Annotated in this window: 95 protein-coding genes, 1 pseudogene, 2 riboswitches and 1 other annotated feature (2 of these 99 running past the window's edge); of the genes and pseudogenes, 30 read left to right on the top strand and 66 right to left on the bottom strand. The window is 35.7% G+C overall.

Annotation, left to right across the window (positions count from 1 at the left end; all coding sequences use genetic code 11):
• The 5 genes from bcp to MKY70_RS02710 all read right to left on the bottom strand — a co-directional run.
• Positions 1-446, bottom strand: the 5' portion of a protein-coding gene (bcp, locus tag MKY70_RS02730; protein ID WP_002029647.1) for a thioredoxin-dependent thiol peroxidase. Its footprint begins 10 nt before the window's first position; the window shows 446 of its 456 coding nt (coding positions 1-446); it begins with the start codon at positions 444-446; the stop codon falls past the left edge of the window.
• Between the two features lie 44 nt (positions 447-490).
• Positions 491-895: a potassium channel family protein gene (locus MKY70_RS02725; RefSeq protein WP_002125072.1), complete on the bottom strand. Its 405-nt coding sequence runs from the start codon at positions 893-895 to the stop codon at positions 491-493.
• Between the two features lie 72 nt (positions 896-967).
• The gene (locus MKY70_RS02720) at positions 968-1,753 is read right to left on the bottom strand and encodes an ABC transporter permease (protein WP_002125070.1); all 786 of its coding nucleotides are present in this window, start codon (positions 1,751-1,753) and stop codon (positions 968-970) included.
• A 4-nt stretch (positions 1,754-1,757) separates the two neighbouring features.
• A complete protein-coding gene (locus MKY70_RS02715) occupies positions 1,758-2,549 on the bottom strand; it encodes an ABC transporter permease (protein ID WP_000521522.1) in 792 nt (263 codons plus the stop codon).
• The gene (locus MKY70_RS02710; RefSeq protein WP_341023019.1) at positions 2,542-3,555 is read right to left on the bottom strand and encodes an ABC transporter ATP-binding protein; all 1,014 of its coding nucleotides are present in this window, start codon (positions 3,553-3,555) and stop codon (positions 2,542-2,544) included. Before MKY70_RS02710 ends, MKY70_RS02715 begins: the two co-directional genes overlap by 8 nt.
• Positions 3,556-3,682: 127 nt before the next feature.
• Here MKY70_RS02710 and hemL point away from each other — a divergent pair, with 127 nt between their 5' ends.
• The 3 genes from hemL (at position 3,683) to MKY70_RS02695 (ending at position 10,978) form a co-directional block, all read left to right on the top strand.
• Entirely contained in the window at positions 3,683-4,981 is a 1,299-nt protein-coding gene (hemL, locus tag MKY70_RS02705) for a glutamate-1-semialdehyde-2,1-aminomutase (protein WP_002010346.1), read from the top strand.
• Between the two features lie 202 nt (positions 4,982-5,183).
• Positions 5,184-9,620 carry a glutamate synthase-related protein gene (locus tag MKY70_RS02700; RefSeq protein ID WP_341023016.1) on the top strand — a complete coding sequence of 1,479 codons (4,437 nt, stop codon included), beginning with the start codon at positions 5,184-5,186 and terminating at the stop codon, positions 9,618-9,620.
• Positions 9,621-9,889: 269 nt separating this feature from the next.
• On the top strand, positions 9,890-10,978 hold the full coding sequence (locus tag MKY70_RS02695) for an aromatic acid exporter family protein (protein ID WP_002063696.1): 1,089 nt from the start codon (positions 9,890-9,892) through the stop codon (positions 10,976-10,978).
• Between the two features lie 13 nt (positions 10,979-10,991).
• Here MKY70_RS02695 and MKY70_RS02690 read toward each other — a convergent pair whose 3' ends face one another.
• The 4 genes from MKY70_RS02690 to MKY70_RS02675 all read right to left on the bottom strand — a co-directional run bounded on the left by MKY70_RS02690 (position 10,992) and on the right by MKY70_RS02675 (position 14,381).
• Positions 10,992-12,752 carry an ABC transporter ATP-binding protein gene (locus MKY70_RS02690; protein WP_002091119.1) on the bottom strand — a complete coding sequence of 587 codons (1,761 nt, stop codon included), beginning with the start codon at positions 12,750-12,752 and terminating at the stop codon, positions 10,992-10,994.
• A gap of 54 nt (positions 12,753-12,806) precedes the next feature.
• Positions 12,807-13,337, bottom strand: a complete 531-nt coding sequence (ntdP, locus tag MKY70_RS02685) for a nucleoside tri-diphosphate phosphatase (protein ID WP_000506630.1) — start codon at positions 13,335-13,337, stop codon at positions 12,807-12,809.
• Between the two features lie 319 nt (positions 13,338-13,656).
• Complete coding sequence (locus tag MKY70_RS02680) at positions 13,657-13,911, bottom strand: YgaB family protein (RefSeq protein ID WP_002010338.1); 255 nt, start codon at positions 13,909-13,911, stop codon at positions 13,657-13,659.
• A gap of 188 nt (positions 13,912-14,099) precedes the next feature.
• Positions 14,100-14,381 carry a gamma-type small acid-soluble spore protein gene (locus tag MKY70_RS02675; protein ID WP_002125062.1) on the bottom strand — a complete coding sequence of 94 codons (282 nt, stop codon included), beginning with the start codon at positions 14,379-14,381 and terminating at the stop codon, positions 14,100-14,102.
• A gap of 125 nt (positions 14,382-14,506) precedes the next feature.
• Here MKY70_RS02675 and MKY70_RS02670 point away from each other — a divergent pair, with 125 nt between their 5' ends.
• Entirely contained in the window at positions 14,507-14,683 is a 177-nt protein-coding gene (locus tag MKY70_RS02670; RefSeq protein WP_002091123.1) for a hypothetical protein, read from the top strand.
• 239 nt (positions 14,684-14,922) lie between these two features.
• On the opposite strand, the gene mutY is transcribed toward MKY70_RS02670, so the two are convergent.
• Positions 14,923-16,020 (bottom strand): A/G-specific adenine glycosylase, encoded by a 1,098-nt coding sequence (gene mutY / locus MKY70_RS02665; RefSeq protein WP_002091125.1) that lies wholly within the window; start codon positions 16,018-16,020, stop codon positions 14,923-14,925.
• A 149-nt stretch (positions 16,021-16,169) separates the two neighbouring features.
• Between mutY and MKY70_RS02660 the strand changes: the two genes are divergently transcribed.
• Positions 16,170-17,150: a metal-dependent hydrolase gene (locus tag MKY70_RS02660; protein ID WP_002125060.1), complete on the top strand. Its 981-nt coding sequence runs from the start codon at positions 16,170-16,172 to the stop codon at positions 17,148-17,150.
• 24 nt (positions 17,151-17,174) lie between these two features.
• On the opposite strand, the gene MKY70_RS02655 is transcribed toward MKY70_RS02660, so the two are convergent.
• On the bottom strand, positions 17,175-17,441 hold the full coding sequence (locus MKY70_RS02655) for a YfhJ family protein (RefSeq protein WP_002010328.1): 267 nt from the start codon (positions 17,439-17,441) through the stop codon (positions 17,175-17,177).
• A 122-nt stretch (positions 17,442-17,563) separates the two neighbouring features.
• Between MKY70_RS02655 and MKY70_RS02650 the strand changes: the two genes are divergently transcribed.
• Both MKY70_RS02650 and MKY70_RS02645 read left to right on the top strand, forming a co-directional pair.
• Positions 17,564-17,722, top strand: coding sequence for a small, acid-soluble spore protein K (locus tag MKY70_RS02650; protein ID WP_002010326.1), 159 nt, complete (start codon positions 17,564-17,566; stop codon positions 17,720-17,722).
• 32 nt (positions 17,723-17,754) lie between these two features.
• Complete coding sequence (locus tag MKY70_RS02645) at positions 17,755-17,907, top strand: YpzG family protein (protein ID WP_002010325.1); 153 nt, start codon at positions 17,755-17,757, stop codon at positions 17,905-17,907.
• 62 nt (positions 17,908-17,969) lie between these two features.
• Here the strand turns inward: MKY70_RS02645 and MKY70_RS02640 are convergent, their stop codons facing one another.
• Together MKY70_RS02640 and recX are read right to left on the bottom strand one after the other, a co-directional pair.
• Positions 17,970-18,287 (bottom strand): YfhH family protein, encoded by a 318-nt coding sequence (locus MKY70_RS02640; protein ID WP_341023010.1) that lies wholly within the window; start codon positions 18,285-18,287, stop codon positions 17,970-17,972.
• Between the two features lie 9 nt (positions 18,288-18,296).
• On the bottom strand, positions 18,297-19,109 hold the full coding sequence (recX, locus tag MKY70_RS02635) for a recombination regulator RecX (protein ID WP_002125056.1): 813 nt from the start codon (positions 19,107-19,109) through the stop codon (positions 18,297-18,299).
• 81 nt (positions 19,110-19,190) lie between these two features.
• On the opposite strand from recX, the gene MKY70_RS02630 reads away from it, so the two are divergent.
• The 4 genes from MKY70_RS02630 (at position 19,191) to MKY70_RS02615 (ending at position 22,402) form a co-directional block, all read left to right on the top strand.
• Positions 19,191-20,096 carry a TIGR01777 family oxidoreductase gene (locus MKY70_RS02630; protein ID WP_088031336.1) on the top strand — a complete coding sequence of 302 codons (906 nt, stop codon included), beginning with the start codon at positions 19,191-19,193 and terminating at the stop codon, positions 20,094-20,096.
• A gap of 147 nt (positions 20,097-20,243) precedes the next feature.
• Positions 20,244-21,374, top strand: a complete 1,131-nt coding sequence (locus MKY70_RS02625; RefSeq protein ID WP_002010318.1) for an amidohydrolase — start codon at positions 20,244-20,246, stop codon at positions 21,372-21,374.
• A gap of 240 nt (positions 21,375-21,614) precedes the next feature.
• Complete coding sequence (locus MKY70_RS02620; protein ID WP_002091129.1) at positions 21,615-22,172, top strand: GNAT family N-acetyltransferase; 558 nt, start codon at positions 21,615-21,617, stop codon at positions 22,170-22,172.
• A gap of 110 nt (positions 22,173-22,282) precedes the next feature.
• The gene (locus MKY70_RS02615) at positions 22,283-22,402 is read left to right on the top strand and encodes a YfhE family protein (RefSeq protein WP_000358484.1); all 120 of its coding nucleotides are present in this window, start codon (positions 22,283-22,285) and stop codon (positions 22,400-22,402) included.
• Positions 22,403-22,899: 497 nt separating this feature from the next.
• Here the strand turns inward: MKY70_RS02615 and MKY70_RS02610 are convergent, their stop codons facing one another.
• From MKY70_RS02610 to nagE, 12 genes are all read right to left on the bottom strand, one after another.
• The gene (locus MKY70_RS02610) at positions 22,900-24,066 is read right to left on the bottom strand and encodes a diglucosyl diacylglycerol synthase (protein WP_088031337.1); all 1,167 of its coding nucleotides are present in this window, start codon (positions 24,064-24,066) and stop codon (positions 22,900-22,902) included.
• A 411-nt stretch (positions 24,067-24,477) separates the two neighbouring features.
• A complete protein-coding gene (pflA, locus tag MKY70_RS02605) occupies positions 24,478-25,209 on the bottom strand; it encodes a pyruvate formate-lyase-activating protein (RefSeq protein ID WP_002010313.1) in 732 nt (243 codons plus the stop codon).
• A 69-nt stretch (positions 25,210-25,278) separates the two neighbouring features.
• Complete coding sequence (gene pflB, locus MKY70_RS02600; protein ID WP_002029623.1) at positions 25,279-27,528, bottom strand: formate C-acetyltransferase; 2,250 nt, start codon at positions 27,526-27,528, stop codon at positions 25,279-25,281.
• Between the two features lie 152 nt (positions 27,529-27,680).
• Positions 27,681-27,899 carry a hypothetical protein gene (locus MKY70_RS02595; protein WP_088031338.1) on the bottom strand — a complete coding sequence of 73 codons (219 nt, stop codon included), beginning with the start codon at positions 27,897-27,899 and terminating at the stop codon, positions 27,681-27,683.
• Positions 27,871-29,415: a glycosyltransferase family 2 protein gene (locus MKY70_RS02590; RefSeq protein ID WP_002166984.1), complete on the bottom strand. Its 1,545-nt coding sequence runs from the start codon at positions 29,413-29,415 to the stop codon at positions 27,871-27,873. The genes MKY70_RS02595 and MKY70_RS02590 overlap by 29 nt, the downstream gene beginning before the upstream one ends.
• The gene (locus MKY70_RS02585; RefSeq protein ID WP_002140285.1) at positions 29,408-30,373 is read right to left on the bottom strand and encodes an NAD-dependent epimerase/dehydratase family protein; all 966 of its coding nucleotides are present in this window, start codon (positions 30,371-30,373) and stop codon (positions 29,408-29,410) included. Before MKY70_RS02585 ends, MKY70_RS02590 begins: the two co-directional genes overlap by 8 nt.
• Complete coding sequence (locus MKY70_RS02580) at positions 30,370-31,614, bottom strand: nucleotide sugar dehydrogenase (RefSeq protein ID WP_341023007.1); 1,245 nt, start codon at positions 31,612-31,614, stop codon at positions 30,370-30,372. The genes MKY70_RS02585 and MKY70_RS02580 overlap by 4 nt, the downstream gene beginning before the upstream one ends.
• Positions 31,604-33,184 carry a glycosyltransferase family 2 protein gene (locus MKY70_RS02575; RefSeq protein ID WP_305454132.1) on the bottom strand — a complete coding sequence of 527 codons (1,581 nt, stop codon included), beginning with the start codon at positions 33,182-33,184 and terminating at the stop codon, positions 31,604-31,606. The genes MKY70_RS02580 and MKY70_RS02575 overlap by 11 nt, the downstream gene beginning before the upstream one ends.
• Positions 33,165-33,359, bottom strand: a complete 195-nt coding sequence (locus MKY70_RS02570; protein WP_002125042.1) for a hypothetical protein — start codon at positions 33,357-33,359, stop codon at positions 33,165-33,167. The genes MKY70_RS02575 and MKY70_RS02570 overlap by 20 nt, the downstream gene beginning before the upstream one ends.
• 16 nt (positions 33,360-33,375) lie before the next feature.
• On the bottom strand, positions 33,376-33,777 hold the full coding sequence (locus MKY70_RS02565) for a hypothetical protein (RefSeq protein WP_016103463.1): 402 nt from the start codon (positions 33,775-33,777) through the stop codon (positions 33,376-33,378).
• A 193-nt stretch (positions 33,778-33,970) separates the two neighbouring features.
• Positions 33,971-35,221 carry a serine hydrolase domain-containing protein gene (locus tag MKY70_RS02560; protein ID WP_088031658.1) on the bottom strand — a complete coding sequence of 417 codons (1,251 nt, stop codon included), beginning with the start codon at positions 35,219-35,221 and terminating at the stop codon, positions 33,971-33,973.
• A gap of 262 nt (positions 35,222-35,483) precedes the next feature.
• Positions 35,484-36,998: an N-acetylglucosamine-specific PTS transporter subunit IIBC gene (nagE, locus tag MKY70_RS02555; protein WP_341023004.1), complete on the bottom strand. Its 1,515-nt coding sequence runs from the start codon at positions 36,996-36,998 to the stop codon at positions 35,484-35,486.
• A gap of 324 nt (positions 36,999-37,322) precedes the next feature.
• Between nagE and glsA the strand changes: the two genes are divergently transcribed.
• Positions 37,323-38,252: a glutaminase A gene (gene glsA / locus MKY70_RS02545; RefSeq protein ID WP_002029606.1), complete on the top strand. Its 930-nt coding sequence runs from the start codon at positions 37,323-37,325 to the stop codon at positions 38,250-38,252.
• A 173-nt stretch (positions 38,253-38,425) separates the two neighbouring features.
• The gene (locus tag MKY70_RS02540; protein WP_002125038.1) at positions 38,426-38,770 is read left to right on the top strand and encodes a DUF3969 family protein; all 345 of its coding nucleotides are present in this window, start codon (positions 38,426-38,428) and stop codon (positions 38,768-38,770) included.
• Between the two features lie 162 nt (positions 38,771-38,932).
• On the opposite strand, the gene ytaF is transcribed toward MKY70_RS02540, so the two are convergent.
• Entirely contained in the window at positions 38,933-39,544 is a 612-nt protein-coding gene (gene ytaF, locus MKY70_RS02535; RefSeq protein ID WP_088031661.1) for a sporulation membrane protein YtaF, read from the bottom strand.
• 137 nt (positions 39,545-39,681) lie between these two features.
• On the opposite strand from ytaF, the gene MKY70_RS02530 reads away from it, so the two are divergent.
• Entirely contained in the window at positions 39,682-40,335 is a 654-nt protein-coding gene (locus tag MKY70_RS02530; protein WP_002169221.1) for a helix-turn-helix domain-containing protein, read from the top strand.
• Positions 40,336-40,432: 97 nt separating this feature from the next.
• Here the strand turns inward: MKY70_RS02530 and MKY70_RS02525 are convergent, their stop codons facing one another.
• The 3 genes from MKY70_RS02525 to MKY70_RS02515 form a co-directional block, all read right to left on the bottom strand.
• Positions 40,433-41,755 carry an acetylornithine deacetylase gene (locus MKY70_RS02525; RefSeq protein WP_088031662.1) on the bottom strand — a complete coding sequence of 441 codons (1,323 nt, stop codon included), beginning with the start codon at positions 41,753-41,755 and terminating at the stop codon, positions 40,433-40,435.
• A 47-nt stretch (positions 41,756-41,802) separates the two neighbouring features.
• On the bottom strand, positions 41,803-43,224 hold the full coding sequence (locus tag MKY70_RS02520) for an amino acid permease (RefSeq protein ID WP_033708760.1): 1,422 nt from the start codon (positions 43,222-43,224) through the stop codon (positions 41,803-41,805).
• A 105-nt stretch (positions 43,225-43,329) separates the two neighbouring features.
• Positions 43,330-43,584, bottom strand: coding sequence for a biotin/lipoyl-containing protein (locus MKY70_RS02515; RefSeq protein ID WP_002063671.1), 255 nt, complete (start codon positions 43,582-43,584; stop codon positions 43,330-43,332).
• Positions 43,585-43,885: 301 nt separating this feature from the next.
• Here MKY70_RS02515 and MKY70_RS02510 point away from each other — a divergent pair, with 301 nt between their 5' ends.
• The gene (locus MKY70_RS02510) at positions 43,886-45,289 is read left to right on the top strand and encodes a sigma-54 interaction domain-containing protein (protein WP_341023000.1); all 1,404 of its coding nucleotides are present in this window, start codon (positions 43,886-43,888) and stop codon (positions 45,287-45,289) included.
• Positions 45,290-45,370: 81 nt separating this feature from the next.
• Positions 45,371-45,568, top strand: coding sequence for a hypothetical protein (locus MKY70_RS02505; protein WP_002140273.1), 198 nt, complete (start codon positions 45,371-45,373; stop codon positions 45,566-45,568).
• Positions 45,569-45,620: 52 nt separating this feature from the next.
• Here the strand turns inward: MKY70_RS02505 and truA are convergent, their stop codons facing one another.
• The 6 genes from truA to MKY70_RS02475 form a co-directional block, all read right to left on the bottom strand.
• On the bottom strand, positions 45,621-46,358 hold the full coding sequence (gene truA / locus MKY70_RS02500) for a tRNA pseudouridine(38-40) synthase TruA (protein ID WP_002125027.1): 738 nt from the start codon (positions 46,356-46,358) through the stop codon (positions 45,621-45,623).
• Positions 46,359-46,441: 83 nt separating this feature from the next.
• Positions 46,442-47,821 (bottom strand): 23S rRNA (uracil(1939)-C(5))-methyltransferase RlmD, encoded by a 1,380-nt coding sequence (rlmD, locus tag MKY70_RS02495; protein ID WP_002029595.1) that lies wholly within the window; start codon positions 47,819-47,821, stop codon positions 46,442-46,444.
• A 10-nt stretch (positions 47,822-47,831) separates the two neighbouring features.
• Entirely contained in the window at positions 47,832-48,695 is an 864-nt protein-coding gene (locus MKY70_RS02490) for a DNA-3-methyladenine glycosylase family protein (protein WP_050000837.1), read from the bottom strand.
• Positions 48,696-48,754: 59 nt separating this feature from the next.
• Complete coding sequence (gene pdaA, locus MKY70_RS02485) at positions 48,755-49,537, bottom strand: delta-lactam-biosynthetic de-N-acetylase (protein ID WP_088031664.1); 783 nt, start codon at positions 49,535-49,537, stop codon at positions 48,755-48,757.
• A 126-nt stretch (positions 49,538-49,663) separates the two neighbouring features.
• The gene (fumA, locus tag MKY70_RS02480; RefSeq protein WP_088031665.1) at positions 49,664-51,187 is read right to left on the bottom strand and encodes a class I fumarate hydratase; all 1,524 of its coding nucleotides are present in this window, start codon (positions 51,185-51,187) and stop codon (positions 49,664-49,666) included.
• Between the two features lie 206 nt (positions 51,188-51,393).
• Positions 51,394-51,576, bottom strand: coding sequence for an SE1561 family protein (locus MKY70_RS02475; RefSeq protein ID WP_002010264.1), 183 nt, complete (start codon positions 51,574-51,576; stop codon positions 51,394-51,396).
• A gap of 213 nt (positions 51,577-51,789) precedes the next feature.
• Between MKY70_RS02475 and yfkAB the strand changes: the two genes are divergently transcribed.
• Positions 51,790-52,917, top strand: a complete 1,128-nt coding sequence (yfkAB, locus tag MKY70_RS02470; protein ID WP_002125019.1) for a radical SAM/CxCxxxxC motif protein YfkAB — start codon at positions 51,790-51,792, stop codon at positions 52,915-52,917.
• A gap of 192 nt (positions 52,918-53,109) precedes the next feature.
• On the opposite strand, the gene MKY70_RS02465 is transcribed toward yfkAB, so the two are convergent.
• Both MKY70_RS02465 and cax read right to left on the bottom strand, forming a co-directional pair.
• On the bottom strand, positions 53,110-53,907 hold the full coding sequence (locus MKY70_RS02465; protein WP_088031666.1) for a YfkD famly protein: 798 nt from the start codon (positions 53,905-53,907) through the stop codon (positions 53,110-53,112).
• A gap of 81 nt (positions 53,908-53,988) precedes the next feature.
• Positions 53,989-55,044, bottom strand: coding sequence for a calcium/proton exchanger (cax, locus tag MKY70_RS02460; RefSeq protein ID WP_012260267.1), 1,056 nt, complete (start codon positions 55,042-55,044; stop codon positions 53,989-53,991).
• 179 nt (positions 55,045-55,223) lie between these two features.
• On the opposite strand from cax, the gene MKY70_RS02455 reads away from it, so the two are divergent.
• The 3 genes from MKY70_RS02455 to MKY70_RS02445 all read left to right on the top strand — a co-directional run bounded on the left by MKY70_RS02455 (position 55,224) and on the right by MKY70_RS02445 (position 56,479).
• A complete protein-coding gene (locus tag MKY70_RS02455) occupies positions 55,224-55,640 on the top strand; it encodes a pyridoxamine 5'-phosphate oxidase family protein (RefSeq protein WP_002140268.1) in 417 nt (138 codons plus the stop codon).
• 156 nt (positions 55,641-55,796) lie between these two features.
• Complete coding sequence (locus MKY70_RS02450; protein WP_000817786.1) at positions 55,797-55,943, top strand: BH0509 family protein; 147 nt, start codon at positions 55,797-55,799, stop codon at positions 55,941-55,943.
• A gap of 107 nt (positions 55,944-56,050) precedes the next feature.
• Positions 56,051-56,479 carry an EamA family transporter gene (locus MKY70_RS02445; protein ID WP_002029573.1) on the top strand — a complete coding sequence of 143 codons (429 nt, stop codon included), beginning with the start codon at positions 56,051-56,053 and terminating at the stop codon, positions 56,477-56,479.
• A gap of 14 nt (positions 56,480-56,493) precedes the next feature.
• Here the strand turns inward: MKY70_RS02445 and MKY70_RS02440 are convergent, their stop codons facing one another.
• Positions 56,494-57,087, bottom strand: coding sequence for a DedA family protein (locus MKY70_RS02440; RefSeq protein WP_002029574.1), 594 nt, complete (start codon positions 57,085-57,087; stop codon positions 56,494-56,496).
• A gap of 476 nt (positions 57,088-57,563) precedes the next feature.
• Between MKY70_RS02440 and MKY70_RS02435 the strand changes: the two genes are divergently transcribed.
• On the top strand, positions 57,564-60,332 hold the full coding sequence (locus tag MKY70_RS02435; RefSeq protein ID WP_088031667.1) for a tetratricopeptide repeat protein: 2,769 nt from the start codon (positions 57,564-57,566) through the stop codon (positions 60,330-60,332).
• 213 nt (positions 60,333-60,545) lie between these two features.
• On the opposite strand, the gene lepB is transcribed toward MKY70_RS02435, so the two are convergent.
• A complete protein-coding gene (gene lepB / locus MKY70_RS02430) occupies positions 60,546-61,082 on the bottom strand; it encodes a signal peptidase I (RefSeq protein ID WP_341022992.1) in 537 nt (178 codons plus the stop codon).
• 186 nt (positions 61,083-61,268) lie between these two features.
• On the opposite strand from lepB, the gene MKY70_RS02425 reads away from it, so the two are divergent.
• Complete coding sequence (locus tag MKY70_RS02425) at positions 61,269-61,553, top strand: hypothetical protein (RefSeq protein ID WP_000867042.1); 285 nt, start codon at positions 61,269-61,271, stop codon at positions 61,551-61,553.
• Between the two features lie 54 nt (positions 61,554-61,607).
• Here the strand turns inward: MKY70_RS02425 and MKY70_RS02420 are convergent, their stop codons facing one another.
• Together MKY70_RS02420 and MKY70_RS02415 are read right to left on the bottom strand one after the other, a co-directional pair.
• Positions 61,608-62,288, bottom strand: coding sequence for a lysoplasmalogenase (locus tag MKY70_RS02420; RefSeq protein ID WP_088031669.1), 681 nt, complete (start codon positions 62,286-62,288; stop codon positions 61,608-61,610).
• Between the two features lie 123 nt (positions 62,289-62,411).
• The gene (locus MKY70_RS02415) at positions 62,412-63,362 is read right to left on the bottom strand and encodes a DMT family transporter (RefSeq protein WP_341022989.1); all 951 of its coding nucleotides are present in this window, start codon (positions 63,360-63,362) and stop codon (positions 62,412-62,414) included.
• Positions 63,363-63,788: 426 nt separating this feature from the next.
• On the opposite strand from MKY70_RS02415, the gene MKY70_RS02410 reads away from it, so the two are divergent.
• On the top strand, positions 63,789-65,714 hold the full coding sequence (locus MKY70_RS02410; RefSeq protein ID WP_113734842.1) for a heavy metal translocating P-type ATPase: 1,926 nt from the start codon (positions 63,789-63,791) through the stop codon (positions 65,712-65,714).
• A 182-nt stretch (positions 65,715-65,896) separates the two neighbouring features.
• Here MKY70_RS02410 and MKY70_RS02405 read toward each other — a convergent pair whose 3' ends face one another.
• The 3 genes from MKY70_RS02405 to MKY70_RS02395 are packed head-to-tail and all read right to left on the bottom strand — an operon-like array spanning position 65,897 to position 67,806.
• Positions 65,897-66,766, bottom strand: coding sequence for a YihY/virulence factor BrkB family protein (locus tag MKY70_RS02405; protein ID WP_060749399.1), 870 nt, complete (start codon positions 66,764-66,766; stop codon positions 65,897-65,899).
• 6 nt (positions 66,767-66,772) lie between these two features.
• Positions 66,773-67,288, bottom strand: a complete 516-nt coding sequence (locus MKY70_RS02400) for a DUF4075 domain-containing protein (protein WP_088031671.1) — start codon at positions 67,286-67,288, stop codon at positions 66,773-66,775.
• 53 nt (positions 67,289-67,341) lie between these two features.
• Complete coding sequence (locus MKY70_RS02395) at positions 67,342-67,806, bottom strand: low molecular weight protein-tyrosine-phosphatase (RefSeq protein WP_088031672.1); 465 nt, start codon at positions 67,804-67,806, stop codon at positions 67,342-67,344.
• Between the two features lie 177 nt (positions 67,807-67,983).
• Between MKY70_RS02395 and MKY70_RS02390 the strand changes: the two genes are divergently transcribed.
• Positions 67,984-68,208 carry a DUF1128 domain-containing protein gene (locus MKY70_RS02390; RefSeq protein WP_002010236.1) on the top strand — a complete coding sequence of 75 codons (225 nt, stop codon included), beginning with the start codon at positions 67,984-67,986 and terminating at the stop codon, positions 68,206-68,208.
• A gap of 191 nt (positions 68,209-68,399) precedes the next feature.
• Positions 68,400-71,066 (top strand): cation-translocating P-type ATPase, encoded by a 2,667-nt coding sequence (locus MKY70_RS02385; protein ID WP_341022985.1) that lies wholly within the window; start codon positions 68,400-68,402, stop codon positions 71,064-71,066.
• Positions 71,067-71,253: 187 nt separating this feature from the next.
• Here MKY70_RS02385 and MKY70_RS02380 read toward each other — a convergent pair whose 3' ends face one another.
• From MKY70_RS02380 to MKY70_RS02350, 7 genes and pseudogenes are all read right to left on the bottom strand, one after another.
• Positions 71,254-72,336 carry a toxic anion resistance protein gene (locus tag MKY70_RS02380; protein ID WP_002029585.1) on the bottom strand — a complete coding sequence of 361 codons (1,083 nt, stop codon included), beginning with the start codon at positions 72,334-72,336 and terminating at the stop codon, positions 71,254-71,256.
• A gap of 18 nt (positions 72,337-72,354) precedes the next feature.
• The gene (locus MKY70_RS02375) at positions 72,355-73,986 is read right to left on the bottom strand and encodes a YceG family protein (protein WP_341022983.1); all 1,632 of its coding nucleotides are present in this window, start codon (positions 73,984-73,986) and stop codon (positions 72,355-72,357) included.
• A gap of 110 nt (positions 73,987-74,096) precedes the next feature.
• Entirely contained in the window at positions 74,097-74,888 is a 792-nt protein-coding gene (locus MKY70_RS02370) for a TerC family protein (protein ID WP_341022980.1), read from the bottom strand.
• A 73-nt stretch (positions 74,889-74,961) separates the two neighbouring features.
• On the bottom strand, positions 74,962-75,540 hold the full coding sequence (locus MKY70_RS02365; RefSeq protein WP_002091197.1) for a TerD family protein: 579 nt from the start codon (positions 75,538-75,540) through the stop codon (positions 74,962-74,964).
• A gap of 80 nt (positions 75,541-75,620) precedes the next feature.
• Positions 75,621-76,205, bottom strand: a complete 585-nt coding sequence (locus MKY70_RS02360; RefSeq protein WP_140152327.1) for a TerD family protein — start codon at positions 76,203-76,205, stop codon at positions 75,621-75,623.
• Between the two features lie 23 nt (positions 76,206-76,228).
• Positions 76,229-76,825: a TerD family protein gene (locus tag MKY70_RS02355; RefSeq protein ID WP_002029589.1), complete on the bottom strand. Its 597-nt coding sequence runs from the start codon at positions 76,823-76,825 to the stop codon at positions 76,229-76,231.
• Positions 76,826-76,953: 128 nt separating this feature from the next.
• Positions 76,954-77,229, bottom strand: a pseudogene (locus MKY70_RS02350) (ROK family protein); the annotation flags it as partial.
• A 185-nt stretch (positions 77,230-77,414) separates the two neighbouring features.
• Here MKY70_RS02350 and MKY70_RS02345 point away from each other — a divergent pair.
• Complete coding sequence (locus tag MKY70_RS02345; protein WP_341022976.1) at positions 77,415-78,479, top strand: cell wall anchor protein; 1,065 nt, start codon at positions 77,415-77,417, stop codon at positions 78,477-78,479.
• A 270-nt stretch (positions 78,480-78,749) separates the two neighbouring features.
• On the opposite strand, the gene proS is transcribed toward MKY70_RS02345, so the two are convergent.
• Positions 78,750-80,180, bottom strand: a complete 1,431-nt coding sequence (proS, locus tag MKY70_RS02340; RefSeq protein ID WP_113735329.1) for a proline--tRNA ligase — start codon at positions 80,178-80,180, stop codon at positions 78,750-78,752.
• 45 nt (positions 80,181-80,225) lie between these two features.
• Positions 80,226-80,432 (bottom strand) — a binding site (T-box leader).
• Positions 80,433-80,525: 93 nt separating this feature from the next.
• Entirely contained in the window at positions 80,526-80,819 is a 294-nt protein-coding gene (locus tag MKY70_RS02335; protein ID WP_002124993.1) for a YesK-like family protein, read from the bottom strand.
• Between the two features lie 154 nt (positions 80,820-80,973).
• Between MKY70_RS02335 and MKY70_RS02330 the strand changes: the two genes are divergently transcribed.
• On the top strand, positions 80,974-82,287 hold the full coding sequence (locus MKY70_RS02330) for an alkaline phosphatase family protein (RefSeq protein WP_341022966.1): 1,314 nt from the start codon (positions 80,974-80,976) through the stop codon (positions 82,285-82,287).
• 108 nt (positions 82,288-82,395) lie between these two features.
• Positions 82,396-83,679: an MFS transporter gene (locus MKY70_RS02325; protein WP_002010215.1), complete on the top strand. Its 1,284-nt coding sequence runs from the start codon at positions 82,396-82,398 to the stop codon at positions 83,677-83,679.
• A gap of 75 nt (positions 83,680-83,754) precedes the next feature.
• Here the strand turns inward: MKY70_RS02325 and MKY70_RS02320 are convergent, their stop codons facing one another.
• The 6 genes from MKY70_RS02320 to MKY70_RS02290 form a co-directional block, all read right to left on the bottom strand.
• Complete coding sequence (locus MKY70_RS02320; RefSeq protein ID WP_088031697.1) at positions 83,755-84,006, bottom strand: helix-turn-helix transcriptional regulator; 252 nt, start codon at positions 84,004-84,006, stop codon at positions 83,755-83,757.
• A gap of 71 nt (positions 84,007-84,077) precedes the next feature.
• Positions 84,078-85,295, bottom strand: a complete 1,218-nt coding sequence (locus MKY70_RS02315; RefSeq protein WP_002124988.1) for an MFS transporter — start codon at positions 85,293-85,295, stop codon at positions 84,078-84,080.
• A gap of 66 nt (positions 85,296-85,361) precedes the next feature.
• Complete coding sequence (locus MKY70_RS02310) at positions 85,362-85,943, bottom strand: TetR/AcrR family transcriptional regulator (RefSeq protein WP_002124986.1); 582 nt, start codon at positions 85,941-85,943, stop codon at positions 85,362-85,364.
• 293 nt (positions 85,944-86,236) lie between these two features.
• Positions 86,237-86,488: a hypothetical protein gene (locus tag MKY70_RS02300; protein ID WP_002029564.1), complete on the bottom strand. Its 252-nt coding sequence runs from the start codon at positions 86,486-86,488 to the stop codon at positions 86,237-86,239.
• 13 nt (positions 86,489-86,501) lie between these two features.
• The gene (locus MKY70_RS02295; protein WP_002063639.1) at positions 86,502-86,816 is read right to left on the bottom strand and encodes a thioredoxin family protein; all 315 of its coding nucleotides are present in this window, start codon (positions 86,814-86,816) and stop codon (positions 86,502-86,504) included.
• A 10-nt stretch (positions 86,817-86,826) separates the two neighbouring features.
• Positions 86,827-87,198, bottom strand: a complete 372-nt coding sequence (locus MKY70_RS02290; protein WP_002010200.1) for a DnaJ family domain-containing protein — start codon at positions 87,196-87,198, stop codon at positions 86,827-86,829.
• A 372-nt stretch (positions 87,199-87,570) separates the two neighbouring features.
• Here MKY70_RS02290 and MKY70_RS02285 point away from each other — a divergent pair, with 372 nt between their 5' ends.
• The gene (locus MKY70_RS02285; protein WP_063218575.1) at positions 87,571-89,595 is read left to right on the top strand and encodes a glycosyl hydrolase family 18 protein; all 2,025 of its coding nucleotides are present in this window, start codon (positions 87,571-87,573) and stop codon (positions 89,593-89,595) included.
• Between the two features lie 472 nt (positions 89,596-90,067).
• Here the strand turns inward: MKY70_RS02285 and MKY70_RS02280 are convergent, their stop codons facing one another.
• From MKY70_RS02280 to MKY70_RS02250, 7 genes are all read right to left on the bottom strand, one after another.
• Positions 90,068-91,600: an ABC-F family ATP-binding cassette domain-containing protein gene (locus tag MKY70_RS02280; protein WP_341022958.1), complete on the bottom strand. Its 1,533-nt coding sequence runs from the start codon at positions 91,598-91,600 to the stop codon at positions 90,068-90,070.
• A 445-nt stretch (positions 91,601-92,045) separates the two neighbouring features.
• Positions 92,046-92,795: an ABC transporter ATP-binding protein gene (locus MKY70_RS02275; RefSeq protein WP_078204731.1), complete on the bottom strand. Its 750-nt coding sequence runs from the start codon at positions 92,793-92,795 to the stop codon at positions 92,046-92,048.
• Positions 92,792-93,790, bottom strand: coding sequence for an ABC transporter substrate-binding protein (locus MKY70_RS02270; protein ID WP_002124979.1), 999 nt, complete (start codon positions 93,788-93,790; stop codon positions 92,792-92,794). The genes MKY70_RS02275 and MKY70_RS02270 overlap by 4 nt, the downstream gene beginning before the upstream one ends.
• On the bottom strand, positions 93,787-94,560 hold the full coding sequence (locus MKY70_RS02265) for an ABC transporter permease (protein WP_002091231.1): 774 nt from the start codon (positions 94,558-94,560) through the stop codon (positions 93,787-93,789). Before MKY70_RS02265 ends, MKY70_RS02270 begins: the two co-directional genes overlap by 4 nt.
• Complete coding sequence (locus tag MKY70_RS02260; protein WP_000082898.1) at positions 94,532-94,852, bottom strand: MTH1187 family thiamine-binding protein; 321 nt, start codon at positions 94,850-94,852, stop codon at positions 94,532-94,534. The genes MKY70_RS02265 and MKY70_RS02260 overlap by 29 nt, the downstream gene beginning before the upstream one ends.
• A gap of 101 nt (positions 94,853-94,953) precedes the next feature.
• A riboswitch (TPP riboswitch) is annotated at positions 94,954-95,055 on the bottom strand.
• 51 nt (positions 95,056-95,106) lie between these two features.
• Positions 95,107-98,679, bottom strand: coding sequence for a non-ribosomal peptide synthetase family protein (locus MKY70_RS02255; protein WP_445662060.1), 3,573 nt, complete (start codon positions 98,677-98,679; stop codon positions 95,107-95,109).
• A 163-nt stretch (positions 98,680-98,842) separates the two neighbouring features.
• Positions 98,843-100,582 (bottom strand): methyl-accepting chemotaxis protein, encoded by a 1,740-nt coding sequence (locus tag MKY70_RS02250; RefSeq protein WP_088031684.1) that lies wholly within the window; start codon positions 100,580-100,582, stop codon positions 98,843-98,845.
• Between the two features lie 142 nt (positions 100,583-100,724).
• Positions 100,725-100,809, bottom strand: a riboswitch (cyclic di-GMP riboswitch).
• Between the two features lie 282 nt (positions 100,810-101,091).
• Between MKY70_RS02250 and MKY70_RS02245 the strand changes: the two genes are divergently transcribed.
• Positions 101,092-102,157: the 5' portion of an anaerobic C4-dicarboxylate transporter family protein gene (locus tag MKY70_RS02245; protein WP_002091236.1), read on the top strand. It continues 248 nt past the right edge of the window; the window shows 1,066 of its 1,314 coding nt (coding positions 1-1,066); the start codon lies at positions 101,092-101,094; the stop codon falls past the right edge of the window.

Raw genomic sequence — 102,157 nt, 5'->3', positions numbered from 1 at the left:
TAAGAAAGAACGTCCTCAATATGTCCTTTCACTTTCACTTTACGCCACTCATTTACAAGCTCACCGTCTTTATTAATAAGGAATGTAGAACGCTCAATTCCCATGTACTCTTTTCCGAAGTTCTTTTTCAGCTTCCAAACATCGTACAATTCTGCTACTTTATGATCTTCGTCTACTAAAAGTACAAATGGAAGCTCATGCTTCTCAATGAATTTCATATGTCTATTTGCTGAATCTGGACTTACACCAAGTATAACCGTATCCTTCTCTTGAAATAATCCATATGCATCACGAAAATCACATGCTTCAGTTGTACATCCCGGAGTCATATCTTTCGGATAAAAATATAGGACTACATTTTTACCGCGAAAGTCAGCTAAGCGAATTTGTTCTCCGTTACTTCCTTCTAATGTAAATTCTGGTGCCATTTCTCCTACTGTAATCATTGTTATCACTCCTTCTCTTTTCTTTTACTATATCAAATGCGACCTTATTTTTCATTGTCTATTACAGATCTCATCACAAAGGCAAACGGTAATGTATATCCAATTAGCGCTTCTCCAATTGCAATCCATCTTCCGATTCCAATCGGAGCTATATCACCATATCCAACGGACAATAAAGTAACCGCGCTAAAATATAAACATATTTCAACGAGCTGAAAGGAATGAGCACTTAACCTATCCCCATCTTCTTTCAAAACTGCAAAACCCATTTCCTCTAGCACAACATAACTTAATCCAAACGCAATCAGTACCGTTGTATAAATCAAAAACAACGTAGCTAAATTGTACAGCGAAAAGAAACGATTGGAATTTGAATATGAACTCCATAATAATTGGACACTTCTCAAAATAGCGATTGCTGCAATTAATAGAATAAATCCCCATAACATGTCCTCCACCTCGTTTTATATGTATGAGGACTGTAGCTGATTTATCCCTTAGAAACGAACAAGCTTCTATAATTAATTTCCTGCACCACGATATCGTTTAACCCCTTGATTCCAGAGGGTAATTGCAATAGTAAAACAGATAACACCAACAATTGGAGTTGCGAAAGCATAGCTATTCCACTCTGTTTTTCTTAAAAAGTATGCTGCTGGATATACCCCAACAAATGCAAACGGTAAAACAAACGTTAAAACAAAGCGAATAACACGGTTATAAATATCAACAGGGTAGCGTCCATAATTCCCTATGTTATACATAAGTGGCATAATGGAACTTTTCGCATCCGACCAAAAGCCAAAACTTGCAAGCGTAACAAATATCCCGCCGTACACAAGTGCCCCTCCCCCTACCATGAGTAGGAATAAGAAGAAATCATACCAGTAAAAAGATAATTGCAGCTCCATTGCTGCATAACCCATCACAATAATCCCCGTAATAGCTCCAATTAAAGATTCAAGTTCCATTCTTTCTAATATAATTTGAAATAAACTATGAATCGGTCTCGTTAATATACGGTCCATTTCTCCTTTAATAATGTAACGATCATTAAAGTCCCATATATTAAAGAAAGCTGAAAAAATGGCAAACGGTACTAAAAAGAACCCATAAATAAAGATTACTTCTTCTCGGCTCCACCCTTTTAGTGCTTGGGTATGCCCAAACACAACGAGAATGAAGATTAAATTAACAGCTTGTAGTGATAAATCTGAAAGTAATCCGACGATAAAATCGCCACGATACTCCAATTTTGTTTTTATATATTGACTTGCATATTGCAAAAATAATTTTATATATATCATCTCATCATCCCCCTTGTACGATTAGACGTTTTCTCGCCGTTTTCCACATCAGTACAATTGGAATAATAAGTATAATTGCCCAAATCACTTGAAATAATAAAGCTTCATACAACTTACTTCCTTGTATACCTTCAGAGAAAATCATACTTGGAATATAACTAATTGCTTGAAACGGTAAAAACACCATTGCTTTTTGGGCCCATAACGGATAAAAACTAATCGGTAATAATAAACCAGAAAACAAATCGATAACAACACGTTTCGCATACATAATTCCACTATTATTAAATAAGAAGAATGTAAGCATTCCTGTCATTAAATTTATTTGTGTATTAATGATAAAACTAAATATTAAAGATAAGAAGAAATATAACCACGTTTGAAAATTCGTTGTAATTTGTAATGAAAATAATAACGTAACAATAACCATGCCCGGAATCGAAAAGAAAGCAAAACGAAATATCCCTTCTCCAAGCCCTTGCATAACTTTCATACCTAAATAGTTGTACGGACGAATTAGCTCTACCGCCACACGTCCTTCTTGAATTTCCATCGCAATTTCTCTATCTATATTATTGAAATAAAAAGCGCGTGCCATCCATGCGATCGCAATATACGTAGTCATTTGTGAAATAGATAAACTTTCAATATTCTCTTTCCCGCTATAAATTGCTTGCCATAAAAAATAATACGCACCAATGTTAATCGTATAAATTAAAATCCCGCTGTAATAATTTGTACGATAAGCAAGCATCATTAAAAAGCGAATCCGAATCATTTCAATATACTTACCCATGCATAATACCTTCTTCATAAATGTTACGAATAATTTCCTCTGTAGACACTTCGTTAATTTTCAAATCTTTAATTTGAAAGGCTTGTACTACTTTAGAAATCAACATAGAAATGATAACTTCTTCATTCGGTATTTTTGCAACCCATGCGTTTTCTTCTTTCGCTTTTAACCAAACAACATGGCTATCTGGCATAACCATTGATAACTCCTGGTATGAAACTGGGGTAACAAACTGAAAATGTATTTCCTTCTCTACTCCCCACTGCGTACGAAGATTATCTAAAGATCCGTCATACATAATATTCCCTTCATCAAGCATGATGACGCGTTCACATAAAGCTTCAATATCAGTAATATCATGTGTCGTTAATAAAATTGTTGTTTTATAACGTTCATTCATCTCTTTTAAGAATTCTCGTATTTTCAATTTCACAAGAACATCTAGTCCAATTGTTGGCTCATCTAAAAATAATAACGGTGGATTATGAATTAACGCCGCTGCCAATTCACAACGCATTCTTTGACCAAGAGATAATTTCCGTACCGGTTTATCTAACAAAGGACCGATATCTAACGTTTCAATAACATGTTCCATATGTTCCTTATACTGAACGTCTGATACACCGTACACTTTCTTCAATAAACGAAATGATTCTTGTACAGCAATATCCCACCAAAGCTGGGAACGCTGACCAAACACAACGCCGATTGTTCTTACAAATTCTTCTCTCTGTTTGTGTGGATTCATTCCATTCACTGTAATTTGTCCTGATGTCGGAGTCAAAATCCCTGTAAGCATTTTAATCGTCGTTGATTTACCAGCACCATTCTCACCAATATAACCAACCATTTCACCTTGCTTTACAGTAAAAGAAACATCATTTACTGCTGGTACTATTTTATAATTACGATTTAATAAATCGCGAAATGCACCCTTTAATCCCGGACGACTTGAATAAGCTGTAAACTCTTTACGTAACCCTTGTACCTCAATTACCGATTTCATAATCGGACCCCCTTCCTAAATGTCACAACGAATAGTTTACCCAACTGCTCCTTCTATCACAAACAATACGTCTTTTCAAAAAACATGTTAGAATAATACATAGATTTTTGTAAGGAGATGAATTGTAGTGAATTTCACAAAATCAGAAGCGTTACATAAAGAAGCTTTAGAACATATCGTTGGTGGTGTTAATAGTCCTTCCCGTTCTTTTAAAGCAGTTGGAGGCGGTTCTCCTGTTGCAATGGAACGTGGAAAAGGTGCTTATTTCTGGGATGTAGATGGAAATAAATATATCGATTATTTAGCAGCGTATGGCCCTATTATTACTGGACATGCTCACCCACACGTGACAGAAGCAATTAAAACAGCGGCTGAAAACGGCGTACTATACGGTACTCCAACAGCATTAGAAGTAAAATTCGCAAAAATGTTAAAAGAAGCAATGCCTGCTTTAGATAAAGTCCGCTTCGTGAACTCTGGTACAGAATCCGTTATGACAACCATTCGTGTTGCTCGTGCTTACACTGGCCGCACAAAAATTATGAAATTCGCTGGTTGTTACCACGGTCATTCCGATTTAGTACTTGTAGCAGCTGGCTCTGGTCCTTCTACTCTTGGAATTCCTGATTCAGCAGGTGTGCCACAAAGTATCGCTCAAGAAGTTATTACTGTTCCATTTAATAATGTAGAAACTTTAAAAGAAGCGTTAGATAAATGGGGACATGAAGTAGCAGCTATCCTTGTAGAGCCAATCGTTGGAAACTTCGGTATTGTTGAGCCAAAACCTGGCTTCCTTGAAAAAGTTAATGAACTTGTTCACGAAGCTGGTGCACTAGTAATTTATGATGAAGTTATTACTGCTTTCCGCTTTATGTATGGCGGCGCTCAAGACTTACTTGGCGTAACCCCAGATTTAACAGCACTTGGTAAAGTTATCGGCGGTGGACTTCCAATTGGTGCTTACGGTGGTAAGAAAGAAATTATGGAACAAGTTGCACCGCTCGGCCCTGCATACCAAGCTGGTACAATGGCTGGGAACCCTGCTTCTATGGCATCAGGGATTGCCTGCCTAGAAGTACTTCAACAAGAAGGCGTATACGAGAAATTAGATGCACTTGGCGCAATGCTTGAAAAAGGGATTTTAGATCAAGCTACAAAACATAACATCGATATTACAGTAAACCGTCTAAAGGGTGCATTAACTGTATACTTCACAACAAATACAATTGAAGATTACGATGCAGCCAAAAATACAGATGGTGAAATGTTCGGTAGATTCTTCAAGCTGATGCTTCAAGAAGGTATTAATTTAGCACCTTCTAAATATGAAGCATGGTTCTTAACGACAGAACATACAAAAGAAGATATTGAATATACAATTGAAGCTGTTGGCAGAGCGTTTTCTACCCTAGCGAACAATAAATAATCTCTTCATTACAAAAGGAAAAAAGAAAGCCCATCTTTCTTTTTTCCTTTTTTCTATTTCATAAATCCCTCATTAATAGTATAATTATTCATAATTATCTGTTTTATATTCTTTTATATCCTTACTATCCATGTATACAAGGCAGTTCACGCCTTAAATAGTAAGATTATTCAAAATTCATTTCCAGAGGGGGGATTGACGGATGCTCAACAAAAAAAATAAATGGACACCGTCTTTATTTCGGAATTATAAAAATGCAGAACACGATGCGTGTGGAATCGTTTCCGTTATGGAAAAACGAAGAATTCCTACAAAAGAAAACATCGATCTTTGTATACAATCGCTAGTCAAAATGAATCATAGAGCTGGTTTCATTAATGGCGAAGGAGATGGTATCGGAATTCATATCGACATGCCAAAAGCACTTTGGAATGAAAAACTGAAAAATAGCGGATATAATCCAACGATTGTGGATCATCCCCACTTTATCGTTGGACATTTTTTTCTAAACAAAAAAGAAAACATTGCTGAGTTAAAAGATTACATTCGTACGCAACTAAACAATGAAAGCTTTACAATTGTTCTCGAAAATGATGATGTAATAAACTCAGATGCACTCGGTCCTCTTGGTAAACAAGAAGAACCTTTATTTTGGCAAATTGCCCTTATCGCCGAAAGTGAAGTTAAAAATATTGAACAAACATTATTTTCTGTAACAATAAAAATCGAAGAAAATGAAGCAATTCATGTTGCCTCATTAAGTCATGAACATGTTGTATATAAAGTTCTCGGTGCTGGCGATACACTCGTTGCTTATTACAATGATTTACAACACCCACTTATCGCTTCAACTATGACACTAGGACATAATCGCTATTCTACTAATACGTTATCTAATTTTTTTCGTGTACAACCATTTAGCATTCTCGGGCATAATGGCGAAATTAACACGATTGCAAAATTACGCGATCAAGCTGAAATGATTAATGTACCACTTACTGCCGGGGGCAGTGATTCCCAAGATTTAAACCGCACCTTAGAAACCCTTCTCGTTCAGTATAACTACAGTTTATTTGAAGCAATGGATATATTATTTCCACCAATTATTAATGAAATAAAACTTTACGAAACAAACTTACAAAACTTATACACTTATATACGTGAGGCTTGGGGGCATTTCGCACAAGGTCCAGCTGGTATTATTTCACGTTATAAAGATGAAGCTGTTTTCAGTGTCGATTCCCTTGGATTACGCCCAGTTTGGAAAGTAGAGACAGAGAGCTCCTATATTTTCTCTTCTGAACCTGGAGTTGTATCACCAACTGAATATGTAGCAGAGCCGAAACCACTCGCTCCTGGAGAAAAAGTTGGATTAAAATGGAATCAACAAGATGAGCTCGTTCTCTATGAATACGACAATTATCAAATTGAAGTATATAACCGTTTTAAGAAACGAATCGATGTTACCAATTATCATGTAAACTTATCTATCCCTGAAACGAAAGAAACTGAGGGATTATGTGCTTCGGTTCAAGTTGAAACGAATCAATACGTCGCTTTTGGCTGGGATCGAGAACATATTCAGCTCCTTGAACAAATGGCGACAAAAGGCGTCGAACCAATTCGGTCACTTGGGCATGACTCACCACTTGCCGCACTTGATACAGATAGACGAAATATTGCTGATTTCATCAAGGAAAGTGTAGCCGTTGTTACAAATCCAGCAATCGATCGCGATCGAGAAGTTGAACACTTCTCCACACGTACTGTACTCGGAGAGCGTCCGGGTTTATTAGATAACTCTAAACAACCATTTATAATCGAGATGCTTTCACCCATTATTTTAGAAGGGAATTTAGCTCAATCTATCGCGGCAGACTTACACACGATTACGTACGAACAACTTATACAGCTATTCATTACTCATAGCTCTGTCTCTACAATTTCTGTTACATTTAGTCCATCAGAAACTCTACAAATCGCATTAAATCGAATTAGTTCCGAAGCGATAGCAGCCGTTAAAAATGGTGCTTCCCTACTATTATTAGATGACGCTAAATCTCATCAAAATGAACTGTTATGGATTGACCCACATCTAGTTACTGCTAAAGTACATCAAGCATTAACTGAAAATAAATTACGCCGGAAATGCTCTCTCGTTATACGTTCCGGTGCCCTTCGCTCCTTACACGATATCGTCACGCTATACGGATTAGGGGCAGATGGTATTAATCCATATTTATTGTTCGCAACGGTAAATGATGAAACAAAAGTACCAATTACTAATTTGTATACCGCACTTAATAAAGGACTAGAGAAAGTAATTTCAACGATTGGAATTCATGAATTACGCGGTTACGGTCGCCTCTTCTCCTCTATTGGATTACATGAGGAAATCGCAAATATATTACAAATTACAAACTTCTGCGGTTCAAATAATTTAGCTTTTTCACTTGAATCACTTGCTGAAGATGCAAAAATTCGAGCTGAGGATTTTAACAATCCAAAAGTTAGAATGCGAAAATCATTTCATATATTCCCGCGGATTTGGAAAGCAATTGGTGATGTTGCAAAAGGAAACTCTTATGATGATTATCGCGACAAGTTAAGTGAATTAGAAGAAAACACTCCCATCGCAATCAGGCACCTTGTTCAAACAAAACAAGCACAGCATGTAGTTCCGACTGAAGAAGTGTCCATCGGCATTCACAATCATGATTTACCATTTATTATTAGTTCTATGTCATTTGGTTCTCAAAATGAAATTGCCTTTCGCGCGTATGCAGAAGCTGCCGATCAGCTAAATATGATTAGTTTGAACGGTGAAGGCGGCGAAATTAAAGATATGATTGGTAAGTACCCACATACACGCGGACAACAAGTTGCATCTGGCCGATTTGGAGTAAACGCTGAACTACTAAATTCATCAAATTTAATTGAAATTAAAATAGGTCAAGGAGCAAAGCCTGGTGAAGGTGGACATTTGCCTGGTTCAAAAGTGACTGCCAAAATTGCGGAAGCACGTAATGCTACAATTGGTTCGGATTTAATTTCACCTTCTAACAACCATGATATTTATTCAATTGAAGACTTAGCTCAAATGATTACAGAAATTAAAACGGCTAATCATCTTGCTAAAGTAGCTGTAAAAGTTCCTGTCGTTCCTAACATCGGAACAATTGCTGTCGGTATCGCAAAAGCTGGCGCTGACTTTATTAACATTAGTGGATTTGATGGCGGAACAGGTGCTGCGCGTATTCACGCATTGCAACATGTTGGTCTTCCTGTAGAGATTGGTGTTAAGGCTGCTCACAATGCGTTACTAGAAGCAAATATGAGACATAAAGTAGAGATTTGGGCAGATGGCGGTATTCGAAGTGTAAATGACGCCTTAAAAATCATGCTCCTCGGAGCAAACCGGATCGGATTTGGCACATTATCAATGATTGCAATTGGCTGTACAACTTGCCGTGGTTGTCATCTTGATACGTGCCACGTCGGAATTGCAACACAAATTGAATCTGAAGCTCAAGCGAAAGAACATGGACTGCGCCGTTTCGTTCCACGTGAATTAGAAAGCGCAGTTACAGGGATATTAAGCCTATTCACTACTTTCGGTACAGAATTGAAACGTTTAACAGGGCAGCTCGGTTACACAAACTTACAAGATATTATCGGACGATCGGATTTATTAGAACAAACTCGAGGCAAGGACTTATTAGACTTACGTAATTTAATACAAACGATAGAAGATTCATCTGTGAAAATAACGGCATCTGTACAAGAAAAACAATTTGAAACAACAAATTCTCTCCAGTCAAAAGAATTAGTAAGCGTCGGCGTAGAGCAACGCGTAATGGGCGGTCTAGAATCCTGTTATCGTATTCGTAGCAAATTATATGAAAACACTCATCTTGAACCACTTACATTAAAGTATACAAACGGATCTGTTCCCGGAAACGGATTAGGCGCGTACAATAGCGAGAACTTATTTATACACGTAAATGGTGGCGCGCAAGATGGAATTGGAAAAACTTCATTTGGCGGTGGCATTTATATAACGAAAGCAAAAGGAACAGATGGAACATATTATAACGGTTCTGTCGGAAAAGGATTTGGATACGGCGCTCAAAAAGGTGCATTATACGTGCAAGGTAACGCTGATGCTCGTGCTGGCATTCGCCTTTCTGGAGCAGATATGATAATTGGAGGCAGAATTACAAAACCACTCCGCGAAAAAGAACAAGGAAATATCGGAGTATATTCTAATATAAAAGGATTTGCTTTTGAATATATGACAAATGGTCGCGCTCTTGTTTTAGGAGATCCTGGTCCATGGATTTGTGCCGGCATGACTGGTGGTGTTGTTTATTTACATCATGAGCCAAACTTAGGTTTAACAGAGCACGCTTTAAAAAGAAGAATTGCTAAAGGTGCAAATGTAACATTGCAGCCAATTAGTAAAAATGGTTTGCAAGATGTGAATGAATTATTATTAGACTACATTCGTGTATTAAATGAGCACGAACAATATGAAGAAGTCGCTTTGTTAACACCATTATTAGATGATATCCAGCTTCACTTCTATGAAATTATCCCGAAAAAAGAACAGGCGGATCCATCTATTTCAACTGAATGATATGTACAATATTTATTTTCATAAAAAAATTGACGAAGCGAGCATCGCATAGTAATCTAGAATAACAATTTGAAACCTGCTGAAATTCAGCAGGTTTTTTTATTAAAGAATAGATGTTTAAAGAGAATTTGGAGAAATTATAAATTGATTGTAATTTATTTATTAAACTTTTTAACGTCACTAAAATATCACTTGCTAACATATTGTAATGAATGTATAGTATCATGTTGTACATTCATTATGACAAGAGAAAGGATATCAATAAGGGTATGAAACTTGGTGCTCGCATTTTAAAAACGGGTATTGCCATTACATTAGCTTTATTTGCTTGTATTTTACTTCAATTACCGAGTCCTGTATTTGCGGGAATCTCAGCTATCTTTGCTGTTCAACCGTCTGTATACCGATCGTATTTAACTGCTCTTGAGCAAATTCAAGCAAACGTAATTGGTGCTGTATTCGCTATCGTATTTGCTACTGCTTTTGGACATAATCCTTTTATTATTGGATTAACGTGTATATTAGTAATTGCTCTTACTTTACAATTACGCTTAGAAAAAACAATATCACTCGCTTTAGTAACAGTTATCGCCATTATGGAGTATCAAGGCGAAGATTTCTTTAATTTTGCCTTACTTCGATTCGCGACGATTATGATTGGAATTATTGCGGCTTCGCTTGTAAATTTAGTATTTATGCCGCCAAAATATGAAACAAAACTTTACCATCGCATCGTTGATAATACAGAGGAAATTGTTAAATGGATTCGTATGAACAGTAGGCAAGCTTCTGATTTTACAACGCTAAAAACCGATATCGATCGCATGAAAGAAAAAATGATTAAACTAAATCATTACTATTTGCTGTATAAAGAAGAAAGAAGCTATACGAAAAAAATACAATTCGCGAAAATTCGTAAGCTCGTTTTATTCAGACAAATGTTAGCGACAACAAGCCGCGCTTTAAGCACGTTAAAATCATTACATCGCACCGAAAATGAACTGCGCTATATGCCAGAAGAGTTTCAGGAATCTATTCAAAACGAACTTGATTCATTAACGCATTATCACGAACAAGTGTTATTAAAATTTATTGGTAAAGCAAAGAAACAACAATCCGTTGAGATGCTTGATGAAGTTGAAACCGGTAAACAAGAATTGATTGATATCTTTATGGATTATCAAAATAAAGACGATGAGGAAGCATATAAAATATGGTTACACCTCTTCCCTCTTATTTCTTCAATTATTAACTACAGTGAGGAAGTAGAGCATTTAGATTTACTTGTGGATAGCTTCTACACATACCATAAACCAGAAAGCGAACTCCAAATCGAAGATAAAAAAGAAGACGAATAAAAAACAGCTCCTTTTACGCTAAAGGAGCTGTTTCTGTTATATGCTGAAGTTGATATAGATTGTAATAAAACCCCCTCTTTTTCATTAACTCTTCATGAGAACCCTTTTCTTTTATTTCACCATCTTCAACATAAATAATTGTATCAACATGCGTAATCGTCGCTAATCGATGTGCAATAATAATTGTTGTCCGATCTGCAGCTAACGTTTGCAGTGCCTCTTGAATATATCGTTCATTTTCTAAATCTAAAGCGGAAGTTGCTTCATCTAATATAAGTAAAGACGGATTCTTTAGAAAAACCCGTGCGATTGCTACACGCTGTCTTTGTCCACCAGATAATTTCACACCACGTTCCCCAACGACAGTATCATAGCCCTCTGGCAACTCTGTAATAAAATTATGAATTTGTGCAGCTTTGGCAGCTGAAATCACTTCCGCCTCTGTAGCTTTCGGATTGCCATATAAAATATTAGCCCCGATTGTATCGCTAAATAATAAATTATCTTGTAGCACAATTCCAATATGACTACGTAAATTTCTCATATTATACTTTCTTACATCTATCCCGTCTATATAAACTGCACCTTCAGAAACATCGTAAAAACGCGGAATTAAACTAGCAAGAGATGACTTTCCTCCTCCGCTTGCCCCTACAAGCGCAACCTTCTCTCCCGGGCGCATAGTTAATGACAGATTATGCAATATTTCTTTTTCATCCGCATTATAACGAAAAGAAACATTATCAAATATAACTTCCCCATCTAGCCTTTTCGTTTGCACCGCATTTGGCACATTAACAATATCGTATTTTTCATCCAACAATTCAAACACTCGATCCATCGAGGCGAAAGACTGTGTTAATGTTGTAGATGAATTAACAAGGCGACGAAGCGGACTATATAAACTATCCATATATCCAACAAAAGCAACCATCGTACCCAGTGTTAACGACCCTTGAATTACCTCATATGCCGCAAAACCAATAACAAGTAACGGCCCTAAATCCGTTAACGTATTCACTACCGAAAACGTTCTCGCCGTCCAACTCGTATGAGTTAGTGCTTTCGTTAAAAATTCATTATTTCTCTTTTCAAACTGTCCTCTTTCATACTCTTCTAATGCAAAACTACGTGTCACTTGCATCCCTTGAATACGTTCATGTAAATACCCTTGCATAGTTGCTAACGCTTGCGAGCGCTCTTTCGTCAATTTTCGAAGGCGCCCGAAAAAATATTTCACTGCAACTACATAAATAGGTAAGATTAATAAAGCAACAAAGGTTAATTTTATATTCATAGAAAACATAACGATAATGGCAATAACAATTGTTGCAGTATCTAACCAGACATTCATAAGACCAGTAATTACAAAGTCCTTCGTTTGTTCTACATCATGTATTACACGTGAAATAAGCTCCCCTGTTTTTGTGTTCGAATAATAACGTAAGCTCAATTTTTGCAAGTGCCCAAAAATGTATTTTCGTAAATCGTATAGTATTGTATTGGCAATGCGCTGCGCGAAATATTGACGATAATATTCTATCGGCGGTCTTACTACTGCAAAAATAAAAAAAGCAATCCCAATTGCGGTTATTAATTGAGACGTTTTTTCTTGAAGCGATCCCGTGCCTTGAATAACATCATCAATAATATACTTTAATAACCATGGCATAATAAGCGGGATACCGAACTTCACAAGACCAATAATAATTGTAATAGCAATAAGCCATCGATATGGTTTAACAAATTGTAAATATCTTTTTATACCTTGCACATAATCCCCCCTCTAATAGGACAAACCTGCCGGGAAATTCCCTGCAGGTTTGTTTTAATTTCTGTACATTAAATATCTTTCGTACCACATATCTACGAAATCCGGTGCGAATGGACCTTTTCTTTGATGAATCCACTGTGTTAAATGTGCTACATTTCGTTTTAAAATTGTATCAATAACAGGTGGATACTGCATAATTTGACTATGCTTTTCATACTCATCTTCATCCAAAAGTGTATATGTCATATCTGGATACACTTTAATGTCTAAGTCGTAATCAATATACTTTAATGCTTCAGAGTCATATGCAAAAGGAGAACTTAAATTACAATAATAATATACTCCTTCTTCTCTCAGCATTCCAATTACATTAAACCAATAATTAGCATGGAAGTAACAAATCGCAGGTTCGCGAGTAACCCATGTTCGACCATCTGATTCCGTAACTACTGTACGATCATTTGCTCCGATCACAAGGCTCTGCGTCCCTTTTAAAATTGTTGTCTCTTCCCACATTCTATGAATGGAGCCATTATGTTTATAACTATGTATTTGTACCTTTTCTCCTTCTTTGGGAAATCCCATATATGCTCCCTTCTTTCAACCGCAAATGCTTTTCTTAAGTTGTCTTAACTACCCCTTGAACTGCATTCACTTTTTTTCTATTATAACTTTTTTGTCAAAATTTTAAAACTAAAGCGATAGGACACTTGTTTTCATGAGGAATATAATGAAGTTTGTATTATTGAATACCACATCACTAACCCTTTTAACGAAGGAACATTTCCTATGAATTAGCAATACGTATTTTAGAAGATTAAACGAAGATATAACAAAAAGAAAAGCCCCCTCACCTCTGTTTAAGAAAGGACTTTTCACCTAAAATCAACAACATATCTCACCCTTAATTTGAAATTATTTTTTCGGTTTCAAAAGATTGAATCACATTATTCGTTTGCTGTTCAAATTTTTCATGCAAAAGTTTTAATGCTATTTCTGTTCTGTATATTTCTTGACGGATAAAATGCAATTCTTTTTTATCGCACGTATCCCTTCCACTCATTTCAATTTGCTGATACTTCTCTAAATGTGATTGTAACTTTAAAAGCTCATCCATCGTTTCCAACTGCTCTCCTACCAACTTATCAAAATCGTTCATCACTTACCCCCTTTTTGATTCATTCGCCATTTATAATTCCTATTACATATTTTCTAATCGTGAACTTCTTTCTCCTTTGACTATATTTGTTGACTTATTAGAAGTTATGTCGTTCCCTTTATTTTCATTACAGTGACACGCACACAAAGAAAACACTTCTCTCGAATTGGAGAAGTGTTTTTCTTTCATTACTCGTTTGAACTAGAAGATTGTGATTGTTTTGCAGCTGATTGTGCATTTTGTTTTTTCACTGCATGCACATCTGTTTCAGTTGCAAACTCTGTACCATAACTAGCATTTGCACTTTGAGCAGCAGAAGCTTGTGCTTTCTGTGCCTCTGATTGTGCGTTCGCTTGTTTTACTGCTTGTACATTCGTTTCAGTTGCAAACTCTGTACCATAGCTAGCATTTGTACTTTGAATGCTAGCACCAGAAGTTGCCTTATTATAACCTTGTTGTTTTTTACTCATCTTTCTCACCTCCACAATCAATAATGTAACCAATTCACTTAGAAGTTATCCCTAATTTTCTTTTTAAAAATTCACGTATATATCTCTTATCACTCATTCAAACTACATATGATGGAGGTGGGAATATGTATACTGGACGTGATATGACTGAGCTAACTATGATTTCCAAAAATGAATGGAAAGAGGATGAATTAGCTTATTTTCATCATTCATTTCAGCAAATTATGCCTTATCTAAATGTAGAGGGACAAACGATTTATAAAGAAGTTGTTAAAGAAATCGAGTCACGGGGCGGATTATAAACGCGTGGATTTTCAACCTCAAAATACAAATTTATTTTCAATATAAAAAAACGTGTTCCAAAGTTCTGGAACACGTTTTTATTATTTATCCCGCTATTTGCCGGGCAGTAAGACCCCACCTCAAAATGCAGCGAAAGCAAAGAAGTTAGGTTGGGGTCGGGCTGCCCATAAAAGCCCGATTGGTGAGGGCTAATAATCAGTGGGGGATGAAGAAACCCCCCACTGATTAAAGTTTCACTTTACTGCATTGTAATTTTCTCAACACACTTTTCGTAAATTGTACGATGTGATTTCGAGAAAGGTAACTGTTCAAACGCTTCTTTCGATACAAACTTTAATGTATCCGTTTCGACAATATTACCTGTTACTTTTCCGTAAAATATGAAGATATCCCAAGTACGATGTGTAAAAGTATGTTGTACATTCATCGCGTATTCATCAATAGAAACAGAGAGATCAAAGCTCTCCTTCATATAATCCGTAAGCTGTTGTTTTTGATTACGAATACCTTCACTTAGTTCAATATTCGGGAACTCCCACATATTAGCCAGTAATCCCGTACTTGGGCGTTTATTAATTACGTAACGGCCATCTTCAGTTTGAAGTACTCCCGCAACGAGCGGTACCATTGTAGGTGCTTTCGCTTTACTCTTCACTGGTAGTTCTTTTTGAACACCTTCAGCATACCCTCTGCAATGTTCACGTACAGGACAAAGTAAACAAGATGGATTTTTCGGTATACAAATTAATGCCCCTAATTCCATCAAACCTTGGTTAAAATAAGATGGATTTTCTATAGAAATAATTTCACGCACAATCTCTTCAAAAACTTTTCTCGTTTTCGGTTTTGCAATATCATCCCACACTGATAAAATACGAGATAATACGCGCATAACATTTCCATCAACCGCTGGCTCTGGTATGCCATATGCAATACTTAAAATGGCACCTTTTGTATATGGTCCCACTCCTTTTAATTTTTCAATTTTCTTTACATCGCTCGGTACTGTCCCGCCGTATACTTCCTTTACCTCTTTTACTGCAGCATGTAAATTTCGTGCTCTAGAATAATAACCTAAGCCTTCCCATGCTTTTAATACTTCTTCATCATCGGCAGTTGCTAGCGCTTCAAGCGTAGGAAACTTCCCCATAAAATTTGCGTAATATGGTTTTACAGCCTCTACCCTTGTTTGCTGTAACATAATTTCTGAAACCCAAACACGGTATGGATCTTTATTTTTTCGCCACGGTAAATCACGTTGTTCTTTTTCAAACCAACCAATTAAATCATTTTGAAACTGTTCTATGTTAAACTCATTTAATATTTCAAGTGTCAAACTTGATCCCCCTCATTTTTTTGCATATACGTACTATTATAAAGATTTTAGGAAAAAATTTAAGTAAGATGACATAGGAAATAGAAGGCAAAGGACTTGAGGTATCGAATAAAAAGAGTTACATTAATAAAAAACGGAGGTGGATTTCTATGGACACAGCCACTCACCTTGTTATGGGCGTTACTCTAGGCAGTTTGGCAACATTAGATCCAGCTATAGCACAAAGTGATATTGGGCCACAAGCAGTAATGCTTGCAACAATTGCCGGTTCCAATATTCCTGACATCGATACAGTTTTAAAATTGCGTAATAACGCTAAATATATAAGAAATCATCGCGGGATTACTCATTCCATCCCTGCAGTGATCCTTTGGTCACTCCTTATAAGTGGCATCTCTTTCGCCTTCTTTTCAGACGCTCCCTATCTGCATCTACTACTTTGGTCATTTATTGCCGTCTTTCTTCATGTCTTTGTGGATATTTTCAATGCCTATGGTACACAGGCATTAAGGCCCTTCACAAAAAAATGGGTAGCGCTCGGCATAATTAATACGTTTGATACTGTCATTTTCTTTATCCATATACTTGCTATCGCCTGTATGCTTGTCGGAGCACATAAAGGCTATACTGCTTTAGCAGCGTATATATTAATGTTTGTTTACTATATCGGCCGCATTATGATGCATCGAAATATTAAAAGTGTAGTATACAAACGTTTCAAAAATGTAGAGAAAGTAATTATTTCTCCTTCTTACAAATTTTATCATTATCATTTAGCCGTCGTTACAACTGAACATTACTACGTAGCAAGATGGCACCGCGGTAACATCCTTGTATACGATAAATTTAATCGCGTACCGTTCCCGAATACCGCCATTATGCAAGCCGCTGTGCGAGATGAAAATATATCTGCTTTCTTATCTTTCTCGCCTGTATATCGCTGGGATATTTTCGATTATGATAACTATTATGAAGTTCGATTTATTGATTTGCGGTATCGAAGTAAAGATTATTATCCATTCGTCGCAATCGTTCAGCTCGATCAAAATTTAAATATTATTAGTTCATATACAGGATGGATTTTCAGCGAAGAGAAACTTCGAAAGAAACTGGAATTGCTTCCACATTAAAAAAAGCGACCTACGTCGCTTTTTTTAATGTTTCAAATGATCTTCTTGATTGATTAAATGACTATACTTCGGATTATTTGTACGCATTTCATGAAGGCGCCCTCCATGATTATTAACCCATGTTCGTACCACTTGTTCAGTCATTTCCTCACCTTGGTAACGACCTGATTTAGCATAAGTTGTTCGGAAGTCTTCCCACAGTAATTCAACCCATGCACGAGCTTGTGCGTAAGAAAGGTTGTCATTTTTATCTAATAATTCTTTCGTTAATGTTTCATAAATATCATTCATGTTCTATTCTCCTTTTACCTATTTATTCCCTTAATTTCTAAAGGATAGTTTCTTCTATTTTGCACATTCTATAAGTGATACTTCTTAAAGGGGTATCGACTGATAATGAGGGGGCGTTCTTAATGGGTAGACAAGCCGAATTTTGGTCTGAGTCAAAAAACAACAGCAAAATCGACGGTCAACCGAAAGCGAAATCACGCTTCGCTTCGAAACGACCTAACGGCACAATTAACACGCACCCACAAGAGCGTATGCGTGCTGCAAATCAGCAGGAAGAGTAGTACAAATTAAATTCCTACACGAGGTGATAAAGATGAGCTACCGTGACCATTTAGATCGTCGTTCTGAATTATTTAACCATACGTGGACTCGTCCAAAACATGCGAAAGCGCAAGTTAACGGACAGACGCAACAAACCCAGTCTCTCATTATACTGGCAAACGAATGTAAAAAACGCCAATTTTAGAATCTCCTATCTCCTTTAACGCCTACCAAAGATGAAAACCAGAGAGATTCGCTCTCTGGTTTTTATTTTTCTTGTAGCAAGGAAATTGGTATTCCAATCTCTTCATTATCATGTTGCTTATATCCCCAAGCAAATACCCCATTGAAATACGTAATTTTAAATAACACACCAGGTTCTTCTACTAATTCATATGTCTCACCAATATGGAATTTATTTATATCTATCATATAAGCACGAGCCATAGCCATTTTTCTCATTAATACATCGAATTCATTTACAATTCCAAGTTGCTCAGCCTTTACTGCTTGCTCCTTCAAAACCCCAATTTCTTCCCTTAGCTCATGTGGTGTCATTTCACTGTAGCGTTTTGGCGTACCCATCTTATTTCCTCATCCCTCTTCACGTTTCATTTGTAAAAATATATCTATCTCATCAATAGAGAATCCTTTTCGATATAACGCTTGCTTCACCTTATTTTCGAATGTCCAACCATCATACTTCTTATATTTCTCATAATATTTATTCCCATGATAGTGTAACGCTTCTTCTTGCTGTTCGTCATCTTTTTCGTCTTTCAATTCTTCCAAGCAAATTTGAATCACATCTCTAGAATATCCTTTACGAACAAGCATTTCATCTAACTTTAGCTTCATTTGTAAAAATGAATGCTTTTGATAAGATTTTTTCTTCTTTTCTATAAGAAACAAAGCATTCTCCATTTGCTTCTCCTTTGGATACTCTTGTAAACTATGTGTAATGATTAAATCCTGAACACCTTTACTTAATAGCCCTCTCCTAATAACAGTTGGACCTTTTTGATTCACATTACTTTGCGTTCGCACGTATGAAATAGCGTACTCTTTATCATTAATGTATCGATCATGTAATAATTTCGAAACGACTTCAGAGATGATGGCCTGTCCCACTTCTTTTTTTCGTAAGAAATCTTCTATTTCTTGTTTTGTTCTCATTTGATAGGATAAATAGGAAATCGCTTGTAAATATGCTTTTTGTACCTCTTCATTGTACAAAATATTCCCTAACGCTACTTCATCAATTTCTAAGCCTTTTTGTAACCCATGTTTCATTAAGATTGATTGATTCACACTAAACCCGTACTCTTCGCCCTGACCTTTATCAATATAAATATTAAATCGTTCTTTCGATCGTTTTTGCACTTCTATTTTTGTAATGACAGTCATACTCTCACCTCTCTATTATTTTAACATAGTCAAGGAACGTTTTTTCTTTTCAAGAATATATATAATGAGGAGGAAATGATTGTGAAAATCGCAATTTCTGGTGGCTCTGGCTTTATAGGCAAATCCCTTTCTAGTTTTTTTATTCAAAAGGGATTTACTGTTTACATTCTTACTCGAAAAAAAATTACTGAAACTTCACACACTAACCTTCAATACGTACAGTGGACACCGGATTTACAGACCTTCCCTCTCTCCTCTATCGATGTAGTTATTAATCTAGCTGGAGAATCTATTAATAGTAGATGGACAAAAAAACAAAAAGAATCAATTTTAAACAGTAGAATTCAAACAACAAAAGGACTCATTAAACAATTACAAACACTTGAAACAAAGCCACACACATTTATTAATGCAAGTGCCATTGGATACTATGGGACATCTGAAACCGAATCTTTTACAGAACAGCAAGAGACTCCAGGAGATGACTTTTTAGCAAACACAGTATATTTGTGGGAGCAAGAAGCATCTAAAGCCCGCTCCATTGGAATAAGAACTGTCTACACAAGATTTGGAGTCGTATTGGGCGCAGATGGAGGAGCTCTTCCAAAAATGCTACTTCCCTATCAATTATATATCGGCGGTACACTTGGATCTGGAAACCAATGGTTATCATGGATTCATATAGACGATGTCGTTCGCATGATTGATTTCATCATTCACAAAAAAGAAATTGACGGACCTTTTAATATTACAGCGCCAACGCCAATACGGATGAAAGAGTTCGGTGAAATTATTGCCACTATAACTAGGCGACCTCATTGGCTACCTGTTCCTTCATTTGTACTTCGCGCTTTACTCGGTGAGATGAGTATACTTGTATTAGAAGGGCAACATGTATTACCCAATAAAGCTATTAAACATGGATATCAATACACATTTCCAACAGTTAACCATGCATTACAAAATATCCTCTTGCATACAATGTAGTACTTTTAAAATACAGTTTTACGGGTAGTCTATCTCCTCCAAGACTTCTTACTTTTTAAACACCGGAGCATTACTACACGAAAAACCTTTCAGTTACTTTGTCTAAACCTATTCTACACATTACAAGGTGACGGAAATGAGGTCTCTATGAAAATATTGCTCAAACAAGCCATTGTATATCCTATTACATCCCAAAAGTTTCAAGGAGATGTACTCGTTATAGGAGAACGCATTGCCGCGGTCAAACCTCATATTGATACTACTCAGGATATGACCGTTATAGATGCACGAGCTCTTCATCTCTTGCCTGGATTTATTGATGTTCATACTCACCTTGGCCTCTACGATGAAGGTACTGGTTGGGCTGGTAATGATGCAAATGAAACATCCGAAGTTTCAACACCACATATCCGTTCTTTAGACGGGATTCATCCTTTTGATATTGCATTTCAAGACGCTGTACAAAATGGTGTTACGACTGTTCACGTGATGCCCGGAAGCCAAAACATTATCGGCGGTACTACTTGTGTAATAAAAACTGCTGGAACTTGTATTGATCATATGATTATTCAGGAACCTGCTGGTTTAAAAATTGCCTTTGGAGAAAACCCTAAAAAGTTCCATAGCAACGGCACAAAAGAATCAATAACACGTATGGGAATTATGGGGTTACTTCGTGAATCATTCTATGACGCACAACACTACGGGCATGAAGCTGATTTTCGAATGCTACCTATTTTAAAAGCACTCCGCCGAGAAATACCGGTACGTATCCACGCTCACCGCGCAGATGATATCACTTCAGCTTTACGCTTTGCGACAGAATTCAATCTTGATTTACGTATTGAACATTGTACAGAAGGACACTTTATTGTTGAAGAGCTTTCGAAACACAATTTAAAAGTTTCAGTTGGACCTACTCTTACGCGACGTTCGAAAATTGAACTTAAAAACAAAACGTGGGATACTTATCATATTTTATCGAAAAATGGAGTAGAAGTTTCTATTACAACCGACCACCCTTATACACCCATTCAATATTTAAATGTTTGCGCTGCCATTGCAGTAAGAGAAGGATTAGATGAGAAAACAGCGTTGGAAGGAATCACTATTTTCCCAGCTCGAAATTTACGTTTGGAGGATAGAATTGGAAGCATTGATGTTGGAAAAGATGCTGACCTCGTGTTATGGACACATCATCCTTTCCATTATTTAGCCAAGCCTGTACTCACTATGATTGACGGAAAAATAATTTACAAAAAAAATAAAAAAAACTAGTTTATTTTTTTGACTAGATACAGTATTATACGATTATAAACTGAATGAAACCATAATCAATTTGTGTCGTGATTATCATTTTCAAATTGATGAATGGGGAAGGCAAATGGTGCGCCACCAGCGTTAGAAACTGGTTCTAGTGGGTTCGATTCCCACCCCGAAATTTTTTAAAGATTGATATAAAAATTTCGAGGGTGGGTGCTTTTTCGTCATGCTACCCTCGTGTGAGGAGGAGTTAGTGTGTTGAAAAAACGCGACTTACACGACAGCCACGTTCTATACGAATTAATGGTGGATCCTGCTGTCTTCCCTTTTGTGCGTCAAAAGGCCTATTCTTATGAAGAATATTTATTTTTAACGAAACAAACAATCGAAGCCGAAGAGCGTGGAGAATTAATCTCACGCACAATTTTAGATGAATGGGGTAACCCCATCGGCACAATTACTTTATTTGATGTGCAAGAAAAAGCTGGATTCCTCGGAACTTGGCTTGGCAAACCATATCATGGTAAAGGATATAATAAATTGGCGAAAGATTCATTTTTTAGCGAACTTTTCTATGAATTAGATATTGAAACGATTTTTATGCGTATTCGTAAAATAAATATTCGGTCTATTAAAGCTGCCGAAAAACTACAATATGTAAATCTAGCAAACGAAACAAGAAAAGCCGTTTATGATGAAATTAACGCGCATGAAGAAGTATATAATTTATATGAAATTCCAAAAGATCAGTATACACTTGCAACAATGCGAGATACAACATTCCAAGAAGCACACCAATTAAAAGAAGCGTAATCTAAAAATTCAGAAATAATAATTAATCATTACTAGTTTGACATATATGTATATCACCCCATGTCTTTGGAAACGATAGATAGTGACTTTAGGACACGAGGTGATTTGTAATGGATAAAAAGAAACGTGATAAAGCAAAAAACACATTATCTAGTACACAAGAAGTTCTCTATCAGCGAGAATTTCGAAAAGCAGATCGTGCAGCGGGCTATCGCTCAAAAAGTATTTAAAGTGAAACTGAATAATTAGAAGGTTTCCCCCCTAATTATTCAGTTTCATTACATAATATTTTCCAATTAATTAGCAAAAAAGGTTCCTTATTTATAAGGAACCTTTTTTGTGGACAACCTTATCCACAAAAACCGTAGAATTGTGCATAAATTACAAAAGTATTTTACGAATTCATTTATTTAAATGAATTCTAAACGTGAGAATTGTGGATAATTTTCTAAAAATTGTGGATTATGTGGATATAGCTGTTAATATTCCGATTTTACTGTCTAATGAAAGCGTAATCCCTTGTGGATAAAGTGAAACTTTAATCAGTGGGAGTTTTGTTTATCCCCACTGATTATTAGCCCTCACCAATCGGGCTTTTGCGAGCAGCCCGACCCCAACCTATAGGGGTCTTACTGCCCACAAATAGCGGGATAAGTTAATAATTCACGTTTATTTTTTTTACACCAATAAAAAAACCCTCTTTAAATGCTTAAAAGAGGGTTTCATATTAAGTAAAAGATTCGGCAAGAACTGGTGATTTAATAGGTATATGATTCGGCTCTGCATGATTTTCTGCCAAAATTGTATCCACAATATGACCAGCTGGCTCAGGACGATAAATACTTTTCATTGCTTCTTTCATCTGAAGAAGCTTCATATCATCTTGTAATAACGCCTCTGTCTTTGCAAAAACTTCACTATCATCACGAATTACAACTGCAGCCCCTTTTTTTTCAAAATACAACGCATTTTCATTCTCTTGTCCTGGGACAGGTTTATATAAAATGACAGGTACTTGTAATGCTGCTGCTTCGCTTAATGTAATGCCACCTGGCTTCGTAATCATACAAGAAGTAACACGGAACAATTCATCAATGTTTTCAACATAACCAAATACTTTTAAAGTATCAGAACTTTGTTCCTGTAGTTCCATTAAATCCTGCTTTAAAGCTTCGTTTTTCCCACAAACGACAACTACTTGTAAGTTTGGTACTGACATAAATGACTGGCATAGCTCTTTTACACTCCCTAGCACACCATGAGCACCTGCTACAATTAGTAACATCTTTTTATCCTTACATAACTGATATTTATTATATATAATTGCTGGATTTATCTTTAGCTCAAAACTGCTACGAATCGGAATCCCTGTTTCAACAATTTGTTCTGCAGGTACACCGATATCAACCATCACTTTTTTCACATGATCGGTTGCTACAAAATAACGATCTACTTCTCGATGGATCCATATTTTATGCACGCAAAAATCCGTTAATACGTTATAAACAGGAATAGAAATACCTATTTGCTTTTTCAATTCTGGTACAGCGATGATTGGAAAGGTATTAATAACAATATCCGGTTTCTCCACCTGTAATAGCGTCTTCAAACGCTTTCTCCCAAAATTCGCATACCAAGATGCTATTTTTTTATCATAAATTTTCTCTACACCATAATAAAACAAACGATATAATTCTTTTCCTACCGTATAGCTTTTTAAATATAAATATTTTGTAATATCGGTTATAACTGGATGTGATTCTCCAAACAAGTCGCATACAATTACATCTTCGATTCCTTTTTGGCGAAATGTTTGTTCTAATGTTTTTGCCACTTGCACATGACCGTTACCGTAATGTGCAGTTAATATTAAAACCTTGGGGTTTTTTATCAAACAAATCCACTCCTAGCTTTTTGTTTCTCCATATTGCATATACGACAATAGGAAAAACATTTTCCTTAAAAACTACATACTCGGATTCTAATACTTTCCTGTTAGCTATGTATCTGTCGTGGATATGCAAAGCATATAAGATTGACCCCTTAATCCTATCTGTGCTCATATCTTTACATTATACTTTCCTATAAGAGCTTTCGCAATAACTTACAAATGTTCTATATTCCATAATACTCACTCTTTTACTTCTTAATTCTTTTTACTATTTTGATTTCCCTTTACAATTATGTAAATTTCTCCGCTTATTCTTTACAAAAATATGGATATTTCCTTTTCAGTATACTCTTTTCTAAATATATACTCTAGATTTTATTATGAAGAAACAAAAAGCCTAACCAAATGTTTAGGTTAGACTGCTTGTAAAATATGTTTTGCATGTTCAACATTTTCTTCTGTCGGTGGATTCACATCCGCAAGTGGATACTTATGTCCAAGTGCCTCCCATTTATAAACACCGAGCTTATGATATGGCAGCACTTCCACTTTCTTAACATTAGATAGACTTTGAATAAAGTTTGATAATTTTTGCAAATCCTCTTCACCATCGGTAACACCGGGAACCAATACATGTCTTACCCAAATTGGTTTCTTTCTATCCGATAAATAACGAGCAAATTGTAAAATGTGTTCATTTGGTTTCCCTGTTAATTTACGATGTTTCTTTGAATCAATATGCTTCAAATCCAATAAAACTAAATCTGTATACTCCATTAAAATATCTAGCTTATTTTGGAATTCTGGTTCTTCAGAATAACAACCGCCAGAAGAATCGATTGTTGTATGGATACCAGCTTCTTTGCACTTTTTAAACAACTGGGTTAAGAAGTCTAGCTGTAATAGTGGCTCTCCACCGCTAACTGTTATACCGCCTCCAGAAGCTTCAATAAATGGAAGGTAACATGTCACATCCTGCATCACTTCTTCAACTGTTATTTCTTTACCTTTACCGATTTCCCATGTATCAGCATTATGACAATATTGACAACGTAATAAACACCCTTGTGTAAATATGACATAACGAATCCCTGGGCCATCAACAGTACCACAAGACTCTACAGAATGTATTCTTCCTTTTACCATGTTACTTCCTCCTTTATTGAAACAGCCTCCCTCCGCTATATATTAAAAGCAGAGGGACACTTTTTTCACTTACATGCTTTCATGCATTGTACGGTTTATTACATCAATTTGTTGTTCACGAGTTAATTTAATAAAGTTAACAGCGTAACCAGATACACGAATTGTTAATTGTGGATATTTTTCAGGATGCTCCATTGCATCCATTAATGTTTCACGGTTAAATACGTTAATATTTAAGTGGTGTCCTTCTTTTATTGCATATCCATCAAGCATAGATACTAAGTTGCGTACTTGTACATCATCTTCTTTACCAAGTGCTTTTGGAATAATAGAGAATGTATTTGAAATACCATCTTGTGCATCTTCATATGGTAATTTAGCTACAGATAATAATGATGCTAATGCACCTTTTGTATCACGGCCATGCATTGGGTTTGCGCCCGGTGCAAATGGTTCTCCAGTACGACGTCCATCTGGAGTGTTACCAGTTTTCTTACCGTATACAACGTTAGATGTGATTGTTAAGATTGACATTGTATGAACAGAATTACGGTATGTTTTATGTTTGCGAATCTTGTTCATAAATGTTTTCACAAGATTTACTGCGATTTCATCTACACGATCATCATTGTTACCGTATTTAGGGAAATCTCCCTCAATTTCGAAATCAACTGCAATACCATTTTCATCACGAATTGGTTTTACTTGTGCATATTTAATTGCACTTAAAGAGTCTGCTACTACAGATAATCCAGCGATACCTGTTGCCATTGTACGAAGAACATTTGTATCGTGAAGTGCCATTTCAATACGTTCATAGCTATATTTATCGTGCATATAGTGAATTACATTTAATGTATTTAAGTATAGACCAGCTAACCATTCCATTGTCATATCGAATTTACGCATAACTTCTTCATAATCTAATACTTCAGAAGTAATTGGTGCGTATTCAGGACCAACTTGTGCTTTTGACTTTTCATCTTTACCACCGTTAACCGCATATAGTAATGCTTTCGCTAAGTTTGCACGTGCTCCGAAGAACTGCATTTGTTTACCAATTCTCATTGCTGATACACAACAAGCAATACCGTAGTCATCACCGTAGTCAGCACGCATAATGTCATCATTTTCGTATTGAATTGCTGATGTTTTAATAGACATTTTTGCACAGTAGTTTTTAAAGTTCTCTGGTAATTGTTTAGACCAAAGAACTGTTAAGTTTGGTTCTGGTGCTGGTCCTAAATTATCTAATGTATGCAAGAAACGGAATGAGTTTTTTGTTACTAACGGACGACCGTCTAACGCCATACCACCGATAGATTCAGTTACCCAAGTTGGATCTCCAGAGAATAGTTCATTATAATCAGGTGTTCTTGCAAATTTCACAAGACGTAATTTCATAATGAAATGGTCAACAATTTCTTGTGCTTTTTCTTCTGTTAAAGTACCATTTGCTAAATCTCTTTCAATGTAAACATCTAAGAATGTAGAGGTACGTCCAAGGCTCATTGCTGCCCCGTTTTGCTCTTTAATTGCTGCAAGATAAGCAAAGTATAACCATTGGAAGGCCTCTTGTGCATTTGTAGCTGGCTTAGAAATATCGAATCCATGAGAAGCAGCCATCTGTTTTAACTCTTGAAGTGCACGCATTTGCTCAGATAATTCTTCACGTAAACGCATTGTATCTTCGCTCATTACACCGCCAGTTAAATTATAATCAGCTTTTTTCGCTTCAATTAAATGATCTATACCATATAGCGCTACGCGGCGATAGTCACCGATAATACGTCCACGTCCATACGCATCTGGAAGACCAGTAATAACACCTGATTTACGAGCCGCTTTCATTTCTGGTGTGTATGCATCAAATACACCTTGATTATGAGTTTTACGCCAGTCTCTGAAAATCTTGCTAAGTTCTTTATCCATTTCATATCCATACGCTTCACAAGCTTGTTCTGCCATACGAATACCACCATATGGTTGTAAAGAACGTTTAAATGGTTTATCAGTTTGGAAACCGACCACTTTTTCAATATCTTTATTTAAATATCCTGGTTCATGTGATGTAATAGAAGAAACAATTTTTGTATCCATATCAAGAACGCCACCGTTTTCACGTTCCTTTGTTGTTAAATCCATTACTTGATCCCAAAGTTGTTTCGTTGCTTCAGTTGCTTCCGCTAAGAAAGAGTCTTCTCCCTCGTAAACGTTTACATTATTTAAAATGAAATCGCGAACATCAATCTCTGCTTTCCATTTTTCACCTTTAAAGTTTTCCCACGCGCTTTTTACATTTTCTAATACTTGAGTCATCCTAATCTCCTCCATTTTTGATTAGTACAGGACTACGATTTTTTATATAACAGCTTACACACTTAGAATACTACTTTTTTTCGGAAGTGGATGAAATAGTTGTGACATGTTTGTGAAATGTTGAGCAAACTACTACATACATAGTGTTAACCTCATATAAAACTCTTTATAATTAACCCTTTCTTTAATTGTATTTTTTTGGTATTCTTATATACGAGTCCTATTTTGTAATATAAGAACGATACCCATTGTAGAGCTGTAATACTCTTATCTCCTAATCTGTTATAGTTTTTATAACAGAGCAAAAAAGTGTACATACGTTGTACACTTTTTTTGTTACCACTATAAAACATCTCTTTTTCTATTTCCATCGTAAAATCCACCACGACTGTTTGTTAATGCAATTAATTGCTCTAATCCTTCTATATGATCACCAATAATTCGAAGGACAGCTGGAGGATGACCTATTTTTGCGAAATGTTCACTGGGACGAATACGGTTCATCTTATCAACATCGACACGACTTACACAAGCGATTTCAAAACCTGAAAGTACAGCTTTAACTTGTGCTACACAAGGTGACAATAATGATTTATACCCTATTTCCTTCAAACAAGTACGACTAAACGCATTAGGTACAGCAATAAGAGAGCCTACTCCTAAATCTTTTCTATCACAAGCTAAATTTAATGCATATTTAAATGCTGTTACAAGATGAAGTGGTACTCTCAAATCTAAATAATGATTTAAATCATTTAATGCGACATCCGTTCCATCTGCAATAGCTTTTGCAAAGGGATATAGCTCACTAGCTGGAATAACAAAGTCACCGTCTATAAATAAAACAATTTCTCCTTTTGCAAAATAAGTTCCAAGCGAACGCCCCACATCGTTTCCAAGTGCTTCTTTATACACAATTGTTGTTGCTCCCTTGTCTTTTGCAATTGTTGCCGTTTTATCGGACGAACCATTTACAACAACGATGATTTCAAAAGGTTCAATTTTGCGAAGCTCTTCTATAACGTTTCCAATTGTCTTCTCTTCATTTTGCACAGGAATAATTACCGATAATTGCTCTCCTTTATACAAATTAGATGTAACGCCCCATCCTTGATAAAAATCTTCAAAATTTAGAGTATGATAGACACTCTCTCTTTTCCTATTTCCATCATAATATCCTCCGCGCCCATCGCTGCCTAATATCCGCTCTGCTACAGCTTCTATATGATCACCTATCATTCGTTTTTCAGATTGAGAAAGATCCGTGCCATATGCAGCATGCTCGAATGGACGAAATTTATTTGGCGTAATAACGTCAATTGCACAATGACGACTAATTCTCCATTTACTTTGTGCTAGGCGTAGATGAGCCACAATAGGATTAACAAAACATTCGTCTCCAATACTTTGCACAACTTCCTTCGTCAGCGCATGAGGTACAGATAATAAAGAATCAATTTTTAATTCTTCACGCTCTAACATTGCATTTAATATTTGGCGCCATACTGTCACGGAGTGCGGTTTTTGTTTCTTTAAAAATAATGCGTCCAAATTATTTAAAACGATGTCCGCCTGATCATGTAAAATCGGATTAAGGAATAATTGTAATTTTGAAGTTTGAATAGCAAAATCTCCATCTACAAACAGTAATACATCACCTATCGCATGTTTTGCACCAACTGCGCGTCCAACGTCGTTACCAAGTGACTCTTTATGCTGGATTACTGTACATCCTAAGCTCTCAGCAATCGCTTCTGTACCATCATTACAACCATTTGCTACTACAATAATCTCTACTGGATTCAATGGTTTTACCGATTGAACCACATCTGAAATCGTATCCACTTCATTACATACGGGAATAATAACTGATAACGACTTAGCCATTGTTTTCTTCACGAAACCATTTAATAGTTTCTTTCAATCCTTGTTCCCACGTTACTTTCGCTTGAAACTGAACGAGTTCTCTTAATTTCGTTACGTCTGGTCTTCTATTTGGAATCTCTTCAAATCCATGTGGATATACTTCCTCAAATGGAACGTGCACAATTTTGGAAATAGACTTCGTTAATTTTTTTATATCTTCCGCTACTACCCTTATATTTTTTTCATTCTCAGAACCTATATTAATAATTTCACCATTTACCTTCTCATCCATTGCACGAATTGTTGCCTCGACCGCATCACTTACATACGTAAAGCAGCGTGTCTGCTTTCCATCTCCATACACGAGAATATCGTCACCTTGCAAAGCCGCACGAATAAATCGTGGAATTACTCCTGCGTACGGACCATCTTTCGCTCTTGGACCATAAATATTAAAATAACGAACAATCGTTACAGGTAACCCTTCTAATGCGTACCCTAAACATAATGTTTCCTCTAACGTTTTACAAATTGCATAACTCCAACGTATTTTGGAAGTTGCACCGTATAAACGATCTCCTTCTTCAGAGAATGGCGGCTCTCCCTTTCCATATACTTCAGAAGTAGATGCAAATACTACTTTCTTCTTCCCTTTTAACGCTGCTTGTAAAATATTTCTCGTTCCATCGAAATTTGTTTCAATAAGCTCTACACTTTTTTCCATTGTAGTTTTGACTCCCAAAATTGCAGCTAAATGAAACACCACATCATGTTGATTCACTAATTCATAAATTGAATTTTTATCTAAAACGCTTATTGGAATAACCCGGAGCTCTTTCATTAACTCATTATGATATTTATTTTTTCCTTTATAGAAGTTATCCACAATAGTAACTTCATAACCTCTTTTCACCAACTCTTCAGCTAAATGCGAACCAATAAATCCTGCTCCACCTGTAATTAAACATTTTTCACTCATACACTCACCTTCTTTACGATTCCACGTGTATCTATTAATCGCTCAATCCCTTTAAAAAGATTCCAATCGATGCTAGAGTGATCCGTTACAATTAAAATACAATTTGCTTGTTTAATTCTTTGTTCATCTAATGGAACAGATTGATATAGTGTATCTCCAATTTTCGCTGTAGAAATATACGGATCATGATATTCTATCTTGTATCCTTCTTTTATTAATAATTGAATAATTGGCAACGCCGGTGATTCTCTCAAATCATTTACATCTTTCTTATATGCAATCCCTACTATTAAAACCGTTGCGGGTGATTGCACCACACCTTTTACTTTCTCGATTATTTTCGCTGGCATTTCTTCATTAATTACATGTGCTGCCTCAATTAATTGACTAATTGCTCCAGCCTTTCTTATTCTCCATTGAAAATATAAAGGATCTACCGGAATACAGTGTCCTCCTATTCCTGGTCCTGGCCAATACGGAGTAAATCCAAACGGTTTTGTAGATGCCGCTTCAAGCACCTCATAAAAATTAATATTCAAACTTTCACAAAGTATATTTAACTCATTTACTAATGAAATATTAACTAAGCGCTGAATATTTTCAAATAACTTACACATCTCGGCCACTTTCGGAGAGCTAACTGGAACGACTACATCAAATATAGTGCTATACAAATCCTGTACTTTTTGTTTACACTGCTCGGTTTGTCCACTAATAACTTTTGGAATCGTTTCAACTGAATACTGGCTATTCGCTGGATCAATTCGCTCTGGAGAATACCCAATATAATAATCTTCTCCTACCTTTTTACCTGTTTGAGAAATAATAGGAATGATAACTTCCTCCAGTGTACCTGGATATGTGGAGCTTTCAAAAATGAAGGTTTGTCCTTCTTGAAGGTGTTGTTGTATATAATGGGAGGCTGAAACGAGTGCACTTAAATCGGGTTCTTTATTCTCATTAATTGGCGTTGGCACAGTCACAATAACATACTCACTATTTTGGAACTCCACAACACCTTTATCTGGTGTATTTACTATTAATTTTCTCTCGTTCAATAAATTTTGTAATACGTTAGAAGAAACATCAGGAATATAACTTTCTCCTTTAATTATTGATTCTATCTTCCTAGTATCTTTATCTAATCCAAGTACAGCATGTCCTCTTTCTGCAAAAAGGACCGCTAAAGGAAGGCCAACATATCCTAATCCAATAATGGTTACTTTACTACTAGCATTCATCTATATTCTCTTCTTCCCTTCTCAATTGTAGTATTATATCTCTATCCCTTTCTCCGTCTGTAAAACTCCCGCGCCCATTCGTATGTTGTAATAAATAAGCAATCGCCTCAAGCTGATCTCCGAAAATACGATCGAATGCAGGAATTCTTCCATTTACAAACCCATGTTGCTCTGGACGTACTCGATTTGTTTTTATAACATCTACAAATTCCACTGCTGTAATAGAGCATTCTTCTAAAATAGCTTTCATTTGAGCTAGTGGTGGAATGATAAGGGAATCATATCCAATTTTCTCTATTACCTTTTTATGCATAGCATGTGGCACTGCCGTTAATGAGTTGTTCCATAAATCTGGTCGTTTCGCTACCAAATTCACGAAATATTTCCCCATACTAATTGGATCTGCCGGGTGAAACATATCTAACAAACATTGCAAATCATTTAACGCCACATCATTTCCGTCTTCAATAGCATGCAAAAATGGAATTAGCTTTTTTGCCGGAATAGCAAAATCACCATCAACAAATAAACAAATATCTGCCGTAGCATGCATAGCCCCTATCGCTCGTGCTACATTATGTCCAAGTGCCTTCGCGAATTCAACTACAATAACATTCTCTAGCTTTGCTTGTTTAATTGTCTCGGCATCTGCTCCATTCGCAACAACTATAATTTCATCTACACCTGCCTTTTTCACTTCCTGTATGACAGATCTTATAGTCATTTTTTCTTCTGATACGGGTATAATAGCACTGTATTTCGCTTTTTCCTTTTGTAATAAAACTGGTTTATACTTCCCTATAAACTCTCTATCCCTGTTTCCCTCCGAAAAACCGCCACGTTTACCATATGTTTCGATTACGTATTGCAAAGCACACAAATGATCACCCATAATACGACTAGTCGCCTTCGGATAAGGAGAACCAGGTGATGTACCCGTATGCACAGGACGAACCTTATTCGTGTGAATTACATCGACCGAAGCCATATCGGCAATATCTACTCCTCTAGACATCGCCATCGCTTGAAATAGTGCTGGATCTGCTAAATTCCACCACCCAAGATTCTCAATAACATCCCGATTCATCGCATGTGGAATTGCGATTAAAGAACCAACAACAAGCTCTTTTTTATTCAAATAACGATTCAACATGAATTTTCCAACTGTCGTATAGTGTGGTCTCATCTTTAAATAAACAGACCATGTTAAATTATTCACAACAATTTGATGCCCTTGCTGAACTCCTTTCACGAAACGTTGTAGCTCTTTACTCTCAATAACGATGTCACCATCTAAAAACAATACAATTTCACCTTTTGCTTCTCTAGCTCCAATTGCCCTTCCTACATCATTACCAAGAGAATGTTTATAATAAATTACATGGCAACTATGCTGTAATGCGACTTCATTCGTTCCATCTGTCGATCCATTATCTACTACAATAATTTCATACGGCTTCAGCTTCTCCACTTCTACTAAAACTTGTGATAAAGTACTTGCTTCATTATGCGCTGGAATAACAACTGATATTCTCATACTTGTATCACTCTTACCCTTCCAAGCGAACATAAGCAATAATAGGAATACGCACAAGTACATCTTCAGGTGGTCCATAAGAAGGAGATGTACGAACACTTACTGCCCCGTCCGTCACAGATAAAAGAATACCTGCAACAATTTCGGCCGCTGTCACAACTTGCACTAATTCACCAACATGGTTACGCAATTCATCAGTAAATAACATATATAAGTCTCCTTTCTTACACTTCTTTCATTGATATAATACTTGTAAATGGTAATAAAACTTCAGTTCCTATTCCTTCTTGCAGCGTTAAGAAATCGTCACCAACTGCTACAATAACACCTGTTAACTGTCCAACTGTCACAGTAATTTCTACGTTTTTACCTAAATATTGCTTTGCAATTTCCTTAAAAGGTGATGTATTGCATTCTTTTAAAATGTTACAAATAATAGATTGAAATTGACTTGATTCTATAAACTCTTCCGTAGCTTGCTTAGAATTTCTTTGAATAAATCTCGCAAAGTTTTGTGAAAATAAAAGTCGTTCCACAGCAGGCAGTAACTTGTCATCTAAAAAATAGCCTAATTGTCTATTAAACAGTCTGGATAATTTATGCCAATATTTTCTGAACAGACACATATGCTTCTCCTCCTATTATTTTTAAAGTATAAAAATTTACATCCATACATCTTAATGTATACAAAACGGCTTTTTTTGTGATAGGTAAGACATACATTTTATAGAACATATTCATTATTTTTGTATTACATTAAGTAATAATTGTAGATATATTTCCTGAGCATGAAAAAAGACTATCCAAAAGGATAGCCTCTTACACTTCAATATTCCGCAACATCGTATAAATGTCGTTATTCACTTTACCAAATGATTTAATGTTATTTTGAATGTTAGATAATAAAACCACATATACACTACCATTTTTACTAAAACCATTTAAGCAATTCCAACCTGGCATTACACCGTGATTTGAATAGCTTCCTGGATCTACATACCAGCCAAATCCATAATCCTTTTTCACGGCTGTAAACATTTGATTATAACTCTCTTTTGAAATTAATTTTCCAGAAAAGAGTGCTTCATTAAATAAATATAAATCATGCGCGCTCGTATATATATCACCACAACCATATAGTTGTGACATGCTCGGAATATTAGGTGTTGTCATATTGTTATTCACTATTTTATAACCCGTTGATGGGAATCTTGTTTGTTCCAACGCTGTACCGAAACCAGATTGTTTCATACCCGCAGTCGCAAAAATATGTTGTTTTATATATTCTTCGAGCGACTGTCCACTTACCTTCTCAGCAATGTAAGCAAGTATAGAGTAGTTCGAATCGGAATACTTCCATTTCTCTCCTGGACTCCCGATACGCTTTTGATTTCCTATCCGCTTTATCAGTTCTTCACGAGAAATATCCTCTTTTCCCTGCTCATATTCCGGAATGCCTGATGTATGTGTTAATAGATGTTTTAACTGAATGCTATTACCTTGAGGAAAGTCTGGAATATACTTTGCAACTGTATCCTCTACTTGTAACTTATTTTGATCTTTGAGTTGCATAATAGCAGTCGCCACAAATGCTTTTGAAATAGAACCAATATAAAAGGTCGTCTCTGAATTATTCGGCACTTGCTTCTCTTTATTAGCCATGCCGTATCCTTTATTCACAAGAACTTTCCCATTCTTCACAATAACAGCTGTCCCACTAAATCCCATGCTCTGTAAATATTGATCCAATTGAGCGTTTTCATTAATTTCTTGAGGCGGTCCCTCAGCAGGTTTCTCTATAACTTGCGCCTGTTTTATCTGTTCTTCCTGTTCTTTTTGTTTTCTTTGTTTTTCAGCTTCTTGCCTTTTCACTTCTTCTATCTTTTTTATCTCTTCTTGCTTCTTCATTTCTGCTGCTGCTTTTAAAGTTTCCTCTTTTTTATTATGCGCAACAATTTTTGTATACATGAAATATACAAGTGACAGTAGTAGGGCTAGAATGATTGTTCTTTTTATGTATACAATCGGACGACGTACTTTCCCATTAACAGTATTTTTTTCCTGATCCATGATTACCTTTTTCCCCTTATTTACCGATAATTTAATTCATCTACACAAGACTTATTTCAAATCATTTCCGCAGATTATGGACACTCCATTTTATGTCATCACTACTGTATCACGCACCGAACATATTACCAACCTATATGTTCAAAAAAGAAAAAGAAAATTTATAAAAGTAAGATTCCCTTTAAAAAATTAACAAAAAAAGAGGATATCCTGTAAAAGACTGTTGTTATCAATCTTTTTGGATATCCTCTTATCTAACTATTTACACGTGTTTTTTCATATCATCGGCAACAGATTCAACATTTGTACCTACGATAACTTGTACACTTGTGTTACTTAATTTCATAACGCCTTTTGCACCTGCGCGTTTTAATGCTGGTTCATTTACTAAACCTGCATCTTTCACTTGTAAGCGTAAACGCGTTGCACAGTTATCAATAACTGTTAAGTTTTCTTTTCCACCTAAAGCTGCTACGTAAGTTTCACCAATTGAACCTGCAACTGGTGCATCACCCTCTTCAGCTAACTCATCTTCATCTTCATCTTCATCTTCACGACCAGGAGTTTTCAAGTCGAACTTCTTAATTAAGAAGTAGAATACTACAAAGTAAATTGCTGCGTAAATTAAACCGATTCCTGCTAGTAACACTGGTTTTGTTGCAATACCAAAGTTTAAGAAGTAATCAATTGCACCGGCACTAAATGTGAAACCATCGTGAATGCCAAGTGATGTTGTTACGAATAAAGATATACCTGTTAACACGGCATGAATACCATATAATAATGGTGATAAGAACATGAATGAGAATTCAATAGGTTCTGTAATACCAGTTAAGAATGAAGTTAATGCTAGGCCACCTAACATACCTGTAACCATTTTACGTTTTTCTGGTTTAGCAGCTGCAATCATTGCGAAACATGCTGCTGGTAAACCGAACATCATAACTGGGAAGAAACCAGTCATAAACATACCTGCTGTTTTGTCCCCTGCAAGGAAACGAGCGATATCACCATTTACAACATTACCTGCTGCATTTGTAAAGTCACCAAATACGAACCAGAAGTATGTGTTCATTACGTGGTGTAAACCAATTGGGATTAATAGACGGTTTAATAGACCGAATAGACCTGAACCAATTGCACCTAAATTAACAATTCCATGAGCTAATGCATCGATGCCATTTTGAATTGCTGGCCAAATTTGTGCGAATAGAATTCCTAATATTAGCATCACAACCGATGTAACAATTGGAACGAAACGTTTTCCAGCAAAGAAACCTAACCATTCTGGAAGTTTAATTTTATGGAATTTATTATAAAGGAATCCTGCTATAACACCGACAATAATACCACCTAAAACTTTCATATCCACTTTAGTCGATAATTCGGCTGCCTTAGATACTTGTGTCATTGTATCTGCAAGCTTAGATGGATCTACATTTGCGCTATTACCTATTAAATCTTGAACTTTACCTAATTTATCTTGTAATTCTGCAGCAGAATATCCCTTACTAAGTGCATCAATACTGTTTTTCATAACCAGATAACCAATTGCACCTGCAAGACCTGCGGCACCACTACCATCAACTGAAAGACCGATTGCAATACCGATTGCAAAAATAAGTGCTAAATTATCAAAAACAGCTGCACCGGCCTGTGCCATAACAGGAATATCAAATACATCTGGTTGCCCTAAACGAAGCAATAATCCTGCTGCTGGTAGCACTGCGATTGGAAGCATTAACGCTTTACCAATACGTTGTAAAAACTGCAACATTTTAATTCCCCCTATCAAATTTATGAAATCGTTATCATTATAAGTACGCCTTAGAAAACGCTTTCTATTTACATAACCATAATAACATATAGTTGTATAGATGTGTAGTTTTTATTTCCGAACTTTTTATGGATAAATCTCCTATTTCCAAACTGTTATATAAAAGGAAAATTTCCCTTTTATAACACGGAATAATCGAAACTGAAGACTCACTATAGAACATCCAACTTTCGTTTTATCATTCCACTTTTTCATGTTATTATTTATTTCCGAGCATATCGGGAAAAGTAAACTTAGTTAATTCGAAATAGGAGCGTTGGTACTATGCAGTGCATTGAAACAAACAACTTACAGCAGTTGTTAGAACAAGTAAAACCATATACGAAAAAAGGAAAACTTGCTACTTATATCCCCGAACTAGGAAATGCAAATCCAAATGATCTAGGGATTGCCATTTTCCATAAAGAAACAGAATATATCCATGCTGGTAACTCACAAACACTATTTACTCTTCAAAGTATTTCTAAAGTAATTACACTTGCTCTTGCCCTTTTAGACCGTGGTGAAGAATATGTATTTTCTAAAGTTGGAATGGAACCAACTGGTGACCCATTTAATTCTATTATTAAGCTTGAAACAACAAGTTCTTCCAAGCCTCTTAATCCAATGATTAATGCGGGTGCATTAGCTATTACAAGTATGCTAGCTGGTAATGATAACGAGGAGAAGATGGAACGCATTCTTCAATTTGTGCGTGATATAACAGACAATCCTACTATTAGTTATTCTTCTAAAGTTGCCACTTCTGAATTAGAAACAGCTTACTTAAACCGTTCACTTTGTTACTATATGAAACAAAATGGCATCATCGATAACGATATTGAAGAACTTATGGATTTATATACGCGTCAATGTGCAATTGAGGTTAACTGTATCGACCTAGCACGTATTGGTTTAATCTTTGCAATGGATGGATATGATCCTTATAAAAAGAAACAGATCATCCCTAAACATATTACGAAAATTTGTAAAACATTTATGGTTACTTGCGGGATGTATAATGAATCTGGTGAATTTGCAATTCGTGTTGGAATCCCTGCAAAAAGTGGTGTAGCGGGCGGCATTTTCGGCTGCGTAAAAGGCGAAATGGGAATCGGTATTTTCGGACCAGCTTTAGATGCAAACGGAAATAGTATCGCTGGTTTTAAAATTCTTGAATTACTTTCTGCCCAAGAAGGTTGGAGTATGTTTTAATTTAGAAGTTATCCTGCTATATTGGCAGGATTTTTTATTTCACAAAAAATCCGTTCTACTAGGCATCAACACAATTCAAAAAACAGTAATAAAAGTTCTCTTTATTATGCATATTTGCTCCCCCCTCCTGAATAATATAGTACAACCTAGCGCTGTATGTGGAGGTGTAAAAGATGAAACTCATATTTCAAATGGAGAAACAACCTGTTCTCGAAAAAACAATTCTTCTTTTTATATTGAGTATTGTAGAAAGTTTGAAACTAAAAGTTGTTTCACTCGATGAATCTCACCGATACATATTCAATTTAGAAGTGCTTGAACTATTAATGGATCGGAACATCGATGATCAAGTATTAGAACTTATTCATTTCGGAATGGGACTTGAAGACATTTACCATGTACTTCCCGAAGAACTTGAGCATAGTATTGAAGAACTGAAATGGCTTTGTATTCAAGTTTTAAGTGAGTACAGTATGCATGATGAAGAATGTGCACAACTAATTGAAGATATACGCTAAAAAGCACCTATACAGGTGCTTTTACTTTTTTAAACCTTTTTACACCAAAGATTTGTATAATACTTACAATCTTTCATTACCGTGAAAAGATTTCACGTCGATATATGCAATTTTTTAGTGTATTTCCAAGGAAATACTCGAATACTGTTTTCCCTATCCTTCTTACAACAATTGATCAATTCCAATAAGAATTAATAACACACCTGCAATTATAGTTGCCCATTTCCCTAAGTATTCAGCTAAAAATCTTTTACCAACATACGTAAAACCACTAATACAAATAAAACTAAAAACTCCAGAAATACATGCCGTAAGCCAAAGATTTAAATTTGTTACTCCAGCATCAAATCCACCTGCAATATTGTTTATGGACAATGCAACTCCTAAAACAATTGCTTCAGAAAAACTAATTGTTTTAGAACCATCAAAATCTGCTTTTTCTGGATTACGTAAAACCTCCATAAGTACACTACTATCTTTAGATTCTACGGTATCTTTTTGACTCAAGAAAGGCTGACATAAAATAAACACCCCGATTATTCCTAAAACGACTGCTCCAATAATGTTTGCTGTGAACTCTGAAATAAATAATGCGATCCAATTCCCAAAAAATCCAGCTAGTAAAGTAAATAAAAATCCAAAAAATGCGATGATAAAATTGTTAAGCCACGAAATTCGAATTTTACGAATGCCATATGCAATCCCAACACCTGCATTATCTAAATTAGACGCAATCCCGATTAAAAAAATTGAAAATAAACCTGCCGTACTCATCGTACAGTCACCCCTTTTCTCACTTTTCGTTGCATATTATGAAAATGTTGAGCAACTGTGCCTGTCTGTTTCATATACTTGTAATAAATGCTCAACATTTTTTCAACGATAGACAATAGAAAAGGAGTGCCTACATTATGCCCAATGAAAATCCAAATGAGCGGCTCGGTAAATTAATAAAGAAACTGTTAAAGGAGCGCGCTCTATCTATGCGCCAACTAGGAACACTTACAAATATTGATCCTGCAACAATTTCAAGAATAATTAATGGCAAACAACAACCGAAGCAAAACCATTTACAAAAATTCGCAAACTGTCTACAAGTTCCACCGCAATTATTACTTGATGAAATGTACCCTAACTCTCCACACATAAATAAGGAAAAAGCAGATATGTACACATCTCTCGATACAATTCAACAAACATTACAATCCTCTAACCTATTCGACTTCGAATACACAACAACTCGTGTAAAACAAGAACTTGAAAATTACGAGCGCTATGCTCAAACTACTGAAGGCGAAAAGCGTATTCACGAGAGTTTCAAAAGTAAAATAGAACAAATTGATAGTGCTGGTCCTTTCATTGAGCAATTAACAAATATGTACCAACAATTTTGTACAGAAACCATTTCAACCGAAGAGCGTGCAATTATTGGGGGTGCCTTACTATATTTCATTTTATCAACAGACATTATCCCCGATTATCTTTTTCCAATCGGCTATTTAGATGATGCGATTGCCGTTGAATTAGCTAAAGAGAAATTAATTGAAATAAAACGAAAAACATAGAAAAATAAAGAACTATTTCAGTTGTTTATGTTCAACTCTGAAATAGTTCACTAAAAAAGCGTACAAGTACATACCTGTACAAATTCAATATACTAATCTATTTTTTTGTATGACACCATTCATATATGAACGCTGTTATTACTTTTGTAAATTCAATTAACTGCTCAACTTCAACTTTCTCATTTATTGAATGAGCTTCTTCTAATGTACCTGGTCCGTAAATAACAGCTGGAATGTTAAACTCACTAAACCATCCGCCATCAGTTACCGTTGCTGACATATCTAAAATTGCATTTTTAGATAAAATAGATTCATGTACTGAACTTAGCGTTTTGACAGCAACATGTTCGCTATCTACTTCTAAAGAAGGAAAAATTTCGCCACGATCCACAATCATTGATTCCCCGCCCCACTTAAATTGTGGTGGGTTCTCTCTTAACCATGGATCTGCTGCTGCCACTTTTCCTAAATACTCTTCTATTTCTTCTATTATTTGTTCATGCGTTTCATTTGGATAAAAATGTACGGTTATCCACAATCGGCACTCATCCGCAATAAATGCCGCATGACGTCCTCCTTCAATAACAGCTGGATTAATTGTTGTTGTTCCAGATGGATAGCCTTCATATGTTTTCATGACTGCCCAATGACGCTCTAATTCTTGTAAGCTTTGGACAATCTTCATCATTTTCTCAATCGCACTCGCTCCAAATAGACGTCCTCCAGCATGGATCATTTGTCTACGTGTTGCATCATGAAACGTTTGCGGGCTTTTCACTGTAATCCATCCAGTAATTACGCCGCCCTGCCCTTGCATATGTAAATTACTTGTATCAACTACTACTGCAAAATCAGCATCATAACCACGCTTACAACATTGAAGTGTCCCTGCTTCTCCTACTTCTTCGCCAATTACCGATTGAAAAATTAAATCCCCAGGTAATTCAATCCCCGCTTCTTCTAAAAGTTGAATAGCAAATAAGGCTCCAGCTAGTCCACCTTTCATATCTGCCGCGCCTCTCCCAACTAACCAACCATCTTTTATAAACGGCTCAAACGGATTTGTTTCCCACAGCTCGTCCTTTGATACTTCTGCAACATCTATATGTCCATTAATAATGAGACTTTTATGTGACTCACTTGCTGTCCCCTTTTTCACTCCAACAACATTCGGATCATTTGGATATACATCCCATTTATCAATACTAAAATTTCGTTTTTTTAGAAACTCCGCAACAAATTCTTGCGCCTCATTTGTATTTCTTGCTGGTGGTGCTGGTGTTTCAAAGCGAATTAAAGCTTTTGTAAGTTCTAGTAGCTCGTCTTTTCGTAAATCCATCTGTTTTAATAGCTGTGAGACTTCTTGATTCATTGCTAATTCCCCTTTGCATACGTAGTATGTTTCCAAATTTATTTTCACAAAAAAAGAGACTGTTTACAATCTTACAGTCTCCAAATTAATCACTATTATAAACTTTCTAATTCGGTTGTATTTGTCTTTTCAATATGTTCTACTTTACTTCTCTTATTTCTAGTAGCACGATAAAACAGTAAACAAACAATCATAAATGGAATACCACAATACAATGCCATTCTTTGTTCTGGAATAAAAGCCATAGCTACAATTACTGTTAAATTTAATACTAAAGCAAGAATTGGAACAAATGGATACAATGGTGTTTTAAATTTTAAGTCCTTAATATCCCCGCCTTGCTTCAAATATGTCCTTCTAGCCAATAAATTTGAAAGAGCAATAGATGCCCAAACTAATATTGCTCCGAACCCTGCAATTGAAAGAAGCCATAAATAAACTGTATCTTCCGCATAAATACCTGATAGTAATGAGAGACACCCTACAAACGTACTTACAATCAATGCATAAATAGGAACACCGTTTTTAGATAACTTACCAAAAATCGGGCTAATCATTCCTTGATTAGACATAGACCATAGCATACGGGAAGTTGCATATAATCCTGAATTCGCAACTGATAGTACAGCTGTAATAATAACGAAATTTATAATATCAGCCGCATAAGGAATACCAATTTTATCAAATACAACTACGAATGGACTTTCTATCACTCCTGCTTGCTGCCAAGGAAATAGTCCCGCAAGAATAAAAATAGATAGTACAAAGAAAATAAGTATGCGCCAAACTGTATTATTAATTGCCTTCGGGATAGTTTTCTCTGGATTTTCACTCTCACCAGCTGCAATACCGACTAGTTCTGTTCCTTGGAAGGAAAAATTAACTGCAATCATCGTAATTAAAATGGCTGATAATCCATTTGGGAACAATCCACCATAATCAGTAAAGCTAGAAAACATCGGCGCTGGTTCATTTCCTTTCATATCTAGAAAACCAAACATTGCTGCCCCGCCCAAAATGATAAATGCAATAATTGTAATTACTTTAATACTTGCAAACCAGAATTCAACCTCCGCAAAACTTCTTGAAGATAACGCATTAATAACAAAGAGCAATACGGCAAACACTACGCACCAAATCCATGATGATACATCTGGAAACCAACGTTTCATTAATATACTAACTGCAATTAATTCAATGCCTATCGTAGCCGTCCAGTTTAGCCACGACATCCATCCCACTACATAACCCGCTGCAGGTGAAATATGTTTTGTAGCATATGTTTGATACGATCCTGCATCAGGCATCGCAACCGCTAACTCTCCAAGACAGAGCATCGTTAAATACATAACAAATCCACCGACAAGATACGCTACAATCGCTCCTCCAGGTCCAGCTTCATGAATTGTATAACTGGATCCTAAAAAAAGCCCAGTACCAATAACCCCTCCGAGTGCAATCATAAATATGTGCCGACTTTTCAATTCCCTTTTTAATCCTTGGTTTTGATCCATCATATAAATCCCCCCTTTTCACTTAGCAAACCCTTTTAATGTAAGCGTTTTTAAAACCCTTCATAGTAAAAATAATTATTAAAAAGTGCAAAATACATATTACTACTATTAATCACTACCTGTTATTAAAAGGTCATCCCTCACTGTTATTAATAATTTTTGATCAGCAATAGCTTCTCCTTCTACCACTTCTAATGATTCAATATAACCACTGATTCCCACTTTAATTTCTACTTTCTGTTTATCTATCGTTTCAATTAACGCTAATTTTTCCCACTCATATACGTAAGAACTTTCAGTAACAAATAATTTCTCTACTTTCCCGTAACAAGGACTATACACGCCTTCTACAACCGTCTTCACTTTATAAATTCCTCCCTCTTATTAATTGGCACTGAAACGTTGCATAACCTATAAAGATTCCTAATCCCCCTACTCTTTAAATTTAGAGATCTCAACTACTATTCATGCAAAATACGTACCAACCTCAATATCTATGTAAAATTAGGATTTCTTACGAAAAAAATCTGCATAACCGCAAAATTTTTCTATCATTTGAAAAGTTTTAAGAGAAAATAGCAAAAAAATTTTGCGATTTTATGAGAATTTTAATAAAATTATAAAAAATCAGTCTTCATATGGTATAACGAGGAGAAGATAATACATGCATACAGAAGAAATCAATTTTAAAAAGATTATTGAAATGAATGTGCTATACGAAACTTTACTCAATGAACTCGATATCGGGATCCATATTATTAATGAGGAAAGTAAAACGATTATCTATAACCGTAAAATGATGGAAATTGAATCAATGGATCGCTTAGATGTGCTATATAAAAATCCTTTAGAAGTATTTGCATTTGAAGAAAATAAAAATAGTACTCTTATAGAGGCTTTAAAACTTGGAAAAACAAACAAAAATATAAAACAAACGTATTTTAACAATAAAGGACAAGAGATTACGACGATTAACGATACTTTTCCTATAATAGAAAATGGAAAAATTAAAGGCGCTATTGAAATTTCAAAAGAGATTAGTCATTTAAAGCAAACAATGAAAACGAACCTTTCTCGAAAACAAAATACTAAGTTTACCTTTGATCACATAATTGGTGATTCTAGAGCTATTCAATCGGTCATTGCAGAAGCAAAGAGAGTAATACGTACATCCTCCTCCATACTTATCATCGGGGAAACAGGGACCGGTAAAGAGCTATTTGCGCAAAGCATCCATAATGAAAGCAAGCGTTCAACAAAGCCATTCATTTCGCAAAACTGTGCCGCTATACCAGAAACCTTAATGGAAAGTTTACTATTTGGTACAAATCGAGGTGCTTTTACAGGAGCAATAGATAAACCTGGTTTATTTGAAGAGGCAAATGGCGGGACTTTGTTATTAGATGAAATCAACTCATTAAGCCCAGCACTTCAAGCTAAATTGCTGCGGGCTATACAAGAGAAAACAATACGAAGAATTGGGGGGGCGCAAGAAAAAGAAATTGATGTTCGTATTATAGCAACTATTAATGAAGATCCTCTTGAAGCCATAGCACACAATCGATTAAGACAAGACTTATATTACCGATTAAGCGTTGTTACTTTATGTCTTCCACCTTTACGGGAACGAAAAGAAGATATTGCATATCTTGTTCAACACTTTATTGAAAAATACAATATCCAATTTGAACTTAGCGTAAAAGATGTAGATTTAAACGTAAATAACTTCTTTTATAAATACGATTGGCCCGGTAATATTAGAGAATTAGAACATATAATTGAGGGTTCAATGAACTTGATAGAAGATGAAAATATCATTACAGCGTTTCATATGCCAACGCACTTTCGCGAACTAGCAAAAAAGGAACTGAATATGCAGACTCCGCTAACTAGTCACAATACTGATACGCCACAAACTTTAAAACGTATAATCGAAGAAATGGAAAAGAAATATATCCATCAAATTCTTAAAGAAAATAAAGGTAATATCTCACAAGCCGCAAAATTTTTAGGATTGAGTAGACAAAACTTACAATATCGAATTAAAAAATTGCACTTACACATATGAAATGAATCTTTCTCCAAGTGTAAAGAAACTGGTAAAATATGTTATAATAAACGTATAATATGCTAGAAAGGGGCAATGTATATGAGTAATGATAAGAAGTTGAAGTTATTACACTACTTAGGTCTTTTCCCTACCATTCTATGTATAATGCTATTCATTGATATGAGCAGCTTTCCTCATGCAAAGCTCTTAGGCACAATTAGCGGCTCCTTTGCAGCTATTATGCTTGCTGCTTTTTGGAATTTGAAGCTACGTATGAAGAAAGAGAAATCTTCTTAATTTCAGAGTGCAAAAAAATCGAGCCTTATCAGCTCGATTTTTTTACTTATTATTAAAATTCAACATTCTCCAAATACAATCCACTCGCCTCAGCAAGACAATTAATTTGATTACGTTGTTTTTCCTCTAAAATGTTTGGAATTGCGTCCGCCTCTAATTGCCCTAATCCAACTTCAATTAATGCTCCAACAATTTTCCGCACCATGTTATGAAGGAATCCGTTACCACTTACTCTAATTTGTACAAATCCTGATTCTTCGGAAACATCAAGTGTATACACTTCTCGAACCATAGATTTTTTCTTAGACTTTGCATTTGAAAAGGCAGTGAAGTCATGTGAACCAACTAAATGTTTCGCAGCTTCTTTCATGCTTTTCACATTTAATTGTTTATTCACGTGCATGCTGTATTTACGCATAAATGGGTTCGTATGCTCTTCATTCCAAATTTTATAAAGATATGTTTTTGCTTTAGAATTGTAACGAGCATGGAAACGATCTGGTACTTCTTCTACACTCGTAATACTAATATCATTTGGTAAATATTGATTTAAATACTTTTTCACTTTATGTTCTACTAACTTCTCATCACTTTGAAAGTTAGCTACTTGATTCAAAGCGTGTACACCAGCATCCGTTCTACTACAGCCGATAATTTCAATTTCTTTTCCGACCATTTCAGATATTATACTTTCGATTTTCCCCTGAATCGTATTGTCATTATTACCAAGACGTTGCCACCCTTTATAACGCGCACCATCATATTGAATCGTCAATTTATAATTGTTCATTATATTCTCCTTACTTCCATTCGCTAAATAAAATATACCCTCACATAGCTCTTGCTTTGTGAGGGACATCTCCTTATTAAATGTTACTTTCTAACAAGTTTCACTACATTTTCTACATGAGCTGTATGCGGGAACATATCAACTGGTTGTACATACTCCACTTCATAGCTCTCCATTAATGTTTCCACATCACGTGCTAATGAGGAAGGGTTACAAGACACGTAAACAACTTGTTTCGGTTTCACTTTTAAAATCGTTTCAAGTAATTTATCATCACAACCTGTACGCGGTGGGTCGACAACAATGACATCTGGACGCCAGCCTTCTTTTACCCACTTTGGTAACCATTGTTCCGCTTTACCAGCTTCATACTTTGCATTTGTGAATCCGTGGCGTTTTGCATTTTTCTTTGCATCTTCAATCGCTTCTGGAATTACATCCATACCACGTACTTCCGCTGCATCATTCGCAAGCCAAAGTCCAATCGTACCGACACCACAATACGCATCCACAATCTTCTCGTTTCCTGTTAAAGCAGCTGCTTTTTTTGCTTCATCGTATAAAACAACTGTTTGTTCTGGATTTAATTGGAAGAATGCGCGTGCTGATAATTCAAATGATAAATCACCTAGTGTTTCTTGAATTACTTCTTTTCCAGCTAATTTAAATGTTTTATCACCGAAAATAACAGATGTTTTACGCCAGTTTACGTTTTGCATAATTGATTTAACACTTGGCATTTGTTTTTGCACTTCTGCGATAAATTGATCTTTATTTGGTAATTCTTCTTTTGTTGTAATAAGTGTGACTTGCACTTCCCCTGTTTGAACTGCAGTACGTGTCACAATTGTGCGTACTAAACCTTTTTGTTTTTTCTCATTGTAAATAGAAACATTTAATTTTTCTAATATACGTCTTACAACTTTTGTCGCTTCATTCGTTGCTTTATGTTGAATCATGCAATGAGAAATATCAATTAACTGATGTGAGTTTTGCTTATATAACCCTGTAATAACCTTTTCGTCTTTACGCCCCACTTGCAATTGACTTTTATTACGATAATGCCATGGATTTTCCATACCAAGCGTCGGACGAATTTTCTCTTCCAGACTGTTATTCATGTACTTCTCAAATGCTTGTACAACGATATCACGCTTTTGATTTAATTGTTCTTTATAATCCAAATGCTGCAATTGACAGCCACCACACTCCTCATATACTGAACATGGTGCTTTCACACGATGTGGTGAGGATTTACGAACTTTTTTCACTTTCGCTTCAGCGAAGCCACGCTGAATTTTCGTTGCTTCAGCAACAACTTCTTCTCCTGGTAATGCCCCTGGAATGAAAACAACTTGTCTCTTAAAATAACCAACGCCTTCTCCGTTAATCCCAAGACGTTTAATTGTCACAGGAAACGTTTGACCAACTTCCAACTTACTCTCTTGTTGCTTTTGTATCATTATTACACCTCTACTCTATACTTTTCCATAAATATAACGCTGCATAACTGCAATATGGTTCACACTCTTGTTTCACTTTTTCTAAAAATGCATCATCAGGCTTATTATCTAATTGAAATACACCTTGCACTGCGCGCTGAATTCCAATGTCTGCTTTTGGAAACATATTTTTCCGACCAAGCCCAAACATTAAAAAGTTTTGCACTGTCCATGCTCCAATACCCCTTATTGGTAACAATTGTGCCGATACTTCTTCTTCTGTTTCGTTTTGTATCCTTGCTAAATCTAATTTACCGCCTACAATATGTTTTGCTAATCCTACTATATATTCGGCTTTTCGCTGACTAAACTTCTGCTCTCTCAATTCTTCTATTGAAATGTTTGCTACTCTTTCTGGTGTTGGGAAAAAGAAAACGCCGTTCTTCTCTGTCCCATATCGTTTTACAAATTGATCTGTTAGCACAGTAGCAAATTTCAAATTTATTTGTTGATGAATAATACAGCGAAGAAGACAAGCGAAATAATCAAATTCTAAAATAATTGGAGTATAAGCATATGTTTCAAATAGTGGACGTAATGATGTGTTTAAAAAATGATTTTGTATATTTTGAAACGGTTCATTCCAGTGAAAAATGGATTTCATTCGTTTCATTACTTTCTCTTGATCTCCTGCCTGACTAGAGATCCAAAACTGTGGATTTTGAACAGTACCAATCCCTTGCAAACGAACAACAATCTGTTCTTCGTCTATAAAAAGCGGGACATAAATTACTTTCTCGTCTAATTGAATAACGTTTAACGGGTCGAAAGATAAACGCTTTAGTACTTCCTCAAAATGGTACGGATATTCTAACGTAACATGTTCGCTCCACATACGTTTCCCCATCCTTTTTACACATCATTATAGCATGAGAAAACCGCAAGCATACATGCTTACGGTTGATTGCTTTTTACTAAATCATCTAGGCTTTTAAAATGATACCCTTTCTCGCGCAAATCATCAATGATTTTCGCAAGTGCTTCTGCATTATCTTTTGATATTGCATGAAGTAACAAAACAGATCCTGGATGAATCATAGTCATTACATTATTATGAGCATATTGCCATCCTCTTTGCTGATCTACTTTCCAATCAAGAAATGCAAGCGACCAAAACACGTTATAATATCCCATGTCTTTCGTAAGCGCTAGCGTTCTTTCACTAAACACGCCTCGCGGAGGGCGTACATATTTCACTTCTTTTTGCCCAGTAACTTTTTTAATCTCTTCCGTTACGCTCGTTAATTCTTCACGAAGTTTTGCATCATTTACTGTTGTAAAATCTGGATGACTCCAAGAATGATTACCAATAATATGTCCTTCATTTTTCATTCTTAATAATAAATCTTTTTGTGTTTTTATATAATGTCCCGTCACAAAGAAAGTTGCTGGTACTTTTTTCTCCTTCAGTACATCTAAAATCTTTCCTGTATATCCATTTTCGTATCCATTATCAAATGTTAAATAAATATCTTTTTTCTTCGTATCTCCTAAATAAAACCCACCATTTTTTTGTAGTAATTCTGTATATAGTTTCCCTGCATCTGGCACCGTTTCATTTTTAGGACGTGGGATTCCCCAGTTATGTGGTGTATTCGTATAAGCAAATGCTGAAACTGGAACAAGTGCCATCATAATTGAAAAAATGAGACCTATATATAACCATTTATATTTCATAAATAGTCTCCTTTCCATATATAATCGTACCTGTAGTTTCTGTTTCCCTGCTTTCTTTCATGCTGAACATGTTTTTCTATATATACCAAAAAAATGCACCTCGAATAATTCGAGATGCACTTCTCTTTACTTAAATACAGGTTCTTTAAAGCTCGCCAATTTTTCAAGTGATGTTTTATCAACATCAGCATGTAGACTTTTACCATGAGAATCCATCGTTACAACTGCTTTAAAACCATCGATACGTAAATGCCACATTGCCTCTGGGATACCGAATTGTAAGAAATCAACATCTTTCACTTCTTTAATACATTCAGCATAATATTGCGCTGCACCACCAATTGCATTTAAGTACACACCACCGTGTTCTTCTAAAGCTGCTAATGTTTTAGCACCCATACCGCCTTTACCAATTACAGCACGAATACCGAACTTTTTCATAATATCGCCTTGATATGGCTCTTCACGAATGCTTGTCGTTGGGCCTGCCGCTTTAATTTGCCAATTGTCATTTTCATTTTTCACTACAACTGGACCACAGTGATAAATAATTTGTCCCTTTAAATCTACTGGACAATCGTTATCCATTAAATGTTTATGAATCGCATCACGTCCTGTATACATCATGCCGTTAATTGTAACAACGTCACCAACACGAAGTTCACGAATTTGCTCTTCTGTAATTGGAGCTTGTAATACGATTTCACGCTGCTCTGTTTGTTCTTGCGCAGCGTCTTGTTGAAGTGTATCTTCACCTTCTTGGTATAACCAATCCATAATTTCACCTGTTTCAGGATGAATTGTTACGCCAAGACGACGATATGCCCAACAATTATACGCAACAGATACGTAGAAGCTCGCTGGCAAACGATTATATACTCCAATTTTGCAACCTAATAAAGTTGTTTCTCCGCCAAATCCCATCGTACCAATGCCAAGCTTATTCGCATTCTCTAATACATACTCTTCAAGCTTGTGTAATTCTGGAACTGGATTTACATCATCTAATGTACGGAATAATTGATTTTTTGCTAATTCGTAACCTGATGTGCGGTCTCCCCCGATACCGACGCCGATTACTCCTGCGCTACACCCTTGACCTTGCGCTTGATATACTGCATGAAGAAGGCATTTACGAATTCCTTCTAAATCACGCCCAGCTCGTCCAAGTCCTTCTATTTCACAAGGCAGGCTATATTGAATATTTTTATTCTCACAACCGCCGCCCTTTAAAATTAAACGTGCATCAATGTAATCTTTTTCCCATTGTTCAAACTTAATAACAGGTGTACCTGGTCCTAAATTGTTTCCGCTATTGTCTCCAAAAAGAGAATCAACAGAGTTTGGACGAAGTTTACCATCTTTTGTCGCCCGCTCAAGCGCACTATAGATAGCTTCCTTCAGTTTTAATTGATTCACACCAACTGGTGTATAAATTTTAAACGTTGGCATCCCTGTATCTTGGCAAATTGGCGAGATATTATCATCTGCCATTTTAATGTTATTCGTAATTGTGCCAAGTGCCATCGCCGAACGAGTTCCTGCATTTTCTCGTTCTTTCGCTTGTTGAATTGCGCGACGAACATCTTTCGGTAAGTTCGTTGACGTTTCAACAATTAGTTGATACATGCTTTCTTGAAGCTTTTCCATTGTTACTTCCCCCTCAATTGTGAACGCTACCAAAACGTTATGAAATGAAAATTCCATTGTTATACTCTTCAGCTGTTTATTTATTTCACGCCATTAAAGGTTAAATGAAATTTTTCACAACTTGATTATACCTTTTTTTCTATATTCCTTCTATTATCCGTACAGAAAAAGGCTGCCAATTTTGTAGTGGCAGCCTTTTTAATATATTATTCGTCTTTTTTAAATTGCTCACATTTCAGTTCTAATTCATCTAACATTGCAAGAAGACGATCTACATCTTCTAATTCTACCTCTTCTGGTTCAATCGTATCAATTACTTCAATGAACATATTTAAACGTTCTTTCAAATATACTAGTTGTGAATCTTTACCTTGAATTGCTTTTCCCATGAAGGCACTCTCCTTTTAATTCGAGTTGCTTTTATTATACCGCAAAAATGATTGCTATGGGCATGTAATTTCATCAATTTCGTCACAGTAATTCATTATAATGTAAGCCCTCTCTCTTTTTTCACAAAAAAGTTTCACTTTATAAAAAGCTCATATTCTTCTATTATAGAGAATGGACAAATTGTTATTTCAATAGTCAAAGGAGTATTTCATATGACGATATCACAAATAATGAAGCCGATTACTCCTTCTTACGATCCATGGGAAGCGTATATGGACCTTGAAGAGTACGGCAAACTACTATTAACAAACGTTGAGTTTACAACGACGACGTTATGCAATATGCGTTGCGAGCATTGCGCTGTTGGTTACACATTACAGCCGAAAGATCCAAACCCGCTTCCGATGGAGCTTTTATTAAAACGATTAGATGAGATTCCTCATTTACGTTCTTTAAGTATTACAGGCGGAGAACCTATGCTTTCAAAAAAATCCGTCGACAACTATGTAACACCACTCTTAAAATACGCCCATGAACGAGGCGTTCGCACTCAAATTAACTCAAACTTAACTATAGATTTAGCACGTTACGAACAAATTATTCCCTACTTAGATGTATTGCACATTTCACATAACTGGGGAACAATCGATGACTTCGTTGAAGGCGGATTTGCAATGATGGAGCGTAAGCCTACTTATGAACAGCGCGCTAAATTATTTGAAAGAATGATTACAAATAGTAAAGCTCTATCAGAGGCAGGTGTACTCGTATCAGCCGAAACTATGTTAAACAAACGAACTCTACCACATATTGAACATATTCACCGTCAAATCGTTGAAGAAATGGGCTGTAAACGTCATGAAGTTCACCCGATGTATCCGAGTGACTTCGCTAGCACACTTGAAATTTTAACAAAAGAAGAAATTCGAAATGCAGTTGAACATTTATTAGAGATCCGTGATGAAAATGTGTGGATGTTATTCGGAACATTACCTTTCTATGCATGTAGTGATAATGAACACGATTTAGCTACACTAAAGAAATTACATGAAAGTAAAAATGTAACTGTCCGCAATGATCCAGATGGTCGTTCTCGTTTGAACGTAAATATTTTCGATGGAAATATTATCGTGACCGACTTCGGTGATGTCCCGCTTCTAGGTAATGTACAAACAAATACACTACAAGAAGCTTACGACAAATGGTGTGACTCAAAAACAGCAAAATCATTAAGTTGCCATTGTCCTGCCGTGAAATGCCTTGGACCAAACGTTCTTGTAAAAAATAGCTACTATCCAAAAGAAGATTTCTTATCAAAAACATCAAACATTATGTTATAAAGTGAAACTTTAATCAGTGGTTGTTTTGTTCATCCCCCACTGATTATTAGCCCACACCAATCGGGAGTTTACGGGCAGCAGGGCCTCCCACCTAACTTCTTTGCTCCAGCCGAATTTTGAGGTGGGAGTTTTACTGCCCGCAAATAGCGGGATAAATAAAAAACGTCAGCTTATAGGCTGACGTTTTTTATTTCATTGTGCATGCGATGAAGAAACAAATTTAAAAAATAAATGATCATGAATTGGAATAGCGGCTCCGATTCCTTGAGATGTAATATTTTTCACGACAAGCTTTTTTTGATTCCCTTTTAACACAAGGTAGACTTCTCCAAATGTTACTTTTCCTTTTTCATTTACTGCTGGTGTATACGCATATAAATATCCAAGTTGACTTGGACTAATATTATAAACACGCTCATGTCCGGTACCATAACCAATGGTTGTTTTAAATGAAAGTGGCAATTGTACTTTTTCAAGCGCTTTTAGAAGCATCATTTTTTTCACATCTGTAGTATCTTTCATATCTGCTGTTAAATCACCTTCGATTGTCTTTTGGGTTTCTTGCTTATAGCGAAGTGGGTATAAGCGATCCCCTCCGCGATTATCATATACATTTCGATTTACTTGCTTATATTCCCAATTAATCGATGTGTCTATTGACTCATAATTTAATGCCCATTGCCCTAAATAAATTTTCGCTCGGTACCCTACTGCAAGCGGTGCATTCGAAATTGTCGTTTCATTAAACATTCGAATTAAATCTGGGTTTTCAATTTTGATATTTACTGTTTTCAATAGTTCTTGCGCAAACTTACTTGGCTGTAAACGCGGTAAATCTTGTGCATCATTTGGAAATGTATTATCCTTTGAAATATTTAAAACAGATGAAGGCATTTTTACTTCTACCGTTGTCTTTGCAAAACTACTGTTAGGAAATAATAAAATAAACGAGACCATGGTTGAAAGACATATGCTGTATACTCGTTTCACCTGTCTGGCTCCTTCCTATGTAAAGGTATATAAATTACTGTATTTAGTGTTTTCCCTCTGAAGCATTGTTATCCCTATTTTTCATAATAAATAAAAACCAATTCCCATAATGACATACGCAGCTAATAAAGTGCCTCCTTCAAACCAGTTTGTATCCCCATCATTTGAAATAGCAATAGTTAAGAAAACAGCTGTAATCATGGAAACAAGCTCTGGTATTGTAAATACTAACGGCATCTTTTGTGCAAAAAACATCGAAAGAAGTACTAAAACAGGAGCAACAAACATGGCGATTTGTAATGTAGAACCTACTGCAATTTCTACTGCGATATTTACTTTATTTTTATATGCCATAATAATCGCAGATGCATGTTCTGCTGCATTACCAACAATTGCAACGATAATAACCCCTATAAATAACTCTGACCAGCCAAACGACTTTGCGACCGTTTCAAAAGTATGTACGAGTGCCTCTGACACATAAGCAACTGCAAGTGTTGCTATCGCTAAAACGAGTAGCGCTTTACCTTTCGACCACTCAGGCTCCTCCTCATGTACTTCTTCATCGCTCTTATGTTGATATACACCGCGGTGCGTAACTAACTTAAATAGCAATGCAGCAAGGTACATAATGATCATGATAATAGAAACACCAATACTTAATTGATACGTCTTTCCAGCATCCATCTTCATTGAAAAAATCTCTGGAATAACAAAGGCTACGACAACAGCAAATATTAATAAAGCTGAATTATGTCTTGCATCATAAACATTGAAACTTTGTCTTTTATACTTAAGGCCACCTATAAAGAAGGATAACCCTCCTACCAGTAATAAGTTTCCAAGTACAGAACCAGTTAAGGAAGCTAAAACAACTTCTGTTAATCCTGCCTGGAGTGCAAAAATTGAAATGATAAGTTCCACGGCATTACCGAAAGTTGCATTTAATAAACCACCTATCCGAGGCCCAGAAACAATTGCTAAACTTTCTGTCGCCCTCCCCATAAAACCAGCTAATGCAATAATAGTAATGCAGTATACAGCAAACATAATAGTTTGTGGCCAATGAAGTGTTTTTCCGATTACAGAAAGTGGTACACCTATAAGCGCTACTATGAGAAATATTTTATTAAACATGCTTTTCATCCTTCCATCGTATGTATTTCTCCTCGATATTATTATTATTCATCTCCTAACTTGTCCGATTTCATCACAATTACGTTTAAAAAATCGGATTGAAGAAAACAGTATGAAAGATATTTAAATTATCTTGTCCAGACAGAAAAAATTATGAATTATGAAAAGAGGCTAAAAATATGCACTTAAAAGAAAAAATCGCAACTATTATTCAAGGTCAACGCACTGGTGTATTATCTACTGTACGTAACGATAAGCCACATAGCGCCTTTATGATGTTTTTCCACGAAGATTTTGTACTATATGTTGCAACAGATCGAAATTCAAAAAAGATAACAGATATTGAAAAAAATCCCAATGTACATGTACTACTTGGACGTGAAGGAAAGAAATTAGATGAGGATTACATTGAAGTTGAAGGCATAGCTTCCATCGAAGAAGATCAAACATTAAAAAACAAATTTTGGACTAATAGCTTAAAACGCTGGTTACTCGGTGCGGAAGACCCTAATTACGTACTAATAAAAATCAATCCCGATACAATTTATTACATCGATAGTGCTGGTACGACCGAGCCCGAGTTTTTACGACTATAAAATAAAAACAAGCCCCCCTTAGGTGGGCTTGTTTTGTCGAAAGGTTCTTCTGAAAAAAACAATAAAATAGGTGGAACTTTCTAAAGATTCTGTTATATAATAGCAGTAACTTAAATAAACTGTATTAAAACAGATTGAGGGGAGAAATTAAAATTGATGAAAAGAGAAGAACGAAAAAACATGATTGAGTTTATTGAAAAGAAAAAAGGGATTGAACGTGACGAATTATTATTTATGACGGATGATGAAGTAGAGCATATTTATAATGTAACGTACTTTTTATATGAAGAAATAGCAGAGTAGTATAATAAACCCCCACCTTATTAAAAATATAGGGCGGGGGTTTATTTCGTTTTTATACATGAGAATGATTTTCATGTATAATAATGTAAGATTGGAGGAGTTTCACTATGAGTTCATGGCTATTATTCGCACTATTATCAGCAATTGCTGCTGCCCTCGTATCTATTTTCGGAAAGATTGGCTTAGATGGAATCGATGCCAACGTCGCAACAACGGTTCGCTCTATTATTATGGCATTATTTATGGTAGGAGTTATTATTATACAAGGTAAATTTCAAAATATCGGTGATGTCCTCCTAAATAAAAAAGCACTGCTATTTATCACATTAAGTGGAATCGCTGGTGCTTCGTCATGGCTATTTTATTTTCTTGCGTTAAAAACAGGAAAAGTTTCACAAGTAGCACCTATCGATAAATTAAGTGTAGTATTTTCCATTATTCTCGCGATGATTATATTAGGTGAAAAGTTAAACTTTATGACCGGTATTGGTGTAGTCTTTATTACAGCTGGTGTATTATTTATCGCTTTCAGCTAAAAAAACCGCTATTATTAGCGGTTTTTTCTTTTCCTTATGTAAATCCACACAATCAATATTACAATTGCCGAAACTAATAAGATCCATATTCCATAATGATGTAAACTATATTCAACAAAGCGCCACTTCTCTCCCAGTTTCCAACCTAAGCCAATAAAAACACTTATCCAAATTAGTGCACCACCGTAAGCATACAAACAAAATCGCCACAATGTTAAATTTGAAACTCCAGCAAAATATGCTGTTAAATGACGTACTCCCGGTATAAAGTAGCCAATCATTAAAAGAAATGGACCGTATTTTTCAAATAAAATATGTGTTTTTTCAATATGATGTTCCTTAATTCTAACTTTCGGACCATATTTTTTTAAAACAGGGAGCCCAAGTTTTAAACCTAATATGTAACTTAATGTAATGCCAAGCATTGCACCTGCCATTCCACTTAAAAAAGCAGCTGTTCCTGACATAACTCCTTTTGAAATGTTATATCCAATAAAAGTCAATAAAAACTCATCCGGTATAGGTAATCCAACAATCCCGCCAGCTAAAGCTATAATAATTCCAAAATATCCATAATGTGCGATTAACTCGCCAATATGTTGTTCCATTCGGAAGACACATCCTATACACGATCGTTATCCCATATTGTGCCCATTCTATCTTTAAGACAAACATGGTATACATATTCACTATACATTGTTTTTATAATGAACTCTACTTCTATTCCATTCCTTAAATAGAGATTTAATCAGTGGTTTTTTATCCATCCCCACTGATTATTAGCCTGAACCAATCGGGATTTTACGGGCAGCAGGGCTCCCACTTAACTTCCTTGCATTCGCTCAATTTTGGAGTAGGAGTCTTACTTCCTATAAATAGCGAGATAAAAAAATAAAAATTCATAGGCTTATTTTTTTGTTACAATAAAGGGAAGTTACTTTTTGCAACGGTTTAACTCTCAAGAAAAATGATATATCTAGCAAAAACATAGTTTGGTCTATATAATGCAACTTCTACCTATTAGAGTAACATGCACCCTTTTACATACAACATCATTTTTCTAAATTATACAGGGGGAACGAACATGACCATTGAAAAACAATTTATCCAAAAGATTTACTATAAAACATTTTTAACAGAAGACTCTTCCATTCCGGTAGCGGAAGTACTCGGTGAAGCATATATAAATGAATCAAAGAATGAATTCTCCAATATATCTAATGTTCGCTTTGCACAAGGTGAAGTTTATTTTCAAACTAACGACTTTGAAGCCGCTATATTCAAATGGGAGAAAGTAAATAATGAACTTGCTCTCTGGGCTATGAAGAATATTGCAGATGCTTATTTCGAATTAGATTTCTTGCCAAAAGCAGAAGAAATTTATACATCTATCCAAACAGAAGATACAACTCTTACAATGGAAGTCTCCCTACAACTTCTTTCTCTTTATATAGAGCAAAATCGTTTAGGACTAGCCTTTAAGACGATTAGCGAGGCTGTTGCATTTCAACCAGACTATCCAAATATTACTGCAATCGCTCGATCGTTCTATGAAAAACAAGAAGATTGGAATAATGCTATTGAACTCGCTGTTCAAGAAGGAATTCGAACAAAATCATTACACTGGTTCGATACTTTAATCAATTATGTGAACAGAGGCTTTACTAAAAAAATTAAACCTGAGTATTTCTATGAATCTTTAAAAGCCTTATATACAATTGATCAAGTTCAATTTAAAGAGCTTGTTATCTCACTTTGGAACAGCTATGAAAATGAATCATTCCATCTACCTTGGATTCAAACAATAAATCACCTATTCTTACATGTTGAAGTAGATGCTCATGACGATTGGAATGAAATTTCTACTCGCTATCAAGAGACGTACTTCGAATTGATTACTGGACAACATTTCATGCACGAATTACAAGGACTTGTACCAGATTTATTAACAAATTGGTTTAGTTTAATGAGAGCGGAAGATTCTTTACTTGTCTCCGCAGCAGTATTAGCATGGAATGAAGTTTCACCGACAACTCTAGAATCATTACTCGTAAAAAGCGCAGGTGCCTTACTTTCAAATGCATCAGCTCATGCAAATGTTGATATGGCAGACGTATCAGCATTATTTGAAACGATTGCTGTATGGGCTGAGAAGAATGATGTAGATTTAGGTCATCAATTCACACTACTTGTTCGTGAGTTATACGATTTAACTGTTACACAACTTCTAGTAGCAGGAGCTAGCGATTATGATAAATCAGCCTTTATTAACTCTATACTAGGAGAAAATATATTAAATGAGGCTATAACAACTTCAATTACATTTAAAGATGATAGTCAAACTGAAATAACTGAGCTTACAGAACTAGATATACGAAATATACCAAACTTTGACGAACTTCATAACATACTAGCGGTACCTTCTCAGTCAAAACTAGAAAGAAAATGTATTGAAGTTAAATTACCAAGTAGATTTTTACGAAAAAATAAGTTTTCATTCCTTGTCACACCTACTGTGCATGGACAACTTGACAAAAACAGCTCTCACTTTGAATACTTACAGGCAGCAGATAGTCTCATCTATGTCCTAAATTCAGCTTCACCATTACATGATGAAGAGCTCGATACATTATTATATATTCGTGAGCAAGTACCAAATTTACAAATTAAATTCGTCTTACAAACAATTGATACGAATACTAGTGAAAATATCACGAACAGCATTAAAAAGAAAATACTCGTACATTTCCCAGAAGCACACTTTTTCCCTTACTCTCCTTCACAAGAGAGTAGTGAACAGCTAGGTAATGTAACAGACTCTATTCTTTCTAACCTTACTCAGCGTAACGTGGAAAAAGAACGCATTGAAAAATTATTATGGTTTATCCAAAAAACAATTGCATACCTTGTAAATGAACGTGTGGAATTAGAAAATACGTTAGTGAAATCCGTTCGCTGGAATAAACATATTTTAGTAAAACTTGATGGTTTTATTAATAATCTTACTGCCATTCAAAAAGATAAAATTCGTTCTATTACAGAATCTTATCTCTTAACGAAAGAAGAGATTACGCAGGATATACATTCTCAAATTCCTGAATTGTTGCAGAGTTGCTCTGACCTCGTTCAAGAAGATAGTGATTTCAAACTGGTCCATGAAGAACTAAATGTAGCAATGAATGAAAGAATTCAAAAACATGTACAGCAAGTGCTTCTTCCTAAATTCACTGGGTCTATTCAAGAATGGATTGAAACTGCTCATAATGAATTCATTCAAGCTCAGGCTTATTTAGATGAAATGAGCGATACCTTTAATAAGCTCTATGAGGAAGAGCGTATTAAACTTCCTTGTGATTTCAAATTACTAGATGACTGGGATAGAGATGTTGCAAGAATGACGAATAGAATTACAGTAGCTAACATCAATATTTTATTACGCTTTACACCGACACAATTTTTCTTAAAGAGTGCAGGGAAATTATTCGGTAATATGCAAAAAAATCAATCTATGCTATCAAATAAATATAAACAATATATTGAAACAGAAGATTATACAGAAGTTGCTCAGATGATTTCAAAACAATTCTTCCTTCAATTTGAAGTATTTGAAGGTGCGCTAGAACGGGATATCATGATGTTCTTTAAAGACCCTCTTAGCATATTGAAACAAACCGTAGAAGCGGCCCAACTTGAAATACAAGAAGATGAGCAAACATTAACAAAGCTAAGAACGAACCCAGAAACTTATCATGATCCTTTAACACTCTTTAAATTGCAATTGTTACAACGAAAATTCATGTTAAATATCGATCAAAACAATGAAAATATTGCTTCACAAGAAACAATAAAGTGAAACTTTAATCAGTGGGGGTTTTTGTTCATCCCCCACTGATTATTAGCCCTCGCCAATCGGGCGTTTACGGGCAGTTGATCTCCCACCTAGCTTCTTTGCTCCACCTGAGTTTTGAGGTGGGAGTTTTACTGCCCACAAATAGCGGGATAAATAAAACACCAACTGTTTAAATAAGAAAAACCAAGCAACTAATTCGCTTGGTTTTTCTTATTTCTAATTTACAATTTTCATATGTTCAAATGGATAATATATCGCCATGAGCTTTCCTAATACTTCTGTTCTATCAATGAGTCCTAAGCCGTTCCTACTATCCCTACTAACTAAACGATTATCTCCCATCACAAAAATTTTATTTTTAGGAATTGTAATCGGTCCAAAATCTTCAGTTAAATTGATAAGTAATTTTTCTGCCTGTTTTTTATTATTCTTTAAATACTCTTCGTTTTTCACTTGATGATTAACATATAATTGGTCATTCTTCATCTCAATTACATCTCCTGGAAATCCAATAACTCTCTTCACGTAGAAATTATCTGTCTTCACGACGATAATATCCTCTCTCTCATAACTTTCAAATCTCTTTGCAAGTTTATTAATAATTACTTTATCTCCATCTTGTAACGTCGGCCTCATCGATGCGCCTTTTACAGTCGTAGGAAAAAACAAAAAGATTTTTGCCAAAAACACCAATAAGCATGCAATTGCAATTATTTCAAAGAACTCACGCAAACGTTTTTTCTTTTGCATCATTCCACCATCTCATCATCTTTTTACTTTTATTATAAAGACTTTAACTGATAAATTTCCACAAAATTCTGAATTGTAAAATTCTAATATTACAAAATTTAAAATAACAATATTCAAAAATGTATTATTTTGATATACTATATCTTGCATTCATTATTATATTTTTATTTAATTAGGAGGACTTTTTCTATGAAAGTTATGCTTAAAAATGAAAATACCGGTCAAATTAAACAAGCAAAAATTGGTTTTAGTTGGACTGTATTTTTCTTTGGTTTCTTCCCTGCTATATTCCGTGGAGATTGGAAATGGTTTTTAATTATTTTAGTAGCTAGCATGTTTACATTCGGATTCTCTAACCTAGTCTTCTGCTTTATTTATAACAAGCTTTACATCAATGATTTATTAGCTCAAGGTTATAAAGCAGCTGATGAATATAGCCTTTCTGCTCTACAACAAAAAAACATCGTAGCGTAGTAACAAAAAAGACACTCTCAAAATAGTCTATCAACTATTTTTGAGAGTATCTTTTTATAATCCTACATATACAATACACATCTGCGCTGCGACATATGTAAACCAAATCCAAAGTGGTTCATACTTCAGTTTGCGCCCTCCGATATCTGTCACGCCTATAATAAAGTCAGAAATCACAAACAGTAAACCACCAAGTGCTGGTATCCACCATATTCCTATATTCTCGTAATATAAGGCGAATGCAAAACATGCCATTCCTCCAACCCACAAACCGTAAATTAAAGCGCCTATTGTAAAAAGTTTGTCTTGTTTTTCATTTCGAATAAAGAAAAACCACCCTATAATTAGAAAGAGTCCGTATACGAGTAAACCGATCCAAAAACCATTCCATGAAATACCTGTTTGTAAAAATGCTTTCACATAGAAACAATGTGCAAGAGCGAAAGTAACCATTCCTCCAATTAATCGATGACCAATTGGAATTAATCCTGCCATAAATAAATCCCCTACAGTTGATAAAGTCATACCGAGTGCAACCCACATACTGTACTCAACCGATGGATCTTGTAACCATATCCAAATTGCACTTCCTGTTAAAGAAAAACTAAGAATAAGACGAACCGCTAAAGGTAACGGCATATTCTTTCTCGTTCTTTTCGTCTGTCCTATTGCATAAATTGCTCCCATTAAAAAAAGAATAATTTGCCCGACTAACACAATGTAAAGTACATTCATAATATGTTCTCCTCAATAAATGCTTTATTCTATCTTTTTTCGTTACATATATCACGTTCTCCTCTTTCTATGTAAAAAAAGAAGAACAATACTGTTCTTCCATTTTAATCGTTTTTCTGTTCTCTATGCTACTTGTTTTTCTTGCTCAACTTTCTTTTTAACCGGGTTACGATTTACTACAATAATTCCCGCTGCGACACATGCTAAACCAAATAGTACAAAGGAATGGATTGCTTCCCCTAAAATTAGACTTGATAGTAGCACACCAAACACTGGTATAAAGAACATATACATCGAGACTTTCCCTACTTTGTTATACTTCATAATTGTATTCCATATACAGAATCCGGCTGCTGATAAGAACGATAAATATATGAGCATAAGTATTGCATGTAGATTAAATGTGAATGGCATCATTCCAACTTGAAATGCACCTATACATAGCAACCCAATTGATCCGAAAATCATCTGATATGCTGTCATATACCCAATATCTAATGTTTTACTACCTTCTTTCGCTAATATGTTTCCATACGAATACATCACGGCTGCCCCAAGAAGTAATAAGCTACCTATTCCAAAATGAAATGATAAACTTCCATCACTCGGTACATTCACTAAAATCACACCGCAAAAACCGATAGCTACTCCAATTACTTTTCGCCTATTTAGAGCATCATCTTTATATAAAAAGTGTGCGAGTAAAATTTGAAAGAATGATGATGTTCCTGAAATAATCGCTCCTTCAATTCCTGAGCTGTAACTCATTCCAATATAAAAACATATATATTGAAGAAAAGTTTGAAACAAGCCAATTTGAACTAACTGCTTTCCTGTTCCTTTTTTGAACTTCATATCTTTTCCTAACGCTTTAAAAAATAATAAGAGCATTACACCAGATAAGAAAAAGCGATAGCCAGCAAATAATATTTGTTCCCCGACTTCTTGTGGCTGAATTCCAAGTTCAGCATAGCTTAATTTAATAAAGGGAAATGCGCTTCCCCATAAAAATGTTGCTACTATTGCAGCAATAAACACGCCAATCGGATGGGTAAAAAATTTCTCTGTCTTCAACTTGATGTCTTCCTTTCCGACCTTTTTATGAACAATATTCATATATACCAAAGGAAATGCGAAAACACAAGTTTTCAGTTTATCCCGCTATTCGCCGGGCAGTAAAACTCCCACCTCCAAATTCGGCTGGGGCAAAGAAGTTAGGTGGGAGCCCTGCTGCCCGTAAAAGCCCGATTGGCGAGGGCTAATAATCAGCGTGGGATGAACAAAACCCCCACTAATTAAAGTTTCACTTTATACTAAAACAAAAACATATCATCTAAGAAAAACATATGCTATACTATAGAATAATTACAATATAATAACTATTAAAATCAGATTCAACAGAAATGCTGCTATCCATTATGGATGGCAGCTTTCGTCGTTTTATAGGGGTTTCGATTTTGATTCTTTTTCTCAATAAGAATTCGGAAGGAGCGAGTATTAATGAACGCAGAAGTAAAAACATTACAAGCACAAAAAGATATTTCTAATCCCTCTTTATGGGATACATTAAAGAAACATTATGAACTTATATTTGCAATCGCATCTGGTATTTTTATTTTAGCTGGTTGGTTATTCACAAAAAATGATGCAATAAGTGCAGGTATTACTTTATATATCCTTGCTTATGTAATTGGAGGATTTGCAAAAGCGAAAGAAGGTATTGAAGACACAATTGAAGAGAAAGAGCTAAATGTTGAAATGCTCATGATTTTTGCAGCTATCGGTGCCGCAGTTATTGGTTACTGGGCAGAGGGTGCTATTTTAATCTTCATCTTTGCATTAAGCGGAGCAATGGAATCTTATACATTAAGTAAAAGCCAAAAAGAAATTTCAGCGCTTCTTGATCTACAACCTGAAGAAGCATTACGTATTTCAAACGGAATTGAGGAACGTGTTCCAGTTGAACAATTACAAATTAACGATATTATTTTAATTAAGCCAGGTGAGCGTGTTCCTGCTGATGGCACAATTCATACTGGTGAAACAAATATTGATGAAGCTGCTATTACAGGAGAACCCATTCCGAATGAGAAAAAATTCGGCGATGAAGTATTTGCCGGCACTGTAAATTTACGTGGTGCTATTGAAGTTAAAATTACGAAGCCGAGCGATCAAACATTATTCCAAAAGATTATTCGTCTCGTTCAAAGTGCACAAAGCGAAAAATCCCCATCACAACTATTCATCGAAAAATTTGAAGGAACATACGTAAAAGGTGTACTACTTGTTGTTGCGCTTATGATGTTTGTTCCTCATTTCTTACTTGATTGGAGTTGGAATGAAACGTTTTATCGCGCGATGATTTTACTTGTAGTCGCTTCTCCTTGTGCGCTAGTTGCAGCCATTACACCGGCAACTTTATCAGCAATTTCAAACGGAGCGAGAAACGGTATTCTCTTTAAAGGTGGTATTCATTTAGAACGTCTAGCTTCAGTAAAGGCGATTGCCTTTGATAAAACAGGAACATTAACACAAGGAAAACCTACTGTAACAGATGTATATGTTCGAGAAGGCATAGCAGAAAGTGAAGTACTTTCTATTACAGCAGCGATTGAAAGTCACTCTACACATCCTTTAGCAGAAGCGATTGTTAAATATGCAAAACATGCTTATGACATTACGATAAAAAAACCAGAAAACGTTGAAGATGTAACTGGTTTTGGATTAAAAGGAATATTAGAAAACAAATCTTATAAAATTGGTAAAGCTGATTTTATTGGAGAAGAAACAAAGACATTTCATAATGGCATTTCTGCTTCACTTGAAAAAGAGGGGAAAACTGTCGTTTATATTAGTGATGAGGATGGTATTCTTGGACTGATCGCTTTAAAAGATACCCTTCGCCAAGAAACGATAGCGGCTATTCGTGATTTGCAAAGCATTGGTGTCGAAGCAATCATGATTACTGGTGATAATGAAGAAACAGCAAAAGCAATTGCCAATGAAAGTAATATAAAAGAATATTACGCATCATGTTTACCGGAAACAAAAGTTGAAACGATAAAGCAGTTAAAAGAAAAGTACGGCATAGTCGCCATGGTTGGAGATGGTATAAACGATGCACCTGCACTCGCTACTTCTAGTATTGGTGTTGCAATGGGTGAAGGAACAGACGTAGCATTAGAGACTGCAGACGTTGTTCTTATGAAAAACGAATTATCTCGTCTCTCTCAAGCAATCCGTTTATCAAAACGAATGAACCGTATTGTGAAGCAAAACGTTATCTTCTCTTTAGCTGTCATTGCAATGCTGATTTGTTCTAATTTCTTGCAGTTTTTAGCTCTTCCATTCGGTGTTATTGGACATGAAGGAAGTACCATTCTTGTAATCTTGAATGGCTTACGATTATTAAAAGGAAATAAGTAACGGGTCCCTGATAAAGGACCCGTTTTTTTTAATGGTAGCTATTGTGACCGTTCGCACTACTGCTCGTTTTATGCTTTGGATGCGAACTGCTCTTTTGTTTATTATTACTTTTATTATTGTGGTTCTTTTTATTATTACTCATGAAATATCCCCCCTGTTCCCTTTTATTATGGAACAAGAGCTCATTTTTCATTACGGGAATTATTGTCACCCGTTCTATAATGATGGAGTAAGCCATTAATTTCACCGCCAAGTAAAATTACCCACCCAGTTAAGTAAAACCATAACATTAAAATAATGATACCACCGAGACCACCATATGTATTAGCGTAATTCGCAAACTTATCTACATAATAAGCAAATGAGTACGATACCACAATCCATCCTACAGTAGCAAATACTGCTCCTGAAATAACTTCTCTTCTTTTTAACTTGCGATCTGGTGCAAACGTATATAAAAAACTAAACAAGGCAAATAGCACGAAGAAACTCGCGACTAACCGTGTAATACTCCACACGTAAGAAAAACTATCCGATAAACCAATTGCTTTAAACACAGCTGCTCCAATCACTTGTCCGAACACTGGAACAATTAGTGCAAACACAATCATAAAAATAATAGCTAATGTAAACACAATTGATAACGCTCTTGTTTTAATAAAAGAACGTGTTTCTGTTACATCATAAGCACGGTTAAAAGCGTTCATAACCGCATTCACCCCGTTTGAAGCAAACCATAACATCGATAGTAAACCGAATGATAATAAACCACCATTTTGTTCGTTTACAACTTTATCTACGTTTACTTCAATTAAGTTCATTGCATCTTCCGGTACGTACGGTTCTAATAAATTGAGCACACTTTCTGTTTGAAGGTCGATAAAGCCAAGAAGCGTAATTAAGAAAACAAGCCCAGGAAAAATCGCAAGCAAGAAGAAATAAGCGAGCTGTGCTGCCAAGCCCGCTACATCATCGCGCATCGTCCGGTCATATAAATCTTTCCCAAACGAAAACGTACGATTTCTTCTCACTTTTTCTAAAATTTTTCTCATATATGTTTAAACGCTTTTCTTCTCTTCTTTATCTTGCTTTAACTCAATGTACGCTTCAGTTTTTTTTTCCTCTGCATTTGAGTCTTTCATAAATAATTCACGTGCTTCTTTCATACCGCCATCTTCAGCAACTACCGGCTCTTCTTCTGCTTTAAGCTCATCTACCTTTGGAGATACAGCTTGAATTTCAATCGTTTCTGGCTTTTCTTCTCGCTCAACTTTTTTCTTACTAAAAATTTCTTTCGTTTCTTTTAACGTCTCTACAACAGACGGTGTCAATTTTTTGATTTCTGCTACTTTCGCTTTCACTACATTTAAATCAGCAAGTTCGCGTCCTTTATCTGTAACAGTTTGCACTCTTTCTTTTATCTTCGCATTTTCACCAATTTCAATCATCTTTGTTTTTGCTTTTTCTGCCGTATTTTTTACTTTTTCACGGTTTTCTTTCTTTAACATAGATACAGCTACACCTGCAGCTACACCAATCGCAATGTTTCGAGCAATATTATTTTTCTTTGCCATATTCCTTCACCCTTTCATTTCTTATATTAGAAAGTATTACTTTCTAAGTTTCCTCATATTCCTTGTTCATTTCGAATGAAAGCTAATAGCTTTGCACACCCTTCTGTTACAAGGTCATACACTTCTTGAAAGTTCCCTGTATAGTAAGGGTCAGGAACGTCTGTCCAGCCACCGTCTGGAACAAAATCGGACAGCCTACCAATATAGCCTCCAGTTTTACCAAAACTTTTTAAATCTGCTATATTCTTGTTGTCCATGGCAATAATATAATCAAACTTTGTTAAGTCTTCTTTTTCTACTCGCCGTGCTTTAATTCCTTCAAAAGAGACTTCATTTTCTTTTAAAATTTTTTGTGTTCCTTTATGTGGTGGATGACCAATATGCCAATCTCCAGTTCCTGCAGAATCAATGACAAATTTCTCTTCGAGTCCCTCTTTTACGACAAGATCTCGAAAAATTGCTTCTGCCATTGGAGAACGACAAATGTTCCCAAGACAAACAAACAATACTCGGACCATCTTTTTGTTTCTTCCCTTCTTGGTGCATTTCTTACTATATACTTATATAGTATAAACAACCAATTATTAATTATAAAGGAAATCCCTACTAATTTAATAGGATTGAAAAGTTTCATTAACGAAAATGATAAAAAAATGTTAAGATAACCTTATGTTATTTTAAAGGGGGACACTTCGGTGGATTTATCCGTAAAATCAGAAGCAAACGTTGAATATATGGTAGAAGCTATTAAAGAAAAATTACGCATGGTTAATGCTGGAGCAATGAGAGCTGCTAGTTTTAACGAAGAGATGTACGAGGACTTACGTGACATTTATGAGCACGTTATGAAACGTGAAACATTCAGTATTAGTGAAATGCAAGCTATTACAGAAGAGTTAGGTACATTAATTAAAAAATAACCAAGAGCCTCATAAATAGAGGCTCTTTTAATTTCAACAAATTCATGACAACTCCCCTCTTTTCCTCATCACATTCTAAAATACTGTACAATGAAAGTAGAACCTCACCTTAGATTTTTTCTCCATACATACTACTCTAAAAAAATTGCCACACTACCATTGCTAACTGTTTTTACTGGAGGTGCTTACTTATGAGCAATTGGTACAGTAAGACGAAAAATCAAACATTAATCGACCTAGAAACAAATGAACAACACGGTTTAACAGATAAAATCGTAAATGAACGTTTAAAGCAATATGGTTATAATGAATTAGCTACCAAACAAAAACGTACTTTATGGCAGCGCGTTTTCGCCCAAATTAATGACGTCCTCGTATATGTCCTTATTATTGCTGCCCTTATTTCCGCCTTTGTAGGTGAATGGGCCGATGCAAGTATTATCGCGCTCGTTGTAGTTTTAAATGCTGTTATCGGTGTAATCCAAGAATCGAAAGCGGAACAGGCTTTAGAAGCATTGAAAAAGATGGCAACACCTAAAGCTATCGTAAAGCGAGATGGTGAACTAAAAGAGATTCCATCTGAGCACGTCGTTCCAGGTGATATCGTCATGCTTGATGCTGGGCGGTATATCCCCTGCGATTTACGACTTATCGAAACTGCGAATTTAAAAATTGAAGAATCTGCTCTAACTGGTGAATCTGTCCCTGTCGATAAAGATGCAGTCTACCACCCTTCCATGCAAAGTGATGAGCAAGTACCATTAGGTGATCAAAAAAACATGGCCTTTATGTCGACGTTAGTAACATACGGACGTGGCATCGGTGTTGCTGTTGAAACTGGGATGCATTCACAAATTGGCAAGATCGCTACCCTTTTACATGAAGCAGACGATGATACGACACCACTTCAAAAAAGCTTAGCACAAGTAGGAAAATATTTAGGATTTGTCGCTGTAGCTATTTGCACTACTATGTTTCTCATCGGTTTTTTACAGGGCCGGGATACGTTAGAAATGTTTATGACCGCAATTAGTTTAGCTGTTGCAGCCATTCCAGAAGGCTTACCAGCTATCGTTTCCATCGTTCTTGCAATTGGTGTTCAGCGTATGATTAAACAAAACGTTATCATTCGTAAACTACCAGCTGTTGAAGCTCTCGGTTCTGTCACAATTATTTGTTCAGATAAAACAGGTACATTAACTCAAAATAAAATGACCGTTACTCACTTTTATAGTGATCGCACATACGACCAACTAAAAAATTTGAATGTAAATAATGATGCACACCGTCTATTATTAGAAAATATGGTTTTATGCAACGATGCCTCTTACGGTACCGACTCACAAACAGGGGATCCTACAGAAATTGCCCTTCTTGTTGCCGGAAGCTCTTTTAACATTCAAAAAGATCATTTAGAAAATAAACATGAACGTGTTAACGAATTGCCTTTCGATTCTGATCGTAAAATGATGTCAACTGTACATACGTACGATGAAGGCTACTATAGCATGACGAAAGGTGCTATTGATAAACTTTTACCTCACTGTACCCATATCTTTATAAATAATAAACTTGAGGTCCTAAAAGATTCTGATAAAAATCAAATATTAGAAGCTGCCGGGTCAATGTCGCAAGAAGCCTTAAGAGTACTCTCATTCGCATATAAACGATACGATTTAAACGATATGGATATAAATCATCTCGAAGAAAATCTCATCTTTATCGGTCTTGTCGGTATGATTGATCCACCACGTACAGAAGTAAAAGATTCAATTACAGAATGTAAAAAGGCTGGTATTCGCACAGTTATGATTACGGGTGATCATAAGGATACCGCCTTTGCAATTGCCAAAGAACTTGGCATTGCTGAAGAAATATCTGAAATTATGATTGGAACTGAATTAGATACCATTTCAGATACAGAACTAGCAAGTAAAATTAATCACTTAAATGTATTCGCTAGGGTCTCTCCAGAACATAAAGTGAAGATTATAAAAGCATTACGTGCTAAAGGAAATATCGTTTCCATGACTGGTGACGGTGTAAATGATGCTCCATCTTTAAAACAAGCAGATGTTGGAGTAGCAATGGGAATTACAGGAACAGATGTCGCAAAAGGCGCAGCAGATGTAGTTTTAACAGATGATAACTTCTCATCTATTGTGAAAGCTGTTGAAGAAGGAAGAAATATTTATCGTAATATTAAAAAGTCTATTCTCTTCCTACTTTCTTGTAACTTCGGCGAAATTATAGCTCTCTTTTTAGCTATTTTACTTGGCTGGGCAACACCACTACGCCCTATTCACATTTTGTGGGTAAATTTAATTACAGATACACTGCCTGCATTATCACTCGGTGTTGATCCTGAAGATCCAGATGTGATGAAGGAAAAACCACGACATGCGAAAGAAAGCTTATTTAGCGGCAGCGTTCCTTTTCTTATTTTCAATGGGGTTGTAATTGGACTTCTTACTTTAACAGCCTTTATCGTTGGGGCAAAGCTCTATACAGGAGATACAAATTTATTTCCTCTCTTCCCAGAGCAAATTGATGAAGACGCGCTATTACACGCTCAAACGATGGCATTTGTCGTTCTTAGTTTTTCTCAGCTCGTTCATTCATTTAACTTACGTTCAAGAACGAAATCAATTTTTTCAATTGGGATATTTACAAATAAATATTTAGTCTTCTCACTTCTAATCGGTGTTCTTATGCAAGTGTGTATCATCTCCATCCCGCCCCTTGCCAATATATTTGGTGTGCATGCATTAACAATGCGCGATTGGGGATTTGTTCTCTTGTTAAGTATCATTCCGCTTGTTGTGAATGAAATTATTAAATTATTTAAGCGAAAATAAAAGGCAATGGGGACTGTTCCTCATTGCCTTTTTGTTTATCCCGCTATTTGCCGTGCAGTAAGACTCCCACCTCAAAATTCGGCTGGAGCAAAGAAGTTGGGTGGGAGCCCTGCCGCCCGTAAACGCCCGATTGGTGAGGGCTAATAATCAGCGAGAGATGAACACCCCCACTGATTATAGTTTCACTTTATCCTTGTAATTCTTTTTTGATGTTCTCTGTTAATGTAGCCATACGCTTACGACTTTCTTCACGCTCACGTTTATTTTGCTCTTCAATTTGTTGTGTTTCTTGCATACCTCTTGAAATAATGTTCCAAGTTTCCTCAAGTGTTTCCATCTTAATACTAGAAGAACCTGATAATCTCGCTACTTCCACACTTTGAGTTGCGATATTTTGTGCATTTTTCTTAAGTAATTCATTTGTACGGCGATCAAGTTCAGCCATAGAGTCCGCAACAAGCTTTTGACGTTTCGCATTTACCGCTTGAATGATACCATTTTTAAAGATAGGAATCGTTGTAATAAATGCCGTATTGATTTTACCGATTAATTTATTGTTACCGCGTTGAATCATACGAATTTGTGGTGCTGTTAATAGAGCAACCATACGTGCTTTTTCTAAATCATCAATACGTTGTTCTAAAATTTCAACAGAGTTTTTAAGCGATTCTAATTCAATACCCGCTAACTGATCATTATTACGTATGCGCTCTTCGTACATCGGAACTAACTCTGTATTTAAACGCTCTAATAACATTTCCCCTGCTACTACGTATTTTTCTAAGTCTAAATAATACTTTAAGTTTTGCTCATATAAACCATCTAACGTACCAATTGATTTTTTCATTTCATCTTGATACTTCGTAATTTCTACGTATACTTTATCCATTTCGCGACCCATCGTCTGATACTTACTAAAGATTTGTTCAATCATTTTATCTGCTTTTTTGAACATACGTGAGAAGAAACCACTTTTCTCTTCCGCAAAGTCTTTACTATCAAATCTGTCCATAATTTTACCAAGCTGTTTTAATAATTCACCAGAGTCTTCTACTTTCGATAAAGACATTGTATGTAAAATTTGATCAGCGAAACGTGAAATTTCCATAGAAGGTTCTTTTCCGAGTTCTATTAATTCTAATTGATCTTTAATATCTACTGCGTTATAAATACGTTGCACTTCTGCATCTTGTCTAAGTTGCAAGCGAACATCTTGTGCGGTTTGCTCATTCAATTCTGTTTTCGAATCTAGTACGACTGGGTTATTCATATGGTATTCTCCCTTTCCTTATAAAAATGGACGAAATAGTCCTTTTATTGTTTGTGATAAATTTTTATAGGCTGATGAACCATGAAATTCAAGATCGAAATTAACTTCTTCAAGCCAATGTGAATCAAATGCTCCTGATTCAATATACGGTTCAATATCGTTTCTCCCCGTTGGATTAAAGTGGAATACATCTACTCCAATTTGATTTAAAAATAGTAATAACACAGCATCAGAACGACTTAATTCTCCGCTCTTCTCATTATTAAATATAACAATTTTCGGTACTTCTTGCGAATAATCAAATTTCTCAAGCTGCTCTAAAATGTTCGGTGGTATTTGAGAGAGTTGTGCGAAAACATACAGTGCTACATCTTGCTTCGTCTCTTTCGCAATTGGTTTACACATTTCACTTTCGCACGTATGGATGATTGCTTCTGCAATACCATGTTGTAATCCTTCTGGTAAACGCTTATGTGGCCACCAATGGCTGTTCATAATTAAATCCGGATGTAACTTCCCCCCGCGGTCCAATGCATCTCGATAATGATATTGGAAATTCGCTTTTTGTTCTTTCGTAAACGGGAATGTATTAATTAATAAACTGTTATCAAATGATGTGACAGCCTTTAATCGCTGAAAATATTCTTTATCATTCTTTGAAACGCCTGATATTTTTGCAAATAAAGAAGGAATATAAATATGCTTATTTTCAACAAAGAATGTTGGACGTACAAATGCCTTTTCTTTCGTAATTAAAAAGAGTTCATCGTACGTCGTTTTGAGCGTACGGGCTACAGGTGTATACGAACGGAATTGCCACGGTTTGTATAATAATGAATTATCGTGGTGAAGTACTTGCTCGATTTCTTTTGAAGCTTGATAAGCTACTGTTGCGACGCGTTCACGACGCCGATCAGGAAATGGTTCCAATGAAATACGTCCTGAATGAGATACGACAAAGGTCTTTCCTTCCTCATCTACACTCTCAAATCCATCTTTTCCTTCTGGGTGATAATAAAGCACATCACAGCCGAGCATAATAAGAAAGTATAAGAAATATATACGACTCTCCGTCGCATCACCGTACCAAACGATACGTGGCATTTGTTTCTTATAATTAATCGTAGAGAACCACTTCGCTACGTAATTTTCACTTAATTTAATCATATCGATTAAGAAACGCCGGAATCCTTCTGTTTTTAAAGATTGATTATGTTGTTTCTCATACAATTTCAATACAGAAATAAACGTCGTATGTATATAATGCTGTAAATCAGGATTGTCTATTTGCGGTAATAGTTGTTTTCCAGACAAATGTGCTACAAGCCTATTTACTGTAAGTCCATTCGGCGCTTCTTGATGTAATGCAAAAACTTCTTGAATATGGCGCAGTTTTTCGGGATCAATCACCTTATTTAAATTTTGTTCATGCAAAACTTCAATCCCTTTTGCTTCACTATAATCAAATAGTTCATTGAAATATTCATCTACATCATTCGGAACACCAAGAATGCGACTTGCTATATAACTAAATTTCATCTCATTCTCTGTCAGTTCATATTGTGGGCGTTTTTCTAAAAGCGCTTCAAATTGCTTTAAATCTGATTCTTCTTTTAATGCACATGGTTGAAGTGTAAAACGTGAAAACACAACAGTTCACCTCCAAAAACATTTACGTTTTTTATAAAGTCTCTCTTCTATTATAAACTATTTTTAGTTATAAAAAATGGGCGCTCGCATAACGAGCAAACCCATTTCAATTATTTATGTTCATTTTTAGTAGCTGCAACTTCTTCTTTAGCTTGTCCAGAATTCTTCATGTAGTGAAGTATAAATGTTGCTCCAAACGCTATAACTAAAATAATAAAGAACAGCGTATGACTTACTTCAATATGAATGACAGACAGTAGCATTTTTGCTGCAATAATTAAGATTAAAATATATGCTGTCGTTTCAAGTTCTGGAATACGCTCTAACAATTTTAAGAATACGCCAGCAATACCGCGCATCATTAAAATACCGAGCATTCCACCTAATAGTAAAATCCAAACTTCATTCGATACACCAAATGCAGCAAGTACACTATCTACAGAGAATGCGATATCCATTAATTCAACCATCGCAACCGTCCCCCAGAAAACACCGAACATTCTGAAGACAATACTATTTTGGTTCATACCATGGGCTTCTTCTTCTTCTGAAGTGCCTTTTCTTTTATCAATGAAATATTTAATTGACAGCCAAGCTAAGTAAAGCGCACCTAACACTTTTACCCATGCCAATTTAATTAAGAACATTCCGATTCCAATTGCAATAAAACGGAATACATAAGCTCCAATAAGTCCATAGAATAATGCTTTTTTTCGTTTTTCTTCTGGAAGATGTTTTACCATTACCGCTAACACAAGTGCATTGTCAGCAGATAATAACCCTTCAAGTACAACAAGTGTACCTATTAACCCCCAAGATACTGGATCTTGTAACACTTTAATCCACATGTCCAAGTCGAAAAACTGAGCATACGTATCAAGGATTCCTTGCAAAATACTCATCTTACCTTTATCCCCTATTCTTTGCTAGATTTATAGAAAGGTCAAAAAAAGGAAACGAATACCGTTTCCCTTCTTATGCATCCAAGCCATACGCTTTTACAAGCGCACCTAATCCACCTTGGAATCCGCTTCCTACTGCACTAAACTTCCACTGTCCATTATGACGATATAATTCACAAAAGACAACTGCTGTTTCAATGGAGAAATCTTCCCCTAAATCAAAACGAAGAACTTCTTCGTTTGTTTCTTCATTTGCTAAACGAACGAATGCATTTGCAACCTGTCCAAAGTTTTGATTACGGCCTTCACCATCATAAATTGTAACTGTAATAGCAATTTTATGAACATCTGCTGGAACCTTTTTCAAATCGACAACAAGTTGCTCATCATCACCGTCACCTGCACCTGTACGGTTATCTCCTGTATGTAAAACTGATTCACAAGGAGACTGTAAATTATTATAGAAAATAAAATCAGTTTCCTTCGTACATTTCCCGTTCGCATCTAATAAAAAGGCAGATGCATCTAAATCGAAATCAGATCCACCATCATAAGATTTAATATCCCATCCAAGACCAATTACTGCTCTTGATAAACCTGGGCTTGTTTTAGCCAAATCAATTTTCTGTCCTTTTTGCAATTGAATAACCATATATATTCACCTCTATATTTTAATTTCAAAAAATATATCCATCAGTAAATACGCGTTTCACTGATGGATATATAAATCTATTACTCTACATCTAAACCAAAGTTATTACATAGAGAACCTAATCCACCTTGGAATCCACTTCCGATTGCATTGAATTTCCATTCACCTGCGTGACGGTATAATTCGCTTACTACTACAGCTGTTTCAATAGAGAAATCTTCTCCTAAATCGTAACGAATTAATTCTGCATTCTTTTCTTCATCCAGAATGCGTACGAAAGAGTTAGAAACTTGTCCGAAGTTTTGGCTACGGCCTTCTCCATCATAAATTGTGATTGCGAAGCAAATACGTTCGATATGTGCAGGAACATTTTTTAAGTCTATTTTAATTGTTTCATCGTCGCCTTCACCTGCACCTGTACGGTTATCTCCTAAATGCTCTACAGCACCATTCGCACCTTTTGGATTATTATAGAAAACGAAATCCTCTGCTCCTGAAACTTTACCGTTGGCACCTACTAAGAAGATACTAACATCTAAATCGAAATCGCTTTGTCCGTCATAACGATTCGTATCCCAACCAAGTCCTACAAGAACTTTCGAAAGACCTGGATTTGTTTTTGTTAAGTCTACCTTTTGTCCTTTTTTCAATGAAATTGATGCCATATACAATTCCTCCTTGGTTTATCTTATTGGTAACGTGATACAATCTCACTTAAGTTTTTATCTTGTGTTCCTTCTCCAACTGCTGAAAACTTCCATTCGTTTCCGTCTCGATACATTTCCCCTGCAATTAAAGTCATTTTGCCAGCGTAATTATCTGACAAGTTATAACGTGCTAATTCTTCACCTGTTTGTGGGTTTTGAATACGAATATATGCATTGCGAATCATCCCAAAATCTTGACGACGATTTACACAGTCATAGATATTTACAACGAATACTAAACGATTAATACGGCTTGGAACTTTATGTAATTCTACGAAAATTGTTTCGTCGTCACCAGCGCCTTCACCTGTTAAATTATCTCCTGAATGAATGATACTACCACAAGTAGAAAGTTTGTTGCCGAAGTAAACTAGATCATTTTTGTTTAAAAAACGATCCCCTTCTAACATAACAACAGATGCATCACAATCTACACTTGGTTTACTTCCAAATAAAGAAGACAGAAACCCACCTGATTGCCCAATTGGATCCCAGCCTAAGCCAACCTGCAGTTTCGCTACTCTCGGTTGTCCTTTCGTTAAATCAATCTTTTGTCCTTTTTCTAAAATAATAGGCATGAAGTTTCTTCCTTTCTACAAAGCATTTTCCAAATCGGAAAACATTGTATTCTCCTCTTATATTGTAGCACTATTTATCTAATGAGAAAAAGGATAAATTCTCAATTATATGAAAACAGATACTATATTTATTTATACTGATGTAATAAGTGGTAAATGGAACCAATCATTCCTGCACAATTGCCGCTTTGCGCAAGTTTAATCTCACAATTACTATAAATCTCTTGATTTAAGTATGTTCCTATCCCTTCCTTCACTTCATGTAAGAAATCATCTCCTCTTTCAGTAATCCCCCCACCAATAATAATCATTTTCGGATTAAAAATATAAGCAAGGTTACTAATTCCAATTGCCAAATGTTTAAAAAAAATCTTCACGGCTTGAGTAACACCGCTATCACCCTTTATGAGTGTAAATTCTCCATCACTCTACTATTTGCAAGGAATTTACATTAACTCTTTTCTCCCTTTAGAAATACACCACCTTTTTCTATATATAGTTTTTTTTGCATAAAACTCTTTTTCCTATGAAATATTACAAAGGAGTGTATTTTAGATGGAACAATAATTTTTTCTTCAGGAGGAAAACAATGACAAAAATCTTCATTTTAGCATCAACACTTTCTTTATCCTTTTTTAGCGGCTTAAATATTGGTAATGCTGCAACTGAAAACTTCCATCCAATAACAAACGCTATTGTACATAATAACGATACTTTAGCTGAAGGTAATTCAAAAGATAATAATAAACCTCCAGGAAACAATGGTTCTCAGGACGATAGTGGTTCTGATGGCAACGGTTCTGGCGGCAACGGTTCTGGCGGCAATGGTTCTGGCGGCAGTGGTTCTGACGGCAATGGTTCTGGTGGCAGTGGCTCTGGTGGCAGTGGTTCTGACGGCAACGGTTCTGGTGGCAGTGGTTCTGGCGGTAACGGCTCTGGTGGCAACGGTTCTGGTGGCAGTGGTTCTGGCGGTAACGGCTCTGGTGGCAACGGTTCTGGTGGCAGTGGTTCTGGTGACAATGGCTCCGGTGGCAACGGTTCTGGCGGCAGTGGTTCTGGTGACAATGGCTCTGGTGGCAACGGTTCTGGTGGCAATGGTTCTGGCGGCAATGGTTCTGGTGGCAATGGTTCTGGCGGCAATGGTTCTGGTGGCAGTGGCTCCGGTGGCAATGGTTCTGGTGACAATGGCTCTGGTGGCAGCGGTTCTGGTGGCAATGGTTCTGGTGGCAATGGCTCTGGTGGCAATGGCTCTGGTGGCAGTGGTTCTGGTGGCAACGGTTCTGGTGGCAATGGTTCTGGCGGCAATGGTTCTGGTGGCAGTGGCTCCGGTAGCAATGGTTCTGGTGGCAATGGTTCTGGTGGCAGTGGCTCCGGTAGCAATGGTTCTGGTGGCAATGGTTCTGGTGGCAGTGGCTCTCAGGGCGGCAGCCGTGTTAAAGGCGACAGCAGTTCTCAAGGTGGTAATGGCTCTCAGGGCGGCAACCGTGTTAAAGGCGATAGCGGCTCTCAAAGCGGTAACGCAAAAGATAATGCAACAAAACAAGGCAATAAATTGCCTAATACTGCAACGCATTATCCTGCATCTATTTTAATTGGGCTTTCAACATTCCTAATCGGTGTGTTACTATTTATTCGTCGTAAAAACGCAAAATAAAAACATCATCCTTCCATCTAAAAAATACATGAAACAAATTATAAAGTGAAACTTTAATCAGTGGGGGTTTTGTTCATCCCCCACTGATTATTAGCCTTCACCAATCGGGCTTTTACGGGCAGCAGGGCTCCCACCTAACTTCTTTGCTCCAGCCGAATTTTTGGGTGGGAGTTTTACTGACCGCAAATAGCGGGATAAAACTAAAAAGGACCTTGGATTGCATTTTATTATGCAATCCAAGGTCTTTTTTGTCATCTAGCAGAAAGAGTATTAATACGCTTTTCCCCAATACACCATCTGCTTCGCTTTTTTACTACAGCAAATACATTCGTCAGCTAAACTTTCTTGTTCGAACGGAATACAACGTGAAGATACTCCAACTGCTTCTTTTAGTTTTTCTTCACAAGCTAGTTCTCCGCACCACATCGCTTTAATAAAACCTTGCTTTTCATCAGCCGCTTTTTTCATCTCTTCGAAATTCGTCACACTATAAGTACTCTCATCTCTAAATACTTTTGCTTTATTAAATAAAGAATGATGAATCTCCTCAAGTAGTGCTGGAATGCGTTCTTCTAATTGATCCATTGTTATAAACTCTTTTTCTTTCGTATCTCTTCTTACAAGTACGACTTGATTCTTTTCAATATCCTTTGGACCAACTTCCAATCGTATTGGAATCCCCTTCATTTCATACTCATTAAATTTCCAGCCAGGTGTTTTATTGCTAGCATCTATTTTTACACGTGCAACCTTCTGAATACGTCCTTGCAACTCTGTTGCTTTTTCTAACACACCTTCTTTGTGCTGAGCAATAGGAACGATAACAACTTGTACTGGAGCGACTTTCGGTGGCATTACAAGTCCGTTGTTATCACTATGAACCATAATAAGTCCACCTATCATTCTTGTTGATACACCCCAAGATGTTTGGTGTACGTATTGCCATTTACCATTACGATCTAAAAACTTAATATCAAATGCTTCTGAGAAGTTCGTTCCAAAGTTATGAGATGTTCCTGTTTGAAGCGCTTTTCCGTCATGCATTAAACTTTCAATCGTATAAGTCGCCTTCGCTCCTGCAAACTTTTCTTTTTCTGTTTTTTGCCCTTTAATAACCGGAATCGCTAAATACTCTTCACAAAAAGCAGCATATAAATTTAAAATATTTAATGTTTCAATTTGAGATTCTTCTGCCGTTTCATGAATCGTATGACCTTCTTGCCATAAAAATTCAGTTGTACGAAGGAATGGTCTCGTCGTTTTTTCCCAACGAACTACTGAACACCACTGGTTATATAACTTTGGTAAATCATTATATGATTGAACAATTTTTGAAAAATGCTCACAGAATAGAGTTTCAGATGTAGGGCGTATACAAAGCCTTTCCGCCAATTTCTCATCTCCGCCATGAGTAACCCATGCTACTTCAGGAGCAAATCCTTCAACATGATCTTTCTCTTTTTGTAATAAACTCTCTGGAATAAACATTGGCATGTACACATTTTCATGACCAGATTCTTTTAATTTTTCATCCATCACTTTCTGCATATTTTCCCATAATGCATAACCGTATGGACGTAAAATCATACAACCTTTCACACTTGAATAATCAACAAGCTCCGCTTTTTTTACAATATCGGTATACCACTGAGCAAAGTCTTCTTCCATCTTCGTAATGGCTTGTACTTGTTCTTTTACCATATTCATTCTTCCTCCTTTAGAAAATAGAAAAAGCCCGCGTCCCCAAATAGGGACCGAGCTTTGTCGGCGTTACCACCCTGATTCATACACAAAAAAATTGAGTATGCTCTCTTTTTGATAACGGGAATTTCCCGCTGCATATGCAGAACTCAAAGGTAGGTTCCATATCGCCTTTTAAGAATCTTCCAGCCAAAAGGATTCTCTCTCTGCAAAAAGGTAAGACATGTACTATTCCTTTTTCATCGTTATAACAAAATAAATTTGTTGAATATCATAATATAAATTATATTTCAAAACAAGAGCCAATTTTCTTATTTTTATACATTATTTTCAATTATCACTGTTTTATACGTAACTTTTCCGAACTATTTTTACAAGTTGATGAGCAACCATACCAATTAGTGTACCAATTAAAACGAAGAAACAAATAAATCCGTATCCCATTCCTTCCCAACCACCAATAGCGATCATTGTTACAGGAAAGAAAGCTAAACAAAGAAGTACTAAACTAAGTGCAAATATAATATCAAACTGTTTGTCTGGAAAACGTTTCTTTAGTAAATATGACATAAAAAATACAAGGAGAACGGTGACTCCACCAATGATGTAAAAGATACCAAATCCATCTAGCCAATCCATAGTATTCCCTCCTTCCATTCATTCCCTTATACTTATTATATGTTTAATTTTTCTGAAAATAAATAACAAAATTTTATTCAAAAATATATTTTTATTACCAGGTATTAATAGTAATATATAAGAATAAGTTTTATATAATCAGGAGGGAAACTTTATGGATAAAGCATTAACAAATCGCGTCATTATTTTATCTTTTGACTGCTTATCAGCTTTAGATTTTCCTATATTACAAAAACTACCTAATTTCCAAACTTTAATAAAAAGGGGCGCGATTGCGAAAAAAGTGGAGCCAATTTATCCTTCTGTAACATATCCAAGCCACTCAACAATCGTAACCGGTAATTATCCTAATAAGCATGGCGTTGTCAGCAATACATTACTTCAACCAGGACGTGAGTCACCAGATTGGCATTGGTACCGAAAGTCCATTAACGGGACAACTTTATATGATGAAGCACGCAAAGCAAATTTAACGACAGCAGCCCTTCTATGGCCTGTTACTGGAAGAGCAAATATCGATTACAATTTACCAGAAATTTTTCCAAATAGACCGTGGAAAAATCAAATTTTAGTTTCATTATTTAGCGGTAGCCCGCTATATCAATTAGATTTAAATCGTCGTTTCGGCCATATACGAAATGGATTGTCACAGCCTGAGCTTGATAATTTCGTCCTTGCTTCTGCCGTACATACAATTCAGACGAAAAAGCCTAATGTTATGTTTGTACATTTTACTGATTTAGATACTCAAAGACATTACCATGGCTTCGAGTCTGAGGAAACAGTAGCTGCAATCCACAGACACGACGAACGCCTAGGAAAAATTATCCATACATTAAAAGAACGTGGTATATACGAAGAAAGTACAATTATTGCACTTGGTGACCATAGCGCTTTAAGTGAAAACAAAGCAATCCAATTAAATGTCCTATTCTGTCAAAAAGGGCTTATATCCGTAAATAAACGTGGAAAAATACACGATTGGAAAGCTTATTGCCAAAGCTGTGATGGATCTGCCTACGTACATGTAAAGGATAAAAATGATACTGAAACGATTAAAGAGATTCAACTTCTTCTTGAAGAGCTTCTTCAGGATAAACAAAATGGAATTGAATTTATTCTGCACGATGAAGATGCAAAAGAACGTGGCGCTGATGGTAATTGCTTATTTATGCTAGAGGCCATGGAAGGTTATTACTTCATTGAAAATTATACAGGTGATTTCATAAAAGAAATTAATAAAGAAGATGTTAATTCTAGTAAGAAATATACATTTGGAACACATGGATATTCCCCAACAAAACCTAACTATGAAACAATTTTTATGGCTGCTGGGAAAGGCATTCAAAGCGGCGTTACAATTCCGTATATGAGACTGATTGATGAAGGTCCGACTATCGCTAGGTTACTCGGTTTGCACTTAGGTGAAACAGACGGCGCAATTGTAGAGGATTTACTTCAATTGTAAAGAACTGTGTATATATGTAAAAGTTATGTAAAACTCATCACTGTTTCTCTTTTTATAATTTTTATTTTTGTACACTGTTAGTAGAACAAATTTAAGGGGGAACATTATATGAAAAAAATGTCCAGACAAGAAAAAAGCTGGATATTGTACGATTGGGCGAACTCGGTATATTCGCTCGTCATTACAACTGCATTATTTCCAATTTACTTTAAAGCAGCTGCAAAAGAAGCTGGACTATCTGGCGCAACTTCAACAGCCTATTGGGGATATGCAAACTCGTTCGCTACACTTTTAATTTCTATACTCGCTCCTATTCTCGGCACAGTTGCTGATTATAAGGGATTTAAAAAACGATTTTTCACATTCTTCTTTGGACTCGGTATCGTATTTACAAGTATGCTAGCAATTGTTCCAACATCTCAGTGGTACTTATTACTAGGATGCTATATGCTCGCATTAGTTGGCTTTGCTGGAGCAAATATTTTTTATGATGCATTTCTAGTAGATGTTACCTCTGGAGATAGAATGGACCGAATTTCTACGCGAGGTTTTGCATTAGGTTACATTGGGAGCACAATTCCTTTTATCGGTTGTATTGCTCTTATTATTCTTGCTCAAAAAGGAACTATCCCCTTATCAGTCGGAATTGCTAGTCAAATTTCCTTTGCAATAACAGCTCTTTGGTGGGGACTATTTACGATACCAATGCTAAAAAATGTAGAGCAAACACACTATATTGAACGTCATCCAAGACCAATTGCAATGAGCTTCAAGCGCCTTGCTAATACGTTTAAAAATATTAAAGAATATAAAACTGTATTTATGTTCCTAATAGCTTACTTTTTCTACATTGATGGGGTAGATACAATTATCACTATGTCTACTGCTTACGGAACAGATCTCGGTATTAGTGCAACCAATCTATTAATCATCTTATTTGTAACACAAATTGTCGCTTGTCCATTTGCTTTATTATATGGAAAACTATCGGAAACATTTACCGGTAAAAAAATGCTATATGTCGGCATTATCATTTATATCATTATTTGCACATATGCTTATTTCTTAAAAACGACGTTTGATTTTTGGATTTTAGCAATGTTAGTTGCTACTTCTCAGGGCGGGATTCAAGCACTTAGCCGTTCTTATTTCGCAAAACTAGTACCGAAAGAATCTGCAAATGAATTCTTCGGATTTTATAATATCTTTGGTAAATTCGCGGCAATTATGGGTCCGGTATTAGTTGGTGTCACAACACAATTAACAGGAAAAACAAACGCTGGTGTCCTTAGTATTATTGTCTTATTTATTATCGGTGGATTCTTATTAACTAGAGTACCCGAAAATGATACGTCCGTTACACCACCTAATCCGAAAACTAAAACAATATAAGAGAAAGATCCCCTTCACACAAGAAGGGGATCTTTTTCTTATATTTTTAACGATAACGCCCCACAATTAAAAACTCTAAAGCTTGTACAAAAATAGTTTATCGACAGTTGTTCCTAATACTTCTGCTAACCGGAATGCTAGTGCTAAGCTTGGATCATATTTATTATTCTCAATTGCATTTATCGTCTGTCTTGATACGTTACACTTATCCGCTAATGCACCTTGTGAAATACTATTTGCAGTGCGCAATTCATAGATTTGATTTTTCACACCGTTTCTCCTAACCTGTAAAATCGTTTTTACATCATCAGTATATAGTTGGTACATGTCATTGTCAAAAGATTGCCACAAGAAAAGGGAGCAATTCTGCTCCCTTACAATAGCTATTTCGAAACTAATCAATTCGTCATTTCCTCTCGATTCACAATATCTTCTTTCTTTATTTGCATACGTAAAACCGGACCTATCGCAAATAAAATAAGTGCCATTGCTATACAAAATACAGTAACTAGTGAGGTCATCTCCTTCAATCCTCCAGCTAGTGAAGTTCCAATTAACATTGCCCCCATGAACAGTGGTAAAATCGTTCCATTTACTCTGCCAATCATATTTTCTGGTACAAGTTGAATCATAAGCGTACCGACAACGATATTGACACAGGCTAAACAAATACCTGTTCCAAATCTCATGAAACTAGTAATCCAAAATGATGTAGATAACCCTTCTACTAAAAATGACATCGCTAATATGCTCATACCGAATACAAACATCTTTTTCGGATTCACTTTTGAAGCGAAAACTGCAGCAACAATACCACCAATTAACATACCGATTCCATCAGCTGCGGCTAAATATTGAACGGCTTCTTTTTCCATTCCAAGCCGTTCTATTACAAGAAACACTTCTAATGGATTCGTTAGTCCAACAGCTAAGCCCATAATGGTGAAAGTGATCGTAATCATACGTAAATTTTTCGTATGAAGAACGTATTTCCAACCTTCTTTTATATCATTTTTTAATGAACCTCTCGCCACTTGCTCTTGTTCCACCCATTTTGGTAAAAATGAAAGAGCGATAGCAGATAACAAAAATAAAATAATTAAGCTATATAGTGACGTAAATAAACCAAGTTGTGTGTACACAAGCGATCCTACCACTGGTCCAAAAATCATAAATAGCGACTGTAATGTTTGATTAAATGCAATCGCATTTGCTACCTGTTCTTCTTTTACATAGCGTTTAAATATACGCGAAGATGATGGCTGAGAAAACTGACCTACAATCGCGGAAATGAGTGTTGCAAAAAATATAGCCTGCCAATAATCCAGCTTTAACAACAAGACAATTCCTACAATAGACAGTACACTTAATACATCTCCAGCAACCATCGTTCTTTTCGGATTCCAGCGATCAGCTAGCGCCCCACCGATAAACGAGAAAATAAAAATAGGTGCATATTCCATAACCGATAACAAAGAAACTGAAACTGGATCATTATTCGTTCGCTCCATTATGAAATACAAAAGAGCCATATTTCTGATCCAAATTGCAAATTGTTGTAAAATATCAGATGCCATAACGAGCATAAATGCTCGGTTTTTAAATAAAGCGTTCATTTTCATTCCCCTTTCATAAACCGACCGTTCGGTCTAATTTATTTTGTAAGAAAAGCAACTGACCTATTATTCAGCTGCCATTCCTTTTAACAATACATCTATTGCCTTTTTATAAATACGTTTCAGCTCTTTATAATCTAACTCGTAGTAAAGTACTCCAAGCCCCGATAATAATCCATTCACAATATACATAAGATCACGCGTATCATCTTCTTGAAACTCTCCAGACTGTATACCTGCTTCAATTAATTTCTCAACCATAACATATGATTCTCTAGTTAAAGCTAACAGTTCATCCAGAATTTCTTTACTTACAACTTGGCTCATAGAGAATTCCTCTATTGCATTTGAAATGGGTTGCTGTATGTCCTCTACATAATATTCCGCGAGACCATATAGTTTTTCAGTACTAGTACTATACAACTTCTCTTTTTCATTCCATTTTTCAAGCCAATCATACGTATGCTGTTTCACTACAAATAAAAATAATTCTTCTTTACTTTTAAAGTGATAATAAATGCTTCCTTTACTTCTCTCTGTAATTTCACAAATCTCTTCCATAGATGTAGCTGCATAGCCCTTCTGTGAAAACAGACTTTCTGCTTTATAGGCAATTTCTTTCTTTATCTCTTCTGCGCTTCTTCTCATATTCACACCTCTTTAAACCGACCGTTCAGTCTAATAATAACAAATAAAAAACCTCTATCGCAAGAGGCTATACTCCTTATTTAAGAAAACGTACTTTCAAACCACATTCGAATCATATGTATTATTCCAAATTTAAATCCTCATTTAGTAAGAAATACGGTTCCCTTTTCATTTCCCCTAGCATGTTAAAAATATTTAATCAAACGTTTGTTTAACTGTTTTTATGCATGTGGAAGCCAACTAATCAAACGTTTGTTTAAAAAGAAATACGCCCCCTATAGGGCGTATTCTCATCAATCACCGCCGCCTCCACCACCGCAGCTACCTCCACTATCTCCACCAAAAGAACCTCCGCAATCATGTGAACCTCCATCGTGCGAGCTATCATTATCCGATCCAGCAAAGAAAAATAATGGTGATGAGCTGTTGGATGAATTATGAATGTTATTTTGTTTTGTAAGATTTACCTTCTTTTTGTTTGATCGAACTGCTGTTGCGATCGTTCCAACTACAACAAATAATAGTATGACAATAATAAATTCCATATAAAAGCCTCCCTTAATCTTCGAATAATTGAATGGTTCTCTCTAAATTTTCAAGTGAAATGAAGCGCGATTCACGAAGGATCTCTTTTCCATTATAAAATAATAAAACTGTTGGCCCTGTAAATACTGCATATCGCCCCGCAATCTCTTGCATGTCTTGTAGTAATATTTCTACTTTCTCTACGTAATCATAATTCTCTAATACGCAATTTACTTTTCTTAACATAACATCACAAACACCACAATTTTCCGTTTTAATAAACAGCAGTACTAATTGTTGTCCTTCAATATATGTCGCTAATTCTTCTATCGTTTCAAATGTATTCATCTTATCCCTCTTAGCGTAATTTACGAAATACTTTACCCTGATACATACGAAAAGCTGAACTATCTTTAATCTTTCTCTTTTCCATTACCTGCTGAAAACGCAGCGTTTTTGCTGTTAACTCTTCTTGTAATTCTTTTCTCTCTACTTCATCATAACAGCACGCAATTAAGTCTTCTATTTTTAATATATCTTTTTGTAGTTCCATTTCTGGTGGAATCATACCTGCATTTTTCAAGATTTTATAACTCATTCTAAGTTCTGGAGGTACCATTGAAAGGTCTTCTAATTGTAGTGGTTTTCCTTTCCCCGGAATATGATCGAGATCACCATTCCGTATTGCTTGTCGAATTTTTTCTTCAGCAATGTTCAAAAAGACATCCACACCATTCGCTCCTTTACATATTTTTACTATTATTTTACATGATATTTTCTCATCTTGCTACGCTATTACAAATTGACTTTATACAATTTTTTCTCAAATTTAATTACAAGGAGCCTTTTCCTCCCTAATCAATATTTTATTTTCATGTGTAGTCTGTATTAGAGCCATTTAATATTGAGAAAATCTTTGCGAATCAAATAAAGCGTTTACACCAAATCTTGCATTTGCTACGATTTAATCACCCCCAGCTCCCTTGTATAGACTTCGTGATGTCTGATCATTTTTATCTAGACGTTTCATACGTCTAGATTCACTTTGGTTTATTGGCGCATGCCTTTAAATATATCTTTTATTTTGAAAGGAGAAATGACTATGAGATCAAAAAAATTCACGCTACTATTACTATCCCTACTACTTTTCTTACCTCTTTTTCTCACAAACTTTATTACTCCAAATTTCGCATTAGCAGATTCACCAAAGCAAGGTCAAAAAATTGTTGGGTATTTTCCTTCATGGGGCGTTTACGGACGTAATTATCAAGTTGCAGACATTGATGCATCAAAGCTAACTCATTTAAACTATGCTTTCGCTGATATTTGCTGGAATGGAAAACATGGAAACCCTTCTACTCACCCCGATAATCCAAATAAACAAACGTGGAACTGTAAAGAATCTGGTGTACCACTGCAAAATAAAGAGGTCCCTAATGGTACTCTCGTACTCGGTGAACCATGGGCTGATGTCACAAAATCTTATCCGGGATCGGGTACAACTTGGGAAGATTGTGATAAATATGCCCGCTGTGGAAATTTCGGAGAACTGAAACGATTAAAAGCTAAGTATCCTCACTTAAAAACAATTATTTCAGTTGGTGGCTGGACTTGGTCTAACCGCTTTTCTGATATGGCCGCTGATGAAAAAACAAGAAAAGTATTCGCTGAATCTACAGTAGCTTTTCTTCGCGAATATGGATTTGACGGCGTTGATTTAGACTGGGAATACCCGGGTGTTGAAACGATTCCTGGTGGTAGTTATCGTCCTGAAGATAAACAAAACTTCACCCTTCTGCTTCAAGATGTTCGAAATGCATTAACGAAAGCTGGTGCAGAAGATGGTAAACAATATTTACTAACAATCGCGTCAGGTGCAAGCCAACGTTATGCGGATCATACAGAGCTAAAGAAGATTTCTCAAATACTGGATTGGATTAATATTATGACATACGATTTCCACGGTGGGTGGGAAGCTACTTCTAACCATAATGCTGCACTATACAAAGATCCAAATGACCCCGCAGCGGATACGAAATTTTACGTAGATGGTGCGATAGACATTTATACAAATGAAGGGGTTCCAGCGGATAAACTCGTATTAGGTGTACCTTTTTACGGACGTGGATGGAAAAGTTGCGGAAAAGAAAATAATGGGCAATACCAACCTTGTAAACCAGGTAGTGACGGAAAGCTCGCTTCTAAAGGCACTTGGGATGATTATTCTACCGGTGACACAGGTGTGTACGATTATGGTGATTTAGCATCTAATTATGTGAATAAAAATGGTTTTGTTCGCGGATGGAACGATGTAGCGAAAGTACCTTATTTATATAATGCGACTACAGGAACCTTTATTAGCTATGATGACAATGAATCTATGAAATATAAAACAGACTATATAAAGACAAAGGGTTTAAGTGGCGCAATGTTTTGGGAACTAAGCGGGGATTGCCGTACAAGTCCAAAATATAGTTGTAGTGGACCAAAATTACTTGATACGCTAGTAAAAGAATTACTTGGTGGACCTATTACTCAAAAAGATACTGAACCACCAACAAACGTAAAAAATATTGCTGTTACAAATAAAAATTCAAACTCAGTTCAATTAAACTGGACTGCATCTACTGATAACGTAGGCGTTACTGAATATGAAATTACTGCCGGAGAAGAGAAATGGAGTACAACAACAAATAGCATTACAATTAAAAACTTGAAACCTAATACAGAATACACATTTTCAGTATTAGCAAAAGATGCTGCTGGTAACAAATCACAACCTACTTCTATTCTTATAAAAACAGATGATGCTAACACAACACCTCCTGGTGGAAATGGCAATGCTACCTTTTCAGTCACTTCAAATTGGGGAAGTGGTTACAACTTCTCAATTATAATTAAAAATAGCGGAACGACCCCTATTAAAAACTGGAAATTAGAATTTGATTATAACGGCAATTTAACACAAGTTTGGGATTCTAAAATTAGTAGTAAAATAAATAATCATTACGTAATTACGAATGCAGGATGGAATGGTGAAATTCCTCCTGGTGGATCAGTTACAATCGGAGGGGCAGGAACAGGCAATCCCGCCGAACTTGTAAATGCATCCATTAATGAAAACTAAACGTAACCTCCATTAATTATTTCACTAAAGTTTGAATTTAGGTTTGAGTGCTCTATCCTAAATTCAAACTTTTAATTTTATGAAAAATCACAATTCATATTATAATAACCTATTATAATTATATTTAGTTTCTAATATGAAGTTCGCGTGAAGTTCATCTGAATTTTACATGAATTTCCTTTAAGTTCTATTGTCTTCCCATACTAATCACATTATCCTTTACATATAGGAATCATTTCCATTCCATTTCAAACTATCTATATATATAAAAAAGATAGTAGCCTATTAGGGAAAGGCATCTAGTATTATTATAAATATAACCAAAGAAAAAGAACTCTTATGGTGCGCTTATAAGCGCACCATAAGAGTTCTTTTTCTTACAATTCTCATTTGAGAGTTCTCGAAAATCATGTTAATCACAAAGAAAAGGCATTAGCTCATAAAAGCTAACGCCTTTTCTTTGTGATTATTGTTAAACGTTCCATTTTTCGATATTCCATATTTTCGTTATCCATGCTTCATAGAAAGAGGGCTCATGTGAAACAATTAAAACTGTACCTTTATATTGTTTTAACGCTTCCTGTAAATCCGTCTTAGTCTCTGTATCCAAATGGTTAGTTGGTTCATCTAAAATTAAAACATTGCTTTTAGTTACGATAAGTTCGCATAATCGTACTTTTGTTTGTTCTCCTCCACTTAATAACTGGATAGGTTTTAATACATGTTCTTCTTTCAATCCGCACTTTGCTAATGCTTGTCGGATTTCTTTTCTTGTCATATCTGGTCTCCCTGCCCATACTCTTTCTAGTGCAGTTATTTCTGAGGAAAATTCCTCTTGTGCAAAATAAGCGGGTTTTACTCGTTCCCCAACAGAAACTGAGCCGCCTAACGGTTTTATTTGTCCTAGTAATGTTTTTAACATTGTTGTTTTTCCAATCCCATTATGACCAATAATCGCAATCTTTTCCCCTTTTTTCACTTGAAAATCCAATTCTGGAAATAACGGTTCACCATAACCAATTTTCAGTTTCTCTACCTGTAATATACGACTCACTGGCTCAGTATAAACATTAAAATCAAAACGGGCGCGAGGTACATCGTTAACCTTTTCAACCTTTTTCATTTTCTCTAATACTTTTTCACGACTTTTCGCTTGTTTCGCTTTACGAATTTTATTTTTTTGAATAAAACCCTCTAAATGTGCAATTTCTTTTTGTTGTTTCGCATACGCCGCTTGTAATTGTTTCCTTTGTAATTGATAACTTTGCAAAAAGGTTTCATAATCTCCCGCATAGCGCTTAACCTTTCGTTCTTCTAGATGATAAATAACATTCGTAATATTGTTCAAAAATATTTCATCATGCGAAATGATAATATAAGCTTTTTCATACATTTGTAAATATGATTGCAACCATTCTATATGTGCTGTATCTAAATAGTTAGTTGGCTCATCTAATAATAAAACATCCGCTTTTTCTAAAAGGAGTTTCCCAAGTAACAACTTTGTCCGCTGACCACCACTTAACTTTGAAACATCCTTTTCCAATCCTATTTCAAACAAGCCTAAGCCTGTTGCTACTTCCTCAATTTCTGTATGAATTTGATAAAAATTAGAATTCTCCAATATAGTTTGTAACTCTCCATACCTTACTAACAATTTCGCTACTTCTCCTGCTTCAGCCATCTCTTCTGTAAGTTTTAACATGTCACGTTCCAACTCATACAGGTTAGAAAACGCACTTTGCAAGTATTCTTCAATTGTTATGCCTTCTTGTAAATCTATATGCTGTTGCAAAAAGCCAATCTTCACATGTGGAAACCATTCAATGTTTCCATCATCATGTATAAGTTCTCCTGTTAACAAGCGTAATAATGTGGATTTTCCAATTCCATTTTTCCCTACTAGCCCAACATGTTCGCCCTTTAATAATCGAAAGCACGCATTATATAAAATGGTTTTCTCACCATATGAATGACTTACATTTTCTACTGTTAATATACTCATCTTTTTTCTCTCCTTTTCTTATGATCCATAAGCTAAATAGAGAGAACAACAGTATAAAGCCTTATTTAGTTATACATATAAAAATGGGTAAGGTGAATACACCTTACCCATTACATATTATCGTAAGAAAGGATTAAGGTTCTTTACCTGCTGTCTTCAATTTAGCTTATTTGTTAAAAATGGGCAGACTTCTCCCGTATCAAGCTAAAACCATTTGAAGAACAGTTGATAAAGTCATTTTATCCTTTCACTCCTTTAACATTTGTTATATTAAGAGTATAAACCACTCTGTTATATTCTATTCTCTACTTTTTCTTTTGTTCCTTCTTCCAATTTATCCGATGTTAATGAACCCACTATTTCCCCTATAGATTTCATCTTTCTCCTTCAATAGAAAAAAGCCTCTTAACAGCAATTATACAAAAAACTGTTAAAAGACTTTTTTCTATTTTTTCATGTAAGGAGCCAATACTCTTAAAATTTCTTCCTTATCCTTCTTTAACTCAAGAGATGTTAACATATCCATCGTTCGCGGCCTAGGTAATTCCACTTGGACCTCGCCAACTATTGATGCTGGTCTTTGAGATAAAATAAATACGCGATCAGAAAGTAAAATTGCCTCATCTAAGTCATGTGTAACCATAACAATTGTTTGCTTTTCTTGATGCCAAGAATTTAAAAGCCAACTGTGTACTTCCATTTTTGTAAATGCATCTAATTTTCCAAAAGGCTCATCCAGCAGCATAATTGGCTTTTCACATAAATACGTACGAAGGAAACTAATTCTTTGACGCATTCCACCTGATAATTCATCTGGATAATGATCTGCATATTCATCTAGCTCAAATTGCTTTAATGCTTCCATTCCTTCTGTCAGCCTTTGTTTTTTAGGCTTCCCTTCGATTTCCAATGGAAGAACGATATTTTGCAAAGCCGATCGCCACGGTAGTAATAAATCTTGTTGCGGCATATAACTAACAACATCTTGTTTTTTTACATACTCCTCGTTATAAAACACTTCTCCGCTCGTTGGCTCTTCAACACTTGCAATCATATTTAATAATGTACTTTTTCCACAACCACTCGGACCTACAAAAGAGACAAACTCTCCCTCCTGTATAGACGCACTAATATTTGCTAATACATTCTTTCCATCGAAAGCTTTTAAAATATCTTTTATTTGTAATCCACTCATTTTTCACTTGGAAGGAATTCATTTGTAAAGGCATCTTTTACATCGATTTTCTTTTTAATAACTTTGTTGTCATATAAGAAATTCATGTAATTTGTCCAAATCTCTTCCTTCTGTACTCCCCACGCTTTTGCATCATCTTGATACTTTGTACTTAACCACTTTTGGCTTTCTTGTACTAATTCTTTATTCACATCCGGAACAGCTTTAATTAAAATATCCGCAGCTTCTTTCGGTTCTTTAATTGCAAAATCATAACCTTCTGTCGTTGCCGTCATAAATTTTTTCACAAAATCTTTATCTTGCTTCGTATGTTTTTCACTTGTAATAATAACAGGACTATAGAAATCAAGCGCTGGATCTAAGTCTTTTACCATAATTGTATTTAACTCTTTTCCTTGACGCTTCGCTTCAATTCCATCCCATCCATAATAAATCCATTCAAAGTCTGCATCACGACCGATTGATTTAAAGAAATCTGTTTGTCCAAGAATAATTTTTTCAACTTTATTAAAATCAGCTTGATGTTTCTCCATAATCGTCTTTAACGTCGCTTCTTCTGCTGGTCCCCCCCAGCCGCCATAACGTTTACCTTCAAAATCTTTCGGTGACGTCATATTATCTTTTTTTAGAGATGCAAAAGCAGAGGTATTATGCTGAATAATTGCACCAACAGAAACAACTGGGATTCCTTCAACACGAGCTAATGTTACATTTTCTTGTGCGCTTATCGCAAAGTCTGCTTTCCCAGAAGCAATCATCTGCTCTGCCGTTACATTATCACCAGGCTGGATAATTTCTACATCAAGCCCTTGCTTTTTGTAATAATCTTTCGTTTGCGCTACATATAAGCCAGTATGATTCGTATTTGGAAACCAATCTAAAACGACTTTTACTTTTTTATCTTTACTTGAACTTTCTTCTTTCTTCGCCGGATTACATCCGGCAACAGTTACTGCTAATAATGCAGCTAACATAATTTTTAAACCTTTTTTCATTTTCTGCCGCCCTTTCTGTATATCCATGGTGCTGTTATTCTTGCCATAAATTCAACAATAAAGTACAGACATAATGTCACCATGACGATAATCGCTGCAACACCAAATACTCGAGCCGTTAAAAAGGATTTTGTTGCTCTTGTAAGCATAACTCCTAATCCTTCGCTGGCACCAAGCCATTCCCCAATAATCGCCCCCATCACACTATATGTAACAGCAATTTTTAAACCTGAGAAAAAGTATGGGAGTACTGCTGGAAACTTTACTTTCTGGTAAACTTGCCATTTCGTTGCCTTCATTGTTTGTAACAGTTTCAGCATATTTTTATCTACCGTTTGGAAACCTTCTAAAATGCTAAGCGCAATTGGGAAGAAACAAACAAGAATAACAACCATTACTTTGGGCAACATTCCGTATCCAAACCAAATAATAAATAATGGTGCGAGCACAACGATTGGAATTGTTTGCGAAATAACGAGCAATGGATTCATTAAAATCCGAAATAAAGGGATGACATCCATAATGATAGCAATACTCGTCCCAAGTAAAATTGCAAAAAACAACCCAATTATTACTTCCTGTAACGTTTGCACTGTATTCGGTAATAGTAAATCTTTCATTCCAATTAACTCTTGCACAATTGCAGACGGCTTCGGTAAAATCCACGGCTCAATTTTAAATAATGAAACAGATCCTTCCCATATAGCAATGAGAAGGATAAGCCAAATTGTTGTGATTATTTTAGATCGCTTCTGGTTTTGCATATTCATCACGGTACTTCCAAACTTTTTCGTCAATCGTTACGCCTGTACTTGGACGATAGTGAATTTTAATAGAAGTGATTACTTCTTCTGCTCCAGCATCGACGCAAGCTTGTTGCGCGCGTTTAATGACGTCAAGAAGTACATCTAATTCTCCTTCCAACGTTGTTTCCATTGCCCCTACTTCATAACGAACTCCCGACTGTTGTACAACTTCAATTGCTTTATCAACAACTGAATACACATCTTTGTTCTTCGCTTGTGGTACTACTGAAAATGAAATTGTAACTTGTTGTGACATAATAAAATCCCCCTTACAAAATATGGTTTCAAAAAAAGAAAAGGCTTTCCTACCATGTAGGAAAGCCTTGTATACAAGTTATTCTATAATAACTTATGCTACATCACTTTAAAGTAACTCCCTACGCTGGCATTATCCAGATCAGGTTGAGGGTCGATGTATACTTACATCCTCTCAGCCAATTGGCTCCCCGGTTCTTAATTCGTTTTCATTGTAGCATGATTTATTTTATTGAACAAACAAAAGCGTACATATCATTTCATTATTTTTGGAAAATATCCAACTTCTTCACCATGAGCTAATAATTGCTGAATAAATTCTTTATTAATCGCTGGCACTACCAGTTCTTTTTTCTTAATCCATTCATTCGTTCTACGAGTACCCATTACAATTTCAGATTGCTGTGCTCCATCTCCTGCAACTTGAGAAGCAATTAGCTCTGCTATTACTTCATTTCCCTTCGCTAATTCAAGCCCGGTATTTACATATTCCGAAAGTGGAACCATTTCAAGGTTGTATCCACATCCCTCAATTAGCTTTATAAAATGTTCAAATTCAACTTGATATGGGTGACAGATGTGTAACATTTCTCCAGCTATTTGTGAATCTTGTACATATGTTACAATCGATTTACTAGCAAAATCAATTGGTGTAAAATCAATTTTCCACTTTACATTCGGAGCTTGTCCAATAAGTAACATCGCTTTAATCAGACGATAAAATGCATTTCCTTCAATATTTTGTTGGAACCTTCCTGTTTCTGAATGACAAGCTAAGTTACCCGCACGATAAATATTTCCTCGTACACCATCTTTTATCGCTTCACGAACAAGGTTTTCTGCCTGTAGTTTACTATTAGAATACACATTCTCCAACACCACATCGTAGTTAAAATCACCTGTTTTTTCATATATATCCCATTGATCCATCGCTAATTCTATCGGAATACCAATTGTTGAAACAAAGTGGAATGTCGCTCCTTCTTCAGTTAACGCTAGCATACGACCCGTTCCTTGCACATTCACATTTTCAAACTGAGCCACATCTCCAAAATGTCTTACATCTGCACCACAATGAATTACAGTATCAACCTTGGAACGAATGACTTTAAATTCTTCCTCACTCATACCAAGATTCTCTGCCCCAAGATCACCAGGTACTGCTGTTATACGTTGTAGCCATTCTTTTTTTATATTTTTAAAGTAATTTGTTAATGTATTAACAATTCTTTGTTGTATATCTTGCGTTGGTCTTACTAAGCAATAAATATGTGCTGTTGTATCTTTTAGTAACTCATACAATATGTGAGAACCTAAATAACCAGTAGCTCCTGTTAAAAAGATATTTGAAACTTTACCGCTTTTCACTTCTTTTATATGTGAAATTGTTGCTGGTTCATGAATTACTTTATATTCACGGAATACGTCTTCTTCCTCTACTTTTAATTCCCTTTGAATTTGCGATAACCTATATATTGTGCGTTCCTGGAAAAAGTCTTGAATTGTTAAATGTGGGAAATCCTCTTTCAATAGAGTTAAAACTCGTAATACCTTTAACGAATGCCCACCAACTGTAAAGAAGTCGTCATGGACACTAACTTTTGAGACGCCTAATACATCAATCCAAGCTTTTGCTATTTTTTCTTCCGCTTCAGTAGATGGTGCGATATATTCTTGTGAACGAACTGGCTCATACTCTTCTTCCAGTTGTGCTAATCGCTTCACATCAACCTTTTTATTTGGTGTAAGTGGCAGTTCATTAATATAAATTAACTTAGATGGCACCATATAATCTGGTAATTGTTCTCTTAAATCGTGTATTAAGGTTTCCATAGCAACTTCATTAACAGTTGTATAGAAAGCAACTAAGTAATGACTACCTTCTTCACTTTTCTTCGTAAATACAACGGCATCTTTTATCATTTCATATTTTGCAATTGTATTTTGGATTTCACCTAGTTCAATTCGGTGCCCTCTAATTTTCACTTGATTGTCTTTACGGTGTAGAAATTCAATATTTCCATCTTCCGATATTTTAACAACATCACCTGTTTTATATATCCTACTATCATAATTTAAGAGGTGTGGAATAAACACTTCTTCTGTTTTCTCTGGCTTATTAAAGTAACCTTTCGCGATACCTACTGATTCTATATATAATTCTCCTGGAATACCAATTGGACAAACTTTCATATTGTCATTTAATATCCAAACTTTATAATTATCCGCTGGCTTCCCAATTGGAATACTAGCAAATTTATCATTTAACTCCGCTGGAATTGGATAAGTAGTTGTTGTAATTGTACATTCCGTCGGACCGTATGCATTATTCAATTGAACATGAGTACCAATTCTCTGTCGCCATAATTTCACTACTTCAGCAGTAAGCATTTCTCCACCAACTGCAATCCTCTTTAATGAATCCAACTTATGTTTACTTTCATCTGGAAGGTATGTTGCTACTTGTTGTAAGAAAATTGTAGCTAATCCTAAAATAGATGTTGCCTTTTCTTTATAAATTGCATTTGCAAAAGCATCGACTGAAAGTCTTTGCTCATCTAATAAAACATATACATTTCCACCACAGAACAATGAAGCAAATAACTCCCAAATAGACGCATCGAAACTAAATGATGGGAACTGTGCAAAAATATCTTCTTCAGTTAATTCATAATGTCTTTGCATCCATGTACATAAATTAACTACCCCGCGGTGCGCAAGCATTGTTCCTTTCGGGTTTCCTGTAGAACCTGATGTGTAGATCATATATGCAATATCATCAAGATGAATTGACAATTTCACATCTGCATCTGAAAATTTTTCAATATCATAAAGAGACAACTCGCGAATGCCTTCATACGGAATTTTTGTTTCTTTTGTTAGCACTAATTTCGATTGGCTATCCTCAATAATATACTGCACCCGATTGGCAGGATAATCTGGATCGATTGGAATATACGCAGCGCCTGCTTTTAAAACCGCTAATAAACTTACTACCGTATCAATACTTCGCTTCATAAAGATACCAACATAATCGCCTTGTTTCACTCCATTATGTAATAACATATGAGCGATTTGGTTACTCCTCTTATTTAGTTGTTCATATGTTAATGTTCCTTCTAACGAAGATAAAGCTATACGATTTGAAAACTTCCTTACTGTTTCATAAAACATATCGGAAATACTCTTATTCGGATATGGTACTTCTGTATGATTTATCTCTTTATATATTGCTAACTCTTCTTCTGGAATAATATCCATAGCTACAATACATTGCTTCTCGTTTGTAATTCCTTGCTGTAATACATACTCAATTTGCTCTATATAACGAGTCGCTGTTTTTTCTTCCAATTGCATTTTATTATAAGAAACCTCAAAGTAATTATTCTTTAATTCAATAAAGTTCAACTGACTATTTCTATTCTCTTTTCCTACTGTAACTGCAGGTTTCCCCCATTTTCCTTCATCATATTGTAATAATACTTTTTGTACTTCTTCCATGTTTTCTAACTGCACAATTTGATCATTAATTTCTACTTTTAGCTCTTCATAAGAAAGTTCCTCTGAAATCGTAATACATAACGGATAACTACTCTGTTCCATATAATGAGGAATCACTATACATTTTTCATTACTAACATGATGCAACCATACAAAAGTAGCGACTATTATATCTAACTTACTATGTTCGATCGCTTGTATATCCTCAATTTTCATCTGCTTATATTCGTTTACTTGAAAATCCTTCGGTATCATAAGTGGTTCATAATTTTGTTGCAAAAATTGTTCATATCTCTCCACATATGAACGTTTTAAGAAAATACTCATACTGAATCCTCTCGCTCTCCATAAAATAAAGTGAAACTTTAATCAGTGGGGGTGTTCATCCCCTACTGATTAAAATTCCACTTCTAACATCATTAAATTCAGATATTAGACTATTGATTAAAGAAAGAAAGGTGCAGATTATATCTACACCTTATATTTTTTATTAACTTTTAAATTCTCCAATCAACTCTTGTAACTCCTGTGAAAGCCAACTTAAAGAAGTAGCTAATTCTGCTATATCTTGCACAGACATTTCTTGCTCCTTCATACTCTCTTCAACGTTACTACTACTGTTTGCATATGTATTTGCAATATGAGATAGCTCATTTACAACTTGTACAATATTTTGGCTATTTTGCAGAATATCACTTGAATTGCTAGAAACCGCTCTAACTTGATTTGTAACAGATTGTGCTGACTTTGAAATTTTCTCAAAGAAGGCACCACTACTTTGAACAAGTGCAATTCCAGACTCTACTTCTTTTGAGCCTTTCTGCATCGAAACTACCGCATCTTCTGCTTCAGATTGTGTTTCCCCTATTAATTTAGCTATGTCTTTTGCTGATGCTTCCGTTTTCTCTGCTAATTTACGAACTTCATCTGCAACAACTGCAAACCCTCTTCCAGCTGTCCCAGCACGTGAAGCTTCAATAGAAGCATTTAAAGCTAATAAATTTGTTTGATTTGAAATGCCAGTAATTACAGTTACAATATCACTAATTTCTTTTGATCTTGTTTCCAACGAATAAATGATAGAAGATAAATCTTGTACTGCATTTTGGATTAAACTCATTTGATTAATGATTTGTTCAATAACTCCATTACCCTCAACTGAATGTTGCTCCATACCTTCTGAGGAAACTGCAACTTGTTTGGCAGCCGCTGTTATTTCTTTCATCTTATTTCCCATCTCATGTACAATACTTAAACATTGTTGTACAGAAGCTTCTTGAGACTGAGCACCAGCTCTTAATCCTACCATAGAGCTTGCAATCTCCTGAACAGCCATACTATTCTCCTCTGTACTTGCTGACAATTCTTGTGAAGATGAAGAAACTTGTTCAGCCGTCTGCTTCACTTTATCTATAATTCCTTTAAACTTCTCAATTGTAGTATTAAAATACACATTAATAATACCAATATCATCTGGTCTTTCTTCCAATTTAATACTTAAATCTCCTTCACCCACTTTACGCAATCCTTCACGTAAATCTCGTAATGGAGCAAGTGAATTGCGCACAATCAAGAATTGAATAACTGTCGCAATTAAAACTGAAATACAGATAAACATTAAACCTTGCATAATAAATTTCTTCTTTGTACTAGGAACAATAGAAGCATCTACATCAGCTGCAACAATTGCAACAATATTTTCTTCTCCGTCTGTAATCGGCTCTAATATCGTTACCCAAAATCCTAGTTCATCTTCATATATTTCCGTCATTTGTGCTTTTTTTGTTGCCATTACTTTATCGTATGTTTTCATCCAATGAGCCGGTTGTTCATAATAATCTCCCGGTTTTACTGGAACAGCGTTTGCTAACTCTGTAGTCAAACCAAATACTTGTAGCTCACCTTTTGTATTTGGTTTTGCCCCAATAACATACGTTTGTCCAACACTTTTTAATTCTTTGGTAACTTCATCTAATTGCTCTGTTAATTTCGTTCTCTTCTCTTTTTCTGCTGTCGGATCTTTCGCAACATTTCTCACTACTTCTGCATCTAATTTATGTAATACTGTATCTCCTGTTTCAATAGACTGCCTTTCAAATAAAGACATCATACTACTTTGAAACATGTTAAAACTTAACGCCCCCATACTACCAACAAGCGTCAAGATAACTAGTACAGTTAACAATACATTTTTTTGAAGAAACGATAGCTTGTGCCAATATTTTTTCATTAATATCACCTTTCTCAATTCACTCCATCTAAAATGAAACTATCCACACATAAACACACCGAACTGATAACGATTCTCAAGTTTATATACATATAAAAAAAAGACCAATGAAAAGAGCATTGGTCAAGACCAACCCTATCCGTCCGGTAACTGGCTAGCGTAGCCTTTCGACCTTAGCTCCTGTAGTTTTGCGTCCTAATGTTTCCATCAGTTTGCCTTTCTCGCTGAACGAGTTGAACGATATGGGAGTTCTATGAGAATTAAATTATTCTCTATCAAAGATTACAACATAAAAATTAAAATGTCCACCTATTTATAGATATAAATATAAAGTTTTAATGTATTATTTTTTCGAAATAATTTAACAAAGTACGTGAATGTTACATTTCTTGTGTTATATAATAAAAAATGTATATAATACAAGGATTATTTCGGATCATTACTTATTTTTCATTCAAATCAAACTATTCGAATATATCTTAACTTACGAATTTCGGAGGTAGTTTATCATGTTTTGGCTACAATTTCTTACGTTACTAATCTGCATTTTTATTGGTGCACGCCTGGGCGGAGTTGGTCTAGGAGTAATGGGTGGCGTTGGTATGGCAATACTTGTTTTCGTCTTCCACTTACAACCTACAGCTCCTCCTATTGATGTAATGCTTATGATTTTAGCAGTAATTACAGCTGCCGGTGCTTTGCAAGCTGCTGGAGGAATGGATTACCTTGTCTACCTTGCTGAGAAAGCATTACGAAAAAATCCAAAGCGTATTACATTTTTTGCTCCTATTGTTACTTATTTATTCACGCTATGCGCGGGAACTGGTCATGTCGCTTATTCTGTACTTCCCGTTATCGCCGAAGTATCTCGCGAATCAGGAATTAGACCTGAACGACCAATGTCAATTGCCGTTATCGCTTCCCAGCAGGCAATTACAGCTAGTCCAATATCGGCTGCAACAGTTGCACTTTTAGCAATGTTAGCCGACTATAAAATCACCTTGTTAGATATTTTAAAAGTCAGTATCCCTTCTACTTTTATTGCTTGTATGGTAGCTGCATTCGTTGCTAGTAAAATGGGAAAAGAATTAAATGAAGACCCTGAATACTTGAAGCGATTAAAAGAGGGAATGATCCCTAAACTTGAAGAGAAAAAAGAATTTGCGGGTGTAAAAGGCGCTAAATTATCAGTTATCCTTTTCCTAGTAGGAACTTTCCTTGTCGTACTTCTTGGTTCATTTGAAGCCCTTCGTCCGGGATGGATGGTTGACGGGAAGTTAGCTCGTCTTTCCATGCCAAACACAATTGAAATGGTCATGTTAACCATTGCTGCTCTTATTATTATTTTCTGTAAACCAAATGTGGAAAGCATTGTAACTGGTAACGTCTTTAAAGCAGGCGCAACAGCAGTTGTTGCTATTTTTGGTATCGCTTGGATGGGAGATACTTTCTTCAACGGAAACTTAAATATAATTCAAGGATCAATTCAACACTTAGTGACAAGTGCACCATGGCTATTTGCTATTGCACTATTCATTCTATCTATTTTACTGTATAGCCAAGCAGCAACAGTTC

Origin of the sequence: Bacillus sp. FSL R9-9492 (assembly GCF_038007365.1) — a bacterium.
In the GTDB taxonomy this organism is placed as follows: Bacteria; Bacillota; Bacilli; order Bacillales; family Bacillaceae_G; genus Bacillus_A; species Bacillus_A mycoides.
Note: the sequence above shows the minus strand (reverse complement) of the source record. Positions and strands in the feature narration are given on the sequence as shown.

Excerpts from the sequence above, each read along its gene's own strand:
- MKY70_RS02725 (WP_002125072.1), bottom strand. The coding sequence starts at position 895 with ATGTTATGGGGATTTATTCTATTAATTGCAGCAATCGCTATTTTGAGA.
- MKY70_RS02720 (WP_002125070.1), bottom strand. The coding sequence starts at position 1,753 with ATGATATATATAAAATTATTTTTGCAATATGCAAGTCAATATATAAAA.
- MKY70_RS02715 (WP_000521522.1), bottom strand. The coding sequence starts at position 2,549 with ATGGGTAAGTATATTGAAATGATTCGGATTCGCTTTTTAATGATGCTT.
- MKY70_RS02710 (WP_341023019.1), bottom strand. The coding sequence starts at position 3,555 with ATGAAATCGGTAATTGAGGTACAAGGGTTACGTAAAGAGTTTACAGCT.
- MKY70_RS02700 (WP_341023016.1), top strand. The coding sequence starts at position 5,184 with ATGCTCAACAAAAAAAATAAATGGACACCGTCTTTATTTCGGAATTAT.
- MKY70_RS02695 (WP_002063696.1), top strand. The coding sequence starts at position 9,890 with ATGAAACTTGGTGCTCGCATTTTAAAAACGGGTATTGCCATTACATTA.
- ntdP (WP_000506630.1), bottom strand. The coding sequence starts at position 13,337 with ATGGGATTTCCCAAAGAAGGAGAAAAGGTACAAATACATAGTTATAAA.
- MKY70_RS02680 (WP_002010338.1), bottom strand. The coding sequence starts at position 13,911 with ATGAACGATTTTGATAAGTTGGTAGGAGAGCAGTTGGAAACGATGGAT.
- MKY70_RS02675 (WP_002125062.1), bottom strand. The coding sequence starts at position 14,381 with ATGAGTAAAAAACAACAAGGTTATAATAAGGCAACTTCTGGTGCTAGC.
- MKY70_RS02670 (WP_002091123.1), top strand. The coding sequence starts at position 14,507 with ATGTATACTGGACGTGATATGACTGAGCTAACTATGATTTCCAAAAAT.
- MKY70_RS02660 (WP_002125060.1), top strand. The coding sequence starts at position 16,170 with ATGGACACAGCCACTCACCTTGTTATGGGCGTTACTCTAGGCAGTTTG.
- MKY70_RS02655 (WP_002010328.1), bottom strand. The coding sequence starts at position 17,441 with ATGAATGATATTTATGAAACATTAACGAAAGAATTATTAGATAAAAAT.
- MKY70_RS02650 (WP_002010326.1), top strand. The coding sequence starts at position 17,564 with ATGGGTAGACAAGCCGAATTTTGGTCTGAGTCAAAAAACAACAGCAAA.
- MKY70_RS02645 (WP_002010325.1), top strand. The coding sequence starts at position 17,755 with ATGAGCTACCGTGACCATTTAGATCGTCGTTCTGAATTATTTAACCAT.
- MKY70_RS02640 (WP_341023010.1), bottom strand. The coding sequence starts at position 18,287 with ATGGGTACGCCAAAACGCTACAGTGAAATGACACCACATGAGCTAAGG.
- recX (WP_002125056.1), bottom strand. The coding sequence starts at position 19,109 with ATGACTGTCATTACAAAAATAGAAGTGCAAAAACGATCGAAAGAACGA.
- MKY70_RS02625 (WP_002010318.1), top strand. The coding sequence starts at position 20,244 with ATGAAAATATTGCTCAAACAAGCCATTGTATATCCTATTACATCCCAA.
- MKY70_RS02615 (WP_000358484.1), top strand. The coding sequence starts at position 22,283 with ATGGATAAAAAGAAACGTGATAAAGCAAAAAACACATTATCTAGTACA.
- pflA (WP_002010313.1), bottom strand. The coding sequence starts at position 25,209 with ATGGTAAAAGGAAGAATACATTCTGTAGAGTCTTGTGGTACTGTTGAT.
- pflB (WP_002029623.1), bottom strand. The coding sequence starts at position 27,528 with ATGACTCAAGTATTAGAAAATGTAAAAAGCGCGTGGGAAAACTTTAAA.
- MKY70_RS02595 (WP_088031338.1), bottom strand. The coding sequence starts at position 27,899 with ATGGAAATAGAAAAAGAGATGTTTTATAGTGGTAACAAAAAAAGTGTA.
- MKY70_RS02590 (WP_002166984.1), bottom strand. The coding sequence starts at position 29,415 with ATGGCTAAGTCGTTATCAGTTATTATTCCCGTATGTAATGAAGTGGAT.
- MKY70_RS02585 (WP_002140285.1), bottom strand. The coding sequence starts at position 30,373 with ATGAGTGAAAAATGTTTAATTACAGGTGGAGCAGGATTTATTGGTTCG.
- MKY70_RS02580 (WP_341023007.1), bottom strand. The coding sequence starts at position 31,614 with ATGAATGCTAGTAGTAAAGTAACCATTATTGGATTAGGATATGTTGGC.
- MKY70_RS02575 (WP_305454132.1), bottom strand. The coding sequence starts at position 33,184 with ATGTTCGCTTGGAAGGGTAAGAGTGATACAAGTATGAGAATATCAGTT.
- MKY70_RS02570 (WP_002125042.1), bottom strand. The coding sequence starts at position 33,359 with ATGTTATTTACTGATGAATTGCGTAACCATGTTGGTGAATTAGTGCAA.
- MKY70_RS02565 (WP_016103463.1), bottom strand. The coding sequence starts at position 33,777 with ATGTGTCTGTTCAGAAAATATTGGCATAAATTATCCAGACTGTTTAAT.
- MKY70_RS02560 (WP_088031658.1), bottom strand. The coding sequence starts at position 35,221 with ATGGATCAGGAAAAAAATACTGTTAATGGGAAAGTACGTCGTCCGATT.
- nagE (WP_341023004.1), bottom strand. The coding sequence starts at position 36,998 with ATGTTGCAGTTTTTACAACGTATTGGTAAAGCGTTAATGCTTCCAATC.
- glsA (WP_002029606.1), top strand. The coding sequence starts at position 37,323 with ATGCAGTGCATTGAAACAAACAACTTACAGCAGTTGTTAGAACAAGTA.
- MKY70_RS02540 (WP_002125038.1), top strand. The coding sequence starts at position 38,426 with ATGAAACTCATATTTCAAATGGAGAAACAACCTGTTCTCGAAAAAACA.
- ytaF (WP_088031661.1), bottom strand. The coding sequence starts at position 39,544 with ATGAGTACGGCAGGTTTATTTTCAATTTTTTTAATCGGGATTGCGTCT.
- MKY70_RS02530 (WP_002169221.1), top strand. The coding sequence starts at position 39,682 with ATGCCCAATGAAAATCCAAATGAGCGGCTCGGTAAATTAATAAAGAAA.
- MKY70_RS02520 (WP_033708760.1), bottom strand. The coding sequence starts at position 43,224 with ATGATGGATCAAAACCAAGGATTAAAAAGGGAATTGAAAAGTCGGCAC.
- MKY70_RS02510 (WP_341023000.1), top strand. The coding sequence starts at position 43,886 with ATGCATACAGAAGAAATCAATTTTAAAAAGATTATTGAAATGAATGTG.
- MKY70_RS02505 (WP_002140273.1), top strand. The coding sequence starts at position 45,371 with ATGAGTAATGATAAGAAGTTGAAGTTATTACACTACTTAGGTCTTTTC.
- truA (WP_002125027.1), bottom strand. The coding sequence starts at position 46,358 with ATGAACAATTATAAATTGACGATTCAATATGATGGTGCGCGTTATAAA.
- rlmD (WP_002029595.1), bottom strand. The coding sequence starts at position 47,821 with ATGATACAAAAGCAACAAGAGAGTAAGTTGGAAGTTGGTCAAACGTTT.
- MKY70_RS02490 (WP_050000837.1), bottom strand. The coding sequence starts at position 48,695 with ATGTGGAGCGAACATGTTACGTTAGAATATCCGTACCATTTTGAGGAA.
- pdaA (WP_088031664.1), bottom strand. The coding sequence starts at position 49,537 with ATGAAATATAAATGGTTATATATAGGTCTCATTTTTTCAATTATGATG.
- fumA (WP_088031665.1), bottom strand. The coding sequence starts at position 51,187 with ATGGAAAAGCTTCAAGAAAGCATGTATCAACTAATTGTTGAAACGTCA.
- MKY70_RS02475 (WP_002010264.1), bottom strand. The coding sequence starts at position 51,576 with ATGGGAAAAGCAATTCAAGGTAAAGATTCACAACTAGTATATTTGAAA.
- yfkAB (WP_002125019.1), top strand. The coding sequence starts at position 51,790 with ATGACGATATCACAAATAATGAAGCCGATTACTCCTTCTTACGATCCA.
- cax (WP_012260267.1), bottom strand. The coding sequence starts at position 55,044 with ATGTTTAATAAAATATTTCTCATAGTAGCGCTTATAGGTGTACCACTT.
- MKY70_RS02455 (WP_002140268.1), top strand. The coding sequence starts at position 55,224 with ATGCACTTAAAAGAAAAAATCGCAACTATTATTCAAGGTCAACGCACT.
- MKY70_RS02450 (WP_000817786.1), top strand. The coding sequence starts at position 55,797 with ATGAAAAGAGAAGAACGAAAAAACATGATTGAGTTTATTGAAAAGAAA.
- MKY70_RS02445 (WP_002029573.1), top strand. The coding sequence starts at position 56,051 with ATGAGTTCATGGCTATTATTCGCACTATTATCAGCAATTGCTGCTGCC.
- MKY70_RS02440 (WP_002029574.1), bottom strand. The coding sequence starts at position 57,087 with ATGGAACAACATATTGGCGAGTTAATCGCACATTATGGATATTTTGGA.
- MKY70_RS02435 (WP_088031667.1), top strand. The coding sequence starts at position 57,564 with ATGACCATTGAAAAACAATTTATCCAAAAGATTTACTATAAAACATTT.
- lepB (WP_341022992.1), bottom strand. The coding sequence starts at position 61,082 with ATGATGCAAAAGAAAAAACGTTTGCGTGAGTTCTTTGAAATAATTGCA.
- MKY70_RS02425 (WP_000867042.1), top strand. The coding sequence starts at position 61,269 with ATGAAAGTTATGCTTAAAAATGAAAATACCGGTCAAATTAAACAAGCA.
- MKY70_RS02420 (WP_088031669.1), bottom strand. The coding sequence starts at position 62,288 with ATGAATGTACTTTACATTGTGTTAGTCGGGCAAATTATTCTTTTTTTA.
- MKY70_RS02410 (WP_113734842.1), top strand. The coding sequence starts at position 63,789 with ATGAACGCAGAAGTAAAAACATTACAAGCACAAAAAGATATTTCTAAT.
- MKY70_RS02405 (WP_060749399.1), bottom strand. The coding sequence starts at position 66,766 with ATGAGAAAAATTTTAGAAAAAGTGAGAAGAAATCGTACGTTTTCGTTT.
- MKY70_RS02400 (WP_088031671.1), bottom strand. The coding sequence starts at position 67,288 with ATGGCAAAGAAAAATAATATTGCTCGAAACATTGCGATTGGTGTAGCT.
- MKY70_RS02395 (WP_088031672.1), bottom strand. The coding sequence starts at position 67,806 with ATGGTCCGAGTATTGTTTGTTTGTCTTGGGAACATTTGTCGTTCTCCA.
- MKY70_RS02385 (WP_341022985.1), top strand. The coding sequence starts at position 68,400 with ATGAGCAATTGGTACAGTAAGACGAAAAATCAAACATTAATCGACCTA.
- MKY70_RS02380 (WP_002029585.1), bottom strand. The coding sequence starts at position 72,336 with ATGAATAACCCAGTCGTACTAGATTCGAAAACAGAATTGAATGAGCAA.
- MKY70_RS02370 (WP_341022980.1), bottom strand. The coding sequence starts at position 74,888 with ATGAGTATTTTGCAAGGAATCCTTGATACGTATGCTCAGTTTTTCGAC.
- MKY70_RS02365 (WP_002091197.1), bottom strand. The coding sequence starts at position 75,540 with ATGGTTATTCAATTGCAAAAAGGACAGAAAATTGATTTGGCTAAAACA.
- MKY70_RS02360 (WP_140152327.1), bottom strand. The coding sequence starts at position 76,205 with ATGGCATCAATTTCATTGAAAAAAGGACAAAAGGTAGACTTAACAAAA.
- MKY70_RS02355 (WP_002029589.1), bottom strand. The coding sequence starts at position 76,825 with ATGCCTATTATTTTAGAAAAAGGACAAAAGATTGATTTAACGAAAGGA.
- MKY70_RS02345 (WP_341022976.1), top strand. The coding sequence starts at position 77,415 with ATGACAAAAATCTTCATTTTAGCATCAACACTTTCTTTATCCTTTTTT.
- proS (WP_113735329.1), bottom strand. The coding sequence starts at position 80,180 with ATGGTAAAAGAACAAGTACAAGCCATTACGAAGATGGAAGAAGACTTT.
- MKY70_RS02335 (WP_002124993.1), bottom strand. The coding sequence starts at position 80,819 with ATGGATTGGCTAGATGGATTTGGTATCTTTTACATCATTGGTGGAGTC.
- MKY70_RS02330 (WP_341022966.1), top strand. The coding sequence starts at position 80,974 with ATGGATAAAGCATTAACAAATCGCGTCATTATTTTATCTTTTGACTGC.
- MKY70_RS02325 (WP_002010215.1), top strand. The coding sequence starts at position 82,396 with ATGAAAAAAATGTCCAGACAAGAAAAAAGCTGGATATTGTACGATTGG.
- MKY70_RS02320 (WP_088031697.1), bottom strand. The coding sequence starts at position 84,006 with ATGTACCAACTATATACTGATGATGTAAAAACGATTTTACAGGTTAGG.
- MKY70_RS02315 (WP_002124988.1), bottom strand. The coding sequence starts at position 85,295 with ATGAACGCTTTATTTAAAAACCGAGCATTTATGCTCGTTATGGCATCT.
- MKY70_RS02310 (WP_002124986.1), bottom strand. The coding sequence starts at position 85,943 with ATGAGAAGAAGCGCAGAAGAGATAAAGAAAGAAATTGCCTATAAAGCA.
- MKY70_RS02300 (WP_002029564.1), bottom strand. The coding sequence starts at position 86,488 with ATGGAATTTATTATTGTCATACTATTATTTGTTGTAGTTGGAACGATC.
- MKY70_RS02295 (WP_002063639.1), bottom strand. The coding sequence starts at position 86,816 with ATGAATACATTTGAAACGATAGAAGAATTAGCGACATATATTGAAGGA.
- MKY70_RS02285 (WP_063218575.1), top strand. The coding sequence starts at position 87,571 with ATGAGATCAAAAAAATTCACGCTACTATTACTATCCCTACTACTTTTC.
- MKY70_RS02280 (WP_341022958.1), bottom strand. The coding sequence starts at position 91,600 with ATGAGTATATTAACAGTAGAAAATGTAAGTCATTCATATGGTGAGAAA.
- MKY70_RS02275 (WP_078204731.1), bottom strand. The coding sequence starts at position 92,795 with ATGAGTGGATTACAAATAAAAGATATTTTAAAAGCTTTCGATGGAAAG.
- MKY70_RS02270 (WP_002124979.1), bottom strand. The coding sequence starts at position 93,790 with ATGAAAAAAGGTTTAAAAATTATGTTAGCTGCATTATTAGCAGTAACT.
- MKY70_RS02265 (WP_002091231.1), bottom strand. The coding sequence starts at position 94,560 with ATGAATATGCAAAACCAGAAGCGATCTAAAATAATCACAACAATTTGG.
- MKY70_RS02260 (WP_000082898.1), bottom strand. The coding sequence starts at position 94,852 with ATGTCACAACAAGTTACAATTTCATTTTCAGTAGTACCACAAGCGAAG.
- MKY70_RS02255 (WP_445662060.1), bottom strand. The coding sequence starts at position 98,679 with ATGAGTATTTTCTTAAAACGTTCATATGTGGAGAGATATGAACAATTT.
- MKY70_RS02250 (WP_088031684.1), bottom strand. The coding sequence starts at position 100,582 with ATGAAAAAATATTGGCACAAGCTATCGTTTCTTCAAAAAAATGTATTG.